This window comes from Streptomyces sp. NPDC031111 (genome assembly GCF_055570675.1).
The window spans coordinates 108,318-218,348 of sequence record NZ_JBVIGS010000009.1 but is presented as its reverse complement, the minus strand read 5'-3'; the positions used below and the strand labels follow the sequence as shown (position 1 = coordinate 218,348).

Genomic DNA, 110,031 nt, shown 5'->3' with positions numbered 1-110,031 from the left:
GGAGGGCCTCCGGGATGTCGAGGTGCCGGGAGCGCAGCCATTCGCCGAGCGCCTTGGCCTGCGGATCGAAACGGGCCTGCGCGGCGACGCCCTCGCCGAGGATTCCCTCGACGACGAAGTTCAGGGCGCGGAGGTTGGGCAGGGCGTGCCGGGTGACCTTCAGCTCGCGGGCTTCGGGGATCAGCTGCCGGAATCTGTCGACCGTGAGCTCGTGCGCGAGCCACCGCCAGGCGTCGTCGGAGCGGGCCCAGACGCCGACGTTGGCGTCCCCGCCCTTGTCGCCGCTGCGGGCGCCGACGAGAAGCCCGAGGGGTGCCCTTCGTGTGGCCCCGGTCGGCAGCGGTTCGGGGAGTACGGGTTCCGGTACGTCGTCGAGTACGGCGGTGTCGTGGGCCGGGGGCACGGGGATACGGCGCCCGTCGTGGAGGACGGCCACATGGTCGACGTCACCATGGGGGACGTACACATCGTCGAAGACCCCATACGGGGAGCCCTTCCCCGGTGGTGCCATGACATGGAACCCGGGATAGCTCGCCAACGCCAGCTCGATGGCGGCCCCGCTCAGCACCCGCCCCACCGCCTCCTGCGCGGGGTCCCGCACGACGAGCCGCAGCAGCGCGCTCGCGGTCTCCTCGGTGCCGGCGTCGGGCCGGTCGGTGCGCACGAGCTCCCAGCACGTCTCGGCGGGCGGCGACTTGGCGAGCGCGTCGCCCATCTGCTCCCTCACCAGGCGGGCCTTGGACTCGATGTCGAGCCCGGTGAGCACGAACACCACCTCGTTGCGGAACCCGCCGAGCCGGTTGAGCCCGACCTTGAGCGTGGGTGGCGGTGCCTCCCCGCGGACCCCTTCGACGCGCACCCGGTCGGGCCCGTCCTGGGTGAGCCGTACGGTGTCCAGCCGCGCGGTCACGTCCGGTCCCGCGTACCGGGCGCCGCCCGTCTCGTAGAGGAGCTGCGCGGTGACCGTGCCGACGTCGACGAAGCCGCCGGTGCCGGGGTGCTTGGTGATGACGCTGCTGCCGTCGGCGTGGATCTCGGCGAGCGGGAAGCCGGGCCGCCGCAGGTCGCCGGGGCGGCGCTCGCCGAAGAACGCGTAGTTCCCGCCGGTCGCCTGCGCCCCGCACTCCAGCACGTGCCCGGCGACGACGGCCCCCGCGAGCCGGTCGTGGTCCGTCGCCGCCCAGCCGAAGTGCGCGACGGCCGGCCCGGTGACCAGGGCGGCGTCGGTGACCCGCCCGGTGACCACGATGTCGGCGCCCTCGCGGAGACACTCCGCGATGCCGGAGCCGCCGAGGTAGGCGTGGGCGGCGAGGCTGCCGGGGTACCGCGCGGTGAGGTCGTCGCCCTCGACATGGGCCACCCGGACGGGGATGCCGAGCCGGTCGGCGAGGGCGCGTACGGCGTCGGCGAGCCCGGCCGGATTGAGCCCGCCCGCGTTGGTGACGATCCTGACGCCGCGCTCGTGGGCGAGCCCGAGGGTGTCCTCCAGTTGCCGCAGGAAGGTGCGGGCGTATCCGGCGGAAGGGTCCTTCAGCCGGTCGCGGGCGAGGATGAGCATGGTCAGCTCGGCGAGGTAGTCGCCGGTGAGGACGTCGACCTCGCCGCCGGTGAGCATCTCGCGCAGGGCGTCGAAGCGGTCGCCGTAGAAGCCGGAGAAGTTCCCGATGCGCAGGGTCACCGGGCGCCCTCCTTCGGCTCCCGTCCACCGCCGGGCGGCCCGGCGAAGGCCTGCGCGATGTCCAGCCAGCGGTCGGCGTCGGGGCCCTCGGCGACGAGGGCGAGGTCCGCGCGGTGGGCGCGCTGGGTGACGAGGAGACAGAAGTCGAGGGCGGGCCCGGTGACACGCTGGGGGGCGTCCTCGGGACCGTAGGCCCACACCCCGCCGCCCGGTGCGACGAGCTCGACCCGGAAGGGATCGGCCGGCGGGGTGAGCCCGTGCGTGACGTAGGCGAAGTCCCGGGTGCGCACCCCGAGCCACGCCACATGCCTGAGCCTGTCACTCGGTGGCCGCGTCACACCGATCGTCTCCGCCACGTCCAGGCCGTGGGCCCAGGTCTCCATGAGACGGGCGGTGGCCATGGAGGCGGCGGACATGGGCGGCCCGTACCAGGGGAACCGGGCCCCGGCCGGCGCCTCCCGCAGCGCCTTCTCCAGCGCCGCGCGCCCCTCACGCCAGCGCGCGAGCAGCTCGGCGGGCTCGGACCGGGCGTACTCCTCGGCCCCCTCGTCGACGAAGGTGCTCGGGGCGGCGAGTGCCTTCTCCACCAACGCCCGGAACCCGTCGGCGTCGGTGACTGCGAGCAGCGCGGAGCGGTCGGTCCAGGCGAGGTGGGCGATCTGATGGGCGACGGTCCACCCGGCGGCGGGCGTCTCCAGTCTCCACTGCCCGGGACTCAACCCAGCCACGAGCCGGTCGAGCTCCTCACTCTCCTCACGCAGATCGTCGATCACAGGCGTCGGATCGGACACGAGGCGCTCCCCTCGGACACGGAACGGCAGTGCGGCCGGTTGGGGGGAGCATGGCAGCGGCGCCATAAACAAGCAAGCATGCTTGCATGAATTTTTGCGGCCACCGGCCCTTGGCCGCCTCTGCCGAGCCGTCAGGCGAGAGGATCGGGCGTGACCTGCCAGATGGTGACGAGCTCCGATCGTGGCGTGACCATGTAGACGAAGAATCCCCCGGAGACGAACGCGTGTTTCGCGCCTTCGTCCGCTCCCTGGTAGGCGGCCCCGTGAACGTAGAGCGCTTCCGCCGCCCTGACCAGTTCGTCGGCCGTCTTCTCCACCTCGGCGAGAAAGGCCGCCGGGGCGCCCTCCGCGACGGTTTCCTCGTCGGGGACGTACTCCCACCGCCAGGTCACTCGGCGTGCACCGCCTTGGCGGCATCGCGATACAGGGAGCTCGCCGTTGCCAGATGTCTCCGCGCCTCGTCCGCCGTAGTGGCGATCCGGGCGAGATATTCGGCGCGGTGGTAGACCTTCGCCGTGGCCGGGTGTCGCTCGATCTCGATCAGGGCGGCCCAGTGGCTGAGGTAGGCGTGGACCGGCTTCAGGGAACCGTGCTCCACTGCCTCCGCGAGCGCCTGGTCCTTCGCCCGGTCGTATGCCGCCAGAAGGTCGGGAGCCACGACCGTGCAGGCAGCCCGCAGGGCGCCCGGCGTTCGTTCCGGGCGAGGGATCAGCGGGCGGTCACCGACGGTTTCACTGTGCTGCACACTCATGGCGCTGTTCCCTTCGTGCCCTCCGGGGACGGGCCGGCCACGCGACGGAGCCCGGTTGATTCGAGAGACGAGAGCGACTCTAGTCCTGACACACCGCGTCGCGCCCGGCGATCGTCAGGAGCCGGCCCGTGGCCTCTTCGCGCGCCCCCGCCCCACCTGCGTCCGCACCGCCCCCATGCTCGCCGCGATGACCAGGGCGATGGCGGCGGCCTCCGTCGCGGCGAGGCCCTGGTCGAGGATCAGGAAGCCCGCGGCGGCCGCGAGGGCCGGTTCCAGGCTCATGAGGATCGCGAAGGTGGAGGCGGGCAGGCGGCGCAGGGCGAGGAGTTCGAGGGTGTACGGGAGCACCGAGGACAGCACCGCGACCGCCGCGCCCAGACCGAGAACCGTCGGGTCCAGGAGCTTCGTGCCGGACTCCACGATCCCCAGCGGCAGGAACAGCACCGCCGCCACCGCCATGGCGAGGGCGAGTCCGTCGGCCTGCGGGAAGCGGCGGCCCGTACGCGCGCTGAAGACTATGTACGCCGCCCACATGGCGCCGGCACCCAGTGCGAAGGCCACACCCAGCGGGTCGAGACTGCTGAAGCCTCCCCCACTGAGGAGGAACACACCGGCGAGAGCCAGCCCGGCCCACACGAGATTGACCGCACGCCGTGAGGCCAGGACGGACAGCGCGAGCGGGCCGAGAACCTCCAGCGTGACCGCCGGGCCCAGCGGGATGCGCGCGACCGACTGGTAGAAGAGGCCGTTCATCGCGGCCATGGCGACACCGAAGACGATCACCGTCCCCCAGTCGGTGCGGGAGTGCCCGCGCAGCCGGGGCCGGCAGATCACCATCAGCACGAGAGCGGCCACGAGCAGCCGCAGCGACACGACCCCGAGCGCTCCGGCCCGCGGCATCAGCGTCACCGCCAGCGCCCCGCCGAACTGCACGGAGACCCCGCCGGCGAGCACGAGCCCGACCGGCCCCAGGGACCCGCGCCGCCCGCGCGGGGCACCCGCCGACGTGGACGCGGGAGCGGGCCCTGTCCCGGGCGCGATGGACGGGGTGGCGGCGCTGGGGGTGGTCACGGGGCCTTCCAGGGACGTCGGGGCGGACACGTACTCGAACCGAGTGTGCTCCTTGGTGAACTGTCCAGTCCAGAGTATTGAACTTTGTCAGCACCGTAAAGCGCTTATATGCCTGACCATGCGTCCCCCGCCCCGCCTCGGTCAACCCCGTCCGCCCCGTGGACCCCACCAGGTACCGTTTCCCCTGGTGACACCCGCGTCCGTTCCCATCGCCCGAGGTCCCGTGCGACGACTCCTTGTCCGCCTGTGGCGGCTCCTGCGTCCCGTCCAGAGCCGCATCATGTGGTTGCTGCACGCCAAGTTCGTGGTCGGCGTCACCGGCGTCGTACGCGACGACGAGGGACGGGTCCTCCTGCTCCGGCACCGGATGTGGCCGCCGGGCCGCCAGTGGGGCCTGCCGAGCGGCTTCGCGCGCAAGGGCGAGGACTTCCGGGCGACGGTGGTGCGCGAGGTCAAGGAAGAGACGAACCTCGACGTCGAGGTGGGCCGCCTGGTCATGCTGAACAGCGGCTTCCGCACCCGCCTGGAGGTGGCCTACGAGGCCCGTCTGCTCGGCGGCGAACTCCGCCTCGACCCCTTCGAGATCCTGGAGGCCCGCTGGTGCCACCCGGACGACCTCCCGAAGGACATCCAACCGGCGTGCGGACCACTGGTACGCGGCGAGACGGTGCCCTGAGAGCCCCCTGTTAAGGTGCGCCGGTGTCAGCGATCAGGCAGGTCCAAGTCACCTTCGACTGCGCGGAACCCGAGCGGCTCGCGCGCTTCTGGTGCGAGGTGTTGGGGTACGTCGTGTCGCCGCCGCCGCGCGGGTTCGCCACGTGGGAGGACTTCGATCGCTCCCGGCCTCCTGAGGAGCGGGGCTCGTGGTTCGCCTGCGTCGATCCCTCGGCTGTGGGCCCGCGGCTGTTCTTCCAGCGCGTTCCCGAAGGCAAGGTCGTCAAGAACCGGGTGCATCTGGACGTGCGGGTCGGCACCGGGCTCGTCGGCGAGGAGCGCCTCGCCGCGCTCGAGGCCGAGTGCGCCCGACTGCTCCCGCTCGGCGCGGTACGCGTGCGCCTGCTGTACGACGGCAACGACGCGTGCATCGTGATGCAGGACATCGAGGGCAACGAGTTCTGCCTCGACTGAAGACGTCAGGGGACACAAGGCGGCTGCTCGTTCAGTCGTCCAGAGCGGCCGCCAATACCTCCGCCAGGTGTTGCCCCCGTACGCCCGCCAGCTGCTCCAGCTGCGTCCGGCAGGAGAAGCCGTCGGCCAGGATGACCGACTCCTCCGGTGCTTCCCGTACGGCTGGGAGCAGTTGGTCCTCCGCGCAGGCGACCGAGACCGCGTAGTGGCCCTTCTCGAAGCCGAAGTTGCCCGCCAGGCCGCAGCAGCCGCCCGTCAGTTCGCCGGTGAGGCCGGCCGCCTCGCGCAGGCGGCGGTCGGGGGCGTCGCCCAGGACCGCGTGCTGGTGGCAGTGGGTCTGGCCGGTGACCGGGCGGTTCAGGGACGGTGGGGTCCAGTCCGGGGCGTGGCGCTCCAGGGTTTCCGCGAAGGTCAGGACACGGGCGGCGAGCCGTGCCGCGCGCGGGTCGTCGTGGAGGAGTTCCGGGGCGTCCGTGCGCAGGGTCGCCGCGCAGCTCGGTTCCAGGACCACCAGGGGGGCGTCCGTGGCCAGGACGGGTTCCAGGAGGTCCAGGGTGCGACGGAGCACCGCGCGGGCGCGGTCGAGCTGGCCCGTGGAGATGTAGGTGAGACCGCAGCAGACCCTGCCCCTGCGGGCCGTCAGCAAGGACAGGGCCGAGCGGCTGCGCGCGTCGCCCACCGGGCGGCTCCCCGGCCGCAGTGTGGGCGGCAGGGCCACCCGCAGGCCCGCAGCCTCCAGTACGCGTACGGCCGCCCGGCCCACCGACGGCGACAGGTGCTCCGTGAACGTGTCCGGCCAGAGGACCACCAGCGTGCCGTCGCCGGAGGCGGCGGGCCGTCCCCGCCACCAGCGCGTGAACGTCTCCCCCACCACCCGGGGGATCTCCCGCTCTCCCGCGATCCCGCCCAGCCGTTTCGCCGCCCGTGCGAGCGGGCCCACGGAGGCGAGCCCGTTGACCAGGCCCGCCGACCTCGTGCGCCCCACCCAGCCCAGCCACACCGGCAGCCACCCCATCGCGTAGTGGGCGGCCGGGCGACGGCGGCCCGCGTAGTGGTGGTGGAGGAACTCCGCCTTGTACGTGGCCATGTCGACCTCGACCGGGCAGTCCGAGCGGCAGCCCTTGCAGGACAGGCACAGGTCCAGCGCGTCCCGTACCTCCGTCGACCGCCAGCCGTCGGTCACCAGCTCGCCGGCGAGCATCTCGTGCAGCAGGCGCGCGCGCCCGCGCGTGGAGTGCTGCTCCTCCCCCGTCGCCCGGAACGACGGGCACATCACCGCGGGCCCCGACACGGACGTCGTACGGCACTTGGCGACGCCCACGCAACGGCGCACCGCCGCCGAGAAGTCGCCGCCGTCGGCGGGGTAGCCGAAGGCGACGTCCACCGGTTCGCGCGGGAGGACGGAGAAGCGGAGGTCCGAGTCCAGGGGGGCCGGGCGGACCAGCATGCCCGGGTTGAGCAGGTCGTCCGGGTCCCAGACGCCCTTCACGCGCTCGAAGAGGGCGATCGTGTCCGCGTCGTACATGCGGGGCAGCAGTTCGGCCCGCGCCTGCCCGTCGCCGTGCTCGCCGGAGAGGGAGCCGCCGTGCGCCACCACCAGGTCGGCGAGATCCTCGGAGAAGCGCCGGAAGCGGGCGATGCCCGGCCCGGTCAGCAGGTCGAAGTCGATGCGTACGTGGATGCAGCCGTCCCCGAAGTGCCCGTACGGGGTGCCGCGCAGCCCGTGGTCGGCCATGAGCCGCCGGAAGTCGCGCAGGTACGCGCCGAGCCGGGCGGGCGGCACCGCGCAGTCCTCCCAGCCGGGCCAGGCCTCCGTACTGTCCGGCATCCTCGTCGCCGTGCCGCTCGCGTCCTCCCGGATCCGCCACAGCGCGCGCTGCCCTGCCGGGTCGGTGACCACCAGGGAGTCCACGACGTCCGCCGCGCGGACGACCGTCTCCGCACGCGCGCGTGCCTCGGCCTCCGTGTCCCCGCCGGTCTCCACGAACAGCCAGGCCCCACCGCGCGGGAGGCCGGCCGCGGCGGACACCGGCACCAGGTCCGCCGCCATCCCCTCCACCGTCAGCGGCCCGTACGGCAGCAGCCCCGCCGCCGCCTCCGCGGCCCCGCTCTCGTCCACGTACGCCAGCACGGCGAGCGCACGCGCGCGTGGTGCCCGTACGAGGTCCACGACCGCCTCCGTGAGCACGCCGAGGGTGCCCTCCGAGCCGCAGAGGGAACGGGCGACGTCGGCGCCCTTCTCGGGCAGCAGGGCGTCCACGGCGTAGCCGGAGATACGGCGGGGCAGCTCCGGGAAGCCGGTGCGCAGGCGGGCCAGTTCGCCGTCGACCAGCTCCCGCAGTCCCGCCGGGGCGCCCGCCCACGCCCGTCCCGGCCGCAGCCGCTCCCCGCGCGGGGTGACGACGGACAGCTCCCGCACGCTGTCGGCCGTCGTGCCCCAGGCGACCGAGTGGGAGCCGCAGGAGTTGTTGCCGATCATGCCGCCGAGGGTGCAGCGGCTGTGGGTGGAGGGGTCGGGGCCGAAGCGCAGACCGTACGGGGCGGCGGCCTCCTGGAGGCGGTCGAGGACGAGACCGGGCTGGACCACGGCCGTACGCTCCCGGGGATCCAGGGACAGCAGACGGTTCATGTGCCGTGTGAAGTCGAGCACCACCCCGATGCCGGTCGCCTGCCCCGCGATCGACGTGCCGCCGCCGCGCGGCACCACGGGCACGCCGTGCGTCCGGCACACCTCCAGCGTGGCCGCCACGTCGTCGGCGTCCCGTGGCGCCACCACGCCGAGCGGCACCCGGCGGTAGTTGGAGGCGTCCATGGTGGTCAGCGCCCGTGCGGTCGTGCCGAAGTCGACCTCGCCGCGCACGACCGCCCGCAGCCCGGCCAGCAGTTCCCGGTGATCCGTCATGTCCTCAGGATGCCTCCGCGGCGCCCGGACGCGGCGACGGCACACACGGCCCCCGAGTCAGCGCCATTACCTAAAACGGAAGCGGAATCTTCCCAAGTCGAACACGAACTCTCATATAGTGACCGCGAGTTGCGCGCAGTTGCCGGACCACGTTCGACATTGACCCCTCGAATCGGGGCCGGCATCGCAGTGGAAACCACCCGAGGGCCGCGCGGACACGACGGTGCACGCCCGCGGACCGACCGAGGACCCGACCGAGGACCCTGATTGATGACCTCCCCCCTGCTCCCCGGCGACCGCCCCACCCCCCGCAGCCTGTTGCCCGTCCCGCTGCTCACCGCGGCACTCGCCGCGGCCGCCGTCGTCGCCGCCGTCCTCCTCGTACCGGACTCCGCGGTCGGCGCCGTCGCGGTGACGGGCACGATCGCCGCCGTACTGCTGTGCGCGGCCGCCGCGGTCGCCACCCACGCCGTCCTGTCGGCGCGGGCGGCCCGCACCCGGCTGGACGCCGTCACCCAGGACGTCGGCAGACTGCTCCAGGAACAGTCCCGGCTGACCGAGGAGTCCCGCCGCCAGCACGAGCGGCTCACCGGCGAACTCACCCGGGAGCGTGCCCGGTTGTCCCACGAGCTGGACCAGGAGCGCACCCGTCTCGCCGAGACCCTGGCCGCGGAACGCGACCGCCTCACCGGGCAGCACGCCGCCGAATCGGCCCGCGCCGCCCGGGAGCACGCCGAGGAGCGGGACCGGCTCACCGACGACCACGCCGCCGCGCTGAAGCGGCTCGCCGAGGAACACGCCGAGAAACTGCGCCTCATCACCGAGGAACACGGCGCCCACACCGCCCGGTCGGCCCGCGACCACGCGGAGGAGCGCGACCGGCTGGTCGAGGAGCGGGACCGGATCGAGGCGGACCGGGACCGGCTCACCGCGGAGAACGCGCGGCTGACCACCCGGCTGCGGGAGGCCGACGGCGCGCGGGCCGCCGCGCTGTCCGCGACCGCCAACGCGGCCGGCCGGATGCAGGCCCTGTCCACGGGCATGCTCGCGGACCTGCGCGCGATGGAGGAGAAGCACCACGACGAGGAGGTCCTCGCCGACCTGCTGCACCTCGACCACCGCACCGCGCAGGCCGGCCGCCTCGCCGACTCCGTCGCCGTCCTCACCGGTGCCCGCTCCGGCCGCCGCTGGGCCCGGCCCATCTCCATGGAGTCGATCCTGCGCGGCGCCATGGGCCGGATCAGCGGCTACCAGCGCGTCCGCGTCCACTCCGCCAGCGACATCGCGGTCGCCGGGCACGCCGCCGAGGGCGTGATGCACGCGCTCGCCGAACTCCTCGACAACGCCGCGAACTTCTCGCCGCCGACCGCCGAGGTCCACGTCTACGTCGAGGAGGTCCCGGCCGGGGTCATCGTGTCCGTGGAGGACAGCGGGCTCGTCATGGGCGAGGCGCAACTGCGCCGCGCCGAGCGCGCGGTCTCCGGTGAGACCGCCGGGCTCGGGGGCCTCACCGGCACCCGGCTCGGCCTCGCCGTGGTCGGCCGGCTGTCCCGGCGGTACGGGCTCCGGGTCTCGTACCGTCCCTCGGCCCGCGGCGGCACGGGCGTCCTGATGCTCGTACCGCAGGACATCCTCGTACCGCCGGACGCGCCCACACCTCAGCCGGCCGCCGCCACCACCGCGTCGACGGCCCTCACCGGCGCCTCGGCCGCCACACCGTCCGTCCCCGAGTCCCCGGCCGCGCTCACCGCGGCGCTCGCCTCCGAGGCCCCGGAGCCCTCCACCGAGGCCCCCGGCCGCCCTGAACCGGAGACCAGCCACGTCACCGCGCGCGACGGCGAAGACGGCGACGGCCCCGGCACCCCCGCCGAGCGGGAGACGTCCCGCGAGAGCGCCCGCCCCGCCCCCTCCTACGCCGCCGCCCGCGCCGGAACCGACCTCGACCCCGACCCGGTGCCCACCCACGAGTCCCCCGACCGGGGCACCGACGCGCCCCCGCTCGTGCTGCCCCGCCGCCGCCGGGGCCGGACCCTCGCCGACGCGGAGCGCACCCGTTCCGGCAGCCGTGTCACCGCTCCCCGGCCCGCACCGACGGCCGAGGAGACCAAGGCGCGCACCGCCCGCTTCAGCAGCTTCCGCCAGGCCGTCCGCCCTCCGACCCCGGACGACACGGCCGACCCGGACACCGGCACCGCCCCCGACCCGACCCCCGAAGCACAGCCCACCCCCCCGACCCCGGAAGGCGACACCACCTCATGACCGGCACGACGACCGCCGACGACAAGCTCACCTGGCTGATAGAGGGCCTGCTGGAGCGCACGCCGGGCGCGCGGCACGCGCTCGTGCTGTCCCGTGACGGCCTGAAACTGTGCCGTACCCCGGAGCTGTCCGCCGACCAGGCCGACCAGCTCGCCGCGATCGCCGCCGGCATCCAGTCGCTGTCGCACGGCGCCTCCGTCGAGTTCGGCGACGGCAGCGGCGGTGTGCGCTCGGCGATGACCGAGTTCTACGGCGGCGTGCTCTTCATCGTGGAGGCCGGCGAGGGCGCGCACCTGGCCGTCGTCACCGCCGAGGACGCGGACGCCGGACTCGTCGGGCACAACATGAGCGAGCTCGTGGAGCAGTTGGGCGAGCACCTGACCGCGCGGCCCCGCACCTCATGAGCAGGCCCGGCAGGGACGACGCCCCCGACCGGCTCTACACCCTCACCGGGGGGCGCAGTCGGTCCGGCCCCGACAACCCCTTCGACCTGGTGACCCTTGTCGTCGCCGAGTGCGATCCGGTGCCCGGCATGCAGTCCGAGCACGCGGCGATCCTGCGGCTGGCCGAACGCCCCACGGCGGTCGTGGAGATCGCGGCGGAGCTGAAGCTGCCCGTGAGCATCACCCGGATCCTGCTCTCCGACCTACAGGCGGCGGGCCGGGTCAGCGCCCGCCACCCCCGCAAGGCCGCCGTACCCGACCCCGACATCCTGGAGCAGGTGCTCGTTGGACTCCGCAACCTCTGAGACGCGCACACCGCTCGGCGCGTCGGCCGACAACGGCCTCAAGATCGTGGTCGTGGGCGGCTTCGGCGCCGGCAAGACGACGATGGTCCGCTCGGTCAGCGAGATCCGTCCCCTCAACACCGAGGAGACGATGACGCAGGCGGGCGAGGCCGTCGACGACATCAGCGAGGTGCGCGGCAAGACCGCGACGACCGTCGCCTTCGACTTCGGCCGCATCACCCTCGACGCGCGCAACGTGCTCTATCTGTTCGGCGCGCCCGGCCAGGAGCGCTTCTGGTTCCTGTGGGACCGGCTGTTCTCCGGCACGCTCGGCGCGGTCGTCCTGGTCGACACACGGCGCATCGACGACTCCTGGTACGCCATCGACCGGCTGGAGAAGCACGGCACGCCGTTCATCGTGGCCTGCAACGACTTCGGCGGCCCCACCTTCACCCCGGCGCAGATCCGCGAGGCCCTGGACCTCGATCCGCACGTACCGCTCGTCAACTGCGACGCCCGGTCCCGGGAGTCCAGCAAGATCACGCTGATCACGCTGGTGGAGCACATCCAGGCCCTGTACACCGACCCTGCCCGAGCCCCCCGTCAGGAGCTGGTGTGAGTCCCGCCTCCGTCCCCAACGCCGTCCGTTTCAGCGGCTCCCTGCTCCAGGAGGACCCGGCCCGGGTGTACCGGGAGCTGCGGCGCGAGCACGGCAGTGTCGTCCCGCTGCTGCTGGACGGCGACGCACCGGCGTGGCTGGTGCTCGGCTACCGCGAGCTGCACCAGATCACCGGCGACCCGGTGCTGTTCAGCCGCGACTCCGAGCTGTGGAACCAGTGGGAGAACATCCCCGACGACTGGCCGCTGCTGCCGATGATCGGCCGGAAGCAGCCGTCGATCCTCTACACCGTCGGCGAGCGGCACCGTCAGCGGGCCGGGATGCTGGTGACCGCGCTGGAGGCGGTCGACGCGTTCGAACTGCGCGGTTACGCGGAGAAGTTCGCGGACGAGCTGATCGACGGCATCTGCCCGAAGGGCACCGCCGATCTGATCGGCGAGTTCGCGATGCTGCTTCCGGTGCGGGTGCTGGCGCGGCTCTACGGCTTCTCCGACGAGGAGGGGCCGGGACTGGTCACCGCCCTCAACGACATGATCGACGGGCGGGAGCGGGCGCTGGCGGGCCAGACCCATCTGTTCACGTCGATGACGCGGCTGGTGGCCGACCGAAAGGAGCGGCCCGCCGAGGACGTCGCGTCCCGGATGCTCGCCGACACCTCGGGCTTCACCGAGGAGGAGATCGTCCAGGACCTGATGGTGATGATGGCGGCCGGACACCAGCCGACCGCCGACTGGATCGGCAACTCGCTGCACCTGATGCTCACCGACAGCCGGTTCGCCGCCTCCCTGTTCGGGGGCCGCAACAGCATCGCCGAGGCGATGAACGAGGTGTTGTGGGAGGACACCCCGACCCAGAACGTGGCCGCCCGCTGGGCCTCCCGCGACACCCAGCTCGGCGGTCGCCGCGTCCGTGCCGGCGACATGCTGCTGCTCGGCCTCCAGGGCGCCAACTCCGACCCGCAGGTGCGGACCGACGGCTCGGCGCTGACCGGCGGCAACAGCGCCCACTTCTCCTTCGGTCACGGGGAGCACCGCTGCCCGTTCCCGGCGCAGGAGATCGCCGAGGTGATCGCCCGGACCGGCATCGAGGTCGTACTGGACCGGCTGCCGGACATCGACCTCGCGGTGCCCGCCGCCGGCCTGACCCGCCGCCCGTCGCCGTGGCTGCGCGGACTGTCCGAACTCCCGGTCACGTTCACACCCACTCCCGCCCTTGGAGGCTCGCTCGCATGACGGCTGGTACGGACACCACGACGACGGACACCGAACAGACCCGTATCCCCCTCGACCCGTTCGTCTCCGACCTGGACGGGGAGAGCGCCGCGCTGCGGGCCGCCGGGCCGCTGGCCGCCGTGACGCTGCCGGGTGACGTGCCGGTGTGGGCGGTCACCCACCACGCCGAGGCGAAGCGGCTGCTCACCGATCCGCGGCTGGTGAAGGACATCAACGTCTGGGGTGCCTGGCAGCGCGGCGAGATCGCCCCCGACTGGCCGCTGATCGGGCTGGCGAACCCGCCCCGCTCCATGCTCACCGTGGACGGCGCCGACCACCGCCGGCTGCGCACGCTGGTCGCGCAGGCGCTCACGCCGCGCCGGGTGGAGCGGATGCGGGAGCGGATCACGGAGCTCACCGAGGGCCTGCTGGACCAGGTGGCCGCGCAGCCCGGCGACACGCTCGACCTGAAGGCGGTGTTCGCCTACCCGCTGCCGATGTACGTCATCGCCGACCTGATGGGGCTCGCGGAGGAGCGGCTGCCGCGGCTCAAGGAGCTCTTCGAGAAGTTCTTCTCCACGCAGACCCCGCCCGAGGAGGTCATCGCGACGCTGACCGAGCTGGCCGGGATCATGGCCGAGACGGTCGCGCACAAGCGCGAGAACCCGGGCGACGATCTGACCTCCGCGCTGGTCCAGGCGTCGGAGAACGGCGACCGGCTCACCGACGAGGAGATCGTCGCCACGCTCCAGCTGATGGTGGCGGCCGGCCACGAGACGACGATCTCCCTCATCGTCAACGCGGTGGTCAACCTCTCCCTCCACCCCGAGCAGCGGGAACTGGTGCTGTCCGGCAAGGCGGACTGGTCGGCGGTGATCGAGGAGACCCTGCGGTACGCCACGCCCACCTCGCACGTGCTGATCCGGTTCGCGACGGAGGACATACCGGTCGGTGACAAGGTCCTCCCCGCGGGTGACGCGCTGATCGTGTCGTACGCGGCGATCGGCCGGGACGAGCAGGCGCACGGTCCGACGGCCGGCGTCTTCGACATCACCCGCGAGAGCGCCAACCGGCACATCTCCTTCGGCCACGGCCCGCACGTCTGCCCGGGCGCGGCCCTGTCCCGCCTGGAGGCGGGCGTGGCCCTGCCGGCCCTGTACGCCCGCTTCCCCGGCCTCGACCTGGCGGTCCCGGCGGGCGAGCTGCGCAACAAGCCGGTGGTCACCCAGAACGACCTGTTCGAGCTGCCGGTCAAGCTCGGCGGCTGATTCACCCGGGCGGGGGGGGGGGGGGCCCCCCCCCCCCCCCCCCCCCCCCCCCGCCCGTCTCAGCGGACGGACGATGTTTCGCCCGGGTTTCGCTCAGCCGCTAGGCTCCGGTCGTGGCTGAGATCCGGATTCCTGCTGACATCAAGCCCGCCGACGGTCGTTTCGGTGCGGGTCCCTCCAAGGTGCGGACGGAAGCGCTGGACGCGCTGGCCGCGACCGGCACATCCCTCATGGGCACCTCCCACCGCCAGGCCCCGGTGAAGAACCTGGTCGGCAAGGTGCGCGAGGGCATCCGCGAGCTGTTCCTGCTCCCCGACGGCTACGAGGTGATCCTCGGCAACGGCGGCTCCACCGCGTTCTGGGACGTCGCGACCCACGGTCTGATCGAGAACAAGTCGCAGCACCTCACCTTCGGCGAGTTCAGCTCCAAGTTCGCCAAGGCCGCCAAGCTCGCCCCGTGGCTCGCCGAACCCACCGTCGTCTCCTCCGACCCGGGCACGCACCCGGAGGCCGCCGCCGAAGCGGGCGTGGACGTGTACGCGTTCACCCACAACGAGACCTCCACCGGTGTCGCCATGCCCATCAAGCGCGTCGCCGGCGCCGACGAGGGCGCCCTCGTCCTGGTGGACGCCACCTCCGGCGCGGGCGGCCTGCCGGTCGACATCGCCGAGACGGACGTCTACTACTTCGCCCCGCAGAAGTCCTTCGCCTCCGACGGCGGCCTGTGGATCGGCGTGTTCTCCCCCGCCGCGATCGAGCGCGCCGAGCGGATCCACGCGTCCGGCCGTCACGTCCCGGAGTTCTTCTCGCTCCCCACGGCGATCGACAACTCCCGCAAGAACCAGACGTACAACACCCCCGCGCTGGCCACCCTGTTCCTGCTCAACGAGCAGCTGGAGTGGATCAACGGCCAGGGCGGTCTCGCCTGGTCCACGGCCCGCACGAAGGACTCCTCGACCCGCCTGTACGCCTGGGCGGACGAGTCCAAGTACGCCATCCCGTTCGTCACCGACCCGTCGAAGCGTTCCCAGGTCATCGGCACGATCGACTTCACGGACGAGATCGACGCCGCCGCCGTCGCCAAGGTCCTGCGCGCGAACGGGATCGTCGACACGGAGCCCTACCGCAAGCTCGGCCGCAACCAGCTCCGCGTCGCGATGTTCCCGGCGATCGAGCCGGCGGACGTCGAGGCCCTGACGAAGTGCGTCGACTACGTGATCGAGCAGCTGTAGTCGTCCCGTGGGACAGGGAAGGGCGCCCGGCGGAGTCACCTCCGCGGGGCGCCCTTCGTCATGTCAGACGGGCGGCATCAGGTCGCTCTCGCTGATCGTGTACGTCAGCGGCGGATAGACGAAGTCCGTTTCATTGTTCTCGCGGCGCCGTAGCCGGTAGAACTCGCGCCTCTGCTCATCGTCGGCCGGCACGAGGCGCGCGCCCTGTGGGAGGTATGCGTGTCCGTCGTGAAAGCGGACCAACGTCTTCGACGTTCGAAACGTGACGCCCAACCATTGGTTGTCCGCGGCCTGGACGGGGGACTCCAGCACGATCCTGTGCCTGAGTCGCCGATTCGAGTCGACGGAGAAGACGACGACGCTGTTGTGGGCAAGAGGGATCTCGAACGTCTCGTCACGGGTCCCTTTCGATTCGAAGATCAGCTTTCTCGGCGGGCCCGCTGAAGGATTTTGGTAGCAGGAGAAGACGGCGATGAACGACTCGTCGGCCAGATCGAGGGCCTGATCGGAGTGCTTGCCCATGGTGGTGTAGGCGTTCGTGTAGCACTCGACGAGTGCGTTGTTGAAGCCGACCGGGAGTGCCGTACGCTCCTGGATCCGTCGCGCCAGCCGTTCGTGCACCGGCCGGAAACACTGCGCCGGACTGCCGTATCCGGTGGTGGTACGCACGAGGGGCACACCACCCGCCTCGTCGACCCTGGTGAGCACGGCGCCTCGCCGGCCCTTTCCCACGTCTTCCCAACGAGTCGACGCGGACAGTTCCGCGAAGAGGTTCTCCTCGGTCGGCAAAGCGTACGAGAGGACCTCGTGCGAGATCCTAGACTCGGGGGGCAAGGTAGTCTCCCGTGTTCATGCTGAAGCGAAATCCGTCGCCGTAGTCGATGAAGGACGAGGTCCTGTTCTCCTCGGCGTACAGCCTTCTCAGCTCGTCCATGCCGGCCTGCGTGGGTGGCTCCAGCTCCACCCATTTCCCGGCCTCCTCGAGGAACGTGCGGCCGTTCTTGTGTACGGCCTCGGTGCTCGAACAGCGCACCACGTATCCCAGGCGGGTCGGGAGCAGTCCGGCGTCCAGCGTCGAGGGCCGGATTTCGTGCGCGTACAGGCGGTTGGTGGACAGCGGCATGAAGAAAACGGAGCCCGGATGGAGGGTGAGGGTGAAGTGCGGGGGGAGGGTGCTCCCATCCCGTTCTCCGGGCTGCTCCTTCAGCCGGAAGTGGAGTCTGGTCAGCCCGCTGACGCCCTTCACGCCGTAGTCGAAGGCGTCTTCCGTCAGGGGCTCCAACCTGTCGAGCCCGTCGTAGAAGGTGCAGAAGGCCATGATGCCGTTGACCGGCATGTCCTTGGTCTTGTCGGCATGGGCCGAGATCCTGGCCTTGGACTGCTTGCGGTCCGCGGTGGCGACGGTGTTGTGGTAGATCTGGGCGAGAACGTGATTCAGCGGTGCCTGGTTCCGGAAGACGGTGGCCGCCTCGCGGTTCAGGGACTCGACGATGCGCGTGTCGGTCGGGCGGAAGTTCTCCGTCGGCCCCGAGAGGTTCGTCGAGCAGCGGAGCAGGCGGAAACGCAGTTCGTCGTCGTCGCGCGTGACGGGCGTCAGATAGATTCCGCTGCGATGGGCTGTTCCGGGCTTGGTGGACTCCGTCAGGGACTGGAACGCGTGTTCCGTACGGATCTGCTCGAATCCATCGGTGTCGAGTCCGAAGAAGCGGCGGTAGTACACGCCGAGCCCGTGGACGCGGACGGGGACTCGGCCGAGGTCCACAAGGGGCCAGGGTCGGTCGACGTCCTCCTCGTCGTAGCCGTGCGACAGCTCCCGGACGACGAACACCCGGTCAGCCGCGCGCAGTCGGTGCTCGCTGATCCCGGATATGTCGCCACACAAGTAGACGGTCTTCCGCGCCAGGTCGAGCGCACCGGAGGCAAGATCCTCCGGTGCGACGGTGGTTCCGAAGAAGTCCCGGACCACGTCGTGGTCCTGCGACGTCGAAGGCGCGACCAGGACGTTGCTCGCATCGTCCACGCGGGCTTCTGTCAGCTCAGTTGTGCGCATAAAACGGAACCTGCCATTCGCACCGGGGTCGCTCGAACCGTGGGTGTGCGACGGCCCGCCGGAGCCGTGCCACGTCCTGGGGGCAGGTCGGCGGCGGGCCGTGCACGATCACCTCACCAGTGTCCGCGTTCCCCTGCGCCGGCGGGCAGCCGACCCCCGACTGCCGGGCCGGGACTCAGCGGCTCAGCTTCTGGAAGCGGCGTACCGCGAGCGGCAGGAAGACGGCCGTCAGCACGAGCGGCCACACCCCAGCCATCAGCAGTGCATGCTGTTCGACCCAGGAGTCGCCGCCGCCGACCGGGGTGCCGAACAGGTCGCGGGCCGCTGCGGCCGTGGAGGAGATCGGGTTCCACGCCGCCACCCAGCCCAGCCAGTCCGGCATGAGCTGCGGCGCAACGAAGATGCTGGAGATCATCGTCAGCGGGAACGCGACCGCGAACAGCCCGCCCGCCGCCTCCGGGTTGGGCACCAGCAGCCCCAGCCAGACCCCGATCCAGAGCAGCGCGAACCGCAGCCACAGCAGCAGCCCGAAGGCCGCGAGGAAGCCCCAGCCGCCGTCCGGCCGCCAGCCCATGGCCAGCGCGGTCAGCATCATGATGGCCAACTCCGCGCAGGCCACCACCAGATCGGTCACCCCGCGCCCGGCCACCACCGCCGAGGAGGCCATCGGCATGGAGCGGAACCGGTCGATGACCCCCTTGGTGGAGTCGTACACCACCACGGTCGCCGTGTTGATGAAGCCGAACGCCATGGTCATCACGAACATGCCCGGCATCAGGAAGTCCTTGTAGTCCCCGCCGCCGGGCACCTTCATCGCACTGCCGAAGACATAGCCGTAGAGCAGCACGGACAGGATCGGGAAGCCCAGCTGCCAGGCGATGTTGACGGGCTGGCGCCGGTAGTGGGTGAGGCCGCGGCGGACGATGTTCCAGCAGTCCGCGAGCATCCAGTACGTGCGGCCGTGCCCGGCCGGTCCGGTCAGTTCGACCGCGCTCATGCCGCCGCCTCCTTCTCCGTGCGGTGTCCGGTCAGGCGCAGGAACACGTCGTCGAGGCTGGGCCTGCGCAGCCCCAGGTCCTCCACCCGTACGCCCTCGTCCTGGAGGGCGCGCGCCACCTCGGTGAGCGCGGCCACCCGGTCGGTCACGGACGCGTGCACCCGCAACTCGGTGTCGTCGGACTCGGGTTCGCCCTCGGCGACCCGCGCGACCACCTTCACCGCGCGCGGGATGTCGGAGCGCTCGGCGACCACGACCTCGATACGGTCCCCGCCGACCCGGTTCTTCAGCCCGTCCGGGGTGTCGTCCGCGATGGCCCGCCCCTGGTCGATGACGGTGATCCGGGAGGCCAGCTTGTCCGCCTCCTCCAGGTACTGCGTGGTCAGCAGCACGGTCGTGCCGTCCGCCACCAACGCCCGTACCGAGTCCCAGACCTCGCCCCGGCTGCGGGGGTCGAGTCCGGTGGTCGGCTCGTCCAGGAACAGCACGGCCGGGGCGAGGATCATCGAGGCGGCGAGGTCGAGGCGTCGGCGCATGCCGCCGCTGTAGCCGCCCACGCCCTTGTCGGCGGCGTCGGTCAGGTCGAACTGCTCCAGCAGTTCGACCGCCCTCGCCGCGGCCCGTTTGCCGCCGAGGTGGAACAGCCTGCCGAACATCTCCAGGTTCTGCCGCCCGGTGAGCACCTCGTCCACCGCCGCGTACTGCCCGGTGAGCCCGATCCGCGCCCGCACCTCGCGCGCCTGCCGGGCCACGTCCAGCCCGGCCACCGTGGCACGGCCGCCGTCGAGCCGGATCAGCGTCGACAGGATGCGCACGGCGGTGGTCTTGCCGGCGCCGTTCGGCCCGAGCAGTCCGTGCACCGTGCCCTCGCGGACGGTGAGGTCGAAGCCGTCGAGCGCGCGTTTCTCGCCGTAGCGCTTCTCCAGGCCCTCGGCCCGGACCGCGTAGCCGTCGCTCATGAGTCCCCCTTCCAAGAACTGAGTACACCGTACCCGATTGCGCGTACACCGTACCCAGTTTTTGCGGGCGGTTCTAAACTGCCCTCATGAGCAGCGGTTCGGGCGGTACGGAGAGCAGTGGCAGCGGCGACATCGCCCGCACCCTCGACCTGTTGTGGGACACCGGCCCGCGGCCCAGCCGGGGACCCAAGCCGGGACTGACGCTGGACCGCATCGTGGAGACCGCCGTCGAGGTCGCGGACCGGGACGGGCTCGCCGCGCTGTCGATGCGCCGGATCGCCACGGAGCTCGGCACCGGCACGATGTCCCTGTACCGCTACGTCCCCGGCAAGGCCGAGCTGCTCGACCTGATGCTGGACCGGGTGCAGCGGCCCTCGGAGGACCCCGCGGACCTCGGCGACGGCGGCTGGCGCGCGGCGCTGGAGGCCCTCGGCCACGCCACCCTCGCCCTGTACCGCCGGCACCCGTGGCTGATGGAGGTCAACCAGTCCCGCCCGATCCTCGGCCCGAGCGCGCTGGACGGCATGGAGAAGGTGCTCTCCCGGATCAAGCCTATGGGCCTGTCCGACCCCGAACTGCTGTCGGCGATCATCATGATCGACGGATACGTCGTCGGCGCCGCCCGCACCCAGCTGTACCAGGAGGAGGCCGAGCGCAGCTCCGGGCTGACGGACGCGCAGTTCTGGGAGGCGCAGCGGCCTGCGCTGGAGAAGGCCATGAACAGCGGGCGCTACCCGGTTCTGGCGGGGCTCTCCGAGGACACCTTCGGCCCCGGCTTCGACCACTTCGAGTTCGGTCTCCAGCGCATCCTGGACGGCCTGGAGGTGTTCGTCACCGCCCGGCGGTCCACGGGGTGACAGGGCGGCGGTTCGGTGCCTGTATGGAGACATGGCCGCTTCACCGACCCGTCCCGAACTGACCCCCTTCGTCAAGCAGTGGGCCGTCGTGCTCACCAGCCACCGGCGCGACGGCACCGGCGTGGCCACCCCCGTGAGCATCGCCGTCGACGGCGACCACGCCTACTTCCGCACCCCCGCCAAGGCGGGCAAGGCCAAACGGCTGCGCCGCGACCCGACGGTGGAGGTCGCCCCCGCCGACCCGGCCGGGAAGCCCGTCGGGCCCGAGCTGCACGCCCGGGTCCGGCTGCTGGACCACGGCAGCGAGGAGGACCGGCGCGCGGCACGGCTGCTGCGGCGCAAGTACCCGGTGCTCCAAGGGGTCGTGGTCCCGCTCACCCACCGCCTGTGGCGGACGCGGACGCTCCACTACGAGCTGCGGCCGGAACCGGCCGGCCGGGCGTCCTGATCAGCGGTTGCGGCGGCGCAGCAGCCTGAGGAGGAGCACACAGAGGAGGGCCGCCGCGGCGACGGCGCCGACCTTGACGCTGCCGCCGGTCCCGTCACCGGCGGCGCTCTCCTCGCCCCCGGCGCCCCCGGCACCGGACGAGGGCCCCTTCCCGCCGTCCGCGCCCGGCGCCTCCCGGGACTCGACCGGGCTCTGCGCGCCCTCGCTGCCGTACAGGAGCCGGGAGCCGTCGGTGGAGTAGGTGACGGACTCCCCCTGCCCCTGGAGCGGCACGCTCAGCCGGCCCTCGCGCCGCGGCTCGCCGCCGTTCCAGGCGTAGTGGATGCCGCCGAAGTAGCCGCGCACGGCGAGGTGTTCCCCGTCCGGGGAGAGCGCGGCGTCGGTGGCCCACAGCTCGACGGGTGCGACCGGCCTGAACACGTTGGTCCCGGACGCCGACAGCTCGGCGGGCCCCTCGTACAGATGCCCGCCCTCCTCGTGCTTGTCGATGATGTAGACGCGCCCGGTCTTCGGGTGCACGACCATCGACTCGGCGTCCCGGGTCCCGTCGGAGTACTTCACGACGTACTGCGTGGCACGGACGGTTTGATCCTTGAGCGTCTTCGGTTCGGGGAGCCGGTAGACCCACACGTAGGGCCACTCCACCCCGTCGTTGTCGCCGATGTCGCCGACGTAGAGCTGGTTGTCCGGGCCCATGGAGATCGCCTCGACGTCGCGCGGGGTGCCGACGCCGGACAGGGTGATCGTCGCGACGGTCTCGCCGGTGCGGCTGTCGACGGCGTAGAGGTACGCGCCCTCGTCCTGGTCGTTGTGGGTCCAGTAAATCCCCGGGTGCCGGCGGGAGGCGGCGAGCCCGCTGGACTCGGTGATGCGCGGGTCCTCGATGGTGAAGCCCTCGTCGCCGTCGGCTGCGGAGGCGGGCACGGCGAGCGCGCCCGTGAGGAGGGCCGCGGCGATCAGGGCGAGGGGTCGGCGCATGTGCCAAGAGTGCCACTACTCCGCGCAGTTCACGGCGGGTGTCGGGGCTCACATCGCGGTGTCCGGACCGATCGTCCATGATGATCGGGTGCTCAGGTTCATGCCCGTAGGTGACTCGATGACGATCGGGAGCGCGGGTGAACACACCTGGCGCTACCGGCTGTGGCAGCACCTGTGCACGGCGTACGGCGGCCCCTTCACGCTGGTGGGCCCGCGCGAGACGCTGCACGACCCGGCGACGGACGCCCCCACGTCGTACGCGTACGCCGAACCGGACTTCCCGCGCGCCCACCTGGCGGGCTGGGGCGAGGGCTGGCAGCACATGGCCCCGCTGATCGGCGAGACCGTGCGTTCCTGCCACGCGGACGTGCTGCTCGTGTCGCTGGGCCTGATCGACCTGGGCTTCTACACGAACGCCGAGCAGACGGCGGAGAACGTACGCGCCTTCGTCGCCGGGGCGAGGACCGCCGACCCGCGGATCCGCATGGCCGTACTGCCGGTGATCCGGAACATCCGGGTGGAGGCGGACCCGGCCTTCGCCGAGCAGGTCGCCCACTTCAACGAACTGCTGGCGAAGACCGTCGCCGACCTGGACGAACCGGGCTCCTCGCTGGTGCTGGTCCCGCCGCCGCCGTCGTACGACTTCCACCTGGACACGTACGACGGGACGCACCCCAACGAGAGCGGCGAACACAAGATCGCGGGTGCCTTCGCGGAGGCGATGTGGCGGGAGTGGGGGCTGGGCGGGGCGTACAAGGGGGCGTGACCTCGGGGAGGGGTGTCCTGCTCTCCGTGCCTGTCGTTGTACCGCGCGGCCGCACTCGTCCGTGGGGCGGTCGGGGAGGAACTCCACGATGACCGTCCGTGACGACAGGATCGCGATGGCCGACGTCAACACTCGGCGCTTGGACGAGTGGTTCGAGCGGCTGGAGCGTATGCCCGTCCCCGAGGGATTCAGGGTCGAGATCGTCGGCGGCAACGTCTACATGACGCCGCAACGGGACACCCATTGGGGAATCATCCTCAGGTTGGTGATGGCCGTTGAAGAACGATTCGGGATGGACGTGCCGGTGTTCTCGGACGTCCGCATCGACTTCCCCGGCCACGAGAACGGTCTCTGCCCGGACGTCGCCGTACTCCGCGCCTCCGCCGAGAAGGACGACGGGGGCCACTGGCGCTACGAGGACGTCGAGTTCGTCTTCGAGGTCATCTCCGAGGGCACGGCCGCCAACGACTACGGCCCGAAGAAGGCCGCCTACGCGACCGCCGAGCTCCCCCTCTACGTCATCGTCGACCCCTACCGGGGCCGCTGCTACGTGTACACCGACCCGACGAACGGCGACTACGTCACTCGGACGAGGGTGGACTTCGGCGACGACATCGATCTGACCGGCACGGTGGCCGACCTGACCGTGAGCACCGGCAAGTTCCCCCGGGACCGGTCCCCTCTTGCATAGAGCGCACTCCAAGCCGTTGGCTTGGCGACCATGAAGTACACGCAGCTCGGACGCACGGGACTCAAGGTCAGCCGGCTCGTCCTCGGGACGATGAACTTCGGTCCGCAGACCGACGAGGCCGACAGTCACGCGATCATGGACGCGGCGCTGGACGCCGGCATCAACTTCTTCGACACCGCCAACGTGTACGGCTGGGGCGAGAACAAGGGCCGCACCGAGAGCATCATCGGCAGCTGGTTCGCCAAGGGCGGCGACCGCCGCGACAAGGTGGTCCTCGCGACCAAGGTGTACGGCAACATGGCCGCCGACGGCGACGCCTGGCCCAACCACGACAAGCTGTCCGCGGTGAACATCCGCCGGGCCGTCGACGCCTCGCTGAAGCGCCTGGGCACGGACTACATCGACGTCTACCAGTTCCACCACATCGACCGCAGCACCCCGTTCGAGGAGATCTGGCAGGCGATCGACGTCCTGGTCCAGCAGGGCAAGGTCCTCTACGCCGGTTCCTCGAACTTCCCCGGCTACAAGATCGCCCAGGCCAACGAGATCGCCGCCCGGCGCGGCGGCACCATCGGCCTGGTCAGCGAGCAGTGCCTGTACAACCTGGCCGAGCGCCGCGCCGAGATGGAGGTCATCCCGGCCGCGCAGGAGTACGGGCTCGGGGTCATCCCCTGGTCGCCGCTGCACGGTGGTCTGCTGGGCGGCGTGATCAAGAAGGAGGTCGAGGGCGGTCGCCGCGCCTCCGGGCGGGCCGCCGACACCCTCGCCGACCCGTCGTCCCGGGCGCAGATCCAGGCGTACGAGGATCTGCTCGACAAGCACGGCATCGAGCCCGGCGAGGCCGCGCTGGCCTGGCTGCTCACCCGGCCCGGCGTGACCGGCCCGATCGTCGGCCCGCGCACCGCAGCGCAGCTGGCGTCCGCGCTGAAGGCGGTCGAGCTGGAGCTGAGCGACGAGCTGCTGACCTCGCTGGACGAGATCTTCCCGGGTCCGGGGCCGTCACCGGAGGCCTTCGCCTGGTGACACCGGGTACGCTGGCGGGCGGCGGCGCTACCTGCCCAGTGCCGCCGCCAACGCCACCACGACGAACATCAGCACGAGCGCACCGGCCATGATCCGGTTACGGGTCTTCGGGTCCACGCCTCCGAGCCTAACCGGCCGCGCCCAGAGCCCGGCGGGCGACCGCCTCGTAACGGGGCTGCTCGCCGGGTGTCCCGGACGTCGGCAGATTGCTGCGCACCAGGACCAGCTCCTCCACGGTCCACGTACGGCTGCGGAACGCGTGCAGGAGCTCCAGGTACGGCCGTACGTCCACGGCGTCCCGGCTGCGGGCCACCGTCAGGTGGGCCTTGTAGCGGCGGTGCTCGTCCATCGGCACGCCCGCCTTCCGCGCCGCGGCCTCGGACCGCTCGGCCAGCAGCCGCATGGTCCGCAGATCCCCCTCCGCGCCGGCCCACAGCGCCCTGCCCCGCCCGAACTGACCGCCACCGCTCAAGGCCAGCTCGAACGGCCGGGTGCGGCTCGCGGCCCGCTCCAGGCGCGCGGTCAGCTCGGGCACGAGCTCGTCGTCCACCTCACCGTAGAACGCGAGCGTGAAGTGCCACCCGCCCCGCTCGGTCCACCGCATCCCGTCCGCCCCGGGCAGCCTCCGCAACCGCGCCACCTCGACGGCGAGCTCATGAACCACGTCCTCCGGGGGCAGCACGGCGGCGAAGAGTCTCATGGCTCCAGTCTGCCTGCGGCGCATCCCGGTCCCGCACCTGCACGCCCTGCCCCGGGACGGCAGGTACCACGGCCACGTCCGATTCGGCTTCGGTGAGGAGATCGACCTGAGCGGGACGGTCGTCGGTCTCGTCGTCAGGACCGACGAGTTCCCCCGCTACGCCGCCGGAGCCAGTGCCTCCTGACGCTCGCGTGGTACGAACCGCACCCGCGGATGACCGTGGTGCCAGCCCACCGACAGGCGCAGGCCGCCCGCCCTGGCCAGGATCAGGCCGATGACGGTCGCCGCGGCGACCGCGACCGCGCCGCCGGCCGCGAAGCCGACGCGGGCGCCGTAGGTGTCGGTGACCCAGCCGACGATCGGGGCGCCCACCGGGGAGCCGCCGAGGAAGACCATCATGTAGAGGGCCATGACCCGGCCGCGCACCGCCGGGTCGGTGGACATCTGGAGGCTGGTGTTGGTGGTGACGTTGACCGTCATCGAGAACAGGCCCAGCGGCACCATGATCAGGGCGAACATCCACAGCTCGGGCGAGGCGGCGGCCAGGATCTCCAGCCCACCGAAGGCCGCTGCGGCCAGGATCAGCAGCCGCAGCCGGGCCGTGCCGCGCCGGGCGGCGAGCAGGGCGCCGGAGACGGAGCCGACCGCCATCAGCGTGTTGAACATGCTGTAGACGCCCGCGCCCCCGTGGAAGACGTCGTCGGCGAAGGCCGAGAGGTAGACGGGGAAGTTGAAGGCGAACGTGCCGATGAAGCCGACCAGGACGATCGGCCAGATCAGCTCGGGGCGCCCGGCGACATAGCGCAGCCCCTCCCGCAGCTGTCCCTTGCCGCGCGGGGCGCGCTCGACGGGGTACAGCTCGCGGGAGCGCATCATCAGCAGGCCGGTGAGCGGCGCGATGAAGGACAGGCCGTTGAGGAGGAACGCCCAGCCGGTGCCGACGCCGGTGATCAGCAGGCCCGCGACGGCGGGGCCGACCAGGCGCGCGGACTGGAAGTTCGCGGAGTTCAGACTGACCGCGTTCTGCAACTGGCCGGGGCCGACCAGCTCGGTGACGAAGGACTGGCGGGCCGGGTTGTCGACGACGGTCGCGAGACCGAGGGCGAAGGCGGCGAGGTAGATGTGCCAGACCTCGACCCGTCCCGTCAGGGTGAGGACGGCCAGCACGATGGAGGTGAGCGCCATCGCGATCTGCGTGACGAGCAGCGTGGGGCGCTTGCGCAGCCGGTCGACGAGGACACCGCCGTACAGGCCGAACAGCAGCATCGGCAGGAACTGGAGGGCCGTGGTGATGCCGACGGCGGCCGAGGAGCCGGTGAGGCTGAGCACCAGCCAGTCCTGGGCGATGCGCTGCATCCAGGTGCCGGTGTTGGAGACGACCTGGCCGAGGAAGAACAGGCGGTAGTTCCTGATCCTCAGCGAGGAGAACATCGAGTTCTTGCGGGCGGGGGTGTCGAGGGCGGGCTGGGTGTCGTGGGGATTAGGTGCGGGGGCGGAAGCTGCTCCGGATCCCGTACTCAAAAGGGTTCGCCTCCTCAGATGTGTGCGAGTTTCTCCAGCACGGGGGCGGCGGCGCGCAGTGTCGCCCACTCGTCCTCGTCGAGGTCCTCGACCAGTGCGGCCAGGAACGCGTTCCGCTTGCGGCGGCTCTCCTCGAGCATCGCCTCGGCCCGCTCGGTCTGCGTGACGACCTTCTGGCGCCGGTCGTCGGGGTGCGGCTCCAGCCGGACCAGTCCCTTGGCCTCCAGAAGGGCCACGATGCGGGTCATTGACGGCGGCTGGACGTGCTCCTTGCGGGCGAGCTCGCCCGGGGTGGCCCGCCCGCAGCGGGCCAGGGTGCCGAGCACCGACATCTCGGTGGGGCTGAGCGACTCGTCGACGCGCTGGTGCTTGAGCCGACGGGACAGCCGCATCACGGCGGATCGGAGGGCGTTCACGGCGGCTGCGTCGTCGCCATGGCTGAGGTCCGGCATGTTCTTTAGCGTAACTCATTACTCTCGCTAAGGACCACCCGGAAGGCGCACCAGCCTCGTGACCCCCGCCACTGGTGTCACGCTCGATCACCCAAATGAGTGATCCATCCATGAAACGCCACGCGCCGCACCATGGTGTGCGGCAACGCTCATGCGCATGGGGACCGACGTACTCAGCCTGCGCATCGACCACGACCTGCTCGAACGGCTCAGAGAGCATGCCGCCAAACGCGGCATGAGCGTCCAGGACTATGTCGTCCGGACGCTCATGCGCGATGACTTCGACCAGCGGTTCCTGACCGCCGTCGAGGAGACGGAGAAGTTCTACGGGGTCACCTGAGGGCCCACACCCTCATCAGGTCAGACCCAGCGCCGGCATCAGGTAGTAGAAGGCGAAGACGGCCGCCACCACGTACATCGCCGGCGGCACCTCACGGCCACGGCCGGCCGCCAGGCGCAGCAGCGCGAAGGTGATGAAGCCCATCCCGATGCCGTTGGTGATCGAATAGGTGAACGGCATCATCACCATGGTCACGAAGGCCGGGATGGCGATCGTGTAGTCCGCCCAGTCGATCTCCTTGACCGAGCCCGCCAGGATCAGGAAGCCCACCGCGAGCAGCGCCGGGGTGGCCGCCTGCGACGGGACCATGGTGGCGACGGGCGTGAGGAACAGCGCCACCGCGAACAGACCGCCGGTGACGACGTTGGCGAAGCCGGTCCTGGCCCCCTCGCCGACACCGGCCGTGGACTCGACGAACGCGGTCGTGGCCGAGGAGGAGCTGGCGCCGCCCGCGGCGACCGCGACACCGTCGATGAACAGGACCTTGTTGATGCCGGGCATCTGACCCTGCGCGTCGGTCAGCTTGGCCTCGTCCGAGACGCCCATGATCGTGCCCATCGCGTCGAAGAAGCACGACAGCAGCACGGTGAAGACGAACAGGACACCGGTCAGCACACCGACCTTGCCGAAGCCGCCGAACAGGCTGACCTCGCCGATCAGGCCGAAGTCGGGGGTGGCGACCGGGTTGCCCGGCCAGGTCGGGGTCGTCAGGCCCCAGGAGGGCACGTCCGCCACGGCGTTGATGATCATCGCGACGACCGTCATCGCGACGATCGAGATGAGGATCGCGCCTGGCACCTTGCGCACGATCAGCGCCAGCGTCAGCAGCGCGCCGAGGATGAAGACCAGGACCGGCCAGCCGTTGAGGTGGCCGTCGGCGCCGAGCTGGAGCGGGACGGTGGTCTGGGCGACGTCCGGGATACGGGAGACGAAGCCGGAGTCGACCAGACCGATCAGCATGATGAACAGACCGATGCCGATGGCGATGGCCTTGCGCAGACCGTACGGGACGGCGTTCATCACGCGCTCCCGCAGACCCGTGGCGACCAGCAGCATCACGACGAAACCGGCCAGCACCACCATGCCCATGGCGTCCGGCCACGACATGCGCGGCGCGAGCTGGAGCGCGACGACGGAGTTCACGCCGAGGCCGGCGGCCAGGGCGATCGGGACGTTGCCGATGACGCCCATGAGGAGCGTGGTGAACGCCGCCGTCAGGGCGGTCGCGGTGACCAGCTGACCGTTGTCGAGCTGGTTGCCGTACATGTCCTTCGCGCTGCCCAGGATGATCGGGTTCAGCACGATGATGTAGGCCATCGCGAAGAAGGTGGCGAAACCGCCGCGGATCTCGCGGGACAGGGTGCTGCCCCGTTCGGAGATCCGGAAGTAACGGTCGAGGGCGCCGGACGCGGCACCGGACCCCGGCTGCTCGGGGGTGGGGGCCTTGGCGGGGGCCGACGTGGACATGCGGGGACCTCATCACCGGCGGGCTTCCCCCAAAGCCCTTTGGTGTTTTCTACGAATGAAAGTGGTCAGAGACAAACGGTTTCAGTATGAACATATAACGCCGCCGATTCCATCTCCGCGCGTAGACCCCGCGTGGTCCCCGGGCCATACAGGCGGTCCCCGTCACCCCCGGAACGCCTCGTAAGCTGTTCGCATGGCGAAGTGGACCCCCAAGCACGAGGCGCCGGAGCCCTTGGAGGGCCCCGTGGTCGCCACCATCATCGGCGGCACGATCGTCTGGTTCGCCCTCTTCCTGGTGCAGCTGCCGTTCTACGGCTGGTTCGACGACCACGGCCACACCTGGTGGCTGTGGACCTGCCTGGCCGGCGGCGGCCTCGGCTTCATCGGCATCTGGTACGTCCGCAGGCGCGACGCCGCGATCAAGCGGGCACGGGCGGCCGGGTCACCGGCGCCGGACCACTCCCCCGCCGCCTCGGCCGACTGACCCGGCCGCCCAACCCCCGCGCCCGGTACCGCCGTACGACCACCGCACTACGGCCGTCCTCCCCAGGTCGGATCTTCCGCTCATCGGGTGGGTGAAGCAGCAAAACCGCACGTACCGTCGAATGCATGACGCATCTCGACGCGGGCGCCCAGGTCGATTCCGCGCACCCCGCCACGGTCACGTCCCCGGTCACCGGGCTGACCTCGGCGGAAGTGGCCGAACGGGTGGCCCGCGGACAGGTCAACGACGTCCCGGTGCGCAGCAGCCGGTCGCTGACCGAGATCGTCCGGGCGAACGTCTTCACCCGGTTCAACGCGATCATCGGCGTGCTCTGGGTGATCATGCTGATCGTCGCGCCCATCCAGGACAGCCTCTTCGGCTTCGTGATCCTCGCCAACACCGGCATCGGCATCGTGCAGGAGTGGCGGGCCAAGAAGACCCTGGACTCCCTCGCGCTGATCGGCGAGGTGCGGCCCACGGTGAGACGGGACGGGGTGGCCGCCGAGGTCGGCACCTCAGAGATCGTGCTGGACGACCTGATCGAGATCGGGCCGGGGGACAAGGTCGTCGTGGACGGGGTGTGCGCCGAGGCGGACGGCCTGGAGATCGACGAGTCCCTGCTCACCGGCGAGGCCGACCCGGTGGTGAAACAACCCGGCGACCAGGTCATGTCCGGCAGCTTCGTGGTCGCGGGCGGCGGCTCCTTCCAGGCGACCAGGGTGGGGCGCGAGGCGTACGCGGCGCAGCTCGCCGAGGAGGCGTCCCGCTTCACCCTCGTCCACTCCGAACTGCGCTCCGGCATCTCCACGATCCTCAAGTACGTGACGTGGATGATGGTCCCGACCGCGATCGGCCTGATCATCAGCCAGCTGGTGGTCAAGGACAACGAGCTGAAGGACTCGATCGCCCGCACGGTGGGCGGGATCGTGCCCATGGTCCCCGAAGGCCTGGTGCTGCTCACCTCCGTCGCCTTCGCGATCGGGGTGATCCGGCTGGGCCGCAAGCAGTGCCTGGTGCAGGAGCTGCCCGCGATCGAGGGGCTGGCCCGCGTCGACACGGTCTGCCTGGACAAGACCGGCACGCTCACCGAGGGCGGCATGGACGTCACCGAGCTGCGGGTGCTCGGCGACGGCGACGGGACGTACGTCCGCGAGGTGCTGGGCGCGCTGGGCGCGTCGGACCCCCGGCCGAACGCCTCCCTGAAGGCGATCGTCGACGCCTACCCGGACACCGGGAGCCGGCGCGCCACCGACACCCTGCCCTTCTCCTCCGCCCGCAAGTACAGCGGCGCCACGCTCGACGACGGCTCCGGGGACGGAGGCGTCACCTGGCTGCTGGGGGCGCCCGACGTGCTGCTGGACCCCGCCGACCCCGCGCTGGCCGAGACCGAGCGGATGAACGAGCAGGGGCTGCGGGTGCTGCTGCTCGCCCGCGCCCGTACCGGCGTGGACGTCGACGACCCCGGGGCCGCCGAGGGCGTACGGCCGGCCGCGCTGGTGGTGCTGGAGCAGCGGCTGCGCCCCGACGCGGCCGACACCCTGCGCTACTTCGCCGAGCAGAACGTGGACGCGAAGGTCATCTCCGGGGACAACGCGGTGTCGGTCGGGGCGGTCGCCGCCAAGCTGGGCCTGTCCGGTACGACGGTGGACGCGCGCCGGCTGCCCGCCGACCGGGACGCCATGGCGGAGGCGCTGGACGAGGGCACGGTGTTCGGGCGGGTCACCCCGCAGCAGAAGCGGAACATGGTGGGCGCGCTCCAGTCGGGCGGCCACACGGTCGCGATGACCGGGGACGGCGTGAACGACGTGCTGGCGCTGAAGGACGCGGACATCGGCGTGGCGATGGGCTCCGGCTCGGAGGCCACCCGGGCGGTCGCGCAGATCGTGCTGCTGAACAACAGCTTCGCCACGCTGCCGTCGGTGGTGGCGGAGGGGCGGCGGGTGATCGGCAACATCACCCGGGTCGCGACGCTGTTCCTGGTGAAGACGGTGTACTCGGTCCTGCTGGCGGTGCTGGTGGTGTGCTCGCAGGTGGAGTACCCCTTCCTGCCGCGCCATCTGACCCTGCTGTCGACGCTCACCATCGGCGTCCCGGCGTTCTTCCTGGCCCTCGCCCCCAACAAGGAGCGCGCACGGCCCCACTTCGTGCGGCGGGTGATGCGGTACGCGATTCCGGGCGGGGTGCTGGCCGCGCTGGCGACGTTCGCGACGTATCTGGTCGCCCGGGAGTACTACACGGGCGAGGGCACGCTGGAGGCGGAGACGAGCGCGGCGACGCTGACGCTGTTCCTGATCTCGATCTGGGTCCTGGCGATCATCGCCCGCCCGTACACGTGGTGGCGGATCGGGCTGGTGGCGGCGATGGGCGGGGCGTTCCTGGTGGTGCTGGTGGTGCCGTGGCTCCAGGAGTTCTTCGCGCTGAAGCTGGTGGGCATGACCATGCCGTGGGTCGCGACGGGGGTCGCGGTCTTTGCTGCGGCGGTGCTGGAAGTGTTGTGGCGGTGGGTGGATCGACGCGTACCGGCGTGACGCGGGCGTCGGCGTGGGCGGTTTTTGCGCAGTTCCCCGCGCCCCTGATGTCCCTGCGGGCCGGTGGGGGGTTCTCGCGCAGTTCCCCGCGCCCCTGACGGGGCGCTGGTGGCTGGCGCGAGATCAGCTCCCTAGGGGCGCGGGGAACTGCGCGTCATGCGGGCCATGAGACGTCCAGGCAGCAGTGGACGAAGTCCTGAATCGCGGGGTTCGTGTCGTCGGTGCGGGACCAGGCGATCCCCACCTGGGTGGGGGTGACACCGCTGACGGGGCGATAGATGACGCCCGGCCGGGCATAGAAGCGCGCGGCGGACGCGGGCGCGAGCGCGATGCCGTAGCCGTTGGCGACGGCGCTCAGCCAGTCGTCCGGCTGATCGGTGACGGCACCGACCCGAACCGGATGCCCCTCGCGTTCGTCGGCGGCCAGCCAGTGGTCCCGCCACCAGCCCGTCTCGGGCGGCGCGGCCACGAACGGCTCGTCCCACAGCTCCCGGAAGGGGATCACGGCCCGCGCGGCGAGCGGGTGTCCCTCGGGGAGGACGACCCACCGGGGCTCGGTGAAGAGTTTCGCCGTCCGCAGGGCGTCCTGGCCGGGGAAGGGCAGCCGCAGCAGGGCGACGTCGACGTCCCCGTCGGCGAGCCCGGCGCTCGGATTGGACCAGGCGGCCTGGCGCATGTCCACCCGCCAGCCCGGCCGGCGCCGGCTGAACTCCGCGATGATGCGCGGGGTGGCCTCGTTGGCGGCACTGGCCATGAAGCCGACCCGCAGCAGGCGGGCCGCCCGGCTGGCGGCGCTCTTGGTCTCCCGCAGCACCCGGTCCCAGTCGGCCAGGAAGGCGGGCACCCGCGCCGCCAGGGCCCGGCCCGGTTCCGTGAGAGTCATGCCGGTGCGGGACCGCGTGAACAGTCGCACCCCGAGCAGGGTCTCCAGTTGCTTGATCTGTTTGGTGAGCGCCGGCTGGGACACGAACAGCCGTTCCGCGGCGCGGGTGAGGGTCCCCTCCTCCGCCACCGCGACGAAGTAGCGCAGCAGCCGGGTGTCCACATCCATGCCTCCAGGTTATAGGTGCAGGTATTGGACGCCACTCAGGGCCCCGGGGAGGCTGGAGTACATGTTCATCGCCTACGCGACCATCACCGTCATCGCAGTACTGGCCAACGCCGGAATCGCCGTCGCGGACTTCGCGCGAGCCGAGTTCGTCCTCGCCAACTCGGCCGAGGTGGATGTCCCGCGGACCTGGCTCCCGTGGCTCGGCGCGCTCAAGGCCGCCGGAGCCGCCGGTCTCCTCCTCGGACTCGTGGGCGTCCCGGCCATCGGCGTCGCCGCCGCGACCGGGCTCGTCCTGTTCTTCATCGGCGCCGTCGTGGCACACGTCCGGGCCGGCGTGTACCACAACATCGCGTTCCCGGGTGGCTACCTGGCACTGGCAGTCGCGTCACTCGCTCTCGCCGTCGCGCGCTGAGCGAGTTCAGTCGAACCAGCGGTCGCGGGCCAGTTCCTCCGTCCGTGACGGGTCCTCGAGGAGCGCCGCCACCTCGAAGCGGCGGGGCCACTGACCCGCCGCCCAGGCCAGTCCCGCGGCCACCCCCTCCAGCGTCGCGGCGTGCAGCACTCCGTCGTCCGTCAGCCGCCAGTCGATCTCCACGCCGTCGACGACGAGTTCCTCGTGCTCGACGTACGACGCGGGCGTCCGCGCCCCCAGCAGCACCCGCACCGACTCCGGTACGTCGTGCTCGGTGCCCTCGGAGTCCACCTCCCCGGTGACGGACTCGCTCAGCCGCCGCACCTGGAACAGCTCCGCCAGCTCGGCGGCGCGCGCCGGACGCACCGGCAGCAGCGCCACACCGGACGTGAACGGCAGCAGGTCGGGCGAGTCGACGACCACCGCGTCGGCGGCCTCCACCACCTCCACCCGGCCGTCGACCACCGCCCGCAGTTCGTCCGGCAGGGTCACCTGCTCGGGGTCCAGCTCGGCCAACGCCCCGTACAGGGCGTGCAGTTGCGCGGCCGTGACCGGGCGGTCGGGGTCGGCGAGCCGGTCCAGGAGCTCCGCCGCGCCGCCCGGCTCGTCGAGCAGCGCGGCCACCGAGGTCCGTACGCCCAGGGCCCGCAGCACCTGCTCGTCGTCGAACCCGGTCGCGTCGGCCTCGTCGTACAGGCCGCGCAGCAGCGGGTCGCCGCCCGCCGCGCGCAGTCCTGCGGGGCGGCGGCCGCCCAGCACGGGGTGGCCGCGCAGCCACCAGGCGGTGTACGGCCGTACGACCTCGTGGGTGCCGTCGTGCAGCAGGATCCGCACCGGCTGGGTGAGCGCGTCCCGCAGCGGCGGGCGGGCGAGGAGGGCGAGGGCCCGGGGCCACTGGTCGTCGTCCACGAGGTCGAGGTCGCGCACGGCGACGATCTCGGTGGCGACGGGCGGGACGGGGCTGTCCGGGAAGCGGTCGAGGACGTCCTCGCTCCACACGTCCACGGCGTCCAGCAGTCCGGCGTCGTCGGGCTCGGCGAAGTCCCCTTCGCGGGGCTCCAGTTCGTCCGGGTCCAGGACGACGTCCGTGGCCCGCACCAGCGCGAAGTCCACCAGCACCCCACAGGCGCCCAGCGGCTGTTCGCCCCACCGGTCGGCCAGTTCGGCGTCCACGGCGGCGAGTTCGCCCTCCCGCATGACCTGCGCGAACGGCCCGCCGGGGAAGACCAGCTCGCAGGCCGGGGAGAGTTCGCCGTCCTCGTCGGGCAGGGCGAGCGCGCCCAGCCACGGCTCGTCGCCGGGTTCGAGTCCGGCGTCGCGCACCAGACCGAGCACGGTGTCGGCGAGTTCCTCCGCGTCGGGGGCGTCCTCGTCCCAGTTCACGCCGCCCTCGTCGTCGAGCGAGGCGGCGACGGCGGCCCGCACCTGCGGGGTGGTGAGGACGGCGCGCGGGGTGGCGGGGAGGGCGCCGAGCTTCTCCAGGAGGGGGTGGGCGGCGTCGGGGTGGGCGACCTTGAGGCCGAGCCGGGCCAGGAGCTCGGCGTCGAGGGCGGCGGCGTCCGGGGTGGGCAGCAGCACCTGCCGGGGGCCGATGGTGGTACGCCCGTCAGCGAGCGGCACGGGCAGCCCGGACAGCCGGTCGGGGTCGACCCCGGCGAGGCTGTCGTACAGCCGCCGCCACCAGTCGGGGGACTTCTCGAGGCCGGCCAGCCGGTCGATCGCGTCCGTGAGCGGCACCCGGGCGACACCCAGTGTGCGCAGCTCCACGCGACGTTCGAGACCGGCGGGGAGGAGGGTGGGAAGGACCTCCGCCAGCACCCGTACGGTGTCGGCGCCCGCGCCCTCGACGACCTCGGCGTCGCGGGGCCGCAGGGACTCGGGCAGCTCGGAGTCGTCGTGCCGCCCGACGGCGGGCGGCAGGAAGGACGTGCGGGGCAGCCGTTCGAGGATCGCCTGCCGCAGGGAGCCGTCCAGTTCACCCTTGCCGAGCGGGCCCGGCACCAGGTCGATGATCCCGGCGGTCACCGGACGCCAGTCGGCGAGGAGTCCGGCGTAGGCGTCGGCGGCGCGCTGCACGAGGAAGTCGGTGAGCGGGCCGGGGGCTGCGTGCCGACGGGTGGAGTCCAGCGGGAAGGAGGCGATGAGCAGCGCGGGCACGCCGAGCGGCTCGTCGCTCGGGGTGGGCGCGTGCACGACGGGGCTGGTGCGGGGCCGGGCGGGGCCGCCGTCGGCGTCCACGGGGACGGCCCAGGTGACCGACCAGTGCGGCCGCAGCCGCTCCTCCACGGGCCGGTCGGCGAGCAGGTCGGGGGTGAGCGGGCCGTGCGCGGCCGAGGTGCGCCAGCGGGTGGTGCCCTCGCGGGTGTCCTCGACGACGGTGAGTCCGTCCTCGTCGCGGCGGCTCACCGTACGGGGTTCCGCGTCCCCGATCTCTACGACGACCTCCTCAAGACCGGGGAGGGCGAGCAGCAGGGCGTCGTCGACGGCGCCCAGCAGCCGCTCGGCGAGGTCGGCGGCGGCGGTGTCGCGCAAGGGGAGGATGACGGCGGTGTCGTACGGGCCGGGCGCGGTGCCCTCGGCGGCGAACGGCAGCCGGAGCAGCGGTACGTGCCCGTCCCGGCGGCGGATCTCGTCCCCGAGCCCGGGGCTGTGCCGGGCGGTGTCGCCCGCGAGCTCCCGCGCCTCGGCCAGCGACCAGCGGACGCCGCCGTGCCGGCCGACGACGGCGGGCTCGTCGGTCACGGCGAGGACGGCCGCGAAGCCGACACCGAAGCGCCCCACCGCCCGGTCGGGGGCGTCCCGCTTGGCGGAGGCCCGCAGCGTGGACAGCGACTCGACCCCGGCCGCGTCCAGCGGGGCCCCGGTGTTCGCGGCGACGAGGACCCCGTCCCGCAGGGTGAGCCGCAGCCGTCCCGGTACGCCGGCCCGGGCGGCGGCGTCGGCGGCGTTCTGCGCGAGCTCGACGACGAGACGGTCCCGGTAGCCGCCGAGGACGAGGTCCTCCTCCGCGTTGGCGTCCTCGCGGAAGCGGGCGGGGCTGGTGGCCCAGGCGTCCAGGACACCGCGCCGCAGACGCGCCGTACCGAACGGATCGGCACCCTCGGCGGCGGGCCGCACGAACTTGCTCACGTTGACTCTCCTCATCGGCCCTGATCGGCGTGAGGACGAAGGTACCGCCCCGCCGCGAGGGGCCGCGCAAGGCTGTGGACGGGGAGCCCCGGAGGCCGCATCCGGAGACGCACGCCACATTCCAGGGGCGCCCGGATCGCGCTGCCGGTGACAAGCGGCACAGGCGCTCCACCCGGTACTACTCGGAATAGTGGAAATGCGACCGAACCCAAAAGGGACATTTAGTACGAAGAGCTGATCGATCAGCTTGAAATGGGGGTTTCACCCCGTCCGGGGCCACCGGTCAAGAGACCTGCGTCTCACCCCCGATATACGGCCTTTCTTCGTAGGTCACACCTTTGCGGCATTTGGGCGGTCCCGGTTACCAAGGAACAGCCATCACGGCACGGACCCGTTCCGACGATGGCTCCCCCGTCCCCTCCCCCATGAGGTTTCCATGCTCCAGCGCGTCACGTCCCGTCTCCCCCGTACGTCCCTGACCCGCACCCGTGCGGGCGTCCTGGCCGCCGGCCTGGGCACCACGGTCGTCCTGGGAGCCGGGGTCGCGGTCGCCGCCGCCGACACCACGGCCGCGTCCGGCACCGCCACCGCCGTTCAGGCGCAGGCCGCCGCGCAGGCCGAGGCCGCGAAGACGCAGGCCGTCAAGGCCGCGCAGACCAAGAAGGCCGCCGCCAAGAAGCAGGCGTCCTGGGTCTCCCCCGTGAAGAGCTACAAGCTGTCCGCGAGCTTCGCCCAGAACGGCGGCATGTGGGCGTCCAAGCACTCCGGCCAGGACTACGCCGTCCCGACCGGCACCCCGGTGATGGCCGTGCACGGCGGCACCGTCGTCAAGGCCGGCGGCAACGGCGCCGGTGACGGTCCGGCGTACGGCAACGCCGTCGTCATCAAGCACGGCAACGGCACGTACTCCCAGTACGCCCACCTCTCGCAGGTCAACGTGAAGATCGGCCAGGTCGTCAAGACCGGCCAGAAGGTCGCCCTGTCCGGCAACACCGGCAACTCCAGCGGCCCGCACCTGCACTTCGAGATCCGCACCACCGCCAACTACGGCTCCGCCGTCGACCCGGCGAAGTTCCTGCGCGCCAAGGGCGTCCAGCTCTGACCCGGACACCCCACAGCACCCACGCGACCCCGAGGACGGCCCTGCGCCGCCTCGGGGTCGCTGCGTTCACCCGGGCCAACTCCACTCCTGGGAACGGCCCTTGGGTCCGGGACGACGCTGCGGCGTGACGGGAAAACAGGTCGCGCGATGGGTTGCCCCCCTGGGAGGATCGTTCAACAATCCTACAGATGCGGCACGTTGCCCAGCGCTGGTTCCATACCTACGGAGGACAACTGGAGAGAGGAAGTGTCATGAGCGGTCTGCGAGAAGGAGCACGAATCGGCACATGGATCACCTGCGGGATCGTCGGCCTGGCGGTCCTGTACACGGTCGGCGTGTTCGCCTTCGGAGGCGCCGGCTGGATCACCGCTCCGTTCAGCGGTGAGGTCGACGAACGGGAGAGGACCGTCGGATCCGGCACGTTCCGTCTGACCACCTACGAGGAGTTCTTCGACCTGTGCGAGGCCGTACAGAACGCCGAAGGAACGATCCGGGTGCTCCAGCAGGAGCGGGAGTCGGCCTCGGACACGCGCAAGTCCCAGATCGACCAGTCGGTCACCGCGCTGCGGGCGACACGGATCGAGTCCGTCAACGACTACAACACGAAGGCCGCCCAGGAGCACCGCGCGCCATTCCGCGACAAGGGCCTGCCGTACCGGCTCGACGTCACCACCGAGAAGACGACCTGCACCGACTGATCCCGGGAAGGGGACAACCGACATGCGCAGGATCGCACGCACCCTCCTGACAGCCGTCACGGCGCTCGCCCTGGGCCTCGGGCTCGCCTCCTGCACCGACGACTCCAGCCAGGACAAGGAGAACAAGGCCAAGCAGGACGGCTACGACCACCTCGTGGCGAGCCAGCCCGCGGGCCGCATGGAGTACTCGCCGACCCGTGAGGCGATCAACCAGTGGGTCGAGACATGGGGCAAGCGGGGCAAGCTCTCGTACGTCTACATCCAGAACGCCAAGGGCGAGTACGGCTACTTCATCATGAAGGGGCTGCCGGTTCCCCGCTGCAAGATGCTCACTCCGACCGAGAAGATGGAGACCTCGTCCCACGGCGTGGCGGTCCTGCCGCAGCCCGGCATGGACGGCACGTACTCGGCGGGCTCCATGTGCCACGCCTACTACGGCTTCGACGCCACGACCGGCGCCTACATGGAGTTCACCGTGGGGACGAACCAGTCGTTCTTCCTCTTCGACAAGCCCATGACGATGCCCGAGTACGCCAGCGCCAAGCAGATGGGGCCGACCTCGATCGAGGACATCGAGTAGCTGTCCCGAGCAGAAGCCCCATCCCCCTCCTGGTGTGGTGCAGATCACACCAGGAGAAGCGCTAGACAAGTTTGACCAGTAACCTCGCGAGGTACATACTTTCTCGCCCCACCACTAGACAAATTTGACTAACTCGCAGCGAAGGAGCCCGTATGACCTACCTCCCCGACACCGGTTACACCCCCACCCCCGAGGACCGCGCGAGCCTCGACGCCTGGTTCGCCGAGTACGACGCGGCGAGCGGGGGGCGGGACATCGAGCGCATGGCGGACATGGCCGTGTTCCCGCTCAACCTCGTGAGCGACGACTCCGCGGGGGACGGGCGGTCGGCGCAGTGGGACCGGGAGCGGTTCGTCGCGGTGATGACCCAGGTGATGGGCGAGGGCGACCAGGACATCACCTTCGAGTCCACCCGGACCCCGGTGTTCCTGTCCCCGTCCATGGCCGTGGTCTTCACGGACTCGACCATGACTTCGGACGGTCACTCCCAGCAGCTCCGGTACGCCGACATCCTGCTGAGGCGGGACGGGACCTGGGCGTTCCAAACCATGATCCAGAGTGGCTGGGGGGACAACCTCCAGTGACCCCCTACGAGTGACCCAGCTCCGCCTCCGACGTGTCCTCCGTCGCCGGGACCGAACCGGAGTCGGGGGCCGGGCGGAGCGGGAAGGGGTCGACGCGGGTCTCGTCGATCACCGGCGGGGCCGGCTGCGGGGGCTTCGGCATGACCGCGGCCTCCGAGTGGCCCCCACAGCCGTAGGCCAGGGAGACCACGTGGCCGTCCGCCGGGGAGAACTCGTTGGCGCACACGCCGAACGCCTGGCCCAGGGAGCCGCCGATCGGGGTGAGGAAGCCGCACGACACGCAGGAGGCGGGAGCCGCCTGCGCCATCGGGGTCTTCGCGCCGAACGACTCCTCCCAGCGGTCGGCGGCGGTGTGCAGGCCGTAGCGGGACAGGACCCGGGCGCGGCGCATGCCGAGCTCCTCGGCGACCGCCGCGATCGTGCCGCGGGACGGCGTCACGGACAGATGGGCCGGGGTGCCCTCGGTGACCTCGGCGTCCTCCGCCTCCACCAGGTCGGCCATCTCGCCGGAGACCGCTGAGTTCGGCGGCGGCTCCTCCTCGCCGGAGAAACCGGGCTCCAGGCGCAGGTCCTCCGCGTCGGTCGGGAGGAGATCGCCGGGACCCATGTCGCCGGGGCGCAGCCGCTCGCTCCACGGCACCCACTCCGGCGCGAGGACCGCGTCGGGGCCGGGCAGCAGCACCGCCTCGTCGACCGTGACGATCTTGGCGCGGGAGGCGCGGGCGACGGTGACGGCCCAACGCCAGCCGCGGTAGCCGGGCTCGCGGCACCCGAAGAAGTGCGTGACGACACGGTCCCCCTCGGAGACCAGACCCTCGTGCTCGCCCACGACCCCGGGCGCGGCGGCCTCCTCGGCTGCGGCGCGGGCGAGGTCGACGGCCTCGGCGCACAGGCGGTCGGGGGTGCGGCTTCGCGTTGTCGCTGCGCTCACAGGTATCGCTTCTCTCCTACGCCGTCTCACGAGTGCGCCACTCCCAGCGCGGGGGGCGGACGGAGCGGACAGTGGGACCGCGTCGACGTCCGCGCCGCAACGTGCTCGGGCGCGCCTCCATCCATTCTGCGGGATGGCTGAGATACGCACGCTACCTTCTCGCGTGCGCTGGGCCTACACCGACGGTTGTTACGGAGTCCCGCGCGCCGGTTTCCGGGCGCGGCGGGCCGCCTCCCGGGCGTGGTCCCGGCGGCCTCCGGCGTTCCGCCGTACAGCCGCACGCGGGCGGCTGTACATGGTGATACGGCACTACTCGCCGCCTTCTCGGGGCACTATGACGTCGTGGCTACCGCGAGGACACCCCAGGACGCCACCGGGACCGGTGGGCCGAAAGGGGCCAAGGGCAACGGCCGACGCCTGGGGACGGGCCGGGCGGGCGGCCCGCTGCGCGCGTTCGGGCGGGCCCTGCACCTGCCGGTGACCGGAACCGCGCGGGGGATCCGCCGGGCCACCCACGCGCACGGAGCCGGGGAGTCCGGTCTGGGCAAGCTGATCGAGCTGCACGGCGTGAACGGTGCCGGCGACGTCATGATCACGGTCGCGCTCGCGTCCACCGTCTTCTTCTCCGTGCCGACCGACGAGGCGCGCGGCCGCGTCGCCCTCTACCTCGCCATCACCATGGCGCCGTTCACCCTCCTCGCCCCGGTGGTCGGCCCGCTCCTCGACCGCCTCCCGCACGGCCGCCGCGCCGCCATGGCCGGGGCGATGCTCGCCCGCGCCCTGCTCGCGCTGGTGCTGTCCGGCGCGGTCGTGACCGGCGGACTCGAGCTGTACCCGGCCGCGCTGGGCGTGCTGGTCTCGTCGAAGGCGTACGGGGTGGTCCGCAGCGCGGTCGTGCCGCGGCTGCTGCCACCCGCCTTCTCCCTCGTGAAGGCGAACTCGCGGGTGACGCTCGGCGGGCTGCTGGCGACCGGGATCGCGGCGCCGATCGGCGCGGGCCTCCAGCAGATCGGACCGCGCTGGCCGCTCTACGGCGCGTTCGTGATCTTCGTGACGGGGATGTTCCTGTCCTTCCGGCTGCCGCCGAAGGTGGACTCCGCCAAGGGCGAGGACGTGGCGCTGCTCGCCGCCGACGAGCAGCATCTGCACGGCCCGCACCGCAAGACGGAGAAGCGCCCCGGACTGCGTACGGTCGGCCCGGCCGTCACCCACGCGCTCGGCGCCAACGCCTCCATCCGCTGCCTCACCGGCTTCCTCATCTTCTTCCTCGCCTTCCTCCTGCGCGAGCACCCGATGACGGGTCAGAGCGCCGCGGTGTCGCTCGGCATAGTGGGCGTGGCGGCCGGCACGGGCAACGCGCTCGGTACGGCGGTGGGGGCGTGGCTGAGGTCCCGCGCCCCGGAGTTCATCATCGTGACGGTGGTGGCGTGCGTGATGACCGCGGCGGTCGTGGCGGCGGCGTTCTTCGGCGCGGTGCTGGTGGCGTGTCTCGCCGCGATCGCCGGGTTCGCGCAGGCGCTGGCCAAGCTGTCGCTGGACGCGCTGATCCAGCGGGACGTGCCCGAGCTGGTCCGCACGTCGGCGTTCGCGCGGTCGGAGACGCTGCTCCAGATGTCGTGGGTGCTGGGCGGGGCGATCGGCATCGCGATGCCGCTGATCGGGTCGCTGGGTCTCGCGGTGGGCGCGGCGATCGTCGCCACGGGCTGGCTGACCACCGTCCGGGGGCTGATCCGTTCGGCCCGTCAGGGGCATTCGGGGCGGGCGCGAGTGGCGTAACGCTCCGGCCACGCCGTACCCCCGCATGGGGAGCGGGACGGACGTGCCAGATAGCCTTCGCACCATGACCACGTTGCCCCGCGGCGCAGCCGCTCTGACACACCGCGCTGTGCGACGCCGCCGTGCCGTCGCCGCCGTCGGCGCCGTATCCGCCGGACTGCTCGTCCTGTCCGCCTGTGACAAGCCGACGCCGATGGCCACGATCACCGTGGGCAGCGACTCGGTGAGCTCGGAGGCCACCTGTGGCGGCGAGGGCGAGGCCCTGAGCACCGAGGCCCTGAACGAGTGCCTGAAGGACAAGGGCATCGACGAGATCAGCGTCGACCCCACCGAGACCGTGCGCTTCGGCGTCGACCCGGACATCGCCGACAACGGCTGGACCATCCTGATGAACGGTCAGCCGCTGGTCGAGTCCAGCAAGAAGACCTACCAGGCCATCCCGGGCAGCGTGTTCTTCAACGCCCAGTACGGCGCCCAGGGGAACTCGACCCTGGTGTCGATCAAGGAGGGCGAGAACGAGGCCACCGGCCTGTGGTCCTTCCGGCTGAAGAAGAAGGACGACTGATCACGTCGTCGTCACGCGTTCTCGTGGCCACCGCGGTCCCCGTCGAGCGGGACGCGGTGGCCGGGGCGTTCCCGGGTCCGGTACGGGAACTGTCGCTCCCCGGGGCGACCGTGCTCCGGGGCGACGCCGGCCCCGATCTGCTCGCCGCCGGGGTCGGCCCGGCGCTCGCCGCCGCGTCCACCGCCGCCGCGCTCACCGCCGCCGCCCTGGACGGCCGGCCCTACGGCCTCGTCGTCTCCGCCGGGATCGCCGGCGGTTTCCCGCCGCACGCGCCCCTCGGCACCCTCGTCGTCGCCGACGAGATCACCGCGGCCGACCTGGGCGCCGAGACGGCCGACGGTTTCCTGCCGGTCACCGACCTCGGCTTCGGCACCGTCACCCACCGTCCGCCCGCCGCCCTGGTCCGCCGGGCCGCCGCCGCGGCGGGCGCGCTCACCGGAACCGTGCTCACCGTGTCCACGGTGACCGGGACCGCCGCCCGCGCCACCGCGCTCCGCGACCGTCACCCGCACGCCCTCGCCGAGGCCATGGAGGGGTTCGGGGTCGCCGAGGCCGCCGCCGCGCACGGTGTGCCGGTGCTGGAGGTGCGGGCGGTGTCGAACCCCGTCGGCCCGCGCGACCGCGCCGCCTGGCGCATCGGCGACGCCCTGACGGCCCTCACCGAGGGCTTCGGGAAGCTCGCGCCCGTCCTGGAGAGTTGGAACCAGCATGACCACCAGTGAGCAGCAGCGGCTGCGGATCGCCTACTCCCCCTGCCCGAACGACACCTTCGTCTTCGACGCCCTCGCCCACGGCCGCGTCCCCGGCGCCCCCGCCGTCGACGTCACCTTCGCCGACATCGACATCACCAACGGGATGGCCGAGCGCGGCGAGCTGGACGTGCTGAAGGTGTCGTACGCGGTGCTGCCGTACGTCCTCGACGAGTACGCGCTGCTGCCCTGCGGGGGTGCGCTGGGGCGGGGCTGCGGGCCGCTGGTGCTGACCCGGGAGGAGGGCGTGGACCTCACCGGCCGTACGGTCGCCGTGCCCAGCGAGCGGTCGACGGCCTATCTGCTGTTCCGGCTGTGGGCGGCGGACGTCGTGCCGGGGGGCGTCGGGGAGATCGTGGTGATGCCGTTCCACGAGATCATGCCCGCCGTACGGGACGGGAAGGTCGACGCGGGACTCGTCATCCACGAGGCGCGCTTCACGTACCGGAACTACGGGCTGCACAAGCTCGCCGACATGGGCGAGCACTGGGAGCGGACCACGGGCCTGCCGATCCCGCTCGGCGCGATCCTCGCCCGGCGGTCGCTGGGCGAGGAGACCCTCACGGGGCTCGCGGACGCCATCCGTACGTCCGTGCGCATGGCGTGGGACGACCCCGAGGCGTCGCGTCCGTACGTCCTGGAGCACGCGCAGGAGATGGACCCGGCCGTCGCCGACCAGCACATCGGGCTGTACGTCAACGAGTTCACGGCCGACCTCGGCGAGGACGGCTACGCGGCCGTACGGGGCCTGCTCACGCGCGCGGCGGCCGAGGGGCTGGTGCCGCCCCTCGGCCCGGACGCGCTGCGGTTTCCCTGACGGTTCACACGTCCAGCTGGTCGGCGACCGCGCGGAGCAGACCGGCGATCTTCTTGCCGGCCGCGCGGTCGGGGTAGCGGCCCCGCTCCAGCGACGGCGTGATGCTCTCCAGCAGGGTCGTCAGGTCCTGGACGATGGAGGCCAGCTCGTCGGGCTTCTTGCGCTGGGCCGCCGCGACCGACGGGGTCGGGTCCAGGATGGTCAGGGAGAGGGCCTGGTCGCCGCGCTGTCCGGCGACCACGCCGAACTCCACGCGCTGGCCCGGCTTCAGGGCCTCGACTCCGGCGGGGAGGACCGAGGAATGCACGAAGACGTCGCCGCCGTCGTCACGGGAGAGAAAGCCGAAGCCCTTCTCGCTGTTGAACCACTTCACCTTGCCGGTGGGCACGTCTGTCCTCGTCCTCGTACTCGTCGGGAAAACTGCTTCTGAAATCGGCTCTTGATAGCACTCGGGCGGGCCCGATGACCCGCCGGTACCAAGGCTAATGGTCTTCAGGCCGGTGACAAGACGTCACCCGGTTGTTCCTTCGCGCTGGGAACTACCCTGGTCCGGTGCGTGACAAAACCCAAGCGAATTCCACCGCGCCCGGTGACGGTCTGGTCCGTACCGGTGCCATCGTCTTCTTCGTCGGTGCCGTGGCCACACTGGTCACTGTGGCCCCGTTGTTCCTGGGGACGACGCCCTTTCCGACGTACATGTTCGGACTGAGCATGCTCATGGCCGTCGGATTCCTGATGGCCGGGGCGGGCGTACTGCGTTCCGTCGCGGCGGGACGCCGGCAGGCGCGGGCGGGCCGCGTTTCCGGTCAGTTGTCCGAGCAGTAGTCCGAAAACCATCGCGGGAATTCCGTCAGCGCGGTGAGGACGACGTCCGCACCGGCCTCGCGGAGCTCCTCCGGGCCGTAGGGGCCGGTGGCGACCGCGACGGACAGCGCGCCGGCGGTCCGCGCGCCGCGTACGTCGCCCAGGTGGTCGCCGACGTAGACGCCCGCGCCGTGCTCGCGCAGCGCCAGCGCCTTCTGCTCGGCCCACAGGTCGCCGATCACGGCGTCCGGCTCGATCCCGAGGTGGGCGAGGTGCAGCTTGGCGTTGGGCTCGTACTTGGCGGTGACGACGATCGCGCGCCCGCCCGCGTCCCGTACGGCCGCTATCGCCTCACGGGCGCCGGGCAGGGCGGGCGTGGCGGCGATGGCGTACGTCGGGTACATCGCCCGGTACAGGTCCGCCATCTCCGCGACCCGCTCGGCCGGGAACCAGTTGATCAGCTCGTCGGTCAGCGGGGGCCCGAGCCGGGTGACCGCGAGATCGGCGTCGATGTACGTCCCCGTCCGCTCGGCCAGCGCCTGGTAGCAGGCGCGGATGCCGGGGCGGGAGTCGACGAGGGTCATGTCGAGATCGAATCCGACGGTGGGCGGGAGCGGGGTGGAGACCATACGCGCCATTGTGCCCAGTCCCGACCCTGGGCGGTCGCCCCACCCAGCGCCGCTGCGGGCAGTCGTGCCGCTGGGGCGATGGGGGTACCTCCCGCTCGAGCGAAGCCGAGAGTGGGGGAGGGGGGCGCAGCGGCACCGGCCCAGCGCCGTGGGCGCACCCTGCGGACGGTCGCAGCCGACGTAGCTGCGGGCAGTCGTGCCGCTGGGGCGGCACGGGTGGGCGCAGCGGCACCGGCCCAGCGCCGTGAGCGCAACCTGCGGACGGTCGCACCACCCAGCGGCACCGGTCCAGCGCCGTGGGCGCAACCCCCTGTTGGATCGCCCCCGCCGCCCCTTCCCGTCCCGTCCCGTCCCCGGGGGCGCTGCCCCCGGACCCTCGCTCCTCAAACGCCGGAGGGGCTGGGTGGGTGCCGGAGGGGCTGGTTGGGCCGGAGGGGGCTGGAATTGGGAGGGCTGGAAATTAGCGTTGGCGTTGGGAGCGCCAGATCAGGAACAGGGCCGTCGTGAGGGCCGCCGCGCGGATGACCCACGGCCACGTCTCGGCGATCGCGTCGTTCATGCCGCCCTCGGCAACACGTGCACCCCAGCGCCCCTCCGTCCGCCCCCAGAGCCAGACGACACCGCCCGCGAGGGCGAGACCGGGCAGGACGAACACCGCCCATTTGATCTCCACCTGCGTCAGCCGACGGGACGCGTACGCGATGAGCCAGCCCAGGATCAGAGCCCGCCAGTCACCGATCACCGTCCCGGCGACCAGCAGCGCGGCGGCGAGCAGCAGCAGCGGATTGCTCCAGCGCCCGGAGGGGAGACGCGGGAGGAATCGGCGCCGGCGCGCACCGGGCGCGGGCTCGGCCTCGGCCTCGGCCTCGACGACGGCCGGCTCGGCAGATGCCTCGGGCTTCTCCTTCGCCGGCGGCGGCTTCAGCAGCTCGGGGATCTCGACGCCGCCGACGAACCCCGGCACCTCGTCGCCGATACCGAAAGCGCTGTTGTCCACCCGCCACCAGTCGGGCTGGCTGGCGCTGTCCCCCAGTTCGTCCATGCCGGCCCGGTGCGGCGGCGACGGTACATCGGCGGGGGCGGGGCTCTCCGGTGTCCCGGCCGGGCGGGGACGGGGGACAACCCTGCGCAGCACCCCCTTCCGGCGGGCGTCGCCGCCGCCTTCCGGCTCGCGCTGCACCGGGACGGCGGCGGCAGGCGGGGGCGGGGCCGCCGCGGGGGCGCTCGGGCCGGTGCCGGAGGCGTCCTCGGCCGCCGAGACGACCTCCGTCGGCGTGCCGATGCGGGAGATGATGCGGCGGACCGCGGCGGGGGAATCGACCACGGCCTTCGCCCTGCGCCGGTCGATCTCGTCGCGCAGCTCGGCCACCAGCCGCATACGGGCCGCCGACGGCAGCTGCCGCTGCTGCGCCACGTCGCCGACGCGGCTCAGATACTCGTAGACGACCTGGTCACTCTCGATACCCACGAAGTCCCCTCCGGGACGGATGCGTTGGGACACCGTCGCACGACGGTACCGCGAGTGGGGCCGGCCGACCCAACTCCCGGCACGCCACGGGCGTACCCACCCGCTAACGTGAGGCGGATGAGCACCGAGGAGAAGCCCGCGGCGGCCCCCCGATCCCTCGCTGAGGCACTCCGGGGCCGGGACGACGCGGCCCTGGCCGCGCTGCTGCGCAGCCGGCCGGATCTCATCACGCCCGTGCCCACCGACCTCACCCAGCTCGCCACCCGCGCCGGTACCCGCGCCTCGGTCGTACGGGCCCTGGAGCGACTGGACCGGTTCGCGCTCCAGACGGCCCAGGCGCTGGCGGTGGCGGGGGACCCGGCGTCGTACGAGGAGCTGCTCGGGCTGCTGGCGGGCGACGACGGCGACCCGGCGGTCTCCGCCGCGCTGCCGCACACCCTCGCCGTGCTGCGGGAGCAGGCGCTGGTGTGGGGCGGCGACGACCGGCTGCGGCTGGTCCGCACCGCGCGTGAGCTGCTGTCGCCGTCGCCGCAGCATCCGTCGCCGACGGGGCTGGGGCCGACGGTGCGGGAGGCCACCGCCGGGATGTCGCCCGGGCGGATCCAGGAGATCGTGGCGACGGCCGGGCTGCCGTCCACGCACGACTCGGTGTCCGCCGTGGCCTCCCTGACCGCCCTGTTCAACGATCCGGACCGGCTGGCCGCGCTGCTCGACGAGGCGCCGGCCGAGTCCGTGGAGGTGCTGGAGCGGCTGGTCTGGGGACCGCCGTACGGGCAGGTCACCGCCGATCCCGCGCCCCGGCTGCGCTGGCTCCTCGACCGGGGACTGCTGCTGCCGACGGCGCCCGGGACGGTGGTGCTGCCACGTGAGGTGGCGCTGCGGCTGCGGGGCGGGCGGGCGCACCGGGCGGCGGAGCCGCTGCCCCCGCCCGTCGAGGCCGCCGCCGCGCACCGTCCCCAGGTTGTGGACGCGACGGCGGCCGGGCAGGCGTACACGGCGCTGGCGACGGTCGAGGAGCTGCTGAAGGACTGGGACGAGGGCGGTCCGGCGGTGCTGCGGGCCGGTGGGCTGAGCGTGCGGGACCTGAAGCGGACCGCCGTCGCGCTGGACGTGCCCGAGCCGGTGGCCGCGTTCTGGGTGGAACTCGCCTACGCGGCCGGGCTGCTGGCCTCCGACGGGGAGGCCGACGAGCGGTACGCGGCGACACCGGCGTACGACGAGTGGCGCGAGCAGCCCGCCGCGGAGCGGTGGGCGCGGCTGGCGACGGCCTGGCTGGCGGCGACCCGGACGGCGGGGCTGGTCGGCGGCCGGGACGCGAAGGACCGCACGCTGTCCGCACTGGGCCCGGGCCTGGACCGCTCGGCGGCCCCGGAGGTACGCCACCGGGTGCTGACGCTCCTCGCCGGCCTCCCGGAGGGAACCGCCCCGTCCCCCGAGTCGGTACTGGCCCGCCTGCAATGGGAACGCCCCCTGCGCGGCGGAGGCCGGGGCACGACCGCCACCGGCACCTACTTGGCGGAGGCCACCGGCACGGTAGGGGTTGGCCGCGGCACGGGCGGCCCGGCCGCGGCAGGCCCGCGCTCCGTAAGCGCCGGCGACGACCAGGACGCCCGGGAAGCGGGCGACTCGGCCCTGGGGAGCGCACGTGGCGCGGGCGCCACTGCCGCAGGGAGCGCGCGCGGCGCAGGCGGCTCGGCGGCGGCAGGCTCTCGCTCTGCGGGAACCGGCGGCGGACAGGGCGTCGGCGAGGCGAGCGATTCGGCTGCGGGAAGCACTCACGGCGCGGGCGGTCCGGCTGCCGGGAGCGCTCGCGCGGCAGGTGCCGGCGGTGGACAGGGCGCCAGGGAGGTGCGGGTCTCGGCGGCCGAGGGTGCTCGGCGCACCGGTGTATCGGGGTTGGTCGGTGCTCGGGGTGGGGTGGGCCCCTCGGCGGAGGGTGGGGGGCCCGCGGAGGATGCGCGGTCGCGGATCGCGCGCTGGACGCTCTCCGAGGCGGAGATGCTCGGGATCACCGGGCGCGGTGCGCTCTCCGCGCACGGGCGTGCGCTGATCGGCGCGCCCGCGCCCCGGCACGTGGAGGCGGAGCCCGAGGGTCCGGGCGACAAGCTGCCCGTTCACCACCGGCCGACCCCGCCGCCGCCCGCGCTCTCGCCCACCGAGCAGGCGACGGCCGCCGCTGCCGCGGCCCGCCTGCTCGCCCCGCTGCTGCCCGAACCGCTGGACCACGTCCTCCTCCAGGCCGACCTGACGGCGGTCGCGCCCGGCCCGCTGCAACGGCCGCTCGCCGACATGCTCGGGGTCCTCGCGGACGTGGAGTCGAAGGGGGGCGCGACCGTCTACCGGTTCACGCCCGGCTCGGTGCGACGCGCCCTCGACGCCGGGCAGGCCGCCTCCGACCTGCACGCCTTCCTCGCCGCGCACTCCCGTACGCCGGTGCCGCAGCCGCTGGCGTACCTCATCGACGACGTCGCCCGCCGGCACGGGCACCTCCGGGTGGGCGCCGCCTCGGCGTACGTCCGCAGCGACGACGACGCCGTGCTCAACGAGATCCTCGCCGACAAGCGGGCCGCCGGACTGGGCCTGCGCCGACTCGCCCCGACCGTGCTGGCCGCGCAGGCCGATCCGGCCGGCCTGCTGGAGGGGCTGCGCGCGATGGGCTTCGCCCCGGCCGCCGAGTCCGCCGAGGGCGATGTCCTGATCACCCGCGCCGACGCCCACCGCACCCCGCCGCGCACACCTCCCGCACCGGTCCCGGAGGGACCGCCCGTCCCCGACGACACCCTGCTCACGGCGGCACTCCGCGCCATCCGCGCCGGCGACCTGGCCTCCACCGCCCCGCGCAAGCCCGCCGCCGGGGACCGTTCCGGGCCCGGGGAGCTGCCCCGTACGACCGCCGCCGAGACCCTCGCCACCATGCAGGCGGCCGTCCTCACCGGCGAGGCGCTGTGGATCGGCTACGTCAACGCCGAGGGCGGCGCCAGCCAGCGCGTCATCGCACCGGTCCGCGTCGAGGGCGGCTTCGTCACGGCGTACGACCACACAGCGGACGAGGTCCGTACGTATCCGCTGCACAGGATCACGGGAGTCGCGGAGCTGGCGGAGGACGAGGGCTGACTCGTTCGGGTGTACGGCGCGGTTCATGCACGCCACGCCGGGCTTTTCCCCCTGATGAGCGAGGTTGCGGGCCGCCGCGCATCGGGCCGTGGGCGGGTGGGCAGCCACCGGATGTCCTGAACGGGCCCGGAGACCACCGCGGTCCGTTCGCACGCAACAGAAAGGAAGTCCCATGCGTGCCGTTCGTCGTGTCGCCGCTGTTCTGACGTCCACCGCCGCGCTGCTCGGAGCGTTCGCCGCCGAGGCCGCCGCGGTCGGGATCGATCTCACCGGGGGCGTGACCTTCTGACACGTCCCGTGTCCTGACCGTTTCGCGTTCTGATCCGTTTCTCGTTCGTGGCGGGCCGGCCCTCGTCCCCGGGACCGGCCCGTCGCGGCTCGTCACACCCGACCGAGAGGTGCCCCGTGCGTTCCAGGCTCCGCCGCCCCCGGCCCCGTACGTTCGTCGCCGTCTGTCTCACCGCGGTCGCGCTCGTCGTGGCCCTCGCCCCGGCCGCCGCCGCGCTGCCGCTGCCGATCCCCCTCTCCGGAGTGGAGGGGCCGCTCGCCGGAGTGGAGGGGCCGCTGGTGAACAACCTCACGCTGCCCGCGCTGAAGTAGCCGGGCCGCTCAGGACCGCGAAGGCGCGCGATCAGGCAAACTGGACGTTTGGCCGTGCAGTGCCCGTGCCGAGCCCGTCGCAGAAAGGCAGCCGCGCGTGAATGGTCCGCTCATCGTCCAGTCCGACAAAACTCTGCTTCTCGAGGTCGACCACGAGCAGGCCGACGACTGCCGTCGGGTCATCGCGCCCTTCGCCGAGCTGGAGCGGGCGCCCGAGCACATCCACACCTACCGGGTGACCCCGCTCGGCCTGTGGAACGCGCGGGCGGCCGGGCACGACGCCGAACAGGTCGTGGACGCGCTGGTCCAGTACAGCCGTTACCCCGTGCCGCACGCGCTGCTCGTCGACATCGCCGACACCATGGACCGCTACGGCCGGCTCACCCTGGTCAAGCACCCGGCGCACGGTCTCGTCCTGACCAGCACCGACCGGCCCGTCCTCGAAGAGGTGCTGCGCTCGAAGCGGATCGCCCCGCTCGTCGGCGCCCGGATCGACCCCGACACGGTCGTCGTGCACCCCTCGGAGCGCGGGCAGATCAAGCAGACGCTGCTGAAGCTGGGCTGGCCCGCCGAGGACCTCGCCGGGTACGTGGACGGCGAGGCGCACCCCATCGAGCTGGTCGAGGACGGGTGGGCACTGCGCCCGTACCAGAAGCAGGCCGTGGAGAACTTCTGGCACGGCGGCTCCGGTGTGGTCGTCCTCCCCTGCGGCGCGGGCAAGACGCTGGTCGGCGCGGGCTCGATGGCGCAGGCGAAGTCGACCACGCTGATCCTGGTCACCAACACCGTCTCGGCCCGGCAGTGGAAGCACGAGCTGGTGCGGCGGACCTCGCTGACCGAGGACGAGATCGGCGAGTACAGCGGGACGAAGAAGGAGATCCGGCCCGTCACCATCGCCACCTACCAGGTGCTGACGACGAAGCGGAAGGGGATCTACCCCCACCTGGAGCTGTTCGACTCCCGGGACTGGGGCCTGATCCTCTACGACGAGGTGCACCTGCTGCCCGCCCCGGTCTTCAAGTTCACCGCCGACCTCCAGGCCCGGCGGCGGCTCGGTCTGACGGCGACCCTGGTCCGCGAGGACGGCCGCGAGTCGGACGTGTTCTCGCTGATCGGCCCGAAGCGGTTCGACGCGCCGTGGAAGGAGATCGAGGCACAGGGCTACATCGCCCCGGCCGACTGCGTGGAGGTCCGGGTCAATCTGACCGACTCCGAGCGGCTGGCGTACGCGACGGCGGAGCAGGAGGAGAAGTACCGGTTCTGCTCGACCACGGCCACCAAGCAGAGGGTGACGGAGGCGATCGTCCGGCGGTTCGAGGGGCAGCAGATCCTCGTCATCGGGCAGTACATCGACCAGCTCGACGAGCTGGGCGAGCATCTGAACGCGCCGGTGATCAAGGGCGAGACGTCCAACGCGCAGCGGGAGAAGCTGTTCGACGCGTTCCGGGAGGGCGAGATCAGCGTCCTGGTCGTGTCCAAGGTCGCGAATTTCTCGATCGACCTGCCGGAGGCGACGGTCGCCATCCAGGTGTCGGGCACCTTCGGGTCCCGTCAGGAGGAGGCGCAGCGGCTCGGCCGGGTGCTGCGGCCCAAGGCGGACGGGCACCAGGCCCACTTCTACTCCGTGGTCGCCCGGGACACCATCGACCAGGACTTCGCGGCGCACCGCCAGCGGTTCCTGGCGGAGCAGGGCTACGCCTACCGGATCATGGACGCGGACGAGCTGCTCGCGGACAGCTGAGCGCGGGCGCGTCCTCGGAACGCCGACGGGGCGGCGTGCGCCGACGCGGTGTCGGAGTACGCCGCCCTCGGGCGGTACGGATCGCGGGACATGGCCCGCGCCGTCACGGGGGTTACTTCGGGTCCTGGTTGTACTTGGCGGCCGACCAGAAGTAGCCGAGCACCGCCAGGCCCAGGCACCAGACCACGGCCAGCCAGCCGTTGTGGCCGATCTCCGTGCCGAGCAGCAGACCGCGCAGGGTCTCGATGGCGGGTGTGAAGGGCTGGTACTCGGCGATGGGCTGGAACCAGCCCGGCATCCCGTCGACCGGGACGAAGGCGCTGGACAGCAGCGGCAGCAGGATCAGCGGCAGCGCGTTGTTGCTGGCGGCCTCGGCGTTCGGGCTGATCAGGCCCATGCCGACCGCGATCCAGGTGAGCGCCAGGGAGAACAGCGCGAGCAGCCCGAACGCCGCCAGCCACTCCAGGGCCGTGGCGTCCGTCGAGCGGAAGCCGATGAGCACGGCGACGGCGCCGACGAGGACCACGCTCGCGACCGACTGGAGCACGCTGCCGACGACGTGCCCGATGAGCACCGACCCGCGGTGGATGGCCATCGTGCGGAACCGGGCGATGATGCCCTCGGACATGTCCATGGAGACGGAGACGGCGGTGCCGATCGTGGTACTGCCGATGGTCATCAGCAGCAGGCCCGGGACGAGGTAGGCGATGTACGCGGAGCGGTCCGCCCCTCCGTCCCCGAGGCCGGCGCTCATCACGTCGCCGAAGATGTAGACGAAGAGCAGCAGCAGCATGATCGGCGTGAGCAGCAGGTTCAGGGTGAGCGACGGGTAGCGCCGCGCGTGCAGCAGGTTGCGGCGCAGCATCGTGGACGAGTCGCGCACGGCCAGGGCGAAGGTGCTCATCGGACGGCCTCCTTGGACTGGGCGGGGACGGCGGCGCCGCCGGTCAGGGCGAAGAACACGTCGTCGAGGTCGGGGGTGTGCACGGTCAGCTCGTCCGCCTCGACGCCGGCGGAGTCGAGCCGGTCGAGGACGGAGCGCAGGTCGCGCTGGCTGCCGTCGTTCGGGATCTGGAGGGCGAGGGCGTCGTCGTCCCGGGCGGCGTCGCGCAGTGCCGAGGCGGCGGACCGGTAGACGGCCGGGTCGGTGAAGCGGAGGCGGACGTGTCCGCCGGGGACGAGCCGCTTGAGCTCCTCCGCGGTGCCCTCGGCGGCGATCTTGCCGTCGTGGAGCACGGCGATGCGGTCGGCGAGTTCGTCGGCCTCCTCCAGGTACTGGGTGGTGAGGAAGACGGTGACGCCGCCCGTGACCAGTTCGCGGATGATCTGCCACATGGTGTGGCGGGAGCGGGGGTCCAGGCCGGTGGTCGGTTCGTCGAGGAAGATGATCCGCGGGTCGCCGACCAGGGTCATGGCGATGTCGAGGCGGCGCTTCATGCCGCCGGAGTAGGTGGAGGCGGGCTTCTTCGCCGCGTCGGTGAGGTCGAAGCGCTCCAGCAGCTCGGCGGCCACCCGCCGTCCCTCCTGCTTGGAGAGATGGTGCAGGTCCGCCATCAGGAGCATGTTCTCCTCGCCGGTGATCAGACCGTCGACGGCGGAGAACTGGCCGGTGACCCCGATCGAGGCCCGCACGGCCTGCGGGTCGGTGGCGAGGTCGTGCCCGCCGACCCGCAGCCCGCCCGCGTCCGCGGTGACCAGGGTGGAGAGGATCTTGACGACGGTGGTCTTGCCGGCGCCGTTCGGGCCGAGCAGGGAGAAGATCGTGCCTTCCGGGACGCTCAGGTCGATGCCGTCGAGCACGACCTTGTCGCCGTAGGACTTGCGCAGCCCGTTCGCCGCGATGGCCAAGCCGGTCATGAGGGGTTCTCCTTTGGAGGCTTACAGGCTGCGGGCGGTGATGTCGCCGTAGGCGGTGGTCGCGTGGATGTTCAGGCCGGCGGCGGCGCCGTCGGCGTTCCTGAGCGAGTTGTGGATCCGGCCGTAACCGGTGCCGGCGTCCAGGGAGGCGGAGACTCCGCGGGCGGCGCCGACCGTGATGTCGCCCTGCTCGGTGCGCAGCGTGACCGTGCCCCGCACGGCCTCGGCGACGTGCAGGTCACCCTTCTGGGTGCTGATCTCCGCGGGACCGCCCAGTCGGCCGACCGAGACGTCGCCGGCGAGGACGGAGAGGCGGGCGCCCGCGGTCTCGTCGAGCTTGACCGGCCCTTGCGCGCCCTCGAAGACGACGTCGCCGAGCCGGCCGACGCCCCGGAGTTCGGCGGCCGACGCCTTCCCCTCGACGCGGGAGCCGGCGGGCAGCTGAACGGTGATCTCCACCGATCCGGACGGACCGAGGAGCTGGTTCTTCGCCGGCGGGGCCTCGATCCGCAGGACCCCGTCGCCGTAGGCGACCCGGGTCTGCTCCGCGGCCTTCGTGTCGCGGCTCTTGCCGGCCTCCGCCGGCAGGACCTCGACGAGGGTGTCGGCCCGGTCGGCGGCGATGAACCGGATGCGGCCCGCGGGGATGTCGAGGACGACCGAGATGGGGGTGGGCGTGTCGAACTGCATCGTGCACTCCTTCGTGGCGTCGTTTCTGACACCGGAAACGCTACGTTGCGTTCATGATTGCGGCAACAGCTTCGTTGCATGAAAGAGAGATACATGCAGGTCAGTGTAGTAATTTCGTTGCAACGGTTCTGAATTTAACGCAACAACAGAAGCCCGTGCGTTGCAATGGAATGGAAGTGAACGCTATGCTGACGGCACCACGGACCACTGAAGGAGATCGCGTTGCCAGGAGGCAGGCTCACCCAGCAGGAACGCCAGCAGATCGCGCTCGGGCTGGCCGACGGCCTCGCCTACGCGGAGATCGCCAGGCGCCTGGACCGCCCCACCTCGACGATCACGCGTGAGGTCATGCGCAACGGCGGGCCCACCGGCTACCGCGCGGACCTGGCCCACCACGCCACCGAACGCCGAGCCCACCGGCGCAAGCAGACCGCGCCCCGGGGCCCGAAGGCGCTCTCGGAGGACTACGGCCGCGACGCGGAGGCCGTGCGGGAGTACGAGGAGACGCTGACCACCGTCTTCATAGCGTCGGGCACGCCCAAGATGATGGCCCGGGTCATGGCCTGCCTCACCCTCACCGACTCCGGCAGCCTCACCGCCGCCGAACTCGCGCAGCGCCTCGAGGTCAGTCCGGCGTCCATCTCCAAGGCGGTCACGTTCCTGGAGGGCCAGGGCCTCATCCGGCGGGAACGCCACGAAGGCCGACGCGAGCGCTACGGCGTCGACGACGACATCTGGTACCAGTCGATGGTCGCCAGCGCACAGTCCACCGCCCAGGTCGCCGAGACCTCACGGCAGGGGGTCGGCATCATGGGACCCGGCACACCGGCCGCCACGCGCCTGGAGAACGTGGCCCGCTACCTCGACTTCATCTCGGAGGCGATCACCCGCGCCGCCGAGCAGGCCCGCGAGATCCTCCACACGAAAGCCGAATCGGCCGAAACGGCCACCGAGGAGCATGCCTCTGACCGCGGGTAGAGGAACCCAGGGGTTCCGGGGGCTACTTGCGGCGGACGCCGGCCTCCTCGCCGTACTCGCCGAGGACGATCACGTCGAAGGCGGCGCCGAAGAACACCTTCACGGCGCGCAGGGCGTCACCGAGACGGTGCGGGTGACTGCCCTGGACCGGCGTCGCGCCGGTCGGACGGACCGGCGGTGTGGTGGGGTGGAGGGTCGCTGCGCTCATGTCTCCATGGTTGCTCTCCGGCCCCGGCCCGGGCATCGGCCGCAGGGACCGATCCACCGGGCCGCCGCGTACGCCTCCAGGGCGACCCCTACCCCCCGGGCAGGACGGCCCGTCCCCTAGGGGACGCATAAATGGTTTGGACCGCTCCGGACCCACACCCTAGAATCTCCGCTCTTGCCCGCCTCCCCTCACGGAGCGCCGCCGCCCGGACGGAAACCGGGCGGCATTTCGCAGCAGCCCAGCAGCAGGTCCCCGGAGGCACTCCCTTGTCCGCGTCCACGCCGGTAGACGAACCCGTAGGCGAACCCGTAGACGGTCCCGCGACCACCCCCGCAGACGATCCGCTCGCCCGAGAGCGCGCCCACCTCTCCGCGTCCCGCTCCGCACTGCGTGCCATGCGCGAGGACGTCGAGGCCCTCGACATCAGCGACGTCACCGCGAACTGGGTCAACGCGGCCGTCCTGGAGCACCAGATGGAGGAGCGCATCAAGGCCCTGGCCGACCTCAGCGACACGCCGCTGTTCTTCGGCCGCCTCGACTATCTGCACTCCCCCGGCGCGGAACAGGCCGAGGGCGCCGAGGGCGAACGCTTCTACATCGGGCGTCGGCACGTGCACGACGCGGACGGCGACCCGATGGTGATCGACTGGCGTGCGCCGGTGTCGCAGCCGTTCTACCGGGCGTCCAAGAAGGACCCGCTGGACATCGCGCTGCGCCGCCGCTTCGGCTACACCGGCGGCGACCTCACCGCGTACGAGGACGAGCACCTCTCCGACCCGACCGAGGCGGCCACCACCAGCAGGCTGCTCCAGCAGGAGATCGAGCGCCCGCGCGTCGGCCCGATGCGGGACATCGTCGCCACGATCCAGCCCGAACAGGACGAGATCGTACGGTCCGGCCTGTCCGGCAGCGTGTGCGTGCAGGGAGGTCCCGGTACCGGGAAGACCGCCGTCGGCCTGCACCGGGTGGCCTATCTGCTGTACGCCCACCGGGAGCGGCTGGCCCGCACCGGCACACTGGTCGTCGGCCCGAACCGCTCCTTCCTGCACTACATCGAGCAGGTGCTGCCCGCGCTCGGCGAACTGGCGGTCGCCCAGGCCACGGTGGACGACCTGGTGGCACACGTCGAGGTGCGCGGGACGGACGACGCGTCGGCGGCGGTGGTCAAGGGCGACGCCCGGATGGCACAGGTGCTGCGCAGGGCCCTCTACTCCCACGTCACGATGCCCACGGAGCCGGTCGTGGTCGTACGCGGATCGCGCCGCTGGCGGGTACCGGCGTACGAACTGGAGGAGATCGTCCGCCAGTTGCTGGAGCGCGACATCCGCTACGGCGCCGCCCGCGAGGCACTTCCGCAGCGCATCGCGCACGCCGTGCTGGTGCAGATGGAGCGGGCCGGTGAGGCGCCGGACGACAGGGTGCAGGACGCGGTGGCCCGCAACAGCGCGGTGAAGGCGGCCGTGAAGACGGTCTGGCCGGCCGTCGACCCGGCGAAGCTGGTGCTGCGACTGCTGGGCGAACCGGAGTTCCTGGCGGAGCACGCGGAAGGGCTGCTCGACGGGCAGGAGCAGAAGGCGATCCTGTGGGCCAGGCCCGCGCGGTCGGTGAAGTCGGCGAAGTGGTCGGCCGCCGACGCGGTGCTGATCGACGAGGCGGGCGACCTCATCCAGCGCACGCCCTCGCTCGGACACGTGGTGCTCGACGAGGCGCAGGACCTGTCGCCCATGCAGTACCGGGCGGTGGGGCGCCGCTGCACGACCGGCTCGGCGACCGTCCTGGGCGACCTGGCGCAGGGCACCACCCCCTGGGCGACGCGCAGTTGGGAGGAGGCACTGCTCCACCTGGGCAAGCAGGACGCGGTGATCGAGGAGCTGACGGCCGGTTTCCGCGTCCCGACGGACGTCATCACCTACGCCTCCCGGCTGCTCCCGCACATCGCGCCCGGTCTGACCCCGGTGGCGTCGATCCGCGAGAACCCGGGCTTCTTCGAGGTCCGCCGGTCCGAGGGGACGGACGACGTGGTGTCCGCGTGCCGCGAACTGCTGTGCAACGAGGGCTCGGTGGGCCTGATCGCGGCGGACGCCCGCGTCCCGGAGCTGGCGGAGGAACTGACGGCGGCGGGGCTCACGTACATCGCCCCCGGCGAGGAGACGACCCACGACACCCGCCTGACCCTGGTCCCCGCCTCCCTGGCGAAGGGCCTGGAGTACGACTACGTACTCCTGGACGAACCCCGCGCGGTGGTCGACGCCGAACCCGACGAACGCACCGGCCTCCGCCGCCTCTACGTAACCCTGACCCGAGCGGTATCAGGCCTAATCGTGACGCACACGACAGCCCTCCCCACCCAGCTGACCTAGCTGCGGGCAGTCGTGCCGCTGGGGCGGCACGGGTGGGCGCAGCGGCACCCCGCAAGCGCCGGGCCGCGCGACCCACCCCCGCCCAGCAAAAACCCCGCTCAGCCGCCCAACACCCGCCGCCACTCGGCAACCGCATCCGCCGAAACGGGCCCGCCCCACCCATCCGGACGGGCGGCTCCGCCGATGTGAAACGCATCGATCCCCGCACCCAACAACCCCGGCACATGGTCCAACCGCAACCCACCCCCCACCAGCAGCTGCTGCTCGTACCCCGGCTCCCCCCGCCGCCCCGCCTCCGCGACCAGCGTCGACAGCCCCGCGTCCACCCCACCGGCCGCCCCGGCCGTCAGATACGTGTCCAGCCCGGGAAAGTCCGCGAGCTGCTTGCGCAACGCGTCCCGGTCCGCGGCCCGGTCGATGGCCCGGTGGAACGTCCACCGGCACCCCTCCAGCTCGCGGGCGACCCGTTCCACCGCCCCCAGGTCCACATCCCCGTCCGCGTCGAGGAACCCGAGGACGAACTCCTCCGCCCCGGTCTCACGCATCGCGCGGGCGGCCGCCACCAGCCGTTCGACGGACCCCGCCGCGAACCCGTCCGCCAGCCGCAGCATCACCCGCACCGGGATGTCCACGGCCGCGCGGATCCCCGCGACGGTCGCGGCGGACGGTGTCAGCCCGTCCGCCGCCATGTCGGTGACCAGCTCGAGGCGGTCCGCACCTCCGGCCTGGGCGGCGACCGCGTCCTCGACGTCGAGGGCGATCACCTCCAGGACTGCACGCTTGCTCATGGGACCCCATTCGTCGGGCTCGGTCGGCTGCTACAGGACAGTTCTGTCCGCTAGAGGTCTAGTCCATTCCAAGACTACGCCCGACCACCCGCCGAGGGCTCCCCCGCCCCTCCGGTCAGTCCCCGAAGATGTTCAGCTCCGCCTCCTCCACCCCGGCCAGCTCGTACGCGGCGCCGTCCACCGGCCGCCCCGCGTACAGCCGTACGAGCGTCGGGCCGTCGCCGATGAACCGCGCCGGGGGCCGCTCCCCCGTGGCGTCGCCCAGCCGGAGCGGCTCGTCGGCGTCGTCGAGGTCGGCGTGCAGCGGCAGATGGCTCCGCAGGCTCGTCACCTGGCTCAGCAGGGCGAGCGCGTACGGCAGCCCCGCGCCCGCGTACGCCCCCGGCTCCCCGAAGGCGACCCGCACATCCCCCGCGTGCACCCACTCGCCCAGCGCGACGGCGTCCAGCACACCTCCGGCCTTGGCGATCACGGGCCCCGCCTCGGTCATCCCGCGCTCCAGCTCGTCCACGACCCGGGCGTTGGTCCACTCCGCCCGCTCCGCGATGTCGCGGTCGTTGCACTCGGGCGAGAACACCCCCTTCTCGAACCGGCTCTCCACCACCCGCGACAGCGCCGCCGAGCAGTGCGCCAGCACATCCCGAACCGTCCACCCCGGACACGCCACCACCGGCAGCGCGAAGTCCGCCTCGGCCCTCCCCCGCAGCGACGGGATCAGCACGTCCCGCTCAACGGCCAGCAGCCGCCCGGGCAGCTCGGGGTCACGTACGTTCTGCACATCCGCAGGAGTCGTCATGCCGCCCACGCTAGTGGTGGACGGGCGCGCGGTGAGGAGAATGAGGCCATGGCCGACACCGAAGCCCTGCGTGCACGATTCGTCCGCGCCCTGGAAGGGGCCCGTGGGTCCGGGGGCGGGCCCGATCCGTTGCCGTATGCCGACGATCTGATCGGGCGGTGGCGGGAGCCGCAGCGGCACTACCACACGCTCACCCATCTCACGGCGGTCCTCGATCACGTCGACGAGCTGGTGGAGCACGCGGACGACCCGGACGTCGTACGGCTCGCCGCCTGGTTCCACGACGCCGTGTACCTACCGGAGCGGTCGGAGAACGAGGAGCGCTCCGCCCGCCTCGCCGAGCGCGCGCTCCCCGAGGCCGGGGTGCCGGCGGAGAAGACCGCCGAAGTGGCCCGGCTGGTCCGGCTGACCGTCACGCACGACCCCGCCGACGACGACCGCGACGGGCAGGTGCTGTGCGACGCGGATCTCGCGATCCTCGCCTCGTCGCCGTCGTCGTACGCCGCCTACGCCGCCGCCGTCCGCGAGGAGTACCACTTCGTGCCGAACGACGCCTTCCGCACGGGCCGGGCCGAGGTGCTGCGGCAACTCCTCGGCCTCCCGCGCCTGTTCCACACCCCCTACGGGCGGGAGCACTGGGAGGCCACCGCCCGCTACAACATGCGCGGCGAACTGGAAATGCTGTCGACCGCGCCCGCGCCGCCCGCCTAGCCTGCCCGTCATGCGTGCCTCGGGAGCGGAACAGGTGGAGGAAGCCGTCGCGGACTGCGTGGCGGTGCTGGGGACGGTCACCGACCGGGACTGGGAGGGGGTGACGGCCGGGCGGCTGGAGTGGAGCTGCCGGCAGGCGGCGGCGCACATCGCGGACGATCTCATCGCGTACGCGGGTCGCCTGGCGGGGCGCTCCGCCCACGCCCGTCTTCCCTTCGGCATCGCGCTCGACGAGGGGACCGACAACACCGGCGTCCTGAGGACGATCGAGGCGACCGGCGCCCTGCTGGCCGCCGCGATCCGCACCACCCCGCGCGCGGTCCGCGCCTTCCACCCGTACCCCTTCGGGCACGCGAACCGGGAGGGCTTCGCCGCGATGGGCGTGGCCGAGGTGCTGCTGCACACGCACGACGTCGCCGAGGGGCTGGGGATCGCCCACGAGCCCCCGGCCGAGCCGGCCTCCTTCGTCCTCACCCGGATCTTCCCGCAGGTCCGGCCCGGCCCGACCCCCTGGGAGACGCTGCTGTGGGCCACCGGGCGCGGTGACCTGCCCGGCCGGGCACCCGTCACCGAGTGGTCCTGGAGCAACAACCCCGTGCTCCGGTCCGAGCGGCTGACCCTGGAGGGCGTCACCCCGGCGGCCGCGGCCGATCTGTCCCTCGCCGGTGACGGCGGGTTCGACTGGGTGGACTCCGGACCGTTCGAGGGGACGCGGGAGGGCGCCGGGATGCTGCTCAAGCAGTACGAGGAGGGCGTCTTCCACCCGGAGTGGGCCATGTACGTCCTGGTCCGGCGCGAGGACGACCGCGCGGTGGGCGCGATGGGCTTCCACTCCGTCCCGGACGAGGACGGCAGGGTGGAGCTCGGCTACGACCTCTCCGTGGACGCCCGCGGCCACGGCTACGCCACCGAGGCGCTGCGCGCCCTGTCGGGCTGGGCGCTGGAGCAGGACGGCGTACGGACCGTGATGGCCGTCGTCGACGAGGAGAACGTGCCCTCGCAGAAGGTCGTCACCCGGGCCGGTTTCACCGAGGTGTCCCGGCGGGAGGGGCAGATCTCCTACGAACTCCGCGGCTGAACCGAGCCCTTGCGGCGCCGCAGCCCCGCCCCGTGCAGCAGCCGCACCACCTCTCGGCTGCTGACCTCCACCGCCCCCGCGCGCACCGCGTCGGCGTAGCGGTGCTGCGGGATGTCGTAGTGGTCGCGTTCGAAGGCGCGGCGGGGAACGCCGAGGCGGTCGGCGAAGGTGTGCAGTTCGTCGTAGGAGTGGTCGCTGACCAGGTGGGACCACATCCGGCCGTGGCCCGGCCAGGTGGGCGGGTCGATGTACACCGTCACGAGGAGACCGCTCCGCCCGCCGCCCCGCCCAGTCCGCCCACGGCCGCGACCTTCACGCCCGCCTTGTGGCACACCCAGTGCGGGTCGGGGCCGAGCTCCGGCTCCACCTCCAGCGCGTGCGGGTCGCCCGCGCCGCACACCGGGCACAGCGGCCAGCGCCCGTACCTCTCCAGCAGGGCGTCCTGTACGTCCTGGGCGACCAGGCCGGCGAGAAATCCGGCGCCGTCCGGCCACTGTTCGACCCACCAGCGCCGGTGGGTGACGGACTCCTCGACCAGGGACACCACGTCCGCCTCGGCGACCTCGCGCGCGACCAGATCGGCGAGCACGAGGGCGCGTGCCGCGTGCAGTGCCTGCTCCAGGGGGCTGACCGGATGGCCGCCGGCGTCGCCGGGTCCGCCGTGGGGGGTGTGGGGGTCCATGCACCCATTGTGCGCACTCTTGACCGCACCACCGGGACGAAAATATCTTTCATATCGTGACCAATGAAGTGAAGGAAATTTTCGCGAGCGCCCCGGGCGGCGGCACCACGCCCAACCCGCCCGCGCCCGCCGCCCTCGCGGCCAAGGTCCGCACGCTGGCTCCGTCGATGACCCGCTCCATGCAGCGGGTCGCCGAGGCCGTCGCCGACGACCCGGCCGGCTGCGCGGCCCTCACGGTCACCGGACTCGCCGAGCTCACCGGCACCAGCGAGGCCACCGTCGTCCGCACCGCCCGCCTGCTCGGCTACCCCGGCTACCGCGATCTGCGGCTGGCGCTGGCCGGCCTCGCCGCCCAGCAGCAGTCCGGCCGCGCGCCCGCCATCACCACGGACATCGCGGTGGACGACCCGATAGCCGACGTCGTGGCCAAACTCGCCTACGACGAGCAGCAGACCCTCGCCGACACCGCGGCCGGACTGGACACCGTCCAGCTCGCCGCCGCCGTGACCGCCCTGGCCGGCGCCCGCCGCACCGATGTGTACGGCGTCGGCGCGTCGGGGCTGGTCGCCCAGGATCTCACCCAGAAGCTGCTGCGCATAGGCCTGATGGCGCACGCCCACAGCGACCCGCACCTCGCCGTCACCAACGCGGTGCAGCTGCGCGCGGGTGATGTGGCGATCGCCATCACCCACTCCGGATCGACGGGGGACGTGATCGAACCGCTCCGGGTGGCCTTCGAACACGGGGCGACGACGGTGGCGGTCACCGGCCGCCCGGACGGTCCCGTCACCCAGTACGCCGATCATGTCCTGACCACGTCCACGGCACGGGAGAGCGAGCTGCGGCCGGCGGCGATGTCGTCCCGGACGGGGCAGTTGTTGGTGGTGGACTGTCTGTTCGTGGGGGTGGCGCAGCGGACGTACGAGTCGGCGGCGCCTGCGCTGGCCGCGTCGTACGAGGCGTTGGCACACCGACACAGGGTGCTCCGCAAGGGGCCGTAGGGCCGCGCCGCCGCCGTGATGATCCGCGGGTGATCCGTGGCTTGTCGCGCAGTTCCCCGCGCCCCTGAGTGTGCTGCCCAACTCCGGACTGGAAAGATCCGCCATGAATCCCACCTCCCACGACCGTGATCTGCGCGCCCAACTGGAGACGCTCACCACTGAGGCGTTCCGTCCTGAGCTTGCGGAGGTCGATCGGTTGCCGACGCTCGACATCGCTCGGCTGATGAACGGTGAGGACGCCACCGTGGCCAGGGCCGTGGGCGAGCAGGTGCCGGCGATCGCCGCCGCGATCGACGCCATCGCCGCCCGGATGGCCCGGGGCGGCCGGCTGCTCTACGCGGGCGCGGGCACCGCCGGCCGGCTGGGCGTGCTGGACGCCTCCGAGTGCCCGCCGACCTTCAACACCGACCCCGGGCGGGTCGTCGGCCTGATCGCGGGCGGGCCGGACGCCATGGTCACCTCGGTCGAGGGCGCCGAGGATTCCCGGGAGCTGGCCGAGTCCGACCTGGCCGCGCTGGCGCTGACCGCCGACGACACGGTGGTCGGTGTCTCCGCCTCCGGCCGCACCCCCTACGCCGTCGGTGCCGTCGAGTACGCCCGCGCACGCGGTGCCCTCACCGTGGGCCTGGCCTGCAACCGGGGCAGCGCGCTGGCGGCGGCGGCCGAGCACGGCATCGAGGTCGTCGTGGGACCCGAGTTCGTCACCGGCTCCACCCGCCTAAAGGCCGGTACGGCGCAGAAGCTCGTCCTCAACATGCTGTCGACGATCACGATGATCCGCCTGGGCAAGACGTACGGGAACCTGATGGTCGACGTCCGCGCGTCCAACGAGAAGCTGCGCGCCCGCTCCCGCCGTATCGTCGCCCAGGTGACCGGGGCGGAGGACGACGTCGTCGAACACGCCCTGACCGCGACGGACGGCGAGGTCAAGCACGCGATCCTGGTCGTCCTGGCCGATGTGGACGCCCCGACGGCCGCCCGTCTCCTCACGGAGTCCGGCGGCCATCTGCGCGCGGCGCTGGCGAAGGCGGGCGACGGGGGCTGAGGACGGGGCGGATACTGGAGGGCACCCGACACGGAGACGAACCCATGAACCACGCGCAGCTCACCGCCCTGGGCCGCGCCCTGCGTGTGCTCGGTGAGCACGGCGAGGCGCTGTCCCCCGACACCCCGGACGCCCGGCTGCACGAGGTGAAGGACGATCTGCGGCGCGCCCTGGACCTGCTGGAGGAGAGCGTCACCACGGCCGCGCCCAGCACGCGCTGCGCCGAGCACCCCACAGGTCCGGTGGACGAGAGCGCCCCGGACCTGTGCCTGCTCTGCGAGACCCGGCGCCGCGCCGCCCGCCGCGCCGAGTTCAACGGCCCCGCCCCGCAGCACCGGCCCGCCGAGCCCGCCCCGTCCCGCTACGGGGTGCGCGGTGACCGGCCGGAGCCACAGCAGCGCTGGCTGCCGGAACTGTGGAACGGCCAGTCGTGGCAGCTGTGCGGGACCCCGCGCCGGGACCGGCGCGAGGCCGAGCTGTTCATCGCGGCGCAGCGGCGCGGGCCCCGGCCCGCCATGGCGTACCGGATCGTGCACGAGTTCACCGACTACGAGGTGCTGCGGGTGTGGGGCACTCCGGTGCGGGTCGACATCGAGCCCTTGGGCAACATGTAGCCCCGGCCGGTCATCGCGCGGGCCCCGCGGTCAGCTCAGCGTCTGGAGGGACGCCGCGTCGTAGGGCCCCAGCTCGTCGAAGCGCCCCGCGAGCACCTTGGCCGCCCACTCCGGGTCCTGGAGCAGCGCACGGCCCACGGCGACGAAGTCGAACTCGTCCCGCTCCATCCGGTCGAGCAGCTCGTCCAGGCTGCCCAGCGCGGCACCCTCCCCCTGGAAGGCCTTGAGGAACTCGCCGTCCAGGCCGACCGAGCCGACCGTGATGGCGGGCCTGCCGGTCAGCTTCTTCGTCCAGCCGGCCAGGTTGAGGTCCGAGCCGTCGAACTCGGGGAGCCAGTAGCGGCGCGTGGAGGCGTGGAAGGCGTCGACGCCGGCCGCGGCGAGCGGGGCGAGGATGGCCTCCAGCTCCTGAGGGGTCTCGGCGAGCCGCGCGTCGTACGCGTCCTGCTTCCACTGCGAGTAGCGGAAGATCACGGGGAACTCCGGTGAGACCCGCTCGCGGACCGCGGCGACGATCTCCGCCGCGAACCGGGCACGCGCCACCGGGTCGCCGCCGTAGGCGTCGGTACGGCGGTTGGTGCCGGACCAGAGGAACTGGTCGATGAGGTAGCCGTGGGCGCCGTGCAGCTCCACGCCGTCGAAGCCGATGCGCTCGGCGTCGGCGGCGGCCTGGGCGAACGCGGCGACGACGGCGTCGATGTCGGCCGCGGTCATCGCCTTGCCGGTGCCCTCGGTGAGGTCCGTGCGCACACCGGACGGACCGACCGCCGGCGCCTCCGGGTACGGCGCCTGCCCCTGCTCGCGGACCATGCCGATGTGCCAGAGCTGCGGCACGATCGTGCCGCCCGCCGCGTGCACCGCCTCGGCGACCTTCGCCCAGCCCGCCAGCTGCTCCTCACCGTGGAACCGGGGCACCCGGTCGCTCATCCCGGCGGACTCGTGGCCGACGTACGTCCCCTCGGTCACGATCAGTCCGACCCCGGCGGCGGCCCGGCGCGAGTAGTACGACACGACGTCCGCGCCGGGGACACCGCCCGGCGAGAACATCCGGGTCATCGGCGCCATGACGATGCGGTTGGGAACGGTCAGACCGTTGATGACGGCCGGCCGGGACAGCAGCCCGCCGGCGCGGGCGGTGGCGTCCGTGGTGGTGACGGTCACGGGGGCTCCTCTTCATGGAACTCATGGAATACCGGTCAGTATGTGTGCATGCATTAAATGCACCATCAAACCCAACCGGCAAGCAGAGCGAGGCATTCCACCGGTACGCCACGATCTCCCGGTCCGCCGCCGGAAACGCCCGAGGGCGGCACCCCCTGTCGTGCAGGGAGTGCCGCCCTCGGTACCGACGGACCGGGTCCGAACCTGAGGAGTCAGGCTCAGAAGTCCATGTCACCGCCCGGCATGCCGCCACCGGCGGGCGCGGCGGCCTTCTCCGGCTTGTCGGCGATGACGGCCTCGGTGGTGAGGAACAGCGCGGCGATGGAGGCGGCGTTCTGCAGGGCGGAACGGGTCACCTTCGCCGGGTCGATGATGCCTTCCTTGACCAGGTCGACGTACTCGCCGGTCGCGGCGTTCAGACCGTGACCCGGGGTCAGGTTGCGCACCTTCTCCACCACGACGCCGCCCTCGAGGCCGGCGTTGACGGCGATCTGCTTCAGCGGGGCCTCGAGCGCGAGCTTCACGGCCTGGGCGCCGGTCGCCTCGTCACCCTCGAGCTCCAGCTTCTCGAACACCTGGGAGGCCTGGAGCAGGGCCACGCCACCACCGGCGACGATGCCCTCCTCGACGGCCGCCTTGGCGTTGCGCACGGCGTCCTCGATGCGGTGCTTGCGCTCCTTGAGCTCCACCTCGGTGGCGGCACCGGCCTTGATGACCGCGACGCCGCCGGCGAGCTTCGCCAGGCGCTCCTGGAGCTTCTCGCGGTCGTAGTCCGAGTCGCTGTTCTCGATCTCGGCGCGGATCTGGTTCACGCGGCCCTGGACCTGGTCGGCCGAGCCGGCACCGTCGACGATGGTGGTCTCGTCCTTGGTGATGACGACCTTGCGGGCCTTGCCCAGCAGGTCGAGCGTCGCGTTCTCCAGCTTGAGGCCGACCTCCTCGGAGATGACCTCGCCGCCCGTGAGGATGGCGATGTCGCCGAGCATGGCCTTGCGGCGGTCGCCGAAGCCCGGGGCCTTGACGGCGACGGACTTGAAGGTGCCGCGGATCTTGTTGACGACCAGGGTCGACAGGGCCTCGCCCTCGACGTCCTCGGCGATGATCAGCAGCGGCTTGCCCGACTGCATGACCTTCTCCAGGAGCGGGAGCAGGTCCTTGACGTTGGAGATCTTGGAGTTCGCGATCAGGATGTACGGGTCGTCGAGGACGGCCTCCATACGCTCCATGTCGGTCGCGAAGTACGCCGAGATGTAGCCCTTGTCGAAGCGCATACCCTCGGTGAGCTCCAGCTCCAGACCGAAGGTCTGGGACTCCTCGACGGTGATGACGCCTTCCTTGCCGACCTTGTCCATGGCCTCGGCGATGAGCTCACCGATCTGGGTGTCGGCGGCGGAGATGGAGGCCGTGGAGGCGATCTGCTCCTTGGTCTCGACATCCTTCGCCTGCTCCAGCAGGGCACCGGAGACGGCCTCGACGGCCTTCTCGATACCGCGCTTCAGAGCCATCGGGTTGGCACCGGCGGCGACGTTGCGCAGGCCTTCCTTGACCAGGGCCTGGGCGAGGACGGTCGCGGTGGTCGTACCGTCACCGGCGACGTCGTCCGTCTTCTTGGCGACTTCCTTGACCAGCTCGGCGCCGATCTTCTCGTACGGGTCCTCGAGCTCGATCTCCTTGGCGATGGACACACCATCGTTGGTGATCGTGGGGGCGCCCCACTTCTTCTCGAGGACGACGTTGCGGCCCTTGGGGCCGAGCGTCACCTTGACGGCGTCCGCGAGCTGGTTCATGCCGCGCTCGAGGCCGCGCCGCGCCTCCTCGTCGAACGCGATGATCTTGGCCATGTGAAGTGGTCCCTCCAGGACTGGGGGTGATTCCTTCGGACCGCGCCCGCGCCCGCGACGGACGGCTCGCCGGCCCCGTGGTTCCTTGCCCCACACGACCCGCGGGCCTCACCGACCCGGTCCTTACGTTGTCACTCTCACCTTCAGAGTGCTAACGCCAATGATTAGCACTCGACCCATGCGAGTGCAAGCGCCTCCGGGTAGTCCGGGGGCGCGCTCCGCCGCACGCGAACACCCGCCGTGCGCCCGCGCGGGCACGGCGAAGGGCCCGCACCCCGGGAGGTGCGGGCCCTTCGTCAGCAGAAGATGCTTGCGGCTGGTAGCGCGTTCAGGCGGTGACGCGAACCATGTCGGCCTGCGGGCCCTTCTGGCCCTGCGAGATCTCGAACTCGACCCGCTGGCCCTCTTCAAGGGTGCGGTAGCCGTCCATCTGGATCGCGCTGTAGTGGACGAAAACATCCGCACCACCGTCGACCGCGATGAAGCCGTACCCCTTCTCCGCGTTGAACCACTTGACGGTGCCCTGAGCCATGCCTAACTCCCCTATTACTGGCCCTTGCACAGATCCACACTTCGCGGATCCGGGTCAGACCTCACCCCCCAACGGTTGGGGGCGTGCGCCGGAACGCGTCGACCGCGGCTGAATGTATCTGTCCAACTGCCGTCTGCAACAGGTCAATCGGACGAGAAATCTGGACGACACCGGTCCGGAATGTGGCGAGAATTCCTATGAATTCAGGGCAAGTCGGGCCACACAAAGGTCACAAAAGCCGCGAAAGGCGCCCACACTTTGGCTACATCCAGTCGGGCGTGCGGCAGGAATTAGTGTTTCCGATCAGTGGATCGGGAGCGCGTTCCCCAACTCTACCGCGCTCAATCCCATGGAATTGCCCCCTCCGCTTCTCTCACGGAGGGGGCAATGTCCCAAACGCTCGGTAACCGTCATTACCGAAGGTAATGATCAGCCGCCGGCAACCGCCGGAATGATGGAGACGCCGGCCCCGTCCGGGGTGGCCGTCTCGAGCCCCTGCTCGAACCGCACGTCGTCGTCATTGACGTAGACGTTCACGAACCGACGCAACTTGCCCTGATCGTCCAGAACCCGGGCGGCGATCCCGGTGTGGTTCTTCTCCAGATCCGAGATGACCTCCCCAAGGGTCGCCCCCTCGGCACTCACCTCGGCCTGCCCACCGGTGTAGGTACGCAGAATGGTAGGAATCCGAACAGTAACGCTCACAACAAAACCTCCGGTCAGGACAACACCCTCAGGGGCGCGGGGAACTGCGCGACCAGCCCCCACCGGCCCGCAGCCGAACGACACTCAGACAAGCCCAGCTTCACGGAACGACTCAAGGTTGGGACGAATCGTCGCGGTCAACCCCGTGCCGGCCACGGCGTCCAGCGTCTTCAGACCATCCCCCGTGTTGAGCACAACGGTGGTCAAAGACGGATCGAGCGCCCCGCTCTCCAGCAGCTTCTTCGTCACGCCCACCGTGACACCCCCCGCGGTCTCCGCGAAGATCCCCTCCGTGCGCGCCAGCAGCCCGATCGCCTCGACGACCTGCTCGTCGTTCACGTCCTCCACCGCACCGCCCGTGCGACGCGCGATGTCCAGGACGTACGGCCCGTCCGCCGGGTTGCCGATCGCCAGCGACTTGGCGATCGTGTTCGGCTTCTGCGGGCGTACGACGTCGTGACCGGCCTTGTACGCCGTGGACACCGGCGAGCAGCCCTCCGCCTGCGCGCCGAATATCTTGTACGGCTTGTCCTCGACCAGGCCGAGCTTGATCAGCTCCTGGAGCCCCTTGTCGATCTTCGTGAGCTGCGAGCCGGACGCGATCGGGACGACGATCTGGTCGGGCAGCCGCCATCCCAGCTGCTCGCAGATCTCGTACGCGAGGGTCTTCGACCCCTCGGCGTAGTACGGCCGCAGGTTGACGTTGACGAAGCCCCAGCCCTCGCCGGCCGGGTCGCCGATCAGCTCGGAGCAGAAGCGGTTCACGTCGTCGTAGTTGCCCTCGATGCCGACGAGTTCACCGCCGTAGACGGCGGCCATGACGACCTTGCCCTGCTCCAGGTCGTGCGGGATGAACACGCAGGAGCGGAAGCCGGCCCGCGCGGCGGCGGCACCGACCGCGCCGGCGAGGTTGCCGGTGGAGGAGCAGGACAGGGTGGTGAAGCCGAACGCGCGGGCGGCCTCGATGGCCTGGGCGACGACGCGGTCCTTGAAGGAGTGCGTCGGGTTGCCGGAGTCGTCCTTGACGAACAGCTTGCCGGCGTCGACGCCGAGCTCACGGGCGAGGTTGTCGGCCTGGACGAGCTTGGTCCAGCCGGGGTTGAGGTTCGGCTTGCCGGCCACGTCCGCCGGGACGGGCAGCAGGGGGGCGTAGCGCCAGATGTTCGCGGGTCCCGCCTCGATCCGCTTGCGGAGCTCCTCGGTGTCGTAGGCCGAGAAGTCGTAGGCGATCTCCAGCGGGCCGAAACACTCCTCGCAGGCGAAGACGGGGCCGAGGGGGACGCGGTGACCGCATTCGCGGCAGGAGAGTGCCGCGGCGGGGCCGAGGTCCACTGCGGAATCGGTGGTGCTTGCAACAGTCTGCACAGCCATGGAGGCGAGGCCCTTTCTCCTCATCTTCCTCACGACGCATCTCGCCGTGAGACGGATTTGGCACCTTCCCTAGCCGGGAGCCTCGCCACGTCCGTGTGACAAGAACCGACTGGAGGGTTGCCGGGGCTTCATCGGGCCGTATCCCTCTGCCCCTCTGGATGAGCGGTGTTCAGTTGTCCGCGCGGTGACCCCGGCATGCGATGGTCATCGGCGTTGTTCAAGACTGTAACCGACGGCCTGCATGGTTGAGATAGTCGTCCGTACCGCGAGATGGATCACAGGCCAGTGAGGAGCCGGGCACCGTGCTGGAAGAAGTCGAGCGCTGGCTGATCGACCGCTCCTGGTCCGCGGCCGACCGACCGCTCCACCGGATCCTGGCGGCGAAGCGCGCCACGGGACAGACGGTGAGCGTGGTGCTGCCCGCGCTCAACGAGGAGGCGACGGTCGGCGACATCGTGTCGGTCATCCGGCACGACCTGGTGGTCCAGGTGCCGCTGGTCGACGAGGTGGTGGTGGTCGACTCGGGCTCGACCGACCGTACGGCCGAGGCGGCCGCCGCGGCGGGCGCGACCGTGGTGCACCGGGACACGATCCTGCCGCGGCTCCCGGCGGTGCCCGGCAAGGGCGAGGTGCTGTGGCGCTCGCTGCTGGTCACGTCCGGGGACATCGTGTGCTTCGTCGATGCTGACCTGCGGGAGTTCTCGTCCGACTTCGTCTCCGGCATCGTCGGCCCGCTGCTCACCGAACCGGACGTCCAGCTGGTCAAGGCCATGTACGACCGGCCCCTGGGCTCGGCGGCCGGTCAGGGCGGCCGGGTCACGGAGCTGATGGCCCGACCTCTGCTGAACATGCACTGGCCCCAGCTGGCCGGCTTCGTCCAGCCGCTCGGCGGCGAGTACGCGGCCCGCCGCTCCCTCCTCGAGCAGCTCCCCTTCCCGGTCGGTTACGGCGTCGAGCTCGGCATGCTCGTCGACGCCCTGCACCTGGTCGGCCTGGACGCCCTCGCCCAGGTCGACGTCGGCGTGCGCAGGCACCGCCACCAGGACGGCCAGGCCCTCGGCCGCATGGCCGCCGCCATCTACCGCACCGCCCAGCTCCGTCTGGCCCGCGGCCATCTGATCAGGCCCTCCCTGACCCAGTTCGAACGCGCGGGCGACAACTTCGAACCGCGTACGTACTCCGTCGACACGGAGGAACGGCCGCCGATGACGGAGATCGCGGAGTACCAGGCGCGGCGGGTGGCGTGACCTCACCCGTATACGGCCGAACCGTGCGTTTGAGCCCTCCGGGGCCGGGCTAGGTTGAGGCGTATGGCTGTCACGCAGGCTGCTCAGGGTGCTCAGGTGCTGGTCGCGTCGAATCGCGGGCCCGTTTCGTACACGGCGGCGGACGACGGTTCGCTGCGCGCCAAACGGGGCGGCGGCGGGCTGGTGTCCGGGCTGTCGGCGATCGGACCGGAGGCGGGGGCGCTCTGGGTGTGCTCCGCGCTGTCCGACGGTGACCGCGAGGCCGTACGGCGCGGCGCCGGCGAGGACGGCGTGCGGATGCTGGACATCCCGGCGGACGTGCACGCGGACGCGTACAACGGGATCGCCAACTCGGTGCTGTGGTTCGTGCACCACATGCTGTACCAGACGCCGCTGGAGCCGGTCTTCGACGCGGAGTTCCGCCGCCAGTGGGCGTCCTACGAGACCTACAACCGCGCGTTCGCCGAGGCGCTGGCCGAGGAGGCGGCGCCGGGTGCCGCGGTGCTGGTGCAGGACTACCACCTGACGCTGGTCCCCGGGATGCTCCGGGAGCTCCGCCCCGACCTGCGCATCGGCCACTTCTCGCACACGCCGTGGGCGCCGCCGGAGTACTTCCGGATGCTGCCCGACGACATCGCCGGGCAGGTGCTGCGCGGGATGCTCGGCGCCGACCGGCTCGGCTTCCTCACCCACCGCTGGGCGGACGCGTTCACCGCGTGCTGCGAGCGGTTCGCCGGCGGACTGGGCGACACCCGGGTGGGGGTGCACGGGCTGGGCGCCGACGCGGACTTCCTGCGCGCCCGGTCCCACGAGGCGGACGTCGAGGAGCGGATGGCCGCGCTGCGCGAGGAGATCGGCGCGGCCCCCGACGGCGGCGCCCGCAGGACGATCGTCCGGGTCGACCGGACCGAGCTGTCGAAGAACATCGTGCGGGGCCTGCTGGCGTACCGGCAGCTCCTGGACGACCACCCCGAGTGGCGCGAGCGCGTCGTGCACGTCGCCTTCGCCTACCCCTCCCGGCAGGATCTCGCCGTGTACCGCGACTACACCGCCGAGGTGCAGCGGGTCGCGGAGGAGATCAACGAGCGGTACGGGACGCCGGGCTGGCGGCCGGTCGTCCTGCACGTGAAGGACGACTTCGCGCGCTCGCTCGCCGCGTACCGGCTGGCGGACGTGGCGCTCGTCAACCCGATCCGCGACGGCATGAACCTGGTCGCCAAGGAGGTCCCCGTCGTCTCCGACGCGGGCTGCGCGCTGGTGCTGTCGCGGGAGGCGGGCGCCCACGAGGAGCTGGGCGAGGACGCGCTCACGGTCAACCCGTACGACACCGTGGACACCGCCCGCGCCCTGCACGAGGCCCTGACGCTGGGCCCGGAGGAACGCGCCGACCGGAGCAAGCGCCTGGCCGCGGCGGCGACCGCGCTGCCGCCGGCGCGGTGGTTCCTGGAGCAGCTGGAGGCGCTGCGGGACGGAACGCCCGGGTGACCGGTATGGCCGGTCGGACAGGCGTGCGCGGGCGCCGGCGCGGATAGGTTGGGCGTATGGGCAGCCATACGGATTCCACGGACCCGAACGCCTTGGACACCCTCACCTCGCGGGCCGGGCGGGAAGGGCTGGACGCCCTTCTCGCACGGCCGGGGAAGGCGCTGATCGGGCTCGACTTCGACGGAACGCTCGCGCCGATCGTGGCCGATCCCGAGCAGGCCCGCGCGCACCCGGACGCGGTTCCGGCACTCGCCTCGCTCGCGCCGAAGGTGGCCTCGGTGGCGGTCGTCACCGGCCGGCCGGCGGGTGTCGCGGTGCGGCACGGCGGTTTCGCGGGCGTCCCCGGACTGGATCACCTCGTCGTTCTCGGCCATTACGGCGCCGAGCGCTGGGAGGCCGTCACCGGTACGGTCACCGCGCCCGCCCCGCACCCCGGTGTGGCCGCCGCCCGCGCGGAACTGCCGGGGCTGCTGGACCGGGTCGGCGCGTGGCAGGGCACGTGGATCGAGGAGAAGGGCGGGCGGGCGGTGGCGGTCCACACGCGCCGGGCCACCGATCCGCAGGCCGCGTTCGAGGCCCTGCGCGAGCCGCTGGCCGGGCTCGCCGCTCGGCACGGGCTGATCGTCGAGCCCGGTCGCATGGTGCTGGAGCTGCGGCCGCCGGGGATGGACAAGGGGGTCGCGTTGTCGGAGTACGCGCGGGAGATCGGGGCGGAGTCGGTTCTGTACGCCGGTGACGACTTGGGCGATCTCGCCGCGTACACGGCCGTCGACAAGCTCCGCTCCGCGGGCGTTCCTGGGTTGCTGGTGTGCAGCGGCAGTGACGAGGTCGCGGAGCTGCGGGAGCGGGCGGACGTGGTGGTCGACGGGCCGTCGGGGGTCGTACGGCTGCTGCGGGAGCTGGCGGGGCGGATGGCCTGACGGGGTTTTTTCGCCCCCGCCGCCCCTTCCCGTCCCGACCCCGGGCCGGAGGGGCTGAGTAGTTCAGCCCGTCCGGCGTTTGAGGACGAGGCCCGAAGGGCCGAAGGGGGGTCTGGGGGCGCAGCCCCCAGGGACGGGAATGGGAAGGGGCGGCGGGGGCGATCAACGTTCCGAGCGGCGGGTCTCCCGCACACGGCGGAGGCGGTTGACCGTGGCCGGGTCGTGGGCCAGGGCGCGGGGGTCGTCGAGGAGGGCGTTGAGGAGCTGGTAGTAGCGCACGGGTGCGAGCCCCAGTTGCTCGCGGATCGCGCGTTCCTTCGCACCGGGCCCGGAGAACCCCCGGCGCTCCAGAGCGAGAATGTCCCGCTCCCGCCGCCCCAGCCCGCCCGCCTCGTCCCCCATGTCCATGCCCCGCAGGCTACTCCGCGGCCTCGGCACGCGTCGCCGTCGCCTGGAGCCCACCGAGGACGCCCGCAGGGCTGCCGCTCGGGGCGACCGCCTTGCCGATCTGCTTCTTCACCGCCGCGTTGACCGCCGCCCAGGACGTGTTGCCGACCGGGTAGAGCTCCGAGGTGGCCAGCTGGTCGAGGAACGGCTTGAGGTCCTTGTCCTGGTCGGACGCGGCCATCGCCCGGGACGCGGAGGTGGTGACCGGCAGCAGGTCGTACTCGCGGGAGAAGCCGAGCACGTTCTCCTCGCTGTAGACGAAGTCGAGGAAGTCGCCGACCTCGTCGCGGTGGCCGTTCTCCTTGAAGGCCATCATCCAGTCGGCGACGCCGAGCGTGGCCGGGCTCTCGCCCTCGGCCCCCGGCGTCGGCACCATGCCGAACTCCACGCCCTTCTTCTCCGCCATCTCCATCAGCGAGGGATGCCCGTTGAGCATGCCGACCTCACCGGCGGCGAACGCCTCGAACGCGTCGGCCCGGTTCAGCTTGCCGGGCGCGACGGGACCGGTCAGGCCCTTGCCCACCAGCTCGTCCTTCAGCCAGGCGAAGGTCTCGACGTTCGACGCGGAGTCGATGCTGTACGTGCCCGTGATGTCGGTGTAGCCGCCGTCGCCGCTGAGCAGCCACTGCATGGTCTCGGCCTGCGCCTCCTCCGGGCCGAGCGGCAGCGCGTACGGGTACTTCACGCCCTCGGCCTTGAGCGCCTCGGCGCCCGCGGCGAGCTCGTCCCAGGTCCGCGGCGGGGTGATGCCGGCCTTGTCGAACAGCTCCTTGTTGTAGAACAGCACGCGCGTGGAGGACGCGAACGGCATGCCGTACTGCACGCTGTTGACCTCGCCCGCGGTGGTCAGCTGGGAGAGGAAGTCCGCCTGGACGGGGATGGAGAGCAGGTCGCCGGCCTTGTACAGCTTCCCCTCGGCGGCGTAGTCGGCGTACGCGCCGATCTGGGCCAGGTCCGGCGCGTCACCGGCGTCGACCATCTCCTTGACCTTGCGGTCGACGTCGTTCCAGGAGTAGACGTCCACGTCGATCGTGACGTCGGGGTGCTCGGACTCGTACCGCTCGACGAGTTCGGCCCAGTACTTCTTGGAGCTGTTGGCCGCGCTGTTGCCGTAGTCGGCGGCGACGAGTCTCAGAGTCACGTCGGACGATCCTCCGCCGAGGCCGCATCCGCCGAGGACTCCCGTCAGTCCCAGTGCGGACACCACCGCGATCGTCCTTGTCCTGACCCGCCGCTGCACTTGCTTCGCCCCTGCCCCGGCGCTCACGCGCCATCCGAAAAGATTTCGATAGTCGGAATAAGGTCTACACCACGTGAGTGGACTAGACCTCTTGAGGGTAGGCGGTCCACACTGTCACCCGTGAAACATGTCATCGCCCTCGATGTGGGCGGCACCGGGATGAAGGCCGCCCTGGTCGGGGCGGAGGGCGAGCTGCTGCACCAGGCCCGCCGGGCCACCGGTCGCGAACGCGGCCCGGACGCGGTCGTCGCGGACATCCTCGACTTCGCGGCCGAACTGCGCGCCCACGGCACCGAGCGCTACGGCGAACCCGCGTCCGCCGCCGGCGTCGCCGTCCCCGGGATCGTCGACGAGGCGGAGGGCATCGCCGCCTACGCGGCCAACCTCGGCTGGCGCGACGTGCCGTTGCGCGCGCTGCTCGCCGAGCGGCTCGGCGGGGTCCCCGTCGCCCTCGGCCACGACGTGCGCACCGGCGGGCTCGCCGAGGGCCGCATCGGAGCGGGCCGGGGCGCCGACCGCTTCCTGTTCGTACCGCTGGGCACCGGCATCGCGGGCGCCATCGGCATCGACGGCCGGGTGGAGGCGGGCGCGCACGGCTTCGCGGGCGAGATCGGCCATGTCGTCGTACGGCCCGGCGGCGCCCCCTGTCCGTGCGGTCAGCTCGGCTGTCTGGAGCGGTACGCGTCCGCCGCCGCGGTGACCGACGCGTGGGCGGCGGCCTGCGGTGATCCCACGGCGGACGCGGCCGACTGCGCGAAGGCCGTCGAGTCCGGGGACGTACGCGCCCGGCAGGTGTGGCAGGAGGCGGTGGACGCCCTCGCCGACGGGCTGGTCACCGCGCTCACCCTGCTGGACCCCCGCACGCTGATCATCGGTGGCGGGCTCGCCGAGGCGGGGGAAACCTTGTTCACACCGCTGCGGGACGCCGTCCGGCGGCGGGTCACCTTCCAGAAGCTGCCGTCCCTGGTCCCCGCGGCCCTCGGGGACACCGCCGGATGCCTGGGCGCGGGGCTCCTCGCCTGGGATCTCATCGACATCACTGACCCCTCGGAGGTAACCACCTGATGGCCCCCACCAAGGTTCTCGCCGGTGCCCGGGTGGTACTGCCCACCGGGACCGTGGACGACGGCCGCGTGATCGTCGAGGGCACGCGGATCGCCGCCACGGGACCCGAGAACGCCGAGACGGTCGACCTCAGCGGTCACTGGCTGGTCCCCGGCTTCGTCGACATCCACAACCACGGCGGCGGCGGCGCCTCCTTCACCGGCGGCACCGCCGAGGACGTCCTCAAGGGCGTGCGCACGCACCATCTGCACGGCACCACCACGGTCGTCGCCTCCGCCGTCACCGGTGACCTGGACGTCCTCGCCCGGCAGGCCGGGATGCTGGCCGAGCTGGCCCAGCAGGGCGACATCGCCGGCATCCACTTCGAGGGGCCGTTCATCTCCCCCTGCCGCAAGGGCGCGCACGACGAGCAGCTGCTGCGTGACCCCGACCCGGCCGAGGTCCGCAAGCTGATCGACGCGGCGCACGGCCAGGCCCGGATGATGACGCTGGCCACCGAACTCCCCGGCGGACTGGACTCCGTACGGCTGCTCGCCGAGCACGGGGTGATCGCGGCCGTCGGGCACACCGATGCCACGTACGAGCAGACGCTGCGGGCCGTCGACGCGGGGGCGACCGTCGCCACCCACCTGTTCAACGCGATGCCGCCGCTCGGCCACCGCGCCCCGGGGCCGATCGCCGCCCTGCTGGAGGACGAACGGGTCACCGTCGAGCTGATCAACGACGGCGTCCATCTCCACCCGGCCGCGCTCCGGCTGGCCTTCCACCACGCGGGCGCCGCCCGGGTCGCCTTCATCACCGACGCGATGGACGCGGCCGGCTTCGGCGACGGCCGCTACATGCTGGGCTCGATGGAGGTCGAGGTCGCGGACGGTGTGGCCCGGCTGGTGGAGGGCGGCTCGATCGCCGGCTCCACGCTCACCCTGGACCGCGCCTTCAAGCGCGCGGTGACGGTGGACGGGCTGCCCGTCGAGGACGTCGTCGCGGCGATCTCCGCCAACCCGGCGCGGCTGCTCGGCCTGGACGGCCGGATCGGCTCCCTGGAGCCCGGAAAGGACGCCGACCTGGTGGTTCTGGACGCGCAGTTCGACCTCAAGGGCGTGATGCGCCGGGGGGAATGGGTGGTCGATCCCCAACTGGGCTGATCCGTCCCTCAGTCGACGGGCGGCGACCGGTCCGAGGGGTGGGCCGTCCGCCGTCCGTTTGGCATGATCGTGCACCGGAACCACGGCAGGTGCTGGTGAAAAGGGGGAGGTCGGCCCGGTGATACTCACGGTCACACTGAACACCGCTCTCGACATCACCTATCGCGTACCGTCCCTGCGCCCGTACGCCTCCCACCGCGTCTCCGAGGTGACGGAGCGTCCGGGCGGCAAGGGCGTCAACGTGGCCCGGGTCCTCGCGGCCCTCGGCCACCGGGTGACCGTCACCGGATTCACGGGCGGCGCGACGGGACGGATCCTGCGGGACCGGCTCACCGAGGTCCCGGGCCTGACGGACGCGATGGTCCCGGTCTCCGGCACCACCCGGCGCACCATCGCCGTGGTCGACGGGCGCTCCGGCGGCACCACCCAGCTCAACGAGCCCGGACCGACGATCAGCCACGCCGAGTGGTCCGCCTTCCAGGAGGTCTACGAGGATCTGCTGGCCTCCGTCTCGGCCGTGGCCCTGTGCGGCAGCCTGCCCCCGGGCGTCCCGGTGGGCGCGTACGCGGGCCTGATCCGCACGGCACGCGCGGCCGGGGTGCCGGTCCTCCTCGACACCAGCGGGGCGGCGCTGCGCCGCGGGGTCGCCGCGCGGCCCGACATCCTCAAGCCGAACGCCGAGGAGCTGGCCGAACTCACCGGCTCCCACGAGCCGTTGCGCGCCACCCAGGACGCCCGGCGGCGCGGTGCCGGCGCGGTGGTCGCCTCACTGGGCCCGGAGGGCCTGCTCGCGGTGACACCCGAGGGCCGCTGGCGCGCGGCCCCTCCGACGGCCCTGCACGGCAACCCGACGGGCGCGGGCGACTCGGCCGTCGCGGGCCTGCTCTCGGCCCTGGCGGAACACCGCCCCTGGCCCGACCGGCTCACCCGCGCGGCGGCCCTCTCGGCGGCGACGGTCGTGTCCCCGGTGGCGGGCGAGTTCGACGGACCGGCCTACGAGAATCTGCTGACCAGCATCACGCTGACGAGAGAAGCGAACGCAGCCTAGGCTCCCGTCTCTTCCTCGATCCAGAACTGGTCGAGGTTGGCGTTGCACTGGTTGCCTTCGTTGCAGGCGACCTCGATGGTGTTCGTACCCTCGGTCAGGTTCACATTGGCCCAGGTGGTCTGCCAGCCCTTTTCCCAGTCGTCCTTGGGAGTGCCACCGAAGTTCTTCATGTTCAGCGGGCGGGTCGCCGCCTTACCGTTGACCACCAGAGTCGCGTTGGCGTCCACGCCCGGGATCCCATAGCGCGCGTACAGCCGGTAAGTGCCGGCTTCCTTGATCCCGTTGACGGTCCAAGTGACCTTCGCGCCCACCTTGTTGAAGCCGGCCACGTAGACGCCGCCGTCGGCCTTGGCACCCTCGACGTCCGACGCCAGGGCCGCGCCCCCGTCCAAGCGGAGCGCCTTCGCGTCGATCGTCGGCAGTTCGGCCTCTTCCTCCGCCTCCCCGTCGCTCGCCGACGGGCTCGGCTCGCCGCTGTTCCGGCTCTGCTGGGTCGGGGTGGCGTCCGCCTGGTTGCCGCCCTTGTCGTCGTCATCGCCGCCGATCATGGCGACACCGATGCCGATCACGACGGCCGCGACGACCGCGATCGCGCCGATGAGCAGGCCCTTGGTGTTGGGGCCGCGGCCCCGGCCACCGCCGTGGCCGCCGCCGTACGCCGGCTGCTGCGACTGGACGGTGTTGGCACCGCCCGGCAGCGTCTCCGGGGCGGCGTAGTGGGCGTTCGGCTGGCCGTAGACGCCCTGCTGCGGCGGTGCCTGCGGAGCGGGGGCCTGCTGGCCGTACTGCCGGGTCCCGACCGGCCGCACCCGGTTGACCGAGTTCGGGTAGCCGTAGCCCCCGGACGGCGGCTGGGCCCCGTTGGCCTGGCCGTCGGCGTAGAGGTAGCCGAACGGGTCGTCGTCCTCGGGCGTGCTCGCGCCGTTGTTGCCGGGCGTCATCCCTTGGTACTCCTAGCTGCGGATCGGGTGCGGTACGAGGGGTGGAGAAGGCGAGCCTACCTGCTTCTCATGACCCGAACGGGTGACTCGGACCGCATCAGCTCACTGACCTGCGGTTCATCCCGCACGCCGGTGTTGTTTGGGACGAGATCGTTTCTCGACGTACATCCGTTCGTCGGCGGACTTCAGCACTTCGTCCGCCGTCATCCCGCAGTGCGCCCACCCGATGCCGAAGCTGGCGCCGACCCGCACGGCCCGTCCCTCGGCCCGGATGGGCTGGATGATCTCGTTGCGCAGCCGTACGGCGAGGTCCTGGGCGTCGGCCCGGCCGAGCCCGTCGGCGAGGATCACGAACTCGTCGCCGCCGAGCCGGGCCACGGTGTCGCCGTCGCGTACGCCGTTGCTGAGCCGGCGGGCGACCTCGATGAGCACCGCGTCACCCGCGTTGTGCCCGAACCGGTCGTTGATCGACTTGAAGCCGTCGAGGTCGCAGAAGAGCACCGCGAGCCCCTTCGTGCCGTCGTCGAACTCGGCGGCGGGCGCGACGGTGTGCACATGGTGGTCGTAGCCCTCGAATCCCGCGTGTCCGTCCGTGCCCGGCGGGAAGTCGAAGTCGTGCCCCCGGTCGAAGTCGGGCGGGCCGTAGGCGGCGTCGACGGAGTCCATGGAGTCGAAGGACTCGAAGGGTTCCATGGAGTCGACGGCGGCGGGCAGCGCGCTCTGCGGCTGCTGCCGGCACAGCCGGGCGGACAGCCGCGCCCGCAGCTCGGCGGAGTTGGGCAGTCCGGTGAGCGAGTCGTGGGAGGCGCGGTGGGCGAGCTGGAGCTCGCGGCGCTTGCGCTCCTCGATGTCCTCGACGTGGGTGAGCAGGAAGCGGGGCCCGTCGGCGGCGTCGGCGACGACCGAGTTGCGCAGGGACACCCAGACGTACGTCCCGTCGCGGCGGCCCAGGCGCAGCTCGGCCCGGCCGCCCTCGGCGGAGGTGCGGAGCAGGGTGCCTATGTCCTCGGGGTGGACCAGGTCGGAGAAGGAGTAGCGGCGCATCGCGGAGGCGGGGCGGCCGAGGAGGCGGCACAGGGCGTCGTTGGTGCGCAGGATCCTGCCGTGCTGGTCGCCGCCCATCTCGGCGATGGCCATGCCGGAGGGGGCGTACTCGAAGGCCTGCCGGAAGCTCTCCTCGCTGGCCCGCAGCGCCTGCTGGTCGCGTTCGAGGCGGACCAGGGCGCGCTGCATGTTGGCGCGCAGCCGGGCGTTGCTGATCGCGATCGCGGCCTGGAAGGCGTACATCTGGAGCGCCTCGCGGCCCCAGGCGCCGGGCCGGCGGCCGTTGCGCGGGCGGTCCACGGAGAGGACGCCGACGAGTTCCCCGGAGGTGCCGCCGCCCTGGGGGCCGGGGGCGTACATCGGGGCGAAGAGCCGGTCGGAGGGGTGCCACTCGTCCTCGAAGCGGGGCGCGGGCCCGTCGGTGTACCACTGCGGGACGTCGTCGTCGTCGAGGACCCAGCCCTCGGTGTGCGGTATGAAGATCAGGTCGCCCCAGCGTTCGCCCATGCCGAGGCGGCGGTCCCAGGCCTGGCGGGAGCCGACCCGGCCGGTGATGAGGGCCTCGGCGGCGGAGTTGCCGGCCAGGGCGGCGACCACGAGATCGCCGTCGTGGCGTACGAGATTGACGCACGCCAGTTCGTACCCGAGGGCGCCCACGACGCCGTCGGCGACCGTCTGCAACGTGTCCGCCAGGCTGCGTGCCGTGTTCATGTCGGCCATGGCCCGGTGGAGTTGTCGCAGCGACGCAAGACGGACGTAGGGTTCCGACTCGGTCTCCATCCTCGCCCTCCCCCCGAGACCTCGCAGCGAATCAAGGGTTCTCTTCGGCGTATCGTCCCAGCAGCTTCCCCGCCACTGAATCACAGCGCGCTGCTCACTCGGTACACAGGGTCAACAATTCCTGCCCCTTGTGACTCAAGTCACAGCCAAACGTGAACAATTGCGTGGTCTTTCCGCGGTTTCGCCGTGCGTTTACCGAACGTAGTTTTTGTAGTGGTTACGCAGGGCCTGTGCCCGTCTCGGGCGTTGGTCCTAGGTCCCGGCTCGGGCCGGGGTCCGATGCGGTGCCTGTGAAGCGGAGATTAGCGTTTCCGGCGTGCCGAACACTCCAGCCCCGTCCACGATCACCGTTCCGCCCGCCGCCCGGCATGCTGAGGGGGTGAGCAACGACGAGTTCCGAGCCGCCCTGTCCCGGCTGGCCGCCGGCGTGGTCCTGGTGACCGCGCAGGAGCCGCCGCTGGACCCCGACGACCCCGCGGCGCCCGCCGGCGAGGACGTCGGAATGACGGCCACCGCGTTCATGTCGGTGTCCCTGGACCCGCCGCTGGTGCTGGTCAGCCTGCGCAACGGCTCCCGGATGGACGATCTGCTCGACGAACAGCCGCTGTGGTCGGTGTCCGTGCTCTCCGAGAGCCAGCGGCACATCGCGGGCCGCTTCGCGATGAAGGGCCGGGTCAGCGACCGGCTGCTCTTCGCGGACATCCCGTACCTGCGCGGCGAGTACAGCGGCGCGCCACTGGTGGGCGGCGCCCTGGCGACCCTGGAGTGCCGCACCGAGCAGCGCGTCCCGGCCGGCGACCACACCCTGGTGATCGGCCGCGTCCTGACGGCCCGGGTGCCCAGCGCGGAAGGCGGTCCGCTGACGTATTTCCGGGGCCGTTACCGGCAGTTGGGCTGAAAGTCCTTTTACGGAACCGGATTTCGCCGCCTAGGGTGCCCGCGTGACGACGACTACGGCTCTCCGCCTCGAAGAGATCACCCCGAAGAACCTCAAAGCCGCCCTCGGCATACGGGTACGCCCCGACCAGGAATTCGCGGTCGCTCCGGTGGTGAACTCACTCGCCGAGGCGTACGTCCATCCCGCCGCCGCCTGGCCCCGCCTGATCATGGACGGCGACCGCGCGGTCGGCTTCCTGATGGCCTTCGTCGACATCGACTGGCACGAGGACGGCGGCAGCGTCATCCGCTCCGGTCTGTGGCGGCTGAACATCGTGGCGGAGGAACAGGGCAAGGGGTACGGCCGCTTCGCCGTGGAGTCGGTGGCCGCCGAACTCCGCCGCCGCGGCACCAAGGAGCTCTACGTCACCTGGCACCCCGGCGCCAACGGCCCCGAGAACTTCTACCTGACCCTGGGCTTCCACAAGACCGACGAGACCATCGACGACGAAACGGTAGGCGTACTCCCCCTGACCTGAACCCTGGCGCGCTGAGCGCCCCTTCAGGGGCGCGGGGAACTGCGCGACCAGCCACAACCGAACCCGCAGGGTCACTCATGCCGGGGACCGGGGCCACGCCCAGGGGAACCGGGGGGTCACCCCCAGTCCCGCGCGGAGCGCCCCCGCTTCGTCTCGGACCGCTGCTTCTTCTCCCGCAACCGCCGCTCATTGATCCCCCGCGGAATCCGCGTCGCCCGCCGCGGCTTCGGCGGCGGCGCCGTCGCCTCCGCGAGCAGCGCCGCCAGCCGCACCGCCGCCGCCTCGCGGTTGCGCCACTGCGAGCGGTGCTCGGAGGCGCGAACGGTGACGACCCCACCGGTCAGCCGAGAGGCCAGCCGCTGAAGCGCCCGCTCCTTCCACACCTCGGGCAGCGCCTCGGTGCGGGCCAGGTCGAAGCGCAGTTCCACCTGGGAGTCGCTGGTGTTCACATGCTGCCCGCCCGGCCCGGACGACCGCGAGAAACGCCACATGAGCTCGGCCTCGGGCAGGGAGACGGAGCCGCGGATGGGATAGGGACCGGACATGTCCTACAGGTTCCCGCGTCCGACCGGGCCACGTCACCCGAATATCCCGGATCCCGGGACACGGGTAAAGAAAGTAAAGAGACCTGGAACCTCTCGTACCCCTCTCCGCGTTCAATGGGGTAGCTGTAGCTTCTAGCCGTACGTAAACGAGGGAAGGGACTCCCAACAATGGCTGTAAGCCTGTCCAAGGGTGGCAACGTCTCGCTCACCAAGGAGGCTCCGGGCCTGACCGCCGTCACCGTGGGCCTCGGCTGGGACGTCCGCACCACCACCGGCACGGACTTCGACCTCGACGCGTCGGCGATCGCGGTCAACACGCAGGGCAAGGTCTACTCGGACGCGCACTTCGTGTTCTTCAACAACAAGCAGACCCCGGACAACACCATCGTCCACACGGGTGACAACCGCACGGGTGAGGGCGCCGGCGACGACGAGGCGATCAACGTCAACCTGGCCGCGCTCCCGGCCGACATCGACAAGATCGTCTTCCCGGTGTCGATCTACGACGCCGAGAACCGCAGCCAGAACTTCGGCCAGGTGCGCAACGCCTACATCCGCATCGTCAACCAGGCCGGCGGCGCCGAGATCGCCCGCTACGACCTGTCGGAGGACGCCGCCACCGAGACCGCCATGGTCTTCGGCGAGCTGTACCGCAACGGCGCGGAGTGGAAGTTCCGCGCGGTCGGCCAGGGCTACGCCTCGGGCCTCGTGGGCATCGCCCAGGACTTCGGCGTGAACGTCTGACGGACGCCCCGCTCGACACGGCGGAGCCCCCGGCCCGGCGGAAGCCGTCCGGCCGGGGGCTCCGGCGCGAGTTCAGGGCCGCTCCGGGCGGCCCGCCCCGTACAGCCAGTCCTCCCAGACCTCGTCGAAGTCCTTCCCGGGGGCCGACCTCTCGACGTACGCCGTGAAGTCGGCGGTGTCCGCGTGGCCGTGGCGGTGCCGCTCGGCCCAGCCCCGGAGCAGGGCCCGGAAGGCGTCGTCGCCGACCGTCTGCCGGATCTTGTGCAGGACCATCGCGCCGCGCCAGTAGACGGGGGTGGCGGAGATGTGCGCCGCGTCCGGCGGCTCGGCGGGCGGGAAGGACCAGAGCGCCTCGTTGGTCCCCGCGTCCGGGAAGTACCCGCCGGCGTACAGCGTGTCGAAGGTCCGCTGCGCGGTGTCGCCGCCGTGGTCCTCCTGCCACAGCCACTCCGCGTACGTCGCGAAGCCCTCGTTGAGCCACATGTCCCGCCAGGTCCGCGGTGTGACGGAGTTGCCGTACCACTGGTGGGCGATCTCGTGGACCAGCAGCCCGATGCCGGGGGCACCGGGGAAGACGGGCCGGTTCTGGGTCTCCAGGGCGTATCCGGCGTCCTCGGGGCGCTCCACGATCGCGCCGGCGGAGGAGAAGGGGTAGGGGCCGAAGATCCGCTCCGCCCACGCCACGACCTCGGGAATCCGCTCCAGCGTCGCCCGGCTCGCCTCCTCCTGCCGCGGATCGACGGCCGTGTGCACGGGCAGCCCGTCGGCGGTCGTGGTGCGGCGGACGTCGTACCTGCCGACGGCCACCGTCGCGAGGTGGCTCGCCATCGGCTCGCCGGTCCGCCAGCGGTACGTCGTACGGCTCCCCTCGCGCTCCTCACCGGCCGGCTCCCCGTTGGACACCGCCCGCAGCCCCTTCGGCACGGTCACCGCGACGGTGTACGTGGCCTTGTCCGAGGGGTGGTGGTTGCCCGGGAACCACGCCATCGACCCCACCGGCTCCCCCAGCGCCAGCGCCCCGTCGGCGGTACGCAGCCAGCCCTCCTCGGACCCGTCCGGGTCGGTGAGGGTCACCGGGGCGCCCGAGTAGCGCACGGTCACCCGGAAGGTGCCGTCCAGTGCCTCGCGCGGGCGGACGGTCAGCTCCTGCCCGGCCCGGCTCCAGCGGGCGGCCACCCCGTCGACGGTGACCTTCTCGACGTCGAGGCCCGAGAGGTCGAGGTTCAGCGCGGAGAGGCGGCCCCCGGTCGCCCGGGCGGTGATCGTCGCGGTGCCGGTGAGGTGGTGGGCGCCGGGGTCGTAGGCGAGGTCGAGGGCGTAGTGACTCACGTCGTAGCCGCCGTTGCCGGACTTCGGGAAGTACGGGTCACCCACGCCGGCGGTGCCGGGGGAGGCCCCGGGCGCGCCACCGCAGCCGGTCACCGACACCGCGAGCAGAGCGGCGGCGACGCGGCGGGAGCCGCGGGAGTGAGGGCGGTGGGAGCTCACTCCCGGATCCTATGAGGGCCGTCGTACCACGTCGTGACACCATCACCCACGTGCTCGACATCGGCTACGCCCTCTCCAACCGCTTCCCCGACCCCCCGCAGACCGACTACCGCCGCGCGGACGTCCACGCCCTGCGGCACGACCTGTTCTGCGGGGACGTCTACCTCGCCGACACCGAGTCGGACCGCGAGCTGTCCACAGCCTGGGGATGGGTGCCGGTGCTCGACTTCGCGTGGGCCCTGTGCGACATCGTGGAGCGGGTCGACCGGGACCCGGCCGGCTCCCGCGCCTCCCGGCCCCAGCACGCGGAGCTGGACTTCACCGAGTCCACCGACCGCCTGCTGTTCGAGCGCCGCTTCGGCTGGGTGGACATCGAGGCGGAATGGCTGCCGGCGTCCGAGCCCCCGCTGACCTTCTCCCACACCGAACTCCGCCGCGAGGCCCGCGACTTCCTCCACGACCTCCTCGCCGACCTCACCGACCTCCACGAGGACCTCGCCGAGAACCCGGCCATCTGGACCCTCCAGGCCCGCTACCCCCGGGTGAAGTGACCCGCCCTCACCCCTCCACCCTGATCCCCAGCTCCGCCGCCAGCGCCGGTGCCAGGTCCAGCAGTTGGGCCGTGCTGATCACCGCCCCCGACAGCCGGTCCACCCCCCTCGCGATCTCCAGTGACGCGGCGCCCCGCAGGTCCACGTCCTTCAGCGTGGCCCCCGAGAGGTCCGCGGCCTTCAGGGCGCAGTCCACGAACTCCACGCGCTCCAGCCGGGCCCCGCCGAAGTCCGGCTCGACCAGCACGCAGCCCTCGAAGACCACGTCCTTGAGCCGGGCCGAGCGCAGGTTCAGGAAGTCGATCTTCCCGCCCCGGATCAGCACCCGCTCCAGCCCCGCCCCGTGCAGCTGCGTCCCGCCGAGTCGCGCGTCGGTCAGCTCGACGTCCCGCAGCGTCGCCTCCGCGAGGTCCGTGCCCACACCCCGGACACCGGCGAGCGCCGAGTCCAGCAGCCGCGCCCGGGACAGTCGCGCCTCGTCCAGCGCGCACCCCGTCAGCGCGCAGTCCATGAAGCGCGCCCCCGAGCCGTCCTGCCCGGCGAGGTCCGTCTCCCGGAACTCCAGCCCGTCGTAGTCCCCGTCCGGCTCCAGCTCACCCCCCTCGAACCGCTCCAGCACCGGCAGCCGCAACTCCGGGCGCCGCGCCCCCTTCACTCCCGCACCGCCGACCGCTCTCCTCGCCATGACCCCATGCTGCACCCGACCACTGACAATCGCGCCGACCTGCGACAACGGCCCGCATGTCACATTCCGGCGGCCTCCCTCCGTCGTATACGCAAAGCCGGAAGGCGACCCCGAACCAAGGGAGACCCCCAGCCATGCATCGCATCACCGTCATCGGCGGCGGCTTCGCCGGACTCACCGCGGCCATCACCGCCGCGGAGGCGGGCGCCAAGGTCACCGTCCACGAGGCGCACCACACCCTGGGCGGCCGCGCCCGCACCGCCGAGGGCCCCTACCGGACCAACGAGGGACCGCACGCCCTCTACAACGGCGGCCCGCACTGGACCTGGCTCCGGCAGCGCGGCCTCATCGGACCGCTCGCCCCGCTGCCGCCCCTGGAGGCGGCCCGGCTCCGCCTGCGCCACCGGGGCGCGCTGCGCCGCACCCCGCCCTTCGCGATGCTGAAGCTGCTGCGCCGCGGCGTCGCACAGGCCCCCGTCGACACCGACTTCCTCACCTGGGCCACCGGCGTCGCCGGCGAGGAGGGCGCGCGGGCCGCCGCCCACTACGCGGCGGTCGCGCTGTTCCACCACGACCCGGGCTCCCTGTCCGCCGCGTTCGTGCAGGAACGCCTGCGCCGCGCCACCAAGCTGCCCCCGGAGGCGCACTACCCGCGCGGCGGCTGGGGCGGGCTGATCGACCGGATGGCGGCCCGCGCGTGGAACCTGGGCGTGCGGATGGAGACGCTGTCCCGCGTCGACACCGTGCCCACCGACACCCCCGTCGTCGTCGCCACCTCGCTCGACTCCGCCCGCCGTCTCCTCGGCGACCCCTCGCTGACCTGGCCGAGCGGCCGTACCGTCCTGGTCGACCTCGCCGTGCGCTCCCGGCGCGGTGACGCGTTCGCCGTGTCCGACCTGGACGCGCCGGGCTGGCTGGAACGGTTCACCGCCCAGGACCGCACCCTCGCCCCGGCCGGCGAGCAGCTGATCCAGGGTCAGATCCCCATCTCCCCGCGCGAGTCCAAGGCGGACGGCGCCGCCCGCGCGGAGGAGCTGCTGGACCTGGGCTTCGAGGGCTGGCGGGAGCGGGTCACCTGGCGGCGGGACGCGGTGGCGAACGGCCGTACCGGCGCCGTCGACCTGCCCGGCACCAGCTGGCGCGACCGGCCCGCCGTCGACCGCGGGGACGGCGTCTACCTCGCCGGTGACCAGGTCGCCGCGCCGGGCGTGCTCTCGGAGGTCTCGTTCAACAGCGCCCTGACGGCCGTCTCCCTCGCCCTCGGCCGGCAGGCACTTGACCTCAAGCATGCTTGAGGTAGCAGCGTGGGAGCCGTAGCGGCACCACCCCGCGACCCGTCCCACTGGGGGGAACTCCTATGCATGCCATCCGTCTGCACGCCTTCGGCCCGGCCGAGAACCTCACCTACGAGGAGGTCGAGGATCCGCGGCCGGGCCCGGGCCAGGTCCGGGTCGCCGTCCGCGCGGCCGGTGTCCACCTCCTGGACACGGCCCTGCGGGAGGGCAGGCGCGGCCCCGGCCCGGCCCCGGCCGCACTGCCCACCATCCCGGGCCGCGAGGTCGCCGGAGTCGTCGACGCGCTGGGCGAGGGCGCCCCCGAGGACCTGCTCGGCCGGCGCGTCGTCGCGCACCTCGGCTTCGTCCCCGGCGGCTACGCCGAACTGGCCGTCACCGACGCCGACCGGCTGCACGAGATCCCGGAGCGCCTGGACTTCGCCGGGGCCGTCGCCATGATCGGCACGGGCCGCACGGCGATGGGCATCGTGCAGTTCGCCGAACCGGGCCCCGGCGACGTGGTCCTCGTCCCGGCCGCGGCGGGCGGCCTCGGCACCCTCCTCGTCCAGTACGCCAAGAACGCCGGCGCCACCGTCATCGGCCTGGCCGGCGGCCCCGCGAAGACGGCCCTGGTGGAGGCCAACGGCGCCGACCTCGCCGTCGACTACACGGACCCGGACTGGCCCGAACGGCTCGACGCCCACCGGGGCAAGGTCACCGTCGTCTACGACGGCGTGGGCGGGGACACCGCCCGCGCGGCGGTCGCCCTGCTCGCCCCCGACGGCCGCCACGTCGTCTTCGGCTGGTCCTCCCAGGGCCTCGACAGCGACAGCCCCTACGTCGTCGAGGGCGTCTCCCTCAACGTCCTCGGCCCCGAGATGATGCGCCGGGCCGGCGGCCCCAACCCCGTCCGCACCCTCGAACTGCGCGCCCTCACCGAGGCCGGCGAGGGCAGGCTCACCCCCGCCGTGCACCGCTTCCCGCTCGCCGAGGCCGCCGCCGCCCACCGGGCCCTGGAGAACAGGGGCACGACCGGAAAGGTCGTCCTGGAGCCGTAGGAGGGCCGTGGGGCGCCATGGGGGCGCCGTACAAACCACATGACCGGGCTTCCGTACGCCGCTACCGTGCGAGAAGTGATCGACGTCCCCGAAGAACTCGCCGCTGCCCAGGAGATGTACAACAAGGAGGCGGGCCGGGCGTTCATCGCCGCCCTGCCGGGCCTGGCCGCCGCCTTCCTGGACCGCTGGGAGCTGCGCATCACCGGCGCGCCCATGCACGGCGTCAGCGCCCTGGTCCTCCCGGTCGACCGCGCGGACGGCACACCGGCGGTGCTGAAGCTCCAGATCCGCGACCACGAGAGCGAGGGCGAGCCGGTCGCCCTGCGCCTGTGGAACGGCGACGGGGCGGTCCGCCTGCTGGACCACGACGAGCCCACCGGCACCATGCTCCTGGAACGCCTCGACGCCGGCCGGATGCTCTCGCACCAGCGGGACACCCACGAGGCCGTCCTGGTCATCGCCCGCCTGCTCGCCCACCTCCACACCACCCCGGCCCCCGAGGGCATGCGCCGCCTCGGCGACATCGCCGGGGCCATGCTGGAGCGGACCCCCGCCGCGCTGGACCGCGTCCCGGACCCGGCCGCCCGCCGCCTCCTCGCCGACTGCGCGGCCGCCGTACGGGAGGTCGCCGGCGAGCCCGGCGACCGCCTGCTCCACTGGGACCTGCACTTCGACAACGTCCTCGCCGCGGACCGCGCCCCCTGGCTCGCCATCGACCCCAAGCCCCTCGCCGGGGACCCCGGCTTCGACCTCTGGCCCGCCCTGAACAACCGCTTCGACGCCGACGACATCCTCTGGCGCTTCGACGCCATGACCGACGTCCTCGGCCTGGACCGCGCGCGGGCACGCGCGTGGACGTACGGCCGGCTGCTCCAGAACAGCCTCTGGGAGATCGAGGACGGCCGCCCCCTGGACGGGACGGACCTGGAGATCACCCGCCGCCTGCGCGGTCGTACGGCATGAAAAACCCAGGTCAGATTGGGCCTGACCTGGGATTTCGCTGAGCCCCCTGTCGGATTCGAACCGACGACCTACGCATTACAAGTGCGTTGCTCTGGCCAGCTGAGCTAAGGAGGCGCCGCGCGGCGCGCGCGAAGGCTGGTCCACTGTACACAGAGCCGGTTTCGCCGAGCCACGCACTTACGGGGACCGGGGTCCCCGCCCGGTCACTCCAGGCCGTACTCAAAGGTGTACGCCACCTTCGTCTCCCCGTGCCGGTAGGTGAACCCGCCCGTGCCGCGCAGTCCCGTCAGCTCCTCGGTGCCCGAGCCCTCGACGACCTCGAAGGAGCAGTGGACGGTGCCGTCGGGCTCGAAGCGGCCGCGCTCCTCCAGGACGAAGGTGCCCGCGCGGCCGTCGACCCGGCCGGTGACGAGCTCCATGCCCGCGAAGGTGCCGGTCGTCCCGGCCAGGTAGGCGATCGCGTAGTCGCAGGTCGTGGACTCGGCCTCGATGCCGCCCGAGAAGGCGTTGGTGACCGTGGCGTGCGCCAGCCGGGGGAGGCCGCCCTCGTCGGTGACGGCGCTCTCCTTCCAGTCGGCGAAGGTGAAGTGGCCGGTGGTCCGGGTGGTGGGCATGGGAGTTCCCTTCCGAGGCGAACTGGTGGCGTGCCGCCGACTCTTCCGCCCGTACCTGACATCCTCTGTCAGGTACGGGGCGAGAATGGACCCCATGCGCGCCGACCGGCTTCTCTCCCTGCTCCTGCTGCTCCAGAACCGCGGCCGGATGACCGCCCCCGAGCTGGCGGCCGAGCTGGAGGTGTCGGTCCGTACCGTCTACCGGGACATCGAGGCGCTCGGCGCCTCCGGGGTGCCGGTGCGGGCCGAGCGCGGGCCGGAGGGCGGCTACCGCCTGATGGAGGGCTACCGCACCCGGCTGACCGGACTGACGGACGCGGAGGCCGGCTCGCTGGTGCTGGCGGGGCTGCCGGGACCGGCCAGGGACCTGGGGCTGGGCGCCGTACTGGCGAGCGCCCAGCTGAAGATGGAGGCCGCCCTGCCGGGCGAACTCGCCGGCCAGGCACGGCGGGTGCGCGAACGGTTCCACCTGGACGCGCCCGCCTGGTTCCGGGACGCCGACCCCGTGCCCCATCTGGAGACCGTCGCGCGGGCGGTGTGGGAACGGCGCGTGCTGCGCACCCACTACCGGCGCTGGCGCGGAGACGTCCACCGGGAGGTGCGTCCGCTGGGGCTCGTGCTGAAGGGCGGCATCTGGTACCTGGTCGCGCTGGCGGAGGACTCGGTGCGCACCTACCGGGTGTCCCGCTTCCAGGCGGTCACGGAGACGGGCGAGGAGTTCACCCCGCCCGCGGGCTTCGACCTGGCCGCGTACTGGACGGAGTCCTCCCGGCGGATGGAGGCGGCGGTGCGGCAGGGCACGGCCCGGCTGCGGCTGTCACCGCGCGGACAGAAGCTGCTGCCGATGCAGTTCGGGGCGGCGGGGGCGCGGGCGCTCGCGGAGGCGGGGCCGGCGGACGGGCGGGGCTGGGTGGAGGTGGAGCTGGCCGTCGAGTCGGAGGCGGTCGCGACCGGTGATCTGCTGCGGCTGGGCGTCGAGGCGGAGGTGCTCGGACCCGCGGGGCTGCGGGAGGCGGTCGCCACGGCGGTGGCGGTGCTGGCCGACCGGTACGCGGCGGGCCGTTGACGTCGTACGCAACAGAACCGTCATCGCGACGGTCGAAAGTTTCCGCGAAATTCACAGCCCTGGAACTACTGACAACCAGGTGAACGCCAGGTACCGTCCTGTGCCAGTTCACCCATGTGGACCACACCACAACGGAACACCCGTCGTGGCATCACCTTCCTACTCGGATCGTCCGGCACGTTCCTGCCGGTAGAAGGGGACCATTCACCATGGCCACTGTCACGTTCGACAAGGCGACCCGGGTCTACCCCGGCTCCACCAAGCCCGCCGTCGACGGCCTCGACATCGAGATCGCGGACGGCGAATTCCTCGTCCTCGTCGGCCCGTCCGGCTGCGGCAAGTCCACCTCGCTCCGCATGCTCGCGGGGCTCGAGGACGTCAACGGCGGAGCCATCCGCATCGGCGACCGCGACGTCACCCACCTGCCGCCGAAGGACCGGGACATCGCCATGGTGTTCCAGAACTACGCGCTCTACCCGCACATGACGGTCGCCGACAACATGGGCTTCGCGCTCAAGATCGCCGGCGTCAACAAGGCGGAGATCCGGCAGAAGGTCGAGGAGGCCGCGAAGATCCTCGACCTCACCGAGTACCTGGACCGCAAGCCGAAGGCGCTCTCCGGCGGTCAGCGCCAGCGTGTCGCCATGGGCCGCGCCATCGTGCGTGAGCCGCAGGTGTTCCTCATGGACGAGCCGCTGTCCAACCTGGACGCCAAGCTCCGTGTGTCCACCCGTACGCAGATCGCGTCGCTCCAGCGCCGTCTGGGCATCACCACCGTCTACGTCACCCACGACCAGGTCGAGGCCCTCACCATGGGCGACCGGGTCGCGGTCCTCAAGGACGGTCTGCTCCAGCAGGTCGACACCCCGCGCAACATGTACGACAAGCCCGCCAACCTCTTCGTCGCCGGCTTCATCGGCTCCCCGGCCATGAACCTGGTCGAGGTCGCCGTCGCCGACGGCGGCGTGAAGTTCGGCAACTCGGTGGTGCCGGTTCAGCGTGACGCGCTCTCCGCGACCAGCGACAAGACCGTCACCGTGGGCGTCCGCCCCGAGCACTTCGACGTGGCCGGCCCCGAATCCGACCAGGGCGTCGCCGTCACCGTCAACGTCGTCGAGGAGCTGGGCTCCGACGCGTACGTCTACGGCACCGCGCAGGTCGGCGGCGAGTCCAAGGACCTCGTCGTCCGCGTCGGCGGCCGTGACGTCCCGGAGAAGGGCAGCCAGCTGCACGTCGTGCCGCGTTCGGGCGAGACCCACGTGTTCTCGACGTCGACCGGTGCGCGCCTGTCCGACTGACCGTCGTTCTCAGAAGGGCCCCGCGGAGCAACCGCGGGGCCCTTCGCGTTGTCGACAAATACCCCGGCACAACGGTCATTTCGAGCCGTGTACGTCAACACGCGGCCCGGAGTCGAGGGTTCCGGGTCCCCCGTAACGGTGACGGAATGTTGTCTTGTCGCTACCTGACGCTACCCTCACACGCGTGAAGCACTCCACTAACCGTCAGACGCGTCGCGGCCGGGGCCCCGCCCGCCGGATCGGCCGCTCCCTCGCCTTCGTCCTGCCTGTCGTCCTGGTGCTCTCCGGGACACTCGCGGTCGCACGGGTCAACTGGTCGGGGACCCCCTCGAGCCCCGTGCTCACAGCCGCGGACACCGCCTCCTCCGGCGCCTCCTCGCGGGGCGGCGCGCGGGCGCCGCACGAGGTGCTGCGGGACTCGCTGCTGGTGGAACTCCAGGAGGAGGACCCGGGCGTCGCCCTCACCCACCTCCAGCAGGCCGTGAACGACCGCCCGTCGCTGGCGAAGCACTGCGCGTCCATCGCCCGCGCCCTCGGCAAGGCCGCGGTCCGCGTCTACGGCCCCACCAAGGCCCAGTCCTACGCCCGCCCGGTCTGCGACACCTCCTTCGCCTCCGGCATCATCACGGCCCCCCGCTAACCACCGCCCCCGCGGGCACCCCCGCCGCCCCTGCGTCACTGCCGGGCACCCCCGCCGCGCCCCTGCGTCACTGCGGGCAGTCGTGCCGCGCCCCTGCATCACTGCGGGCACCCCCGCCGCGCCCCTGCATCACTGCGGGCAGTCGTGCCGCTGGGGCGGCACGGGTGGGCGCAGCGGCACCCCGCAAGCGCCGGGCTGCGCAACCCACCCCCCGGCCCACAACAGCGCACGGCACCGCGCAACCGCCCCGCGCCGGCAGCCCTCGCATCCGCGACAGGAAAAAAGCCGGCGCCCCGCGCCACGTAAAGTGCGGACATGACCGATCCGCGCGCCGCATCCCGCCCCGTGCAAGCCGTCGTCCTGGCCGGCGGCCAGGGCTCCCGGCTCCGTCCGTACACCGACGACCGGCCCAAGCCGATGGTCGAGATCCCCGGCACGGGAACCCCGATCATCGGCCACCAGCTCGCCTGGCTCGCCGACGAGGGCGTGACGGACGTCGTGGTCTCCTGCGGCCACCTCGCCGACGTACTCCAGAACTGGCTGGACACGGCAGACCTGCCCGTCTCCGTCACCACCGTCGTCGAGACGGAACCCCTCGGCCGCGGCGGCGGCCTCAAGTACGCCGCCGCTCACCTCCCGCACCCGGACCAGCCCTGGTACGCCACCAACGGCGACATCTGGACCCGTTTCTCGCTGCGCGACATGGCCGACTTCCACGCCGAACGGGATGCCGTCGCGACCCTCGCCCTGGCCCGCCCCCGCATCCCGTGGGGCGCCGTGCGCACGGACGGCTTCGGCCACATCACCGACTTCATCGAGGCCCCGCCGTCGACCGTCGAGATCAACGCGGGTGTGTACGTCTTCTCCGCCGAGTTCGCCGGCCTGCTCCCGGAGCGCGGCGACCACGAACGCACCACGTTCCCGCATCTCGCGCGTGAGCGACGGCTCGCCGGGTTCCCCATCCCGCAGGGCTCCTACTGGCGGGCGATCGACACCGCGAAGGACCTGACGGAGGCGGCGAAGGAGCTGGCGGCCCAAGGCCGTTGACCCGACGCGCCCCGGACGCGCGAGTGGGGCCCCGCATGGACCACGTGCGGGGCCCCACTGTCGTACTCGGCCGTTCCGCTACCCCAGGAGACCGCCCACCAGGCCGGGCCTCCCGGAGGAGCCATCGCTCCCCCCGCTCGGAGTGCCGCCGCCGCTACCGCCGGAGGTCGGTCCGGAGCTGGTGCTCGGCGCCTGACCGGCCGGGGAGGACTGCTGGGGCGGGGCCTGACCGGCGCTGCCCTGGGTCTGGCTGGGCGCCCCGGTGGCCGCGCCGGCGCCCTGGGTCGCCCCGGGGGTGGTGGCGTCGGCGGACGGGCTCGCCGTGCCCGAAGTCGCGCCCTGGGTGGGCGAGGTGGACGCGGACGGGGTCCGCTTCTCCTTACGGCGCTCACCGGACTCCTCCGGCAGCGGCGAACCGGGCAGCTCGTTGCGCGGGGCCTCGCCGGGCCCCGGCACGACCACACGGTCGGCGTCCCGGACCGCGCCGCCGAGCAGCGAGCCGACGAGCATGCTCAGCCCGCACACCACGAACGTGACGAGCGCGCCGCGCCGCAGGACGTAACGGCGCAGCTCCCAGATGTCGGCGCGGGGACCGAGCCGCCGCCAGGCCCGGCCCGCGAGGCCGCCGTCGACGGAGTAGACGGGCGCGCCCGCGATGATCAGCGGCGACCAGGCGGCGAGGTAGATGATGTCGGGCGTCTCGTAGGCGGGGACGCTCTTCCAGCTCACGGTGACCAGCAGCGCCGCCGAGAGCGCCGCCCCGGCGACGGCGGCCATGCGCTGCCAGCAGCCGAGGACGGTCAGGACACCGACGACGATCTGGGCGAAGGCGATGACCAGTCCGGAGCCGATGGGGTGCTCCAGCGCGAACTGGCGCAGCGGCTCGGCGACTTCCCAGGGGTGCAGGGTGTGCAGCCACTTGACCATGGAGCCGCGCTCGCCGCCCTCGAAGTAGAGCGGGTCGCACAGCTTGCTCATTCCGGCGTAGACGGAGATGCCGCCGAGGAAGACGCGCAGGGGGAGCAGGACGACACCGAGGTTCATCCGGCGGCCGGGGTAGTAGGCGTGCCGGGCCGGGTCGTCGCCGTGCCGTCGGCCGCGCCGGCCGGTGTCCTGGTAGTCGTCCTCGAACTCGTCGTCGTACGCGGGTCCGTCGTGACCGGGGTAGCCGGGTTCGTCGTAGGCGCTGCCGACCGGGCGCATCGGGGGCAGCAGGGGGCCGTCGGCCGGGCCGCGCTGGGCGCCGACGAACGGGGTCTCGAGGGTCTGGGTGGCCGGGCCGTCGTCGTGGGCGTACCCGGCGCCGGTGCGCGGGATGACCTGGGTGGCCCCGGCGTCGGTGAGCGGCTCGTCGGCGTGACGGACGCCTTCGTGCCGCACGGCCTGGAGCAGGCGGTGGGCGCCGGTGTCGTCGGGCGCCGACCGGCCGCTCCAGACGACGGGCCGGCGCCGCCCGGCCTGGCCGGGCGTGCCCACGGTGGTGACGACGGGAATGCGGGCGGTGTCCTCGGCGGCACTCATGTGCCGTGCGATCCGCGGCGATGAGGCGCGCCGCGCCGAGACGCCCAGCTGCACGCGGAAGCTGGCGTGATTGACGATGACCTGCGCCGGATCGCTCGGCACCTTCACCATGCTCAGCGCGGGAGCGTCGTCGAGTCCCGACGAGCGGTCCCCCGTGGGTGTGCGGGGTGTTCTGGTGTCCACACTCATCTAACCGAGTGACATGGCGTTAGGACACTGCCTTGACCCGCCGGGAGTGTCCGGACCGCGTCAAGCTTGTCCCCACCGCCCGGAACCCCCCATGTGGGCGACAGGTCCGAACGTCCGTTCAGACCGGTCGCCCGCGGGATCACACCCGGCGGCGCGCCGCCTCGTACAGCACGATCCCCGCCGCCACACCGGCGTTCAGCGACTCCGCGCCGCCCGGCATCGGGATCCGCACCCGGACGTCGCACGTCTCGCCGACCAGCCGGGACAGTCCCTTGCCCTCGCTGCCGACGACGATGACGACCGGCCCGTCCAGCGCGTCCAGCGCGCCGAGCTCGGCCTCGCCGTCGGCGGCCAGACCGACGACCGTGATCCCGGCCTTCTTGTACGCCTCCAGCGCCCGCGTCAGATTGGTGGCGCGGGCGACGGGCGTACGCGCGGCCGTACCGGCGGACGTCTTCCAGGCACCGGCGGTCATCCCGGCGGCGCGCCGCTCGGGCACGACGACGCCGTGGCCGCCGAACGCGGACACGGACCGGACGACGGCGCCGAGGTTGCGCGGGTCGGTGACCCCGTCGAGGGCCACGATCAGCGGGTCCTGCCCCTCGTCGTGGGCACCCGCGACCAGGTCCTCGGGGTGCGCGTACTCGTACGGCGGGACCTGGAGCACCAGGCCCTGGTGGTTCAGGCCGTTGGTCATGCGGTCGAGCTCGGGGCGCGGTGCCTCCATGAGGTTGATGCCGCCGCGCTCGGCCGCGAGCTGGAGCGCCTCGCGCACCCGCTCGTCGTTGTCGATGAACTGCTGGACGTACAGCGTCGACGCGGGCACGCCCTCGCGCAGCGCCTCGACGACCGGGTTGCGGCCGACGACGAGCTCGGAGGCCGAGCGGCCCCCGCCGCGCCGCTGCGGGGTGCGGCCCTGGGCGCGGCGCGCCTTCGCCTGGGCGGCGCGCTGCTTGGCGTGCCCCTTGCGCATCTCGGCGGGCGGCGTCGGCCCCTTGCCTTCCAGGCCCCGGCGCCGCTGGCCGCCGCTGCCGACCTGCGCGCCCTTCTTGCCGGACATGCGGCGGTTGTTCGCGGCCATGAGGTATCCGTCTCCGTGAAGTCGTTGGTGGTGCGTCTGTGCGTACGTCTGTGAACTGTGCCCATGTGCACTGTGCCTATGGGCACTGTGCCTATGTGCGCCGTGCCTATGAAGTGTGCCGCCCGGAGGCCCGGACGGCACAGTCGATCTTCAGGCGCCGAGGTCGGGGCCCCTCGGGGACCTGGCTCCTCAGCGCGGGCCGAGGCTCCAGCGCGGCCCCTGGGGGCTGTCCTCGATGACCAGTCCGGACTGGTTGAGCTGGTCGCGGATGGCGTCGGCGGTGGGCCAGTCCTTGCGGGCGCGGGCGGCCTCGCGCTGGTCGAGGACCATGCGGACGAGGGTGTCGACCACACCGTGGAGGTCCTCGCCGCGGTCGGTCTCGCCGGCCCAGTGCGGGTCCAGCGGGTCGAGGCCGAGCACGCCGAGCATCGCGCGGACCTCGGCGAGCCGGGCGACGGCCTCTTCCTTGTCGTCGGCGGCCAGCGCGCTGTTGCCCTGCCGGACCGTGGTGTGCACGACGGCGAGCGCCTGCGGGACGCCCAGGTCGTCGTCCATCGCCTCGGCGAACGCCGGCGGCACCTCGGCGGCGGGCTCGACGACGCCCCCCGCCTTCTCCACCACGCGCTGCACGAAGCCCTCGATCCGGGCGAACGCGGACTCGGCCTCGCGCAGGGCCTCCTCGCTGTACTCGATCATCGACCGGTAGTGCGGGGTGCCGAGGTAGTAGCGCAGCACGATGGGCCGCCAGCGCTTGACCATCTCGGAGACCAGGACGCTGTTGCCGAGCGACTTCGACATCTTCTCGCCGCTCATGGTGACCCAGGCGTTGTGCACCCAGTACCGGGCGAACTCGTCGCCGTAGGCCTTGGCCTGGGCGATCTCGTTCTCGTGGTGCGGGAAGATCAGGTCGAGGCCGCCGCCGTGGATGTCGAAGGCGCTGCCGAGGTACTTGTGCGCCATCGCCGAGCACTCGAGGTGCCAGCCGGGGCGCCCGCGGCCCCACGGCGTCTCCCAGCTCGGCTCGCCCGGCTTGGCCGCCTTCCACATCGCGAAGTCGCGCGGGTCCCGCTTGCCGGTCTCGCCCTCGCCGGACGGCTGGAGCAGGTTGTCCAGCTCCTGGTTGGACAGCTTCAGGTACTCCGGGAACGAGGTGACGGCGAAGTACACGTTGCCGTCGGCCTCGTAGGCGTGCCCGCGCTCGATGAGGCCGCGCATCATCTCGACCATCTCGGTGATGTGGCCGGTGGCGCGCGGCTCGTAGGTGGGCGGCAGGCAGCCGAGGGCCTGGTAGCCGTCGGTGAAGGCGCGCTCGTTCTCGTAGCCGATGGACCACCAGGGGCGGCCCTGCTCGGCGGACTTGGCGATGATCTTGTCGTCGATGTCGGTGACGTTGCGGATGAACGTCACCTCCAGGCCGCGGTACTCGAACCAGCGGCGCATGATGTCGAAGTTCAGGCCCGAGCGGATGTGCCCGATGTGGGGTGCCGCCTGCACGGTGGCACCACACAGGTAGATCGAGACGTGACCCGGCTGGAGCGGGGTGAAGTCACGGATCTGCCGGGCGCTGGTGTCGTACAGGCGAATAGTCACGAGACCAGGGTAGTGGGCGCGGGGAGGTGCGCGGTGCGCCTCGCTGTTTCGACGTCGTTTGTCACGTGCGGGCCGGTGGGGGTTGATCGCGCCCCGCGGCGGAGCCGCATATCGGTACAGCCCCGCGCCCCTGGGGAGGGACAGTCATCCTTCTTTTATGACCAGGGCTGTTGCCACTGCCATGAGGCCCTCTTCCCTGCCTGGGAAACCCAATCCATCGGTTGTGGCGCCCGACACCGAGACCGGGGCGCCCGCTGCCTCGGAGAGGAGTTTCTGCGCTTCCTCCCTGCGCTTGCCGATCTTCGGGCGGGGGCCGACCACCTGGACGGCGATGTTGCCGATGCGGAAGCCGGCCTCCGTGACGATGCGCGCGGCCTCCGTCAGGAGGGTCACGCCCGACGCGCCGGACCACTCGGGGCGGCCGGTGCCGAAGTGCTGACCGAGGTCACCGAGGCCGGCGGCGGAGAAGAGGGCGTTGCAGGCGGCGTGGGCGACGACGTCCGCGTCGGAGTGTCCCGCGAGGCCGGGGCCCTCCCCCTCCCACTTCAGGCCGGCGCACCACAGCTCCCGGCCGTCCTCGAAGGCGTGGATGTCGGTACCGATGCCGACCCGGGGCAGGGGGTACGGGTCAGAAGCCATCGTTCAGCCTCCTGCGGGCCAGTACCGCCTCGGCGAGGACCAGGTCGAGCGGGCGGGTGACCTTGAAGGCCTCCTCGTGTCCGGGCACGGTGACGACGGTCCGGCCGAGCTGTTCGACCATGCTCGCGTCGTCGGTGACGTCGTCCCGCACCGTCTCGTGCGCGTGGACCAGGGTGGCCCGGTCGAAGCCCTGCGGGGTCTGCACCGCCCGCAGCAGCGACCGGTCGGGGGTGGCGACGACGGGCTCCGGCTCCCCCGGGCCGGCCGGCTCGACCTGCTTGACGGTGTCGGCGAGCGGCAGCGCGGGCACGACGGCGGGCGCTCCGTCGCGTACGGCCTCGATGACCGCGTCGACCGTGTCGACGGGGACGAGCGGGCGGGCCGCGTCGTGCACCAGGACGATGTCGTAGCCGGGCGGCAGCGCGTCCAGGCCGAGCTTCACGGACTCCTGGCGGGTCTCACCGCCGGGCACCACGAGGAAGTCGGTGCGGTCGGGCAGCGCGTGCGCGTCGAGGAGGGACTTGACCTCGGCGGCGCCGTCGGGCGGGGCCACGACGACGACCAGGGAGACGGCACGGGAATCGGCCATCGCGCGGACGGCGTGGATGAGCATGGGCGTGCCGCCCAGCGCGCGGAGCGCCTTGGGAGCGCCCGGTCCGAGGCGTACACCCCGGCCGGCGGCCGGGATCACGGCCGCCGTACGGGCGGTGGTGCGGCCGGATGCGGGGTTCGGCGTCGGCGGGGGAAGCGGATCGTCAGACATCGGTTCCTGTCAGGTTTGTGTGCTCGGCCTACGTGGGTATGGCCTGGGCGTACCCCCTGCTCCCGGAGCGGGGGGAGTGCCGGGCGTTCCGCCTTGACCAGCCCCTTCCGTGATGCTGGTCGGGATCGACCGCCCGGGCCCGGCACGCCAGGGGTGGGGACGTGAGTGATGACACATTCCCCGGTGTGACGCAAGTGCAGCGTACGAAAGGTGTGCGGGTACGAACATGCCGCAGCGCCCGGCGACGTCCATGACGTCATCGGGCACCGCGGCATTTCGATGTGCTGAGTAGGAGTTCTCGAACCGTCGAGTTCTCCAGCCCTCGAGACCCCGGGAGGCCTCAGGAGGCGAGAACCTCGTCGAGCAGGGCCTCGGCCTTGTCCTCGTTTGTGTTCTCCGCGAGGGCGAGCTCGCTGACCAGAATCTGGCGCGCCTTGGCGAGCATGCGCTTCTCACCGGCGGAGAGTCCGCGCTCACGCTCACGACGCCACAGGTCACGCACGACTTCCGCGACCTTGATGACATCGCCCGAGGCGAGCTTCTCCAGGTTTGCCTTGTAACGACGGGACCAGTTCGTGGGCTCCTCGGCATACGGAGCGCGCAGCACCTCGAAGACCCGGTCCAGCCCGTCCTGACCGACCACATCACGCACGCCGACGAACTCCGCATTGTCCGCTGGCACACGTACCGTCAGGTCACCCTGGGCGACCTTCAGCACCAAGTAGGTCTTGTCCACGCCTTTGATCTGGCGAGTTTCGATTGCCTCGATCAGCGCGGCCCCGTGATGGGGATAGACCACGGTGTCGCCAACCTTGAACGTCATGTGACAGGTACCCCTTCCGTGGCTATCCAGGGTAACACGGATACGGCGTCTTCTGAATGGCGTTTTCGCAGGTCAGGGCCATTCTCGGGGCTTGACAACAGCAACAGGAACGTGCTTCGGACGCCTAGCGGAAGCAGGTATTCGCAGGTCGGAGCGGCTCTCCGGGGCGAGTGAAACGCGCACGTTACACGCATCCGGGGCCCCGCACGAACGGTCGAACATTCCCATATGTCCGGTTCCAAGTGCTCGAGTTCCGCTACTCCGTTCGGTGAGCCGAGCCGGGTTCCGGTCGAATCCGGAATTGATCACACGATGTGAGGATGAGCGGCCGGTGATCAATTCCCGACCCCTCCGCTCATTCCTTCACGAGAAATGCGCGATCACTAAGGGAATGGGTCCGGAGTACGACGCCTATGGGGCAGAAGTGACTGGTGAGTCAGGTGTGACTCGGGAGGTCCCGCACGCCTTCCTGGGGGAACCCCGGACGTCTGGGGGAGGGTCGGGTGCGGCGGCGCGGGAACGGCTCGGTAGCCTAAGGCCGCTGACAGACACTTAAGGCGGCTTTACCCGGGTCGCCCCAACGCTCGAGTCAAGGAGTTGCCGCCGCCGTGAGCAGCAGCCTTCGACGCGGCGCCCTCGCCGCCGCCGCCATCGCGTTCTCGATCGCCTCGCTCTCCGCGTGCGCGGCCGGCCACAACGCCCAGACCCTGGAGATCCAGCCGGACAACGCGGCGACGACCGTCGGCGACATCAAGATCCAGAACGCCACGATCATCACCCAGCCCGACCTGGAGTCGACGGGACCGGCGGTCGTCTCCGCCACGCTGTTCAACGAGGGCAGGACCGACCAGACGCTGGAGTCGGTCACCGTCCCCGGCACCGGCAAGACCGCCGAGCTGACCCCCGCCGAGGGCGGCAGCCTCACCATCCCGGCCGGCGGCCGGCTGATCCTCGGCGGCGAGGGCAACGCGGCCGCCGTGCTGCCCAGCAGCCGTGAGGCCGTCCGGGACGGCAACGCGCAGAAGGTCACCTTCACCTTCAGCGAGACCGGTGACGTGAGCCTGCGCGCGTTCGTCTTCCCGGCCGAGCACTTCTTCGAGGAGTGGGGCCCGAGCGACGTCCCGGCCGCGCCGGGCGCCGAGACGGAGCCGTCGGCGGAATCCTCCGACGAGCCGGCCACCGAGAACACGGACGAGGCCACGGGCGCCCCGGAGGGCACCGAGACCGACGCCTCCACGGAGACGGACGCCCCGTCGGACACCACCCCGACCGACGCAGCCTCCGCAAGCGCGACGACCGGCCACTGAGGCCATGGGAAAAGGGCGGGACCCCTCTACGGGGCCCCGCCCTTCGCCTTATCCGCAGGCAGCCGTCTGCCGCTCTCCGCGGGCAGTCGTGCCTCCCCCAGTGCCTGAAGGGCCTGGGAGGTGCCCCCAGGGCGGCACGGGTGGGCGGTGGGGGTACCTCCCGCTCATGGGGGTCCCTCCCGCTCGAGCGAAGCCGAGAGTGGGGGAGAAGCCGAGAGTGGGGGAGGCACCCCGCAAGCGCCGGGCCGCGCAACCCACCCCCGCCCAGCCGCTCTACGGCTCGAACTTGTACCCCAGCCCCCGCACAGTCACCAGATACCGCGGAGCCCCCGGGTCCGGCTCGATCTTCGCCCGCAGCCGCTTCACATGAACATCGAGCGTCTTGGTGTCACCGACATAGTCCGCACCCCACACCCGGTCGATGAGTTGCATCCGGGTCAGCACCCGCCCGGCATTGCGCAGCAGCATCTCCAGCAGGTCGAACTCCTTCAGCGGCAGATCGACCTTCGTGCCGCCCACCGTCACCACGTGCCGGTCGACGTCCATCCGCACCGGCCCGGCCTCCAGCGCCGCGGGGGCGACCTCCTCCGGCTCACCGCGCCGGCGCAGCACCGCGCGGATACGGGCGACCAGCTCCCGCGAGGAGAACGGCTTGGTGACGTAGTCGTCGGCCCCTATCTCCAGCCCGACAACCTTGTCGATCTCGCTGTCCTTGGCGGTCACCATGATGACGGGGACATTGGAACGGCCGCGCAGCTGGCGGCACACCTCGGTGCCCGGCAGCCCGGGCAGCATCAGGTCGAGCAGAACGAGGTCGGCGCCGTTGCGCTCGAACTCGTCGAGTCCGTCGGGCCCGGTGGTCGCGACCGCGACCTCGAAGCCCTCCTTGCGGAGCATGTACGACAGGGCGTCGGAGAAGGACTCCTCGTCCTCGACAACGAGCACTCGGGTCACGGAAGGACCTCCGGGGAGGGAAGCGTTTCGTACGCGGATGAATCGGAAGAGTGGGGGGATGGGTGGGCCGACCGTCGGGCCTCGCCGTCGAGGCCGTCTGTTTCGTCCCGGTGGGACATCTGATGGGCGCGGTCGCGGGCCGCACCGGCCTCCGGCAGCCGCAGGGTGAAGGTGGAACCCTGGCCCTCGGCGCTCCACACCGTGACCTCCCCGCCGTGCGAGGCCGCCACGTGTTTCACGATCGCGAGGCCCAGCCCCGTACCACCGGTGGCACGGGAGCGGGCCGGGTCGACCCGGTAGAAGCGCTCGAAGATGCGCTCCTTGTCCTTGTCGGAGATGCCGATGCCCTGGTCGGTCACGGCTATCTCGATCAGGTCCCCGCCGGGCTGGGCGACCGTACGGGCCGCGATGCCCACGCGGGTGCGGGCGGGTGAGTAGTTGACCGCGTTCTCGACGAGGTTGCCGAGCGCGGCTGCGAGCTGACCGCGGTTCCCCCACACGTGCAGGTCGGCGGTGCCGCCCGCGGCCATGGTGATCTCCTTGGTGCCGGCCTGGTGCCGGCAGCGGTCGATCGCCTCGGCGACCAGTTCGTCGACGCGGATGGGTTCGGCGTCCTCCAGCGGGTCGTCGTTCTGGACCCGGGAGAGGTCGATGAGCTCCTGCACCAGGTTCGTCAGCCGGGTCGCCTCGATCTGCATCCGCCCGGCGAACCGCTCCACCGCCTCGGGGTCGTCGGCGGCGTCCATCACGGCCTCGGACAGCAGGGAGAGCGCCCCGACGGGCGTCTTGAGCTCGTGACTGACGTTGGCGACGAAGTCGCGTCGTACGGCCTCGATGCGGCGGGCCTCGGTGAGGTCCTCGACGAGCAGCAGAACGAGCCGGGAGCCGAGCGGGGCGACCCGCGCGGACACCGCGAGGGCCTCGCCGCGTCCGGTCCCCCGGCGGGGCAGGTCCAGCTCGACCTGGCGTATCTCACCGTCGCGCCGGGTGTCGCGGGCCATCTGGAGCATGGGCTCCACGGCGAGCTTGCCGCCCCGGACGAGTCCGAGGGCGTACGCGGCGGAGCTGGCCTTGACCACACCGTCGGCCTCGTCGAGGACGACGGCGGACGAGCGCAGCACGGACAGGACGGTGTCCACTCCCGGCGGCAGCACCGGGTCGGTGTGCAGGGAGGTACGCGTCGGCCGCCGCTGTTCGCGCTCGCTGATGCGGAACGCCAGCATGGCGATGACGCCGGTGAGCACTCCGGCGATCGCTGCCAATGCGGCGACCGCCGCGTTCACGTCCATGCGTCCAGGTTAGGCATGGCGCGGGCGGTGCCCACAGCCGTCGGAGTGCGAGCTCGAACACTCGTCGCCCAGAGTTCACCTTGGAGCCAGGGATGGTTCATTTGGGGTGACGGAACCCGACGCGTACGGGACGCACCGTGGGAGCGTGGGGAGGAGCCCGGGCCCCTGAAGCCCGGACAGAGACGCATGAAGCCCAGGCCCTGAGCCCGGACAGAGACGCACGAGAGGAACCCTGATGCGGGACGCGTACCACGAGGAACTGGATTCGATCGGCGACGGTCTGGTGGAGATGGCCCGACTGGTCGGGTCGGCGATCGGACGCGCCACGACCGCCATCCTCGACGCCGATCTGAAGCTGGCGGAAAGCGTGATCGAGGCCGACCAGAAGGTCGACGAACTCCAGCACGACCTGGAGGCGCGGGCCATCGCCCTGCTGGCCCGCCAGCAGCCGGTGGCGACCGACCTGCGCATAGTCGTCACCTCGCTGCGGATGTCGGCGGACCTGGAGCGCTCGGGAGACCTGGCCCAGCACGTGGCGAAGCTCGCCCGGCTGCGGTACCCGGAGCGTGGGGTCCCCCGCGATCTGCACGCCACGATCCTGGAGATGGGCCAGCTCGCGCAGCGCCTGATGGCGAAGGCGGCGGAAGTCATCATCACCAAGGACGTCGACCTGGCGCTCCAGCTGGAGCAGGACGACGACGCGATGGACCTCCTCCACCGCACCCTCTTCCAGCACCTGATGGACGACCGCTGGAAGCACGGCATCGAGACGGCCGTCGACGTCACCCTGCTGGGCCGCTACTACGAGCGCTTCGCCGACCACGCGGTGTCGGTCGCCAAGCGGGTGGTGTACCTGGTCACCGGTGAACACGCGGACGAGATCCAGGCGGACCTCCAGCCGGTGCCGGGGGTCGAGGGGGCCTGACGACGGGCGTGCCCCCGCGCGACGGGGGCCGGCCGGACCTCGTACGAGCCTCAATGCGCCGTTGATGCGCCCAGCGGGGCGGGCATCCAATGAGGGCAGGTGTGCACAGGCGCCAGCCCCGAGGAGGGACCCATGGCCGAATCCCCCAGCACGACCCCCGACCCCACGCAGGAGCGCGAGACCGAGCAGCCCGCCGAGGTCAGGAACCTCACCCTGGTCGCCGCCTGCGGCTGCGGCTCGGGCTGCGGCTGCGGCTGCCAGTCGGGCAACCCCTGCCAGTGCGGCTGACGCCGTACGCACCGGGCCCGCCATCGACCGAAGGACCCCGGCGCCCATGACGGGCGCCGGGGTCCTCGGCATGCCGGGGCAGGCGGTGGGGCGCAGGATGGGAGACAGGTGGCAGCCACGCAACTCGGAAGGAGGTGCGAGCCATGGCCCAGTTCATGGACGTCCACCACGGCATGGAGGGCCTCACGGAGGACAAGCTGCGCCAGGCCCATGAGGCCGACCTCGCGATACAGCAGGAAGAGGGAGTCCACTTCCGGCAGGCGTGGGCGGACCCGGAGTCCGGCACGGTCTACTGCCTCTCCGACGCCCCCTCCGCCGAGGCGGTCCAGCGCATCCACGAACGCACCGGCCACAAGGCCGACGAGATCCACGCGGTACCGCTGTCGGTATGAGCGGGACGTTCGAGTCCCCGCAGGGGCCGGCGCTTCTCAGGAGGCGCCGGCCTTCACACTCCGCTCCCCCACGACAGCCCCCTTCTCCTCCTGTGGAAGCTCCTCCTGCGGAAGCCGCCGCATCAGCAGCCCGTACCCGAGGCCGGCCACCGTACCGACGACGGCGCACATCCCCCACAGCCACTCGGCGCCCCAGCGGTCGATGACGAGACCGGACATCAGCGGGGCTATGAGGGAGGCGACCGCCCAAGACATGGTGTACATGCCCTGGTAGCGCCCGCGCCCGTGCACCGGGGAGAGGCGGACGACGAGCCCGGTCTGGGTCGGCGCGTTGACGATCTCCGCCAGCGTCCACACGCACACGGTGAGGGCGAAGACGCCGACCGACCCGGCGAAGGCGGTGAGCCCGAAGCCGTATCCGGCCAGCAGGGACGAGGCGATGAGCAGCAGCCGCGGGTCCCGGTGTTCGATGAACCGGGTGACGGGGATCTGGAGCACGACGATCAGTACGCCGTTGACGGCGATGGCGAATCCGTAGTCGGCGGGCGTGAACCCGGCCTCGCCCATGGCGACGGGCAGTCCGAGGAAGCCCTGCTGGAAGATGAGGGCGATGAGGAAGGAAAGCCCGACGACGCTCATGAACCGCCCGTCGCGCAGGACGGTCCCGAGCCCGACGGCGTCCTCGACCTCGGCCTTGTCCTCCTGGACGGGCCGGGACTCGGGCAGCTTCACGAAGACGAGGACGGCGCAGACCAGCGTCATGCCCGCCTCGATCAGGAATCCGGCGAGGTAGCTGTACTCGGCGATGAAGCCGGCCCCCGCGGAGGAGATCGCGAAGCCGAGGTTGATGGCCCAGTAGTTGAGCGAGAAGGCCCGGATACGGTCCTCGGGCCGCACGATGTCCGCCATCATCGCCTGCACGGCGGGCCGGGAGGCGTTGGAGGCCATGCCCACGAGGAACGCGACGGCGGCGATGCCGATCGGATCACGCACGAAACCGAGAGCCGCCACGGACACGGCCGTGGACGTCTGCGCGATCAGCAGCGTGGGCCGCCGCCCCAGCCGGTCGGTCATCACTCCGGCGCCCAGCGACGAGATGACCCCGCCGAGCCCGTGCAGCGCGGCGACGAGACCGGCGTAGGAGGCGGAGTAACCCCGGTCGAGGGTCAGGTACAGCGCCATGAAGGTGGCGACGAACCCACCGAGCCGGTTGACGAGGGTGCTGGTCCACAGCCACCAGAACTCGCGGGGGAGCCCGGAGACGGACTCGCGCACGGCACGTCTCACTCCGGCGACTGACATGGGACCCCCGTAGAACAGATGTAAGCGGCTGATGCGGCAGGCACAACTTACGAAGGAGCGGCTCCGGGGGACCACTCAATTAACAGATCCCGTCAACCGTCCGCCAGGCGGGCAGGGCGCGCGGCCCGTACAGGGCGTCGATTACGCTCGGGCCCATGGCCGACGCACCGTACAAGCTGATCCTCCTCCGCCACGGCGAGAGCGAGTGGAACGAGAAGAACCTGTTCACCGGCTGGGTGGACGTCAACCTCACCCCGAAGGGCGAGAAGGAGGCGACGCGCGGCGGCGAGCTGCTCAAGGACGCCGGCCTGCTGCCCGACGTGCTCCACACCTCCCTCCAGAAGCGCGCGATCCGCACCGCGCAGCTCGCGCTGGAGGCCGCCGACCGCCTGTGGATCCCGGTGAACCGCAGCTGGCGCCTGAACGAGCGCCACTACGGCGCCCTCCAGGGCAAGGACAAGGCGCAGACCCTCGCGGAGTTCGGCGAGGAGCAGTTCATGCTGTGGCGCCGCTCCTACGACACCCCGCCGCCGGCGCTCGCCAACGACGCCGAGTACTCCCAGTTCTCCGACCCGCGCTACGCGACCCTCCCGCCGGAGCTGCGCCCGCAGACGGAGTGCCTGAAGGACGTCGTCGTCCGCATGCTCCCGTACTGGTTCGACGCGATCGTCCCCGACCTCCTGGCCAACCGCACGGTCCTGGTCGCCGCCCACGGCAACAGCCTGCGCGCCCTGGTCAAGCACCTGGACGGCATCTCGGACGCCGACATCGCGGGCCTGAACATCCCGACGGGCATCCCCCTCTCCTACGAACTCGACGCCGACTTCAAGCCGGTCAACCCCGGCGGCACGTACCTCGACCCCGAGGCGGCCGCGGCGGCAATCGAGGCGGTCAAGAACCAGGGCAAGAAGAAGTAGCCCGAACGCTTTAGGCCCCCTACCTGCGGGTTCTCCGAAGGCAGGGGGCTTACTGCTGCCCTTGGGCCATCAGTGGGCCCTGATCACCCCGCCTGCCGTCATCCGGTGCCAGACCTCTTCCGCGCGCTGTCGCAGAGCGGGGACAAGTTCCACGTTGTCCCCGCGTTCGGCGCTTTGCAGCAGTTCGGTGATGACCGCTAGCTCCGCGAAGCGCCCCTCCTCACTGTCGAGAACA

At 71.9% G+C, this 110,031-nt stretch carries 112 protein-coding genes, 1 tRNA gene and 1 riboswitch (2 of these 114 running past the window's edge); of the genes, 60 read left to right on the top strand and 53 right to left on the bottom strand.

Features of this window, described 5'->3' with window-relative positions; all coding sequences use genetic code 11:
* The 5 genes from ACZ470_RS20530 to ACZ470_RS20510 form a co-directional block, all read right to left on the bottom strand.
* Positions 1-1,678, bottom strand: the 5' portion of a protein-coding gene (locus ACZ470_RS20530; RefSeq protein WP_468429011.1) for an acyclic terpene utilization AtuA family protein. 5 nt of this gene lie to the left of the window's left edge; only the first 1,678 of its 1,683 coding nucleotides appear in the window; its start codon is at positions 1,676-1,678; the stop codon falls past the left edge of the window.
* On the bottom strand, positions 1,675-2,469 hold the full coding sequence (locus tag ACZ470_RS20525) for a TIGR03084 family metal-binding protein (RefSeq protein WP_468429009.1): 795 nt from the start codon (positions 2,467-2,469) through the stop codon (positions 1,675-1,677). The genes ACZ470_RS20530 and ACZ470_RS20525 overlap by 4 nt, the downstream gene beginning before the upstream one ends.
* A gap of 131 nt (positions 2,470-2,600) precedes the next feature.
* Entirely contained in the window at positions 2,601-2,861 is a 261-nt protein-coding gene (locus ACZ470_RS20520) for a hypothetical protein (RefSeq protein WP_468429007.1), read from the bottom strand.
* On the bottom strand, positions 2,858-3,220 hold the full coding sequence (locus ACZ470_RS20515) for a DUF6247 family protein (protein WP_468429005.1): 363 nt from the start codon (positions 3,218-3,220) through the stop codon (positions 2,858-2,860). The genes ACZ470_RS20520 and ACZ470_RS20515 overlap by 4 nt, the downstream gene beginning before the upstream one ends.
* Before the next feature lie 114 nt (positions 3,221-3,334).
* A complete protein-coding gene (locus tag ACZ470_RS20510; protein ID WP_468429004.1) occupies positions 3,335-4,291 on the bottom strand; it encodes an EamA family transporter in 957 nt (318 codons plus the stop codon).
* A 223-nt stretch (positions 4,292-4,514) separates the two neighbouring features.
* Here ACZ470_RS20510 and ACZ470_RS20505 point away from each other — a divergent pair, with 223 nt between their 5' ends.
* Both ACZ470_RS20505 and ACZ470_RS20500 read left to right on the top strand, forming a co-directional pair.
* Positions 4,515-4,967, top strand: a complete 453-nt coding sequence (locus tag ACZ470_RS20505) for an NUDIX hydrolase (protein ID WP_468429002.1) — start codon at positions 4,515-4,517, stop codon at positions 4,965-4,967.
* A gap of 23 nt (positions 4,968-4,990) precedes the next feature.
* Positions 4,991-5,419: a VOC family protein gene (locus tag ACZ470_RS20500; protein ID WP_468429001.1), complete on the top strand. Its 429-nt coding sequence runs from the start codon at positions 4,991-4,993 to the stop codon at positions 5,417-5,419.
* 31 nt (positions 5,420-5,450) lie between these two features.
* On the opposite strand, the gene ACZ470_RS20495 is transcribed toward ACZ470_RS20500, so the two are convergent.
* A complete protein-coding gene (locus tag ACZ470_RS20495) occupies positions 5,451-8,321 on the bottom strand; it encodes an FAD-binding and (Fe-S)-binding domain-containing protein (protein ID WP_468428999.1) in 2,871 nt (956 codons plus the stop codon).
* 270 nt (positions 8,322-8,591) lie between these two features.
* On the opposite strand from ACZ470_RS20495, the gene ACZ470_RS20490 reads away from it, so the two are divergent.
* From ACZ470_RS20490 to serC, 7 genes are all read left to right on the top strand, one after another.
* Positions 8,592-10,580 carry an ATP-binding protein gene (locus ACZ470_RS20490; protein ID WP_468428998.1) on the top strand — a complete coding sequence of 663 codons (1,989 nt, stop codon included), beginning with the start codon at positions 8,592-8,594 and terminating at the stop codon, positions 10,578-10,580.
* A complete protein-coding gene (locus ACZ470_RS20485; protein ID WP_468428996.1) occupies positions 10,577-10,984 on the top strand; it encodes a roadblock/LC7 domain-containing protein in 408 nt (135 codons plus the stop codon). Before ACZ470_RS20490 ends, ACZ470_RS20485 begins: the two co-directional genes overlap by 4 nt.
* Complete coding sequence (locus tag ACZ470_RS20480) at positions 10,981-11,328, top strand: DUF742 domain-containing protein (protein WP_468428994.1); 348 nt, start codon at positions 10,981-10,983, stop codon at positions 11,326-11,328. The genes ACZ470_RS20485 and ACZ470_RS20480 overlap by 4 nt, the downstream gene beginning before the upstream one ends.
* Complete coding sequence (locus ACZ470_RS20475; RefSeq protein WP_468428993.1) at positions 11,309-11,926, top strand: GTP-binding protein; 618 nt, start codon at positions 11,309-11,311, stop codon at positions 11,924-11,926. The genes ACZ470_RS20480 and ACZ470_RS20475 overlap by 20 nt, the downstream gene beginning before the upstream one ends.
* Positions 11,923-13,158, top strand: coding sequence for a cytochrome P450 (locus ACZ470_RS20470; protein WP_468428991.1), 1,236 nt, complete (start codon positions 11,923-11,925; stop codon positions 13,156-13,158). The genes ACZ470_RS20475 and ACZ470_RS20470 overlap by 4 nt, the downstream gene beginning before the upstream one ends.
* Positions 13,155-14,405 (top strand): cytochrome P450 family protein, encoded by a 1,251-nt coding sequence (locus ACZ470_RS20465; RefSeq protein WP_468428989.1) that lies wholly within the window; start codon positions 13,155-13,157, stop codon positions 14,403-14,405. The genes ACZ470_RS20470 and ACZ470_RS20465 overlap by 4 nt, the downstream gene beginning before the upstream one ends.
* A gap of 113 nt (positions 14,406-14,518) precedes the next feature.
* Complete coding sequence (serC, locus tag ACZ470_RS20460; RefSeq protein WP_468428987.1) at positions 14,519-15,637, top strand: phosphoserine transaminase; 1,119 nt, start codon at positions 14,519-14,521, stop codon at positions 15,635-15,637.
* Between the two features lie 63 nt (positions 15,638-15,700).
* Here the strand turns inward: serC and ACZ470_RS20455 are convergent, their stop codons facing one another.
* From ACZ470_RS20455 to ACZ470_RS20440, 4 genes are all read right to left on the bottom strand, one after another.
* A complete protein-coding gene (locus tag ACZ470_RS20455) occupies positions 15,701-16,471 on the bottom strand; it encodes an alpha-ketoglutarate-dependent dioxygenase AlkB (RefSeq protein ID WP_468428986.1) in 771 nt (256 codons plus the stop codon).
* Complete coding sequence (locus ACZ470_RS20450) at positions 16,455-17,687, bottom strand: hypothetical protein (protein WP_468428984.1); 1,233 nt, start codon at positions 17,685-17,687, stop codon at positions 16,455-16,457. The genes ACZ470_RS20455 and ACZ470_RS20450 overlap by 17 nt, the downstream gene beginning before the upstream one ends.
* A gap of 175 nt (positions 17,688-17,862) precedes the next feature.
* On the bottom strand, positions 17,863-18,684 hold the full coding sequence (locus ACZ470_RS20445; protein ID WP_468428983.1) for an ABC transporter permease: 822 nt from the start codon (positions 18,682-18,684) through the stop codon (positions 17,863-17,865).
* Positions 18,681-19,643 carry an ATP-binding cassette domain-containing protein gene (locus tag ACZ470_RS20440; RefSeq protein WP_468428981.1) on the bottom strand — a complete coding sequence of 321 codons (963 nt, stop codon included), beginning with the start codon at positions 19,641-19,643 and terminating at the stop codon, positions 18,681-18,683. Before ACZ470_RS20440 ends, ACZ470_RS20445 begins: the two co-directional genes overlap by 4 nt.
* A gap of 86 nt (positions 19,644-19,729) precedes the next feature.
* Between ACZ470_RS20440 and ACZ470_RS20435 the strand changes: the two genes are divergently transcribed.
* Both ACZ470_RS20435 and ACZ470_RS20430 read left to right on the top strand, forming a co-directional pair.
* Positions 19,730-20,500 (top strand): TetR/AcrR family transcriptional regulator, encoded by a 771-nt coding sequence (locus ACZ470_RS20435; RefSeq protein ID WP_468428979.1) that lies wholly within the window; start codon positions 19,730-19,732, stop codon positions 20,498-20,500.
* 31 nt (positions 20,501-20,531) lie between these two features.
* On the top strand, positions 20,532-20,948 hold the full coding sequence (locus tag ACZ470_RS20430; RefSeq protein ID WP_468428978.1) for a PPOX class F420-dependent oxidoreductase: 417 nt from the start codon (positions 20,532-20,534) through the stop codon (positions 20,946-20,948).
* On the opposite strand, the gene ACZ470_RS20425 is transcribed toward ACZ470_RS20430, so the two are convergent.
* The gene (locus tag ACZ470_RS20425) at positions 20,949-21,926 is read right to left on the bottom strand and encodes a WD40 repeat domain-containing protein (RefSeq protein ID WP_468428977.1); all 978 of its coding nucleotides are present in this window, start codon (positions 21,924-21,926) and stop codon (positions 20,949-20,951) included.
* Between the two features lie 88 nt (positions 21,927-22,014).
* Here ACZ470_RS20425 and ACZ470_RS20420 point away from each other — a divergent pair, with 88 nt between their 5' ends.
* From ACZ470_RS20420 to ACZ470_RS20410, 3 genes are all read left to right on the top strand, one after another.
* A complete protein-coding gene (locus tag ACZ470_RS20420) occupies positions 22,015-22,692 on the top strand; it encodes an SGNH/GDSL hydrolase family protein (RefSeq protein ID WP_468428976.1) in 678 nt (225 codons plus the stop codon).
* An 88-nt stretch (positions 22,693-22,780) separates the two neighbouring features.
* On the top strand, positions 22,781-23,383 hold the full coding sequence (locus ACZ470_RS20415) for a Uma2 family endonuclease (RefSeq protein WP_468428974.1): 603 nt from the start codon (positions 22,781-22,783) through the stop codon (positions 23,381-23,383).
* Positions 23,384-23,413: 30 nt separating this feature from the next.
* Positions 23,414-24,406, top strand: coding sequence for an aldo/keto reductase (locus ACZ470_RS20410; RefSeq protein ID WP_468428972.1), 993 nt, complete (start codon positions 23,414-23,416; stop codon positions 24,404-24,406).
* Positions 24,407-24,533: 127 nt separating this feature from the next.
* On the opposite strand, the gene thpR is transcribed toward ACZ470_RS20410, so the two are convergent.
* Positions 24,534-25,106, bottom strand: coding sequence for an RNA 2',3'-cyclic phosphodiesterase (gene thpR / locus ACZ470_RS20405; protein WP_468428970.1), 573 nt, complete (start codon positions 25,104-25,106; stop codon positions 24,534-24,536).
* Here thpR and ACZ470_RS20400 point away from each other — a divergent pair.
* Complete coding sequence (locus ACZ470_RS20400) at positions 25,105-25,290, top strand: hypothetical protein (protein WP_468428968.1); 186 nt, start codon at positions 25,105-25,107, stop codon at positions 25,288-25,290. The genes thpR and ACZ470_RS20400 overlap by 2 nt on opposite strands.
* Here the strand turns inward: ACZ470_RS20400 and ACZ470_RS20395 are convergent.
* Positions 25,263-26,627: an MFS transporter gene (locus ACZ470_RS20395; protein ID WP_468428966.1), complete on the bottom strand. Its 1,365-nt coding sequence runs from the start codon at positions 26,625-26,627 to the stop codon at positions 25,263-25,265. The genes ACZ470_RS20400 and ACZ470_RS20395 overlap by 28 nt on opposite strands.
* Positions 26,628-26,641: 14 nt before the next feature.
* Positions 26,642-27,079, bottom strand: coding sequence for a MarR family winged helix-turn-helix transcriptional regulator (locus tag ACZ470_RS20390; RefSeq protein WP_468428964.1), 438 nt, complete (start codon positions 27,077-27,079; stop codon positions 26,642-26,644).
* 157 nt (positions 27,080-27,236) lie between these two features.
* Between ACZ470_RS20390 and ACZ470_RS20385 the strand changes: the two genes are divergently transcribed.
* Positions 27,237-27,419, top strand: a complete 183-nt coding sequence (locus tag ACZ470_RS20385) for a ribbon-helix-helix protein, CopG family (protein ID WP_468428963.1) — start codon at positions 27,237-27,239, stop codon at positions 27,417-27,419.
* A 15-nt stretch (positions 27,420-27,434) separates the two neighbouring features.
* On the opposite strand, the gene ACZ470_RS20380 is transcribed toward ACZ470_RS20385, so the two are convergent.
* On the bottom strand, positions 27,435-28,886 hold the full coding sequence (locus ACZ470_RS20380) for an NCS2 family permease (RefSeq protein WP_468428961.1): 1,452 nt from the start codon (positions 28,884-28,886) through the stop codon (positions 27,435-27,437).
* 193 nt (positions 28,887-29,079) lie between these two features.
* On the opposite strand from ACZ470_RS20380, the gene ACZ470_RS20375 reads away from it, so the two are divergent.
* Positions 29,080-29,370: a DUF2530 domain-containing protein gene (locus tag ACZ470_RS20375; protein ID WP_468428960.1), complete on the top strand. Its 291-nt coding sequence runs from the start codon at positions 29,080-29,082 to the stop codon at positions 29,368-29,370.
* 125 nt (positions 29,371-29,495) lie between these two features.
* A complete protein-coding gene (locus ACZ470_RS20370) occupies positions 29,496-31,898 on the top strand; it encodes a cation-translocating P-type ATPase (protein WP_468428958.1) in 2,403 nt (800 codons plus the stop codon).
* Between the two features lie 154 nt (positions 31,899-32,052).
* On the opposite strand, the gene ACZ470_RS20365 is transcribed toward ACZ470_RS20370, so the two are convergent.
* A complete protein-coding gene (locus ACZ470_RS20365; RefSeq protein WP_468428956.1) occupies positions 32,053-32,949 on the bottom strand; it encodes a LysR family transcriptional regulator in 897 nt (298 codons plus the stop codon).
* A 61-nt stretch (positions 32,950-33,010) separates the two neighbouring features.
* Here ACZ470_RS20365 and ACZ470_RS20360 point away from each other — a divergent pair, with 61 nt between their 5' ends.
* Complete coding sequence (locus ACZ470_RS20360; protein ID WP_468428954.1) at positions 33,011-33,361, top strand: DoxX family protein; 351 nt, start codon at positions 33,011-33,013, stop codon at positions 33,359-33,361.
* 6 nt (positions 33,362-33,367) lie between these two features.
* Here the strand turns inward: ACZ470_RS20360 and ACZ470_RS20355 are convergent, their stop codons facing one another.
* Positions 33,368-36,505, bottom strand: a complete 3,138-nt coding sequence (locus ACZ470_RS20355; protein ID WP_468428952.1) for a sacsin N-terminal ATP-binding-like domain-containing protein — start codon at positions 36,503-36,505, stop codon at positions 33,368-33,370.
* 421 nt (positions 36,506-36,926) lie between these two features.
* Between ACZ470_RS20355 and ACZ470_RS20350 the strand changes: the two genes are divergently transcribed.
* The 4 genes from ACZ470_RS20350 (at position 36,927) to ACZ470_RS20335 (ending at position 39,454) form a co-directional block, all read left to right on the top strand.
* Positions 36,927-37,592 (top strand): M23 family metallopeptidase, encoded by a 666-nt coding sequence (locus ACZ470_RS20350; protein ID WP_468428950.1) that lies wholly within the window; start codon positions 36,927-36,929, stop codon positions 37,590-37,592.
* Positions 37,593-37,843: 251 nt separating this feature from the next.
* Positions 37,844-38,290, top strand: coding sequence for a hypothetical protein (locus tag ACZ470_RS20345; protein ID WP_468428948.1), 447 nt, complete (start codon positions 37,844-37,846; stop codon positions 38,288-38,290).
* A 22-nt stretch (positions 38,291-38,312) separates the two neighbouring features.
* Entirely contained in the window at positions 38,313-38,870 is a 558-nt protein-coding gene (locus tag ACZ470_RS20340) for a hypothetical protein (protein WP_468428947.1), read from the top strand.
* 152 nt (positions 38,871-39,022) lie between these two features.
* A complete protein-coding gene (locus ACZ470_RS20335) occupies positions 39,023-39,454 on the top strand; it encodes a nuclear transport factor 2 family protein (RefSeq protein WP_468428946.1) in 432 nt (143 codons plus the stop codon).
* A 4-nt stretch (positions 39,455-39,458) separates the two neighbouring features.
* On the opposite strand, the gene ACZ470_RS20330 is transcribed toward ACZ470_RS20335, so the two are convergent.
* Entirely contained in the window at positions 39,459-40,385 is a 927-nt protein-coding gene (locus ACZ470_RS20330) for a DUF3027 domain-containing protein (RefSeq protein ID WP_468428944.1), read from the bottom strand.
* 342 nt (positions 40,386-40,727) lie between these two features.
* On the opposite strand from ACZ470_RS20330, the gene ACZ470_RS20325 reads away from it, so the two are divergent.
* From ACZ470_RS20325 to ACZ470_RS20310, 4 genes are all read left to right on the top strand, one after another.
* Positions 40,728-42,161: an MFS transporter gene (locus tag ACZ470_RS20325; RefSeq protein WP_468428942.1), complete on the top strand. Its 1,434-nt coding sequence runs from the start codon at positions 40,728-40,730 to the stop codon at positions 42,159-42,161.
* Between the two features lie 64 nt (positions 42,162-42,225).
* On the top strand, positions 42,226-42,726 hold the full coding sequence (locus tag ACZ470_RS20320; protein WP_468428940.1) for a DUF2771 domain-containing protein: 501 nt from the start codon (positions 42,226-42,228) through the stop codon (positions 42,724-42,726).
* Positions 42,693-43,448, top strand: coding sequence for a futalosine hydrolase (locus tag ACZ470_RS20315; protein ID WP_468428938.1), 756 nt, complete (start codon positions 42,693-42,695; stop codon positions 43,446-43,448). The genes ACZ470_RS20320 and ACZ470_RS20315 overlap by 34 nt, the downstream gene beginning before the upstream one ends.
* Complete coding sequence (locus ACZ470_RS20310; protein WP_468428936.1) at positions 43,435-44,292, top strand: 1,4-dihydroxy-6-naphthoate synthase; 858 nt, start codon at positions 43,435-43,437, stop codon at positions 44,290-44,292. The genes ACZ470_RS20315 and ACZ470_RS20310 overlap by 14 nt, the downstream gene beginning before the upstream one ends.
* A 4-nt stretch (positions 44,293-44,296) precedes the next feature.
* Here the strand turns inward: ACZ470_RS20310 and ACZ470_RS20305 are convergent, their stop codons facing one another.
* Positions 44,297-44,680, bottom strand: coding sequence for a cold-shock protein (locus ACZ470_RS20305; protein ID WP_125505689.1), 384 nt, complete (start codon positions 44,678-44,680; stop codon positions 44,297-44,299).
* A 164-nt stretch (positions 44,681-44,844) separates the two neighbouring features.
* Here ACZ470_RS20305 and ACZ470_RS20300 point away from each other — a divergent pair, with 164 nt between their 5' ends.
* The gene (locus tag ACZ470_RS20300) at positions 44,845-45,117 is read left to right on the top strand and encodes a hypothetical protein (RefSeq protein WP_468428935.1); all 273 of its coding nucleotides are present in this window, start codon (positions 44,845-44,847) and stop codon (positions 45,115-45,117) included.
* Here the strand turns inward: ACZ470_RS20300 and ACZ470_RS20295 are convergent.
* Positions 45,099-45,734 (bottom strand): HAD family hydrolase, encoded by a 636-nt coding sequence (locus tag ACZ470_RS20295; protein WP_468428933.1) that lies wholly within the window; start codon positions 45,732-45,734, stop codon positions 45,099-45,101. The genes ACZ470_RS20300 and ACZ470_RS20295 overlap by 19 nt on opposite strands.
* Positions 45,735-46,185: 451 nt before the next feature.
* Complete coding sequence (locus ACZ470_RS20290) at positions 46,186-47,193, bottom strand: hypothetical protein (RefSeq protein WP_468428931.1); 1,008 nt, start codon at positions 47,191-47,193, stop codon at positions 46,186-46,188.
* Positions 47,194-47,310: 117 nt separating this feature from the next.
* On the opposite strand from ACZ470_RS20290, the gene ACZ470_RS20285 reads away from it, so the two are divergent.
* The 3 genes from ACZ470_RS20285 (at position 47,311) to ACZ470_RS20275 (ending at position 52,648) form a co-directional block, all read left to right on the top strand.
* Positions 47,311-50,307: a helicase-associated domain-containing protein gene (locus tag ACZ470_RS20285; protein WP_468428930.1), complete on the top strand. Its 2,997-nt coding sequence runs from the start codon at positions 47,311-47,313 to the stop codon at positions 50,305-50,307.
* Positions 50,308-50,712: 405 nt separating this feature from the next.
* Complete coding sequence (locus tag ACZ470_RS20280) at positions 50,713-50,907, top strand: hypothetical protein (RefSeq protein WP_468428929.1); 195 nt, start codon at positions 50,713-50,715, stop codon at positions 50,905-50,907.
* 97 nt (positions 50,908-51,004) lie between these two features.
* Complete coding sequence (locus ACZ470_RS20275) at positions 51,005-52,648, top strand: DNA repair helicase XPB (protein WP_468428928.1); 1,644 nt, start codon at positions 51,005-51,007, stop codon at positions 52,646-52,648.
* A 112-nt stretch (positions 52,649-52,760) separates the two neighbouring features.
* Here the strand turns inward: ACZ470_RS20275 and ACZ470_RS20270 are convergent, their stop codons facing one another.
* The 3 genes from ACZ470_RS20270 to ACZ470_RS20260 are packed head-to-tail and all read right to left on the bottom strand — an operon-like array spanning position 52,761 to position 55,195.
* A complete protein-coding gene (locus ACZ470_RS20270; protein ID WP_468428927.1) occupies positions 52,761-53,552 on the bottom strand; it encodes an ABC transporter permease in 792 nt (263 codons plus the stop codon).
* Positions 53,549-54,505 (bottom strand): ATP-binding cassette domain-containing protein, encoded by a 957-nt coding sequence (locus tag ACZ470_RS20265; protein ID WP_468428926.1) that lies wholly within the window; start codon positions 54,503-54,505, stop codon positions 53,549-53,551. Before ACZ470_RS20265 ends, ACZ470_RS20270 begins: the two co-directional genes overlap by 4 nt.
* A gap of 21 nt (positions 54,506-54,526) precedes the next feature.
* Entirely contained in the window at positions 54,527-55,195 is a 669-nt protein-coding gene (locus tag ACZ470_RS20260) for a DUF4097 family beta strand repeat-containing protein (RefSeq protein WP_468428925.1), read from the bottom strand.
* Positions 55,196-55,417: 222 nt separating this feature from the next.
* Between ACZ470_RS20260 and ACZ470_RS20255 the strand changes: the two genes are divergently transcribed.
* The gene (locus tag ACZ470_RS20255) at positions 55,418-56,173 is read left to right on the top strand and encodes a helix-turn-helix domain-containing protein (RefSeq protein ID WP_468428924.1); all 756 of its coding nucleotides are present in this window, start codon (positions 55,418-55,420) and stop codon (positions 56,171-56,173) included.
* Between the two features lie 22 nt (positions 56,174-56,195).
* On the opposite strand, the gene ACZ470_RS20250 is transcribed toward ACZ470_RS20255, so the two are convergent.
* Positions 56,196-56,381, bottom strand: a complete 186-nt coding sequence (locus ACZ470_RS20250; RefSeq protein ID WP_468428923.1) for a hypothetical protein — start codon at positions 56,379-56,381, stop codon at positions 56,196-56,198.
* 266 nt (positions 56,382-56,647) lie between these two features.
* On the opposite strand from ACZ470_RS20250, the gene ACZ470_RS20245 reads away from it, so the two are divergent.
* Positions 56,648-58,741 (top strand): HelD family protein, encoded by a 2,094-nt coding sequence (locus tag ACZ470_RS20245; RefSeq protein ID WP_468428922.1) that lies wholly within the window; start codon positions 56,648-56,650, stop codon positions 58,739-58,741.
* Between the two features lie 98 nt (positions 58,742-58,839).
* Here ACZ470_RS20245 and ACZ470_RS20240 read toward each other — a convergent pair whose 3' ends face one another.
* On the bottom strand, positions 58,840-59,529 hold the full coding sequence (locus ACZ470_RS20240) for a copper homeostasis protein CutC (protein ID WP_468428920.1): 690 nt from the start codon (positions 59,527-59,529) through the stop codon (positions 58,840-58,842).
* Between the two features lie 115 nt (positions 59,530-59,644).
* Positions 59,645-60,325: a maleylpyruvate isomerase family mycothiol-dependent enzyme gene (locus ACZ470_RS20235; RefSeq protein ID WP_468428918.1), complete on the bottom strand. Its 681-nt coding sequence runs from the start codon at positions 60,323-60,325 to the stop codon at positions 59,645-59,647.
* A gap of 48 nt (positions 60,326-60,373) precedes the next feature.
* On the opposite strand from ACZ470_RS20235, the gene ACZ470_RS20230 reads away from it, so the two are divergent.
* On the top strand, positions 60,374-61,036 hold the full coding sequence (locus ACZ470_RS20230; protein WP_468428917.1) for an HD domain-containing protein: 663 nt from the start codon (positions 60,374-60,376) through the stop codon (positions 61,034-61,036).
* Positions 61,037-61,070: 34 nt separating this feature from the next.
* Positions 61,071-62,114 (top strand): GNAT family N-acetyltransferase, encoded by a 1,044-nt coding sequence (locus ACZ470_RS20225; RefSeq protein ID WP_468429207.1) that lies wholly within the window; start codon positions 61,071-61,073, stop codon positions 62,112-62,114.
* Here ACZ470_RS20225 and ACZ470_RS20220 read toward each other — a convergent pair.
* Positions 62,096-62,374 (bottom strand): DUF4031 domain-containing protein, encoded by a 279-nt coding sequence (locus ACZ470_RS20220; protein ID WP_468428915.1) that lies wholly within the window; start codon positions 62,372-62,374, stop codon positions 62,096-62,098. The genes ACZ470_RS20225 and ACZ470_RS20220 overlap by 19 nt on opposite strands.
* Positions 62,371-62,796 (bottom strand): hypothetical protein, encoded by a 426-nt coding sequence (locus tag ACZ470_RS20215; RefSeq protein WP_468428913.1) that lies wholly within the window; start codon positions 62,794-62,796, stop codon positions 62,371-62,373. Before ACZ470_RS20215 ends, ACZ470_RS20220 begins: the two co-directional genes overlap by 4 nt.
* Before the next feature lie 56 nt (positions 62,797-62,852).
* Between ACZ470_RS20215 and ACZ470_RS20210 the strand changes: the two genes are divergently transcribed.
* The 3 genes from ACZ470_RS20210 to ACZ470_RS20200 all read left to right on the top strand — a co-directional run bounded on the left by ACZ470_RS20210 (position 62,853) and on the right by ACZ470_RS20200 (position 65,456).
* A complete protein-coding gene (locus ACZ470_RS20210; RefSeq protein ID WP_468428911.1) occupies positions 62,853-63,797 on the top strand; it encodes a MurR/RpiR family transcriptional regulator in 945 nt (314 codons plus the stop codon).
* A 103-nt stretch (positions 63,798-63,900) separates the two neighbouring features.
* The gene (murQ, locus tag ACZ470_RS20205) at positions 63,901-64,842 is read left to right on the top strand and encodes an N-acetylmuramic acid 6-phosphate etherase (protein WP_468428910.1); all 942 of its coding nucleotides are present in this window, start codon (positions 63,901-63,903) and stop codon (positions 64,840-64,842) included.
* Between the two features lie 44 nt (positions 64,843-64,886).
* A complete protein-coding gene (locus tag ACZ470_RS20200; RefSeq protein ID WP_468428908.1) occupies positions 64,887-65,456 on the top strand; it encodes a hypothetical protein in 570 nt (189 codons plus the stop codon).
* A 30-nt stretch (positions 65,457-65,486) separates the two neighbouring features.
* Here ACZ470_RS20200 and ACZ470_RS20195 read toward each other — a convergent pair whose 3' ends face one another.
* From ACZ470_RS20195 to thrC, 5 genes are all read right to left on the bottom strand, one after another.
* On the bottom strand, positions 65,487-66,617 hold the full coding sequence (locus ACZ470_RS20195) for an NADH:flavin oxidoreductase (RefSeq protein WP_468428906.1): 1,131 nt from the start codon (positions 66,615-66,617) through the stop codon (positions 65,487-65,489).
* Positions 66,618-66,835: 218 nt separating this feature from the next.
* On the bottom strand, positions 66,836-68,458 hold the full coding sequence (gene groL, locus ACZ470_RS20190; protein WP_381223229.1) for a chaperonin GroEL: 1,623 nt from the start codon (positions 68,456-68,458) through the stop codon (positions 66,836-66,838).
* A gap of 328 nt (positions 68,459-68,786) precedes the next feature.
* On the bottom strand, positions 68,787-68,990 hold the full coding sequence (locus ACZ470_RS20185) for a cold-shock protein (protein WP_004986573.1): 204 nt from the start codon (positions 68,988-68,990) through the stop codon (positions 68,787-68,789).
* A 429-nt stretch (positions 68,991-69,419) separates the two neighbouring features.
* Complete coding sequence (locus ACZ470_RS20180) at positions 69,420-69,695, bottom strand: ubiquitin-like small modifier protein 1 (RefSeq protein WP_030864454.1); 276 nt, start codon at positions 69,693-69,695, stop codon at positions 69,420-69,422.
* Between the two features lie 84 nt (positions 69,696-69,779).
* Complete coding sequence (gene thrC, locus ACZ470_RS20175; RefSeq protein ID WP_468428904.1) at positions 69,780-71,066, bottom strand: threonine synthase; 1,287 nt, start codon at positions 71,064-71,066, stop codon at positions 69,780-69,782.
* Between the two features lie 17 nt (positions 71,067-71,083).
* Positions 71,084-71,231: riboswitch (SAM riboswitch) on the bottom strand.
* A gap of 137 nt (positions 71,232-71,368) precedes the next feature.
* Between thrC and ACZ470_RS20170 the strand changes: the two genes are divergently transcribed.
* The 3 genes from ACZ470_RS20170 to otsB all read left to right on the top strand — a co-directional run bounded on the left by ACZ470_RS20170 (position 71,369) and on the right by otsB (position 74,718).
* The gene (locus ACZ470_RS20170) at positions 71,369-72,313 is read left to right on the top strand and encodes a glucosyl-3-phosphoglycerate synthase (protein WP_468428902.1); all 945 of its coding nucleotides are present in this window, start codon (positions 71,369-71,371) and stop codon (positions 72,311-72,313) included.
* A gap of 63 nt (positions 72,314-72,376) precedes the next feature.
* Positions 72,377-73,798, top strand: a complete 1,422-nt coding sequence (locus ACZ470_RS20165) for an alpha,alpha-trehalose-phosphate synthase (UDP-forming) (RefSeq protein ID WP_468428900.1) — start codon at positions 72,377-72,379, stop codon at positions 73,796-73,798.
* Positions 73,799-73,854: 56 nt separating this feature from the next.
* Positions 73,855-74,718 carry a trehalose-phosphatase gene (otsB, locus tag ACZ470_RS20160; RefSeq protein ID WP_468428898.1) on the top strand — a complete coding sequence of 288 codons (864 nt, stop codon included), beginning with the start codon at positions 73,855-73,857 and terminating at the stop codon, positions 74,716-74,718.
* Between the two features lie 162 nt (positions 74,719-74,880).
* Here otsB and ACZ470_RS20155 read toward each other — a convergent pair whose 3' ends face one another.
* Both ACZ470_RS20155 and ACZ470_RS20150 read right to left on the bottom strand, forming a co-directional pair.
* On the bottom strand, positions 74,881-75,126 hold the full coding sequence (locus tag ACZ470_RS20155; protein WP_468428896.1) for a DUF3263 domain-containing protein: 246 nt from the start codon (positions 75,124-75,126) through the stop codon (positions 74,881-74,883).
* A gap of 10 nt (positions 75,127-75,136) precedes the next feature.
* Positions 75,137-76,405, bottom strand: a complete 1,269-nt coding sequence (locus ACZ470_RS20150) for an extracellular solute-binding protein (protein ID WP_468428894.1) — start codon at positions 76,403-76,405, stop codon at positions 75,137-75,139.
* A gap of 120 nt (positions 76,406-76,525) precedes the next feature.
* Here ACZ470_RS20150 and ACZ470_RS20145 point away from each other — a divergent pair, with 120 nt between their 5' ends.
* From ACZ470_RS20145 to ACZ470_RS20135, 3 genes are all read left to right on the top strand, one after another.
* Positions 76,526-77,470, top strand: a complete 945-nt coding sequence (locus ACZ470_RS20145) for an ROK family protein (protein WP_468428893.1) — start codon at positions 76,526-76,528, stop codon at positions 77,468-77,470.
* Positions 77,470-78,615: an N-acetylglucosamine-6-phosphate deacetylase gene (gene nagA / locus ACZ470_RS20140; RefSeq protein ID WP_468428891.1), complete on the top strand. Its 1,146-nt coding sequence runs from the start codon at positions 77,470-77,472 to the stop codon at positions 78,613-78,615. The genes ACZ470_RS20145 and nagA overlap by 1 nt, the downstream gene beginning before the upstream one ends.
* A 118-nt stretch (positions 78,616-78,733) precedes the next feature.
* The gene (locus ACZ470_RS20135; RefSeq protein ID WP_468428890.1) at positions 78,734-79,663 is read left to right on the top strand and encodes a 1-phosphofructokinase family hexose kinase; all 930 of its coding nucleotides are present in this window, start codon (positions 78,734-78,736) and stop codon (positions 79,661-79,663) included.
* Here ACZ470_RS20135 and ACZ470_RS20130 read toward each other — a convergent pair.
* Together ACZ470_RS20130 and cdgB are read right to left on the bottom strand one after the other, a co-directional pair.
* Positions 79,660-80,604 (bottom strand): carbohydrate-binding protein, encoded by a 945-nt coding sequence (locus ACZ470_RS20130; RefSeq protein ID WP_468428888.1) that lies wholly within the window; start codon positions 80,602-80,604, stop codon positions 79,660-79,662. The two genes, ACZ470_RS20135 and ACZ470_RS20130, sit on opposite strands and share 4 nt — an antisense overlap.
* A gap of 117 nt (positions 80,605-80,721) precedes the next feature.
* On the bottom strand, positions 80,722-82,428 hold the full coding sequence (cdgB, locus tag ACZ470_RS20125; protein ID WP_468428886.1) for a diguanylate cyclase CdgB: 1,707 nt from the start codon (positions 82,426-82,428) through the stop codon (positions 80,722-80,724).
* Positions 82,429-82,744: 316 nt separating this feature from the next.
* On the opposite strand from cdgB, the gene ACZ470_RS20120 reads away from it, so the two are divergent.
* Together ACZ470_RS20120 and ACZ470_RS20115 are read left to right on the top strand one after the other, a co-directional pair.
* Positions 82,745-83,326 carry a flavin reductase family protein gene (locus ACZ470_RS20120; protein WP_468428884.1) on the top strand — a complete coding sequence of 194 codons (582 nt, stop codon included), beginning with the start codon at positions 82,745-82,747 and terminating at the stop codon, positions 83,324-83,326.
* 43 nt (positions 83,327-83,369) lie between these two features.
* A complete protein-coding gene (locus tag ACZ470_RS20115; protein WP_468428883.1) occupies positions 83,370-83,843 on the top strand; it encodes a GNAT family N-acetyltransferase in 474 nt (157 codons plus the stop codon).
* 116 nt (positions 83,844-83,959) lie between these two features.
* Here the strand turns inward: ACZ470_RS20115 and arfB are convergent, their stop codons facing one another.
* Positions 83,960-84,388, bottom strand: coding sequence for an alternative ribosome rescue aminoacyl-tRNA hydrolase ArfB (arfB, locus tag ACZ470_RS20110; RefSeq protein WP_468428881.1), 429 nt, complete (start codon positions 84,386-84,388; stop codon positions 83,960-83,962).
* Positions 84,389-84,556: 168 nt separating this feature from the next.
* Here arfB and ACZ470_RS20105 point away from each other — a divergent pair, with 168 nt between their 5' ends.
* Positions 84,557-85,132, top strand: a complete 576-nt coding sequence (locus ACZ470_RS20105) for a TerD family protein (RefSeq protein ID WP_030829245.1) — start codon at positions 84,557-84,559, stop codon at positions 85,130-85,132.
* Positions 85,133-85,204: 72 nt separating this feature from the next.
* Here ACZ470_RS20105 and ACZ470_RS20100 read toward each other — a convergent pair whose 3' ends face one another.
* Positions 85,205-86,620 (bottom strand): M1 family metallopeptidase, encoded by a 1,416-nt coding sequence (locus ACZ470_RS20100; protein ID WP_468428880.1) that lies wholly within the window; start codon positions 86,618-86,620, stop codon positions 85,205-85,207.
* A 50-nt stretch (positions 86,621-86,670) separates the two neighbouring features.
* Between ACZ470_RS20100 and ACZ470_RS20095 the strand changes: the two genes are divergently transcribed.
* Positions 86,671-87,171, top strand: a complete 501-nt coding sequence (locus ACZ470_RS20095; RefSeq protein ID WP_468428878.1) for a hypothetical protein — start codon at positions 86,671-86,673, stop codon at positions 87,169-87,171.
* 7 nt (positions 87,172-87,178) lie between these two features.
* Here ACZ470_RS20095 and ACZ470_RS20090 read toward each other — a convergent pair whose 3' ends face one another.
* Positions 87,179-87,856: a pentapeptide repeat-containing protein gene (locus ACZ470_RS20090; RefSeq protein ID WP_468428876.1), complete on the bottom strand. Its 678-nt coding sequence runs from the start codon at positions 87,854-87,856 to the stop codon at positions 87,179-87,181.
* A 134-nt stretch (positions 87,857-87,990) separates the two neighbouring features.
* Here ACZ470_RS20090 and ACZ470_RS20085 point away from each other — a divergent pair, with 134 nt between their 5' ends.
* From ACZ470_RS20085 to ACZ470_RS20075, 3 genes are all read left to right on the top strand, one after another.
* Positions 87,991-89,151 (top strand): FAD-dependent oxidoreductase, encoded by a 1,161-nt coding sequence (locus ACZ470_RS20085; RefSeq protein WP_468428875.1) that lies wholly within the window; start codon positions 87,991-87,993, stop codon positions 89,149-89,151.
* 62 nt (positions 89,152-89,213) lie between these two features.
* Positions 89,214-90,188 (top strand): zinc-binding dehydrogenase, encoded by a 975-nt coding sequence (locus tag ACZ470_RS20080; RefSeq protein WP_468428874.1) that lies wholly within the window; start codon positions 89,214-89,216, stop codon positions 90,186-90,188.
* Between the two features lie 39 nt (positions 90,189-90,227).
* Positions 90,228-91,151, top strand: a complete 924-nt coding sequence (locus ACZ470_RS20075) for an aminoglycoside phosphotransferase family protein (RefSeq protein WP_468428873.1) — start codon at positions 90,228-90,230, stop codon at positions 91,149-91,151.
* A gap of 40 nt (positions 91,152-91,191) precedes the next feature.
* Here the strand turns inward: ACZ470_RS20075 and ACZ470_RS20070 are convergent.
* Together ACZ470_RS20070 and ACZ470_RS20065 are read right to left on the bottom strand one after the other, a co-directional pair.
* Positions 91,192-91,265, bottom strand: a tRNA-Thr gene (locus tag ACZ470_RS20070).
* A gap of 89 nt (positions 91,266-91,354) precedes the next feature.
* A complete protein-coding gene (locus ACZ470_RS20065) occupies positions 91,355-91,765 on the bottom strand; it encodes a DUF3224 domain-containing protein (protein ID WP_468428871.1) in 411 nt (136 codons plus the stop codon).
* A gap of 94 nt (positions 91,766-91,859) precedes the next feature.
* On the opposite strand from ACZ470_RS20065, the gene ACZ470_RS20060 reads away from it, so the two are divergent.
* The 4 genes from ACZ470_RS20060 to ACZ470_RS20045 all read left to right on the top strand — a co-directional run bounded on the left by ACZ470_RS20060 (position 91,860) and on the right by ACZ470_RS20045 (position 95,816).
* Positions 91,860-92,831: a helix-turn-helix transcriptional regulator gene (locus ACZ470_RS20060; protein WP_468428869.1), complete on the top strand. Its 972-nt coding sequence runs from the start codon at positions 91,860-91,862 to the stop codon at positions 92,829-92,831.
* 209 nt (positions 92,832-93,040) lie between these two features.
* A complete protein-coding gene (locus tag ACZ470_RS20055) occupies positions 93,041-94,129 on the top strand; it encodes an ABC transporter ATP-binding protein (protein WP_468428868.1) in 1,089 nt (362 codons plus the stop codon).
* Positions 94,130-94,313: 184 nt separating this feature from the next.
* Positions 94,314-94,769 (top strand): hypothetical protein, encoded by a 456-nt coding sequence (locus ACZ470_RS20050; protein WP_468428866.1) that lies wholly within the window; start codon positions 94,314-94,316, stop codon positions 94,767-94,769.
* 315 nt (positions 94,770-95,084) lie between these two features.
* Positions 95,085-95,816: a nucleotidyltransferase family protein gene (locus tag ACZ470_RS20045; RefSeq protein WP_468428865.1), complete on the top strand. Its 732-nt coding sequence runs from the start codon at positions 95,085-95,087 to the stop codon at positions 95,814-95,816.
* Positions 95,817-95,894: 78 nt separating this feature from the next.
* Here ACZ470_RS20045 and ACZ470_RS20040 read toward each other — a convergent pair whose 3' ends face one another.
* From ACZ470_RS20040 to ACZ470_RS20015, 6 genes are all read right to left on the bottom strand, one after another.
* Positions 95,895-97,526: a DoxX family protein gene (locus ACZ470_RS20040; protein WP_468428863.1), complete on the bottom strand. Its 1,632-nt coding sequence runs from the start codon at positions 97,524-97,526 to the stop codon at positions 95,895-95,897.
* 139 nt (positions 97,527-97,665) lie between these two features.
* Entirely contained in the window at positions 97,666-98,607 is a 942-nt protein-coding gene (rlmB, locus tag ACZ470_RS20035; RefSeq protein ID WP_468428862.1) for a 23S rRNA (guanosine(2251)-2'-O)-methyltransferase RlmB, read from the bottom strand.
* Positions 98,608-98,796: 189 nt separating this feature from the next.
* A complete protein-coding gene (gene cysS, locus ACZ470_RS20030; protein ID WP_468428860.1) occupies positions 98,797-100,197 on the bottom strand; it encodes a cysteine--tRNA ligase in 1,401 nt (466 codons plus the stop codon).
* Between the two features lie 144 nt (positions 100,198-100,341).
* Positions 100,342-100,836 (bottom strand): 2-C-methyl-D-erythritol 2,4-cyclodiphosphate synthase, encoded by a 495-nt coding sequence (ispF, locus tag ACZ470_RS20025; protein ID WP_468428859.1) that lies wholly within the window; start codon positions 100,834-100,836, stop codon positions 100,342-100,344.
* Positions 100,826-101,599, bottom strand: a complete 774-nt coding sequence (gene ispD, locus ACZ470_RS20020; protein WP_468428857.1) for a 2-C-methyl-D-erythritol 4-phosphate cytidylyltransferase — start codon at positions 101,597-101,599, stop codon at positions 100,826-100,828. Before ispD ends, ispF begins: the two co-directional genes overlap by 11 nt.
* A gap of 340 nt (positions 101,600-101,939) precedes the next feature.
* The gene (locus tag ACZ470_RS20015; protein ID WP_003953493.1) at positions 101,940-102,422 is read right to left on the bottom strand and encodes a CarD family transcriptional regulator; all 483 of its coding nucleotides are present in this window, start codon (positions 102,420-102,422) and stop codon (positions 101,940-101,942) included.
* A gap of 608 nt (positions 102,423-103,030) precedes the next feature.
* Here ACZ470_RS20015 and ACZ470_RS20010 point away from each other — a divergent pair.
* A complete protein-coding gene (locus ACZ470_RS20010; protein WP_468428856.1) occupies positions 103,031-103,729 on the top strand; it encodes a copper chaperone PCu(A)C domain-containing protein in 699 nt (232 codons plus the stop codon).
* A gap of 273 nt (positions 103,730-104,002) precedes the next feature.
* On the opposite strand, the gene phoP is transcribed toward ACZ470_RS20010, so the two are convergent.
* Both phoP and phoR read right to left on the bottom strand, forming a co-directional pair.
* The gene (gene phoP / locus ACZ470_RS20005; RefSeq protein WP_030829297.1) at positions 104,003-104,683 is read right to left on the bottom strand and encodes a two-component system response regulator PhoP; all 681 of its coding nucleotides are present in this window, start codon (positions 104,681-104,683) and stop codon (positions 104,003-104,005) included.
* Positions 104,680-105,972, bottom strand: a complete 1,293-nt coding sequence (gene phoR, locus ACZ470_RS20000) for a two-component system sensor histidine kinase PhoR (RefSeq protein WP_468428855.1) — start codon at positions 105,970-105,972, stop codon at positions 104,680-104,682. The genes phoP and phoR overlap by 4 nt, the downstream gene beginning before the upstream one ends.
* Before the next feature lie 235 nt (positions 105,973-106,207).
* Here phoR and phoU point away from each other — a divergent pair, with 235 nt between their 5' ends.
* The 3 genes from phoU (at position 106,208) to ACZ470_RS19985 (ending at position 107,577) form a co-directional block, all read left to right on the top strand.
* Complete coding sequence (gene phoU, locus ACZ470_RS19995) at positions 106,208-106,897, top strand: phosphate signaling complex protein PhoU (RefSeq protein ID WP_468428853.1); 690 nt, start codon at positions 106,208-106,210, stop codon at positions 106,895-106,897.
* A gap of 132 nt (positions 106,898-107,029) precedes the next feature.
* On the top strand, positions 107,030-107,185 hold the full coding sequence (locus ACZ470_RS19990; protein WP_468428852.1) for a hypothetical protein: 156 nt from the start codon (positions 107,030-107,032) through the stop codon (positions 107,183-107,185).
* A gap of 143 nt (positions 107,186-107,328) precedes the next feature.
* Positions 107,329-107,577, top strand: coding sequence for an SCO4226 family nickel-binding protein (locus ACZ470_RS19985; RefSeq protein ID WP_468428851.1), 249 nt, complete (start codon positions 107,329-107,331; stop codon positions 107,575-107,577).
* 36 nt (positions 107,578-107,613) lie between these two features.
* Here the strand turns inward: ACZ470_RS19985 and ACZ470_RS19980 are convergent, their stop codons facing one another.
* On the bottom strand, positions 107,614-108,879 hold the full coding sequence (locus tag ACZ470_RS19980) for an MDR family MFS transporter (protein WP_468428849.1): 1,266 nt from the start codon (positions 108,877-108,879) through the stop codon (positions 107,614-107,616).
* Between the two features lie 155 nt (positions 108,880-109,034).
* On the opposite strand from ACZ470_RS19980, the gene ACZ470_RS19975 reads away from it, so the two are divergent.
* Positions 109,035-109,796: a phosphoglyceromutase gene (locus tag ACZ470_RS19975; RefSeq protein WP_468428847.1), complete on the top strand. Its 762-nt coding sequence runs from the start codon at positions 109,035-109,037 to the stop codon at positions 109,794-109,796.
* A gap of 69 nt (positions 109,797-109,865) precedes the next feature.
* Here ACZ470_RS19975 and ACZ470_RS19970 read toward each other — a convergent pair whose 3' ends face one another.
* A protein-coding gene (locus ACZ470_RS19970; RefSeq protein ID WP_468428846.1) for a phosphotransferase crosses the window boundary here: on the bottom strand, positions 109,866-110,031 show its end. It continues 500 nt past the right edge of the window; the window shows 166 of its 666 coding nt (coding positions 501-666); the start codon falls outside the window, past its right edge; it ends in the stop codon at positions 109,866-109,868.

What these genes read in the sequence shown, in the direction of transcription:
- ACZ470_RS20515 (WP_468429005.1), bottom strand. Translation starts at nt 3,220, where the DNA reads ATGAGTGTGCAGCACAGTGAAACCGTCGGTGACCGCCCGCTGATCCCT.
- ACZ470_RS20495 (WP_468428999.1), bottom strand. Translation starts at nt 8,321, where the DNA reads ATGACGGATCACCGGGAACTGCTGGCCGGGCTGCGGGCGGTCGTGCGC.
- ACZ470_RS20490 (WP_468428998.1), top strand. Translation starts at nt 8,592, where the DNA reads ATGACCTCCCCCCTGCTCCCCGGCGACCGCCCCACCCCCCGCAGCCTG.
- ACZ470_RS20485 (WP_468428996.1), top strand. Translation starts at nt 10,577, where the DNA reads ATGACCGGCACGACGACCGCCGACGACAAGCTCACCTGGCTGATAGAG.
- ACZ470_RS20480 (WP_468428994.1), top strand. Translation starts at nt 10,981, where the DNA reads ATGAGCAGGCCCGGCAGGGACGACGCCCCCGACCGGCTCTACACCCTC.
- ACZ470_RS20465 (WP_468428989.1), top strand. Translation starts at nt 13,155, where the DNA reads ATGACGGCTGGTACGGACACCACGACGACGGACACCGAACAGACCCGT.
- ACZ470_RS20450 (WP_468428984.1), bottom strand. Translation starts at nt 17,687, where the DNA reads ATGCGCACAACTGAGCTGACAGAAGCCCGCGTGGACGATGCGAGCAAC.
- ACZ470_RS20445 (WP_468428983.1), bottom strand. Translation starts at nt 18,684, where the DNA reads ATGAGCGCGGTCGAACTGACCGGACCGGCCGGGCACGGCCGCACGTAC.
- ACZ470_RS20440 (WP_468428981.1), bottom strand. Translation starts at nt 19,643, where the DNA reads ATGAGCGACGGCTACGCGGTCCGGGCCGAGGGCCTGGAGAAGCGCTAC.
- ACZ470_RS20435 (WP_468428979.1), top strand. Translation starts at nt 19,730, where the DNA reads ATGAGCAGCGGTTCGGGCGGTACGGAGAGCAGTGGCAGCGGCGACATC.
- ACZ470_RS20430 (WP_468428978.1), top strand. Translation starts at nt 20,532, where the DNA reads ATGGCCGCTTCACCGACCCGTCCCGAACTGACCCCCTTCGTCAAGCAG.
- ACZ470_RS20425 (WP_468428977.1), bottom strand. Translation starts at nt 21,926, where the DNA reads ATGCGCCGACCCCTCGCCCTGATCGCCGCGGCCCTCCTCACGGGCGCG.
- ACZ470_RS20415 (WP_468428974.1), top strand. Translation starts at nt 22,781, where the DNA reads ATGACCGTCCGTGACGACAGGATCGCGATGGCCGACGTCAACACTCGG.
- ACZ470_RS20410 (WP_468428972.1), top strand. Translation starts at nt 23,414, where the DNA reads ATGAAGTACACGCAGCTCGGACGCACGGGACTCAAGGTCAGCCGGCTC.
- ACZ470_RS20400 (WP_468428968.1), top strand. Translation starts at nt 25,105, where the DNA reads ATGGCTCCAGTCTGCCTGCGGCGCATCCCGGTCCCGCACCTGCACGCC.
- thpR (WP_468428970.1), bottom strand. Translation starts at nt 25,106, where the DNA reads ATGAGACTCTTCGCCGCCGTGCTGCCCCCGGAGGACGTGGTTCATGAG.
- ACZ470_RS20390 (WP_468428964.1), bottom strand. Translation starts at nt 27,079, where the DNA reads ATGCCGGACCTCAGCCATGGCGACGACGCAGCCGCCGTGAACGCCCTC.
- ACZ470_RS20385 (WP_468428963.1), top strand. Translation starts at nt 27,237, where the DNA reads ATGGGGACCGACGTACTCAGCCTGCGCATCGACCACGACCTGCTCGAA.
- ACZ470_RS20380 (WP_468428961.1), bottom strand. Translation starts at nt 28,886, where the DNA reads ATGTCCACGTCGGCCCCCGCCAAGGCCCCCACCCCCGAGCAGCCGGGG.
- ACZ470_RS20375 (WP_468428960.1), top strand. Translation starts at nt 29,080, where the DNA reads ATGGCGAAGTGGACCCCCAAGCACGAGGCGCCGGAGCCCTTGGAGGGC.
- ACZ470_RS20370 (WP_468428958.1), top strand. Translation starts at nt 29,496, where the DNA reads ATGACGCATCTCGACGCGGGCGCCCAGGTCGATTCCGCGCACCCCGCC.
- ACZ470_RS20365 (WP_468428956.1), bottom strand. Translation starts at nt 32,949, where the DNA reads ATGGATGTGGACACCCGGCTGCTGCGCTACTTCGTCGCGGTGGCGGAG.
- ACZ470_RS20360 (WP_468428954.1), top strand. Translation starts at nt 33,011, where the DNA reads ATGTTCATCGCCTACGCGACCATCACCGTCATCGCAGTACTGGCCAAC.
- ACZ470_RS20355 (WP_468428952.1), bottom strand. Translation starts at nt 36,505, where the DNA reads ATGAGGAGAGTCAACGTGAGCAAGTTCGTGCGGCCCGCCGCCGAGGGT.
- ACZ470_RS20350 (WP_468428950.1), top strand. Translation starts at nt 36,927, where the DNA reads ATGCTCCAGCGCGTCACGTCCCGTCTCCCCCGTACGTCCCTGACCCGC.
- ACZ470_RS20345 (WP_468428948.1), top strand. Translation starts at nt 37,844, where the DNA reads ATGAGCGGTCTGCGAGAAGGAGCACGAATCGGCACATGGATCACCTGC.
- ACZ470_RS20340 (WP_468428947.1), top strand. Translation starts at nt 38,313, where the DNA reads ATGCGCAGGATCGCACGCACCCTCCTGACAGCCGTCACGGCGCTCGCC.
- ACZ470_RS20335 (WP_468428946.1), top strand. Translation starts at nt 39,023, where the DNA reads ATGACCTACCTCCCCGACACCGGTTACACCCCCACCCCCGAGGACCGC.
- ACZ470_RS20320 (WP_468428940.1), top strand. Translation starts at nt 42,226, where the DNA reads ATGACCACGTTGCCCCGCGGCGCAGCCGCTCTGACACACCGCGCTGTG.
- ACZ470_RS20310 (WP_468428936.1), top strand. Translation starts at nt 43,435, where the DNA reads ATGACCACCAGTGAGCAGCAGCGGCTGCGGATCGCCTACTCCCCCTGC.
- ACZ470_RS20295 (WP_468428933.1), bottom strand. Translation starts at nt 45,734, where the DNA reads ATGGCGCGTATGGTCTCCACCCCGCTCCCGCCCACCGTCGGATTCGAT.
- ACZ470_RS20285 (WP_468428930.1), top strand. Translation starts at nt 47,311, where the DNA reads ATGAGCACCGAGGAGAAGCCCGCGGCGGCCCCCCGATCCCTCGCTGAG.
- ACZ470_RS20270 (WP_468428927.1), bottom strand. Translation starts at nt 53,552, where the DNA reads ATGAGCACCTTCGCCCTGGCCGTGCGCGACTCGTCCACGATGCTGCGC.
- ACZ470_RS20265 (WP_468428926.1), bottom strand. Translation starts at nt 54,505, where the DNA reads ATGACCGGCTTGGCCATCGCGGCGAACGGGCTGCGCAAGTCCTACGGC.
- ACZ470_RS20260 (WP_468428925.1), bottom strand. Translation starts at nt 55,195, where the DNA reads ATGCAGTTCGACACGCCCACCCCCATCTCGGTCGTCCTCGACATCCCC.
- ACZ470_RS20250 (WP_468428923.1), bottom strand. Translation starts at nt 56,381, where the DNA reads ATGAGCGCAGCGACCCTCCACCCCACCACACCGCCGGTCCGTCCGACC.
- ACZ470_RS20240 (WP_468428920.1), bottom strand. Translation starts at nt 59,529, where the DNA reads ATGAGCAAGCGTGCAGTCCTGGAGGTGATCGCCCTCGACGTCGAGGAC.
- ACZ470_RS20235 (WP_468428918.1), bottom strand. Translation starts at nt 60,325, where the DNA reads ATGACGACTCCTGCGGATGTGCAGAACGTACGTGACCCCGAGCTGCCC.
- ACZ470_RS20230 (WP_468428917.1), top strand. Translation starts at nt 60,374, where the DNA reads ATGGCCGACACCGAAGCCCTGCGTGCACGATTCGTCCGCGCCCTGGAA.
- ACZ470_RS20215 (WP_468428913.1), bottom strand. Translation starts at nt 62,796, where the DNA reads ATGGACCCCCACACCCCCCACGGCGGACCCGGCGACGCCGGCGGCCAT.
- murQ (WP_468428910.1), top strand. Translation starts at nt 63,901, where the DNA reads ATGAATCCCACCTCCCACGACCGTGATCTGCGCGCCCAACTGGAGACG.
- ACZ470_RS20200 (WP_468428908.1), top strand. Translation starts at nt 64,887, where the DNA reads ATGAACCACGCGCAGCTCACCGCCCTGGGCCGCGCCCTGCGTGTGCTC.
- groL (WP_381223229.1), bottom strand. Translation starts at nt 68,458, where the DNA reads ATGGCCAAGATCATCGCGTTCGACGAGGAGGCGCGGCGCGGCCTCGAG.
- ACZ470_RS20185 (WP_004986573.1), bottom strand. Translation starts at nt 68,990, where the DNA reads ATGGCTCAGGGCACCGTCAAGTGGTTCAACGCGGAGAAGGGGTACGGC.
- thrC (WP_468428904.1), bottom strand. Translation starts at nt 71,066, where the DNA reads ATGGCTGTGCAGACTGTTGCAAGCACCACCGATTCCGCAGTGGACCTC.
- ACZ470_RS20165 (WP_468428900.1), top strand. Translation starts at nt 72,377, where the DNA reads ATGGCTGTCACGCAGGCTGCTCAGGGTGCTCAGGTGCTGGTCGCGTCG.
- otsB (WP_468428898.1), top strand. Translation starts at nt 73,855, where the DNA reads ATGGGCAGCCATACGGATTCCACGGACCCGAACGCCTTGGACACCCTC.
- ACZ470_RS20155 (WP_468428896.1), bottom strand. Translation starts at nt 75,126, where the DNA reads ATGGACATGGGGGACGAGGCGGGCGGGCTGGGGCGGCGGGAGCGGGAC.
- nagA (WP_468428891.1), top strand. Translation starts at nt 77,470, where the DNA reads ATGGCCCCCACCAAGGTTCTCGCCGGTGCCCGGGTGGTACTGCCCACC.
- ACZ470_RS20130 (WP_468428888.1), bottom strand. Translation starts at nt 80,604, where the DNA reads ATGACGCCCGGCAACAACGGCGCGAGCACGCCCGAGGACGACGACCCG.
- cdgB (WP_468428886.1), bottom strand. Translation starts at nt 82,428, where the DNA reads ATGGAGACCGAGTCGGAACCCTACGTCCGTCTTGCGTCGCTGCGACAA.
- arfB (WP_468428881.1), bottom strand. Translation starts at nt 84,388, where the DNA reads ATGTCCGGTCCCTATCCCATCCGCGGCTCCGTCTCCCTGCCCGAGGCC.
- ACZ470_RS20105 (WP_030829245.1), top strand. Translation starts at nt 84,557, where the DNA reads ATGGCTGTAAGCCTGTCCAAGGGTGGCAACGTCTCGCTCACCAAGGAG.
- ACZ470_RS20090 (WP_468428876.1), bottom strand. Translation starts at nt 87,856, where the DNA reads ATGGCGAGGAGAGCGGTCGGCGGTGCGGGAGTGAAGGGGGCGCGGCGC.
- ACZ470_RS20085 (WP_468428875.1), top strand. Translation starts at nt 87,991, where the DNA reads ATGCATCGCATCACCGTCATCGGCGGCGGCTTCGCCGGACTCACCGCG.
- ACZ470_RS20080 (WP_468428874.1), top strand. Translation starts at nt 89,214, where the DNA reads ATGCATGCCATCCGTCTGCACGCCTTCGGCCCGGCCGAGAACCTCACC.
- ACZ470_RS20075 (WP_468428873.1), top strand. Translation starts at nt 90,228, where the DNA reads ATGACCGGGCTTCCGTACGCCGCTACCGTGCGAGAAGTGATCGACGTC.
- ACZ470_RS20065 (WP_468428871.1), bottom strand. Translation starts at nt 91,765, where the DNA reads ATGCCCACCACCCGGACCACCGGCCACTTCACCTTCGCCGACTGGAAG.
- ACZ470_RS20060 (WP_468428869.1), top strand. Translation starts at nt 91,860, where the DNA reads ATGCGCGCCGACCGGCTTCTCTCCCTGCTCCTGCTGCTCCAGAACCGC.
- ACZ470_RS20055 (WP_468428868.1), top strand. Translation starts at nt 93,041, where the DNA reads ATGGCCACTGTCACGTTCGACAAGGCGACCCGGGTCTACCCCGGCTCC.
- ACZ470_RS20045 (WP_468428865.1), top strand. Translation starts at nt 95,085, where the DNA reads ATGACCGATCCGCGCGCCGCATCCCGCCCCGTGCAAGCCGTCGTCCTG.
- ACZ470_RS20040 (WP_468428863.1), bottom strand. Translation starts at nt 97,526, where the DNA reads ATGAGTGTGGACACCAGAACACCCCGCACACCCACGGGGGACCGCTCG.
- rlmB (WP_468428862.1), bottom strand. Translation starts at nt 98,607, where the DNA reads ATGGCCGCGAACAACCGCCGCATGTCCGGCAAGAAGGGCGCGCAGGTC.
- ispF (WP_468428859.1), bottom strand. Translation starts at nt 100,836, where the DNA reads ATGGCTTCTGACCCGTACCCCCTGCCCCGGGTCGGCATCGGTACCGAC.
- ispD (WP_468428857.1), bottom strand. Translation starts at nt 101,599, where the DNA reads ATGTCTGACGATCCGCTTCCCCCGCCGACGCCGAACCCCGCATCCGGC.
- ACZ470_RS20015 (WP_003953493.1), bottom strand. Translation starts at nt 102,422, where the DNA reads ATGACGTTCAAGGTTGGCGACACCGTGGTCTATCCCCATCACGGGGCC.
- phoR (WP_468428855.1), bottom strand. Translation starts at nt 105,972, where the DNA reads ATGGACGTGAACGCGGCGGTCGCCGCATTGGCAGCGATCGCCGGAGTG.
- phoU (WP_468428853.1), top strand. Translation starts at nt 106,208, where the DNA reads ATGCGGGACGCGTACCACGAGGAACTGGATTCGATCGGCGACGGTCTG.
- ACZ470_RS19990 (WP_468428852.1), top strand. Translation starts at nt 107,030, where the DNA reads ATGGCCGAATCCCCCAGCACGACCCCCGACCCCACGCAGGAGCGCGAG.
- ACZ470_RS19985 (WP_468428851.1), top strand. Translation starts at nt 107,329, where the DNA reads ATGGCCCAGTTCATGGACGTCCACCACGGCATGGAGGGCCTCACGGAG.
- ACZ470_RS19980 (WP_468428849.1), bottom strand. Translation starts at nt 108,879, where the DNA reads ATGTCAGTCGCCGGAGTGAGACGTGCCGTGCGCGAGTCCGTCTCCGGG.
- ACZ470_RS19975 (WP_468428847.1), top strand. Translation starts at nt 109,035, where the DNA reads ATGGCCGACGCACCGTACAAGCTGATCCTCCTCCGCCACGGCGAGAGC.